Source organism: Haloferax namakaokahaiae, assembly GCF_042663225.1.
In the GTDB taxonomy this organism is placed as follows: Archaea; Halobacteriota; Halobacteria; order Halobacteriales; family Haloferacaceae; genus Haloferax; species Haloferax namakaokahaiae.
Genome location: NZ_JBHTAA010000005.1, coordinates 662,291 through 772,715, shown reverse-complemented (window position 1 = coordinate 772,715; position 110,425 = coordinate 662,291). Strand labels below are relative to the sequence as shown.

The following is a 110,425-nucleotide window of genomic DNA, read 5'->3' as shown; positions in this document are numbered from 1 at the left end:
CGTCGTGTTCATCGTTATCGCGGTGACGCTCGACGTGGCGCTCGACGGGGCGGTGTTCTTGGCCAAGCGCGAAGACGACCAAGGCACGATGCGGACCATCCTGACGGATGGCGGCCGCGAACTCAAGCGCACGCTGTTCGACGACGAGGAGGGTGACCGCTGATGGTGCCCCCGCAGTACTATCTGCTGCTCTCGGCGGCCGTGTTCTGTATCGGTCTGTTCGGCATCCTCACCCGACGGAACGCGCTGTTGTTCCTGATGTCGGTCGAGTTGATGCTGAACGCGGCAAACATCAATCTCGTTGCGTTCTCGCTCTACTGGGGTAATGTCACGGGCCAGACGTTCAGCCTGTTCACGATGGCGCTGGCGGCCGCGGAGGTCGCCGTTGGCATCGGCATCATCCTCGTACTCTACCGCAACTTCGACGGCGTGGACGTCACGAAGGCGACCACGATGAGGTGGTAACTCTATGGCAGGCATTCTCGACTTCGCTCCGGCCATCGTTCTCCTCCCGTTCCTCTCGTTCCTGATCGCACTCGGGGCGGGGCGGTACATGCCGAAGGGAGGCGCACTGGCAGGCATCGGCGCAACGGCAGGTTCGTTCCTGCTCTCGCTTGCGACGTTCGTCGCCGTCAGTGGTGGACAGACGTACAACCAAACGATCTACACGTGGGCGGAGGGTCTCGACGCGGTCAACCTGACGTTCGGCCTGCTCATCGACCCGCTGTCGGCGATGATGCTCGTCATCGTGACGCTCATCGCCTTCCTCGTGCACGTGTTCAGTCTCGGCTACATGAACGACGAGGGTGAAACCGGTCTGGCTCGGTACTACGCCGGTCTCGGCCTGTTCACCGCGTCCATGCTCGGGTTCGTCGTCGCCGACAACCTGCTCATGGCGTTCATGTTCTTCGAACTCGTCGGCCTGTGTTCCTACCTGCTCATCGGCTTCTGGTTCCGCCAGGACGGCCCGCCGAGTGCGGCGAAGAAGGCGTTCCTCGTCACCCGCTTCGGTGACTACTTCTTCCTCATCGGCGTCGTCGCCGTCTTTGCGACGTTCGGCACGGCGGCCTTCGCCGGTCCCGAGTCGTTCCCGGTGCTCGCAGAAGAAGCACTCGCAGGCGAACACTCGGTCAACACGTTCCTCGGCATGGACGCGCAGACGTGGTTCACCGTCGTCGGTCTCCTCGTTCTCGGAGGCGTCGTCGGCAAGTCCGCACAGTTCCCACTGCACACGTGGCTTCCGGACGCGATGGAAGGTCCGACGCCCGTCTCCGCACTCATCCACGCAGCGACGATGGTTGCGGCCGGCGTCTACCTCGTCGCCCGGATGTACGGCTTCTACGCGCTGACGCCGACGACACTCGCCATCATCGCCCTCATCGGCGGTTTCACCGCGCTGTTCGCGGCGACGATGGGTGTCGTCAAGCGCGAAATCAAGCAGGTGCTCGCGTACTCGACCATCAGCCAGTACGGCTACATGATGCTCGGTCTCGGTGCCGGTGGCTACGTCGCCGCGACGTTCCACCTCATGACGCACGCCTTCTTCAAGGCGCTTCTCTTCCTCGGTGCCGGTTCGGTCATCATCGCCATGCACCACAACGAGAACATGTGGGACATGGGCGGTCTCAAAGAGAAGATGCCCGTGACCTACTACGCGTTCCTCTCCGGGTCGCTCGCACTCGCGGGCATCGTCCCGTTCGCAGGCTTCTGGTCGAAAGACGAAGTCCTATACGAGACGCTCATCCACGGTCTCGGCGGCAGTCCGATTCTGCTCGCCGCGTACGCGATGGGTCTGCTCGCCGTCTTCTTCACCGGCTTCTACACCTTCCGGATGGTGTTCCTCACCTTCCACGGTGAACCCCGGTCCGACACCGCGCGCGACCCGCACGGCGTCGGTTGGAACGTGAAGGCTCCGCTCGCCGTCCTCGGCGTGCTCGCCGCGACGGCCGGTCTCGTCAACATGGTTCCGGTCGAGAAGCTGTTCGGCATCAAGGGAATCGACTTCCTGCACCAGTTCCTCGACGGGAGCTACGATTCGCTGAACGCACACCACTACGCCGAACTCATCCCGTACAGTTCGGGCTACATCGGCGGCGAGGCAGGTACCGTCGCAATCGGTGCCGCCGTCTCGCTCGGCCTCGCACTCGCTGGTGCTGGTCTCGCCTACGTGCTGTACAACGTCCCCGAACCCGTCGAACACACGGACAAACTCGGGAGCATCAAAACCGTACTGTACAACAACTACTACCAAGACGAGTACCAGGTCTGGATTGCGACGGGCGTCGTCCAGCCGATTTCGCGCGTCCTCGACAAGTTCGACCAGGGCGTCGTTGACGGCGTCGTCAACGGCATCTCCAGCGTCAGTCTGTTCACGGGCAGTCGCGTCAAGCGCATCCAGTCCGGTGTCGTGAGTAACTACGCGGCACTCCTGACGCTCGGCCTGACGGCACTGCTGCTTGGTCTTGGTCTCATCGGAGGATGGTTCGCATGATAATCGAAGCGCTCATCGCAGTCACGTTCCTCGCCGCGTTGGTCACCTTCGTCGTCCCGGACCGGTATGCCGGGAAGGCGGCCTTCGCGCTGAGTCTGGTTCCCGTCCTCGGGAGCCTCTTGATGTGGCAACAGTTCGACGCAACTGGGAACGCCCTCTTGGGCGGGAACATCGCGTTCGAGACAGACGTCGTCTGGCTGCAACTCGGCCAGTACGACCTCCACTGGATGGTCGGCGTAGACGGCATCAGCCTGCCGCTCATCGTCCTGACGACCATCCTCACCACGCTCGCTATCGTCAGCGCGTGGACTCCCATCTCGGAGCGCCAGTCCCAGTTCTTCGGTCTGATGCTCCTCATGGAGGCGAACCTCCTCGGCGTCTTCACGGCGCTGGACTTCTTCGTCTGGTTCGTCTTCTGGGAGGCCGTGCTCGTCCCGATGTACTTCCTCATCGGCGTCTGGGGCGGTCCTCGCCGCAAGTACGCGGCTATCAAGTTCTTCGTCTACACGAACGTCGCGTCGCTCGTGATGTTCATCGGGTTCATCTCGCTCGTGTTCGGCCTCGGCGACTCGATTACGTCGCTGCGCCTGCCCGAGATTGCCCAGGCGTTACAAGCCGGCCAACTCAGCGGCTTCGCCGGTCTCTCGGCCGGTGCGCTCGCTTCGGTCGCGTTCATCGCGATGTTCTTCGGATTCGCGGTGAAGGTCCCGGTCGCCCCGCTTCACACGTGGCTGCCGGACGCTCACGTCGAAGCACCCACGCCGGTTTCGGTCATGCTGGCTGGGGTGCTCCTGAAGATGGGTACCTACGCCCTGCTCCGGTTCAACTTCACGATGCTTCCGGAGACCGCACGCGCCTTCGCGCTGCCAATCGCACTGCTCGCAGTCGCCTCGGTCATCTACGGCGCACTGCTCGCACTGGCACAGCAGGACCTCAAGCGCATCGTCGCGTACTCCTCTGTGTCCTCGATGGGCTACGTCATCCTCGGTCTCATCGCCTACACCACCTACGGTGTCGGCGGTGCGACCTTCCAGATGGTCGCCCACGGTCTCATCTCGGGACTGATGTTCATGGCCGTCGGTGTCATCTACAACACCACGCACACGCGCATGGTCACGGACATGTCCGGTATCGCCGACCGGATGCCCGTCACGGCGGGTATCTTCGTCGCCGGTGCCTTCGGATACATGGGCCTGCCGCTCATGGCCGGATTCGCAGCGGAGTTCTTCATCTTCAAGGGCGCGTTCGAATCCACCGTCATGGAGGCGATGCCCCTCTTTACCGGTGCCGCGATGTTCGGTATCGTCATCGTCGCCGGGTATCTGCTGTTCGCAATGCAGCGTACGCTGTTCGGACCCTTCCGGTTCGACGGCGAGTACGAAATCACCGAGGCACCGTTCCACGACGTCGCACCGCTCGCGGTGCTCTTGCTGTTGACCATCGTGCTCGGTGTCTCGCCAGGCATCTTCTTCACGATGATTCAAGAAGCAGTTAACCCGATTCTCCAACTGGGAGGTGCGTTCTAGATGACGCCACTGCAAACCCTGCCTGAATGGATGGCGACGGCACCAGCTATCGTCCTCGCACTGACGGGGCTGCTGTTGCTGTTGGTCGATACCATCGACCCCGACACGTCGAACAACGGCGTTCTCGCCGGACTGGCGACGCTCGGGTCGCTGTCCGCAGGTGGTATCGCTGCGTGGTTCCTCATCTCTGGAACCGGCATGGAATCGACCGGCGGCGCAATCTCCCTCTACGGAGACGCAATCGTCGTCGATGGGGTGAGCCTGTTCTTCGCGCTCATCTTCACCAGCGTCACTGCGATGGTTACCGTCGCATCCTACGACTACCTCGCAGACCACCGCCACCAAGGCGAGTTCTACTCGCTCGTCCTGTTCGCCGCCACGGGGATGACGCTCATGGCGATGTCGAACTCGCTGGCGACGGTTTTCGTCAGCCTCGAACTCGCCTCGCTGCCGTCGTACGCGCTCGTCGCGTACCTGAAGAAGAACCGCGGCAGCGTCGAGGCGGGTCTGAAGTACTTCCTCATCGGCGCGCTCTCGTCGGCCGTCTTCGCTTTCGGTATCAGCCTCGTGTTCGCCGTCACCGGCTCGCTCGTGCTGCCCGAAGTCGCGGCCAACCTCGCCAACGCCGACCAACTCGTCGGCGTCCTCGGACTCGGCGTGCTGATGATCGCCGGCGGCTTCGCCTACAAGACCGCCTCTGTGCCGTTCCACTTCTGGGCGCCGGAGGCCTACGAAGGCGCGCCCGCCCCGGTGAGCGCGTTCCTCTCGTCGGCCTCGAAGGCCGCCGGGTTCGCCGTCGCGTTCCGCGTCTTTACCGTCGCGTTCCCGCTCGACACCGTCACCGCCCTCGGTGGCGGCAGCGTCGATTGGTCGCTCCTCTTCGCGGTACTCGCCGTCGTCACGATGACGCTCGGTAACTTCGCCGCAGCGACCCAGGAGAACGTCAAGCGCATGCTCGCGTACTCCTCGATTGGACACGCCGGCTACGCCCTCATCGGTCTCGCAGCCATCACCGTCGATGGCGGTGCCGCCAACGGCAACGTCCTCGGCGCGTCGATGGCCCACCTGCTCGTCTACGGCTTCATGAACACGGGCGCGTTCCTGTTCATCGCCATGGTCGAAAAGTGGGGTCTCGGAAAGACCTTCGAGGACTACAACGGCATCGCGGCGAAGGCACCCATCGCCGCAACCGCGATGACGGTGTTCATGTTCTCGCTCGCAGGGCTTCCGCCGTTCGGTGGCTTCGTCTCGAAGTACGCCCTGTTCTACTCGGCTATCGAGTCCGGCTTCTGGTGGCTCGCCGCCGTCGGCGCGGTCAACAGCGCACTGTCGCTGTTCTACTACAGTCGCGTCGTCAAGGCGATGTGGATCGAAGAGCCGTCCCAACCGATCGAAATCAGCAGTCAGCCGACGGGCCTGTACGTCGCTGTGGTCTTCGCCGCAGTCGGTACGGTCCTGTTGCTGCCGGGCTTCCAGCCCGTCATCGAGACGGCACAGACCGTCGCCGCCGCGCTCTTCTAACTGCGGCGCGCGATTTCCGTCTCTGACAACGCTTCATCTTTTGACCCACTCGACGAGCGGAAGCACCGTCTCGTGCAGAAATGACGGTAGGGTTTTCCCACCCCAGACTAACCTCAAAGTATGGTACGTCGCCTGGTTCTCGGGTGCGGCCCCGTCGGAAGTGACCTCGTCGATGGTCTCGTAGACCGTCCGGGTGAACTCAGAGTCATCACCAACCGACGAGGACTCGCCGAGGACTTTCGTGCCGACGGTATCGCGGCGACCGAAGGCGACCCGACGGACCCGACGACCTATCCGAGAGACGCCGATATCGTCATCGTCGCCGGTCGCCGTCCGCGAACGAATCGGACCGCTGCACGCCTCGCGCGCGAACACTTCCCCGACGCGTATCTGCTCGTCTATCTCCCAATCGATGCGTCCCCGGAGGCCGCAGCGGAGATAGAGCGCGTCGCGGACACCGTCATCGACCCGTGGAGCGAACTGACCGACCGCATCTCCGGGATGGCCGGAAACTCCCACACGAGTCGGGTTCGTCGCCTCATGCGCGTCCTTCGCAACCTCGATGGACGACTCGCAATTTTGATGCACGACAACCCCGACCCCGACGCAATCGCCTCCGCAATCGCATTACAGGCGATTGCCGACCGCGCGAACGTCGAGAGCGACCCCTGTTACTTCGGCGACATCTCACATCAGGAGAACCGCGCGATGGTCAACCTCCTGAATCTGGACTTGACGGTCCTCTCTGAACCGCCGCGAGAAGGCGAGTACGGCGGTATCGCCCTCGTAGACCACTCTCGACCCGGCGTGAACGACCGCATGCCCGAGGACACGAAAATCGACATCGTCATCGACCACCACCCGCCGCGAGCGCCGGTCGAGGCGAGTTACGTGGACCTCAGACAGGACGTCGGCGCGACGAGCACCCTCCTCACGGAGTACCTCGAACGCCTCGAAATCGTACCGGACAGTCGCGTTGCGACGGCGCTGTTGTTCGGGATTCGCGTCGATACGAAGGACTTCACCCGCGAGGTTTCGACCGCCGACTTCGAGGCGGCGGGCTTTCTGTTCCCGCAGGTCGATACCGACGTTCTCCAGCGAGTCGAGAGTCCGAGCATGACGCCGGAGACGATGGAGACGCTCGCTCGGAGTATCGCAAACCGCGACGTGCGCGGCAACGTTCTCATCACGAACGTCGGCGACATCCGCGACCGCGACGCCTTGGCCCAGGCGGCGGACCACCTCATCGACATGGAGGGTATCGATATCTCCATCGTCTACGGCCTGATGGGCGGAACGGTGTACGTCTCGGGACGGTCCCGCGGCGCGAACGTTGACCTCGGAGAGGTGCTCCGTGACGCCCTCGCGCCGATTGGGAGCGCCGGTGGCCACGCCGACATGGCGGGCGCACAGATTCCGCTCGGCATCCTCGACGACGTAGGCGACGATTCGAGGGAGTCGTTGGCGACCATCGTCACGGGTATCGTCGCCGGGCGCATCTTCGAGACGCTCGAACACGCGCCTGCAGCCCTCGATTTGGACACCGACGTGACCTTCGAATCGCCGCTCGACGAGTAACGAGGCCCACATATTTTTCCCGTCTGTCACCCTACCTCGGAGGGATGAGTACGAAAGCGACCGTCAAGGAGTACATGACGCGCGAGGTGCAGACAGTTTCACCGAGTGACACGGTCGCTGACGTCGCCCGTCGCATCGTCGAGAGCGACGGCCACAACGGATTTCCGGTCTGTGATGGCCGGCGCGTCGAGGGGTTCGTCACCGCCCGCGACATCCTCCTCGAAGACGAAACCGTCCCGATAAAGGAGGTGATGGCGACGGACCTCATCGTCGCTCACCCCGAGATGGACGTCAACGACGCCGCCCGCGTCATCCTCCGGTCGGGCATTCAGAAACTCCCCGTCGTGGACGACGCGGGGAACCTCGTCGGTATCATCTCGAATACGGACTTCATTCGGAGTCAAATCGAGCGTGCGACCCCCGAGAAAGTCGGGAAACTCATGCGGACGCTCGAACAGATTCACGGCATCACGGTCCACCAAGAACGCGGCACCGTGTCGCTCTCTGACCTGATTCCGACACAGGCGCGCGTCTACGCCGACGAACTCGAAGGGCGGAAGTACGAACTCGAACGCGGACTGGCCGAACCGTTGGTCGTCATCGACAACAACGGCGCGATTCTGCTGGCCGACGGCCACCACCGCGTCTGCGCCGCCGACAGAGTCGGCATCGAGACCATGGACGCCTACATCATCGTCATCGACGACCCCATCGAACTCGGCATGCAACGAACCGCCGAGAAAGAGGGCCTGTCGTCGCTCGCGGACATCGACATCGTAGACTACGCTCGGCACCCACTCGTCGAGCGCACCCAACGACTGCAATGACCGACCCGGTCATCGAGGTCCGCACCCTGTCCAAACGCTACGGCGACGTGGTCGCAGTGGACGACATCTCGTTTTCGGTCGCGCCGGGCACGATACTCGGCGTCCTCGGCCCGAACGGCGCGGGGAAGACGACGATGCTCAAAGCGATGCTCGGACTGCTCGTTCCCACTGCTGGCGAGGTTCGCGTCTGCGGCATCGACGTACACGACCGGCCGGCGCACGCGTATCGTCGCGTCGGGGCCACCTTAGAGGGCGCACGGAACGTCTACTGGCGACTCACCGTCCGCGAGAACCTCGCGTTCTTCGCCGGACTCGCGGGTGACTCGCCGCGCGACCCCGCGGTCAGGGCGCGACACGACGACTTGCTCTCCCAACTCGGGTTGCTCGACCGGGCCGACGACGTGGTCAACGAACTCTCCCGAGGGATGAAACAGAAAGTCGCCCTCGCCTGCGCGTTGGCCCGCGACATCGACGTGGCCTTCCTCGACGAACCGACGCTCGGGCTCGACGTTGAGAGTTCGCTCGACTTGCGGCGCGAACTCCGGCGACTCGCGGACGAACGAGGACTCACCGTCGTCCTCACCAGCCACGACATGAGCGTCATCGAGGATTTGTGTGACCGCGTTATCGTCGTCAATCACGGCCGCATCGTCGCCGACGGTGCGGTGCGGGAGCTGGTAGACCTCTTTCGAACCAGCGCGGTTCGACTCGTCGTCGATGGCCCGCTCGGAGAGTCCACCGAGTCGGCGATTCGCTCGCAGTACGCCGTCGAGTCGTGGGAGCGAGACGGCGAGCGCGTGCGGATGATGGTCGCACTGGACGACGGCAACGACCTGCCAGCACTCGCCGAGTTGTGCATCGCAGACGGCGGCCGACTCGTCTCGGTGAACACCGTCGAACCCGACCTGACCGAGGCGTTCCTGCAGTTGACGAGCGAGAGAGGGGACGAGCAATCGCTGGAGGTGTCGCCGTGAGCGTCGCCGCCGATTCCCGCGCGTTCGTCGCCCTCGTGAGTGCCGTGGCGCGAAAGCAGTACATCCTCCTCAAGCGCTACCCCATCAACACGGTCGGCGCGCTCCTCGGCATCTACGCGTTCTTCGTCTTCATCTTCTTCGGTGGCCGAACCGTCGCCGGCCCGGGATTCGACGACTCGCTGGACTCGCTCATCGTCGGCTACTTCCTCGTCACGATGGCCTTTTCGGCGTATCAGGACCTCGCGGGCGCGGTGATGCGCGAGGCGCAGTGGGGAACGCTCGAACAACTCTACATGGCCCCGCTGGGATTCGGGCGCGTGATGGCCGCGAAGACCATCGTAAACGTCGCCTTCAGCCTGCTGTGGGGTGGGGCGATTCTCGCGTTGATGCTCGTGACCACGGGGAGTTCGATTTCGGTGGACGTACTCACGGTGGTCCCACTCGGCGCGTTCGCGCTCGCCTCCGTCGTCGGCGTCGGCTTTGCGATGGCCGGGTTAGCCCTCCTCTATAAACGCGTCAACAGCATCTTCGGGTTGCTCCAGTTCGGGTTCGTCGGACTCGCGGCCGCCCCCGTCGAGCAACTGCCGCTCCTCAAACTGCTCCCGCTCGCACAGGGAAGCTACATGCTTCAGCGAGCGATGACCGGCGGCGTTCGGCTCTGGGAGTTCCCACTCTCGGACCTCGCCGTGCTCGTCGCCGTCGGCATCGGCTACACGCTCGTCGGGTATCTCGTGTTCGACGCGCTCACGACGCGCGCTCGGAAGAAAGGCGTCCTCGGCCACTACTAATCGAGCGAGGTGTCTCGGACTACTCTACGTCGTACTTCGCTTTCCACTCGGCGACCGTCTCGTCGGCGGACTCCTCGTCCGAACACTGCACGGTGTCGTAGCCGCGGCCGTCGGGCGACTGGTGGAGTCTATCGAATCGGACGTGCCACCCCTTCGGCCCGCGACGGACGCGAATCGTCGCGTGACCGTCGCTTCGTTCCCACTCGACGATGCGCTCGTCTCGACGGACTTCGGTCCAGCTCATACTCGCTCGTCGCCTGCGACCACCTTGTGGCTATCCATCTCCACGAGGTGCTCAGAACGCCGGCAACTCGCTCGTGACCTTTCGAACCGTGGGTCCGGTCGTCACCCCACACGCTGGGCAAACCGCGTAGCCCAACCGGTCGTACGGAATGTCTACTGACGACTTTGCGAGTCCGCAGTTGCGACAGTGAAAGTACGACACCCACTCGAATGACATATCCACTCCTACGAATGTCAGTATCTTAATTAATGACCGATTACTCCCGTGCTGAGACCGGTGTGATTAACCAGATACCGACCAAGCACACTGCCAATGTCTGTTGAAAATCCACGCCGTGCGCTCGGTGTGGTCTTCGTCATCGTCTTCGTTGACTTGCTGGGGTTCGGGATTCTCATTCCTGTCATCCCGTTGTACGCCCTCTCGTTCGGCGCGACGGAGTTCGTCGGCAGTCTGCTCATCGCCTCCTACTCGGCGATGCAGTTCCTCGCCGCGCCGGTGTTGGGCCGACTCTCGGATACGCGTGGTCGTCGCCCCGTCCTCTTGCTGTCGCTCACCGGGAGCGTCATCGCGTGGACCATGTTCGGTCTCGCGGGGTCGCTCGCGGTGCTCTTCGCGGCGCGCATGCTCGCGGGGTCGATGGGCGGTAACATCGCCACCGCGCAGGCGTACATCGCCGACATCACGCCGCCAGAGGACCGCGCGAAGGGTCTCGGCCTGCTCGGGGCGGCGTTCGGTCTCGGCTTCGTCTTCGGCCCGGCACTCGGCGGGTTCTTCGCCAGCGACCCCGTCGTGGTCGCCACGCGTTCGATTCTCCCGGCGTTCGTGCCCGTCTCGGAGTTCTCGTTGCCGAGTTTCGCGGCCGCCGTCATCACCGGCCTCAACCTCGTCGCCGCGTACTTCATCCTCCCCGAGTCGCGGCCGCCGGACGCACGCACGGACGTCTCCGAGGAGCGCGAGTCGCGTCTCGAACAACTCGCGTCGGCGCTTCGAACCCACGGGCTGAGCGCGCTCATCGTCTCCTTCTTCCTCGTCTCCTTCGCCTTCTCGGCACTCGAAAGCCAGTTCATCTTCCTGACGAACGACCAGTACAGCTACGGCGCGACCGAGAACGCGGTTCTGCTCACCTACATCGGCATCGTCATCGCCATCGTCCAGGGTGGCTTCATCGGCCCGTTGACCGACCGCTACGGCGAGTATCGACTCGCCATCACCGGCGTTGCGATTCAGGTGGTCATGCTCGCGGCGGTGCCGTTCTCGCCCGTTCTCGGCGCGTCGATTCCGACGTTCGGGCCGCTCGTCTCGTTCGGGCCGGTGCTCCCGTCGGGCGTGCTCGCACTGTTGGTCATCATGACGCCGCTGTCTATTGGGAACGCGCTCACGAACGTCTCGTTGAATACGCTCGTCTCGCGGTCGGCGACCGACGACGAACAGGGTGGTGCGTTCGGTCTCACGCAGAGCGCCGGCAGTCTCGCCCGAACCTTCGGTCCGGCGGTCGCTGGCGGACTCTACACCGGTATCGCGTTCTGGGCACCCTTCGTCGCGGGCGGCTTACTGATGATTCCGATTCTCGTCTTGCTGGCGAGACTCGACCGTGAGGTCGTCAGTCCGACTACTGCCTGAAAAATAGCGCGGGGATTACGCGGGTGCCGCGCCCTCGGTCGAGGGCGAGTCGTCTTCCGATCTGAAGCCAGACACGAGGTCCAGCGACTCGTCCGCGCGGCCGAGGACGAACAGCGAGTAGTACCGGAAGTACGTCACGACGGGCATCTGGACGAACGCGGCGGTTGCGATTGCGGCGGCCACGAACAGCACGCCGAGGATACCGAGCAGGACGAGTCCGACCGTGGAGAACGCCGAGACTTGCGCCGCCGCCAGACCGAGGACGACGACGCCCGCGACGATAGCAAAGGGGATTGCGACGACGAGGAGTACCAACGCGGTTGCGATGCCGATAGCGATGCTTGCGAGGATTCCGAGGACGAACCGGAGTAACACGTACAGGCCGAACTCACCGACCTCGGCGCGGAACAGCGGTGCGACTCTGCGCCACGAGGAGAGGACGTTTCGGTCTTCGGCTATCATCGTCGGAACGACGAAATCCGTCGTCAACTGGAGCGCCAGCGCGACGACGAAGAACAGGAGTATCGCTAGGAAGACGAGCGGGATTGCGAAGAGGAATATCGACGGCGAGAGGGACGCGCCACCGAGAACCAGCGCCGCTCCCGGGAGACCGATGAGTAAGAAGACGGCGAGGATAATCCCGACTCTGAAGGCGAACAGGCGCATCCCGAGCCAAAACCGCTCGCGGAACGGTTTTCGGACGTGCACGTCTTTCGAGACGACGCCATCGACGAAGACGAACTCCATCACCGAACCGATGAGCGTCCAGACGAGAAAGAGCACGAACCCGAGTGCGAGGAGTGCTATCGCAGCGATGACGAAGTTCTCAGGGGTCGCCCACGCGGGAAGTTGGTCGATTGGGACGCCATCGACCGTTCCACCGCCGTTGACCGGGGCCGTTCCGCCGGAGTTACTCACGTTCGCCCCGCCGCCACCGCTGCCGACACTACCGACGAAGAGGGCGATGAGGGCGAGGCGCGCCCACCGACTGAGGTCTACGGGGAGGAGGAGCGACGCCGTTGCATCACGGGCGTCTTCGAGGGCATCGATTGCGTACCAACTCATAGGTAGTCGTGCGACGCGTACCCCAATAAAGCTGTTCGAGAAGTTATGGTTTTCTCACGACACGAATGGCGTGGCACGGACGACGTTCGGTTCGAATCCATCCCCACCGACGGACCGCCCACGCTTTTTTCACCCCCCGCGTAGCCACTCGCATGACGCCCTTCGAACGACGAGCACGCGCGTGTCAGCGCCGCCTCGACAGCGAAGCAATCGACGCGCTCGTGCTGTTCCCGAGTCAGAACCTCTACTACGTCTCCGGGTTCGAGGAATCGCCGGGCGAGCGCCACCTGTTCTTGTTCCTCCCGCGTTCGGGCGACCCCGTCTTCCTCGTTCCCGACCTCTACGAGACCCAGGTCCGCGAGGAATCGTGGGTTGCCGACGTACGGACGTGGGGCGACGACGACGACCCGAACGCCGCCGTCGAAGCCGTCGCCTCGGACCTCGGACTCGGCGACGGTCGTATCCTCGTAGACGACACGATGTGGGCGCGATTCACGCACGACCTGCGAGCGGTCCTGCCCGAAACCGACTTCGGGCTCGCCAGCGACGTCCTCGCACCACTTCGCGCGCAGAAAGACGACGCGGAACTCGACGCCCTCCGTCGCGCCGGTGTGGTCGCGGACCGCGTCGTCGAACGCCTCCGCGATATGGGCGACGATATCGTCGGCATGACCGAGACGGAACTCGCACGACACATCGAGCGCCTCCTCGAAGAGGAGGGCGGCGAGGGCATCCCCTTCGGCCCGCTCGTCGGGTCGGGACCGAACGGTGCGAAACCGCACCACTCCCACGGCGACCGAGTCATCGAAGCCGGCGACCCCGTCGTCCTCGACTTCGGGACGCGCGTGGACCACTACCCGAGCGACCAGACCCGAACCGTCGTCTTCGCTGGCGACCCCTCGGCCGAGTTCGAATCGGTCCACGAAGTCGTCCAGCGTGCCCACGCGGCGGCTATCGACGCGGTCGAACCCGGTGTGACCGCTGGCGAAATCGACGCCGCCGCCCGCGAGGTCATCGAAGAGGCGGGCTACGGCGACCGGTTCATCCACCGAACCGGCCACGGCGTCGGCTTGGACGTCCACGAAGAACCCTACATCGTCGCCGACAGCGACCGCGAACTCGCCGTCGGCAACGTCTTCAGTATCGAACCGGGCGTCTACCTGCCCGAGGAGTTCGGCGTCAGAATCGAAGACCTCGTGGTCGTCACCGAGTCGGGTGGCGAGCGACTGAACTCGACCGACACCGGGTGGCACTGCTGAATCTGAAACCGGGTGGCACCGCTGAATCTGAGTTCTGCGACTCCTCAGACCGATTCTGACCGGGTTTTGGCCTCTGTGGGGGCGATTTTGAGACCGACGGTCGCCGTCGTCCCCTCGTCGTCCACGTCGAAGTCGATGGTTCCGGCGGACTGTCGGACGAGCCACGTCACCAACCAGAGTCCGATGCCGCTGGTGTGTCGAAGCGGTGTCTCTCCCGCTTCGATGGCCGAAATCTCCTCGTTCGGAATCCCCGACCCGTCGTCGCTGACGGTAATCGTCGCCCACTCGTCGTCCGTGGTCACCGAAATCGAAACCGCGGGTGACTCCCCGGCGTGTTCGGCGGCGTTCTCGATGAGGTTGTAGAAGAGCGATTCGCCGGCCGACGTGGCGAGGACCGTCACGTTCTCGGGACCGCTGAGAGAGACCGACGCACCCGGCCAATCCTGATTCACGCGGGTGGTTACGTGCCGGAGCGTCTCCATCAGCGAGAGGCGCGTGAGGTCGGCACGGTGGTCGAGACTCTTCTCGACGGCGCGTATCTTCTCGGCGAGTTCGAGCAGTTCCTCGGTTCGATTTTTGATACGGTCGGCGCTGGTCTGTCTCGTGATGGTGTCCGTCCCGCCGTCCACGACGAGTTCGGCGTAGCCGTCGATGACGTTGAGACCGTTTCGAATGTCGTGTCGGAGGATTCGATTGAGGACCGTGAGTCGCTCTTCGCGCTGTCTCACCTCGGTCACGTCGTGGAGGGTGATGATGTTGCCACTCATCTCGTTGCCGGGGCGGGAAAATGGCGAGACTTCCACGGTGTAGGTCTTGTCAGTCTTTGCGTGGTGGAAGTTCGTCTGCCCGTCGGTGCCAGCCTCGATTTGCCGTACGAGTCTGGGCGCTATCTCCTCCAGTTGCGCGCCCATGAGTCGCTGTTGGGGGACGGCGAGTGCCGACGAGAGCGCGGGGTTCACGTCGGTGATGATTCCCGACCGATCGACGACGAGGACGCCGTCGCCCATCTCCTCGATGACGTGTTCGCGTGCGACTTCGCGGGCGAGCGGGTGGGTTCGAAACAGGTGAAACCGACGGTCGGCCGCGACGAACAGGAGCGTCGAGATGGTGAACGCGAACGGCGTCGGGTCGTATTTCGTCGGCATCACGTGGAAGAGTACGTTGGGAACGAACGCGACGAGCAGTGCGACCACGATGAGGCGGTGTTGGTTTCGGTACGTCGGCCGAGCCACCATGACGTGTCGGGTGAACTTCGCGGCACCCCAGAGCAAGAGCATGTACGCGTAGGCTAAAAACACGTAGTACAACGGCCCTTTATCGGTCGCTATCGCCGACAACTCGCCGATTTCCACACGAGTTACACTCGTCCACGTCAACTCGGAAATCGGCCATAGAAACGCCGAGACGGGGTGGACGACCGTCACGATTCCGGCGACGACCCACCCGCTGCGTGGCAACGAGTTCGACCCGGTGAACGCCGCCGCAAATGCGAACCAGAGTGCGGGCGTCACCGCGATACAGACGTACATCAACCGGAGAAAGAACAGCATCAAAAGCGTCTCCGAAGCCACCAAGAGGAGGGCGTACAGGCCACTCCACAACCCGCAGGCGAGCAGTAGTATACTGAGTTCGCGTGCCCCCGGCCGGTCGCTCTGCCGATGATTGAACGTCACCGAAATCACCAGTGACAAGACTGTCACACAGGCGAGGAGGAGAATCGGCAGCGGCGGGGCACTAACCATCGTACATTGTTATGATACCAACATATTACGTCTTTTGTAGATTGTACTGATTCGACTATACTCTCGAATCGCGTACTGTCGTCTCCGGTCTGCGACCCCCCAAGCCATTATTCGACGGCCGCTCCAACCCACCGTATGGCTTCCCGCGAGGACTTCGTAATCGTCGTGTTCGTCGTCGCGTCCCTCCCTATCGCCTACGCGGTCGAGAACGTCACCGGGCAGTTCGAACTCGGGATGCTCGCACTCCTCACGACGGGCGTCATCGTTCCGACCATCATCAACGAGTACGAGCGAACGAGACGAAATGACACCTAACGCAGAACAAAAATCGAAGGAGGGGGGCGATATCGGGCGCTCAGTCCTCAGACGGCGAGATACCGCCGATGATGGCGTCGATGTCGGTGTGTTCGAACAGCAGGTCGCGCATGCGCTGGACGGTGCGCTCGTCGCGGGTGCGACCGCTGCTGACGATGTCCTCTGCGCGGTCGGTGACCGAGAGGGTGTCACCGTTGACCAAGAGGACGGGCACGCGCTTTTCTTCTGCCTTGCCGATGACGGCACCGACCGGGCGGTGGCCGCCGGTCAGGATGAGACACTTGACGCCCGGTGCTTCGAGCGCGGCGCGCTGGATGTTGGCGCGGTCACCGCCGGTGATGACGGCGGCGTTCTTCGTGCGCCGGAAGTAGCGGAGCGCCGCGTCACCGCCCATCGCGCCGACGAGGAAACGCTCGACGAAGGCGTCGGTGGGGGCGTCGGTGGCGAGTTCCGCGCCGAGTTCGTTCGCCAGGTCGGCGACGGTGACGCCGGCGAGGTCCTTCTCGGTGGGGAGCACACCGATGACCGGGACGCCGCGGGCTTCGAGGAACGGCGCGACTTCGGTTTCGAGTTCGTCGTACTTGGCGTCAGAGACGCGGTTGAACACGACGCCGACGAGACGGTCGCTGCCGATGTCTTCGACCGCGGCGACGACGTCGTCGAGGTCGCTCGAATCCTCGTAGTCGGCGACGAGCAACACGTCAGAGCCGAGCAGTTCGGCCACGTCGCCGTCGGTCAGGCCGACGATACCGCCGGTTCGGTAGGAGCCACCGCCCTCGACGAGCATGAGGTCCTTGTCTTCGGCGAGGTCGTCGAAGTGGTGGGTGATGACCTCGGAGAGTTCTTCGTTGCTCTCGCGGCCGCGAATCGCACCCTGAATGAACGTCGGCGAGTAGACGACGGGTTCGAGTTGGTGCATCTCGGCGTCGAGACCGAGGAGTTCGCGCGCCAGCATGGGATCTTCGTCGAGCGTCTTGCCCGTACTGGACTGGAGTCGCGTCCCTTTGGGCTTCATGTAGCCGACGTCGAGGCCGCGTTCCTGTGCGAGCAGTCCGAGTGCCAGCGCGATTGCCGTCTTGCCGGTGCTTTCGCCGGTGGATGTGACGAGTACTGAGTTCATTGGTGTAGATTGGGTGACTGTGGAGTTTAAAGTTCGTCCGGGTCCACGGTGAGGCGAACGTCCACCGCCTGGACGCCGTCTGGAAGGGCGACGAGCGGGTTGATGTCGAGTTCGAGAATCGCCGGGAAGTCCGTGACGAGTTGCGACAGTCGCTGGATGGTTTCGGTGATGCCGCTGGTGTCCACGGGTTCACGACCGCGAGCGCCGCGGAGCAGTGGTGCGGCGTCGATTTCGCGGGTCATCTCGTCGGCTTCGGACTCCGAGACGGGCGCGACGCGGAACGTGGTGTCTTCGAGAATCTCGACGAAGATGCCGCCGAGACCGAACATCATGAGCGGGCCGAACTGCGGGTCGCGGTTCATGCCGACGATGGTCTCGACGCCGTCGTCGAGGTCCACCATCTCCTGGACTTGGACGCCGAGGATGTTGGCGTCGGGTTGGTAGTTCCGGGCGCGCGTGATGAGGTCCTCGTAGGCGTCGTAGACGTCCTCGTCGGAGACGCCGACTTTGACGCCGCCGATGTCCGACTTGTGGAGGATGTCGGGGCTGACGATTTTCATCACGACGTTGCCCTCTATCTCTTCGGCGACTTCGAGTGCGTCCGCGGGGTCGTCCACGATGTCGCCCTGCGGCGTCTCGATGCCGTAGGCGTCGAGCAGGTCCATCGCTTCGACGCCGAGGCGCGTGTCGTCGCGTTCCTCGACGGTTTCGAGGATTTCACGGGCGCGCTCGCGGTCCACGTCGAACTCCGTCGGCGAGTCGTACTCGCGGCGCTTGATATCGGCGTAGTCGGCGAGTGCCTGCAACCCGTCCACGGCGCGGGAGGGGTCGAAGTAGTTCGGGATACCCGCCTCCTGCATGCGGTCTGCGGCGGGTTTGACGCGCTCGCCACCCATGAAACAGGCGGCGACGGGCTTGTCGTGCTTGTGTTGGAGTTCGACGGTGTCCTCGGCGAGTTGGTCGTAGTCGAGGACCGCCGTCGGCGCGGTGAGCACGATGGCGCTGCCGACGTTGTCGTCCGCGAGCGCGACGTCGAGTGCGGTCTTGAAGCGCTCGTTGTCGGCGTCGCCGACGATGTCAACCGGGTTGTAGATGTTGCCTTCCGGCGGGAGCGTCTCGGAGAAGTTCTCTAACGTCGAGTCGGTGAAATTCGCCATTTCGAGGTCGGACTCGCCGATGGCGTCGGTCGTCATGACGCCGGGACCGCCGGCGTTCGTGATGACGGCCACGTCCTTGTTCTCGGGGAGGGGTTGGTCACCGAGGACGCGCGCGGCGTCGAAGAGGTGCTGGACGGAGTCGGCGCGGATGACGCCCGCTTGGTCCAGACCGGCCTCGTAGGCGGCGTCAGAGCCAGCAATCGTCCCGGTGTGCGACGAGGCGGCCTGCGCGCCGGCGTCGGTCTTGCCGGACTTGACGAGCACGATTGGCGTGTCCTGCGTCACGTCGCGGGCGGAGTCGATGAAGTCGCGGCCCGCGCTGATGCCTTCGAGATAGCCGATGATGACCTCGGTGTCGGGGTCGTCGTTCCACGCCTCGATGAAGTCGGCCTCGTCGAGGACGGCCTTGTTCCCGAGCGAGACGATGTCCTTGAAGCCGATGTCCTCGTCGTTGGCCCAGTCGATGACGGCCGTGATGAACGCGCCCGACTGGCTCATAAAGGACATGTTGCCGTCGAGGGCCATCTCGGGACCGAACGTGGCGTTCATACCGACGTCCGTGTTCATGATGCCGAGGCTGTTCGGCCCGACGACGTTCATGTCGAACTCGTCGGCGATTTCGCGGAGTTCCTTCTCGCGGGCGGCACCCTCGCTGCCCGTCTCGCCGAAGCCAGCAGTGATGACGACGGCGTCGGTGATGCCCGCCTCGCCCGCGGCCTCCATCGCGGGGAGGACGACTTTCGGGGGGACGACGATGACCGCGAGGTCGGCGTCGGTCTCTCCAACGTCGCCGTAGCATTGCAGGCCGAACAGTTCGTCGTACTTGGGGTTGACCGGGACGACCTCACCGTCGAACTCGTCGATGAGGTTGTCCATGATAGCCCGGCCGATGGCCCCTTCGCGCTCGGTCGCACCCACCACTGCGATGCGCTTGGGCGCGAACAACTCAGATAGGTCTCCCATCGTGTAGTGATACCCGACATAGATTGATAAATTCGGGGGTGTGGGCGGTCTCACGGCGTTTGAGAGCACATTACAGTGATGTAATTAATCAGGAGGGTTACGCTCGAATTCGGGTGATTATTCGTAGTGGACAGACGGTTGTCATTCGGGTTCGAGACTCGAATTCTGTTTCCAAACATCTAACATGTCGAGGAGTGTGAACGCGAGTATGTCGTCCTCACAGCGCTTCGTCCCCTTCCGCGTCTCGCGTCGCGTCCGTCTCGCCGTCGCACTCTTCGTCCTCCTGCTGGTCGTCTACTCGGTGGTCATCGCCCAGCAGATTCTGTTGGGGGTGATGGTAGTTTTCTGGGTCGTTGTACTCTGGTACGGCGCTCGATTGGTCGTCGCAATCGAGGGAATCGCGGCGCAACTCAGCCGTCTCGCCGACTCTCGGGCGGAAGACGAAGCGACGAGTCCGGTAGAATCAAGCAGAGATTAATTCAACGACAACCGCTCGGATTCGCAGTGCATCTCTGACCAGTGTCACTCCGAAATTCGGATACGTCTTTCTTCCTCACAATCTCCCGAAATCGACCCTGCCTCTGGGTGTTTTGACACTCGGCGAGCGCTGAGTCTCCCATTTACAGGCGTATTTTTTCCAGAGTGTAAAACGGCTAACTAAATTTGCCAAATTCGAACTCATAGCTGGATATGTACCCGCTCCAGCTAACAATCCCAGAGTCGCTCGCGCAAATCACCGTCTCGATACTCACGTTCCTCCCGCGACTGGTCGGCGCGATTCTCATCCTTCTGTTGGGATGGATTATCGGCCGTCTCGCCGCACGGCTGATCGCCGGATTAGCCGACCGCGTCGAACTCGATAGAGCGGTCCTCTCGACACCGCTCGGTGATATCTTGGGTGGAACCGAACAGAGCGTTTCACACGCCTTCGGAACGTTGGCAGCGTGGATCGTCTACGCGGTGGCCATCCTCGCCGCGGCGAACGTCCTGGCGCTCGCACTGCTCTCACAGTGGGTTGCACTGGCGGTCTCGTACGCACCAGCGTTCGTCGCTGGACTCGCCGTCATCGTCCTGGGCTTCGTCGTCGCCGACTTCGTCGGTGACACAATCCTGCGCACCCGTGCGGCGACCGAAACCTCCTACACCTCCGTCTTCGCCGCCGGAACGCGCATCTTCCTCTACTTCACCGCCATCGTCATCGGTCTGAGTACGATGGGCATCGAGGTGGCCATCCTCTTTACCATCGCGCGAGCGTTCGCGTGGGGACTCGCCGCCGCCTTCGCCATCGGCGTCGGTGGTGCCATCGCCTTCGGCGCGCGCGACTACGTCCACGCGAACGTCGAACGCTGGATGGGTTCGGCCCGGTCTGTCGCGCAGTCGCCGACCGGTCCGATGGGGTCCGACGACTCGCCAGAAGGCGCGTCGGCCGCGGACGACTGAACCGTTTCGTGACGGCGGTCGGACCCCGGTTCGAGTACTTTTTCCACGCCTCCACGAGCACTGGTTCCGCCCCATCCCGAACAATCGAACTCACACACATGACAGTACAAATAGAATACTCTGGTTCTCATTTTTTGGCCTGACTAAACCTCAGAACTACGAATATCGAACGTTTCGATTTTAGGCAGGCCAAAATTGTCTGAAATATGATAATGTTTATCGGCGTCTGAATCGTACCACCGGTATGGAGCAACTCACCGCGCTCGCGTTCGTCTTCGTCGCGGGGCTAATCACCGCCATTGCGACGGGAATCGGCGCGGTCCCGTTTTTCTTCTTCTCGGACGTGAGCGACCGCTGGAACGTGGCGCTCTGGGGCATTGCCTCGGGCATCATGGTCTCGGCGTCTATCTTCGGGCTGATTTCTGAGGGGCTCGCCAACGGTACCCCATTCCAGTTAGGAGTCGGTCTCCTCGCGGGAGTGGTTCTCGTCGTCGTCGCCCACAACGTCATCGAGGGTGCCGAAGTTGACCCGCAGAACTACGAGGAAGCCGACTTCCGCAAACTCCTGTTGATTCTCGGTATCCTCACGGTCCACAGTTTCCCCGAGGGCGTCGCCATCGGCGTCTCCTTCGCTGACCTCGGTCTCGACGGGGGCATCCAACTGTTCGGACTCGCCGTTCCCCTCTTAGCCGTGTTCATGACCATCGCCATCTCCATCCACAACATCCCGGAGGGACTCGCTATCTCGATTCCGCTGCGCTCGATGAAGGTTTCCAACTGGAAGATGGTCTGGTGGGCTATCTTCTCCAGCCTTCCGCAACCCATCGGCGCGGTCATCGCGTACTACTTCGTCCGTATCGCCCGGGAGTTCCTCCCGTTCGGTTTCGGCTTCGCCGCGGGCGCGATGGTGTACCTCGTGCTCACCGAGTTCATCCCCGAGGCGCTCGAACTCGGAAAACGCCTCCCGAGCGGCGGGAAACCGGAACTCATCGCGGGGTTGGTCGCCGGGTTCGGTATCATGATTCCCCTCGCGTTTATCTGAATGGCCGTCGCTCGCGGTGCGAAGAAAACGAAGAATATCGATGGAACTCGCGCTTAGTGCGAGTGACCGAGCGCGTCAGCGAGCGAGATGCCGAAGCGGTCTTCGAACAGTTCTTCCATCTTCTCGTTGATTTCGGCGATGTCCGCCGGTCCCTCGCCTTCGCCGTGGTGGGCGACGACGTGTGCCTGCTGTGCCATCGCCTGTACGACGATGTCGGCGACGACGTTCGTGCCTTCCTCGCCCTGTTCGGCGAAGATGTCCACGAGACCGGCAGGCAGTTCGAAGTCTTCGGTGTCTCCGTTCGGTCCTTCGATGGTGTACGTCTCAGTTTCGACCATACCCCCACGTGGGGACGGGTGTCGGTTAAGGCTTGAGTTTGAGGGTGCGCGAGACGCCCATCTTCGACCCCTTGCTCAGTCTATCCCCTCGTTCAGTCTGCCCCTCGCTCAGTCTGTCTGTGGAATCGCCAGCGTGCCGGCGACGAAGAACGCAAGCGACAGCACGGCGAGAATGACGAGGTTGCCGACCCAATCGCCACCGGTGTAGGTGAGCGCCCGAACGCCGCGGGCGAAGTAGGTAAGCGGCGAGAGGTTCAGCGCCGGGACGAACCACGCGGGGAGCAGGTCGGGCGTGATGAACGTCTCCGAGAGGAACAACAGCGGCAGCGCGATGGCGTTGCTCGCGGCAATCACGCCGTCTTGGGAGTCGGCGACGCGGCCGATAATCGACCCCAGTCCGCAGAAGAGCGTCACGCCGAGCGCGACGAAGGGGACGATAGCGAGCGTCGAGAGCGCCAGCGGGACGCCAGCGCCCGTGACGAGCACCGACAGGCCGAGCAACAGGAGCGCGGCCAGACCGATGACGACGACGTTGACGAGCGAATGCGCGAGGAGCCACTCGCTCCGCTTGAGCGGCGTCGTGGCCAACTTCTCGAAGCGGTTGCCCTCGCGGTGTCGCGCGATGGTGCTCCCGACGCGCGACAGCGGCGTGAAGAGCACGACCACGGCGAGGTAGCCCGCGATGTAGTACTCTTTCGGCTCCGCGAAGAGACCGCCGCCGGTCGGTTGGGTCTGCACGAGCGCCCCGAAGATGAGGACGATAATCGCGGGGAAGAAGAACGTGAAGAACACCGCCGTTCGCCGACGGAGGAACGAGTGCCACGAGGCGACGAACTCGGCTTGCACGCGACGAAGCGAACTCATCGGTCACCTCCCGCGAGCGCGACAGACGCGGGACGCGCCGCTTCGAACTGCTCGCCGGTCAGCGAGAGGTACACCTCTTCGAGTCCGGGTTGCTTCCAGACGAGCGATTCGTAGGTGACACCGGCGTCGTCGAGCGCGGCCACCGCCGGGCCGATTTCGCGCGGGCCGATGCCGTGGATGGTGAGTTCCGACCCGTGGACGCTGGTTGCGAACTCGTCGGGGAGTGCCACCGAGTCGAGGGATTCGTCCTCGGCGCGGACGACGAGGCGGCTCTCGCCGCCGTGTTCCGTGACCAACTCGTCGGGACTGCCGACCGTGACGAGTTCGCCCGCGTTCAGCAGGCCTACTCGGTCGGCGAGGCGTTCGACTTCTTCCATCGAGTGACTCGTGAGAAACACCGTGGTCCCGCCGTCGGCGAGGCGTTCGACGAGTGCCCACAGGTCGCGGCGACCCGCCGGGTCGATGCCCGTGGTCGGTTCGTCGAGAAACAGCACGTCGGGGTCGTTGACGAGCGTCAGCGCGATACACGCCCGGCGCTGTTGGCCGCCCGAGAGGTTCTCGTACCACGTGTCCGCGGCGTCGGCGAGTCCGACTTCGCCCAGCAAGTCGTCGGTGTCGCGGGCGTCGTCGTACAGACCGGCGTAGTAGTCGATGAGTTCGCGGGCGGTCAGTCGTCCGGCGGGTCGGAATTCCTGCGGGAGTAAGCCGAGTCGCTGGCGGTCCACGTCGGTCGGGTCGTCGCCGAGCAGCGAGACGGTCCCGCCATCGACCGCCGTCGTTCCGGTGAGCGCGCGAACTAACGTCGTCTTCCCCGCGCCGTTCGGCCCGATGAGACCGAACACCTCGCCTTCGGCGACAGACAGCGAGACGCCCGACAGCGCCGTGACGTCGCCGTAGGATTTGTGGAGGTCTGCTGCGACGAGTACCTCGTTCATGGATTGGTGAGGGTCGTGGCCGGAGGTAAGCGGTTCGGAATCGAGAGCGGTCTTCGAGAACTACACTAGGCTTAATCGGTTCCCGGTACATGTCATACGCGTGATGTGGTCTCGGCGTCGCTTCCTCACGGTGAGTAGTACGGCAACCATCGGTGGCCTAACTGGGTGTCTCGGGCTTTCCGATGGGCAACGAGAGACGACTGCACGGCCGGCGGAGTCGCCGACAACCGGTCAGGCCGAGACGGACGGCACGCCTCCGACTATGCCCGACACGCTCGAAGACGTGGAACTCGGGCTTGCCACGCTCGGCACGGGGTTCACCTCTCCTGTTGACGTTGCCATCCCCTCTACCTTCCAGGGCACGCGACAGTACGTGGTGGACCAGCCCGGCCTGTTGTGGCTCCACGACGAGACCGGTCAGCGAGAGGCCCCTTTTCTCGACATTCGTGACCGCGTGGTCGATATCGGTGGGTACGACGAGCGCGGCTTTCTCGGCGTCGCCTTCCACCCGGAGTTCGGCGACAACGGGAAACTCTACCTCCGATACAGTGCGCCGAACCGACCCGGCACGCCGTCGAGTTACAGCCACACGTTCGTCCTGAGTGAACTGACGGTCACACCCGATGCGACCAGCGTGACCGCCGACACCGAGCGTATCCTCCTCGAAATCCCGCAACCGCAGTCGAATCACAACGCGGGGTCCATCGCGTTCGGTCCCGACGGCTACCTCTACGTCGGCGTCGGCGACGGCGGCGGCAGCAACGACACCGCAAGCGGTCACGTGGACGACTGGTACGACGCCGTCGATGGCGGCAACGGGCAAGACGTGAGTCAGAACCTGCTCGGGAGCGTCCTCCGCATCGACGTGGACAGCGAGTCCGGTGGCCGACCCTACGGAATCCCCGACGACAACCCGCTGGTCGGCCGCGGCGAATTCGAAGAACAGTTCGCGTGGGGCTTTCGCAATCCGTGGCGCTTCTCGTTCGACGGCGACGACTTCTACGTCGCCGACGTGGGCGAAGGCGCGTGGGAAGAGGTGAGCATCGTCCGAAACGGCGGCAACTACGGCTGGAACGTCCGCGAGGGCGCACACTGCTTCCGGACAGACGACTGTCCGAGAACCACGCCCGACGACGAACCCCTCATCGACCCGGTCATCGAGTACCCCCACTCCGGCGACGGGCCGACCGGTATCGCCGTCATCGGCGGATACGTCTATCGTGGGGCCGAGGTTCCGCCGCTCGACGGCGCGTACGTCTTCGCCGACTGGAACGCGCAGGGTCGCCTCTTCGCGGCCATGCCCAGTGACTCGAAACCGTGGGACATCGTCGAGGTTCCCGTCGTAGACGAGGCGGGTCTCGGAAAGCACATCCTCGCGTTCGGCCGCGACGCTCGCGGCGAACTCTATCTGTGTACGAGCGACAACTCCGGCGTCGGCGGTTCGACGGGGAAACTGTGTCTGGTGACGTTGCCGTAGTCTGGGACCGTCGTAGGGACTCGGCCGTTGGGGGCCCGAACTCAATCGAGACTGAATTTCAGTCGTGGTCGATATCGACGTTGACGCGGTGGCCCGTCGTCGCCGACTCGTAGGCCGCCTCGGTGAGTGCGACGACTTTCACCCCGTCCTCGGCGGGAATGAGTAAGTCTGCCTCGTCGCGGGCGGCGTCCACGAAGTTCCGGAGTTTCTTCGAGGTCAACGCTTCGAACTCCGGGACTCGCGGCGTCGTCTGGTAGGTCATTCCACCTTCGGTCAGTTCGATGGTCTCGCCGTCGTACGAAATCATCCCGTCGCTCCCGAGGACACGCAGCGATTCGCCGGGGTCCGGGATGCTCTGGCCGTCGCCGGAGACACCGACGCTCGCCGTGATGCGCGACCCGTCCCTGTCCAAGACGACGGCGAGTGCGGAGTTCACGTCCACGTCGTACCCCTGTTCATCGATTGCGGCGGCCACCGAGACGGGCGTCGAGCGCGTACACCAGAGCATCGCATCGAGGATGTGCGACCCCGAGTCGTACAACTGGCCGCCTCCCGAGAGCGACGGGTCGGTCCGCCACTGGTCTTTCGTCCAGCGAATCCACTGCTGTTCGAGGTGCGTGATGACCATGTGTGGGTCGCCGATGCGTCCCTCGTCGATGAGGCGTCGAATCTCGACGAATCTCGGGTCGAAGTGGCGCTGGTATCCCACCGCGAACGTCACGTCGTACTCTTCTGCTCGGTGCACGAGCGCCTGTGCCCCGCCGAAGTCCGTCACCATCGGCTTTTCGAGGTGGACGTGCAGGCCGTGTTCGATTGCCGCGAGCGCGTGGTCGAAGTGTCTGGTGTGTGGTGAGGCAATCGTGACGCCATCGAGAAACTCAGACTCCAACATGTCTTCGACGTCTTCGTAGGCGGGTGCGTCGAACTCCCACTCGAAGTGGTCCCGAGCGTCGGGATTCGGGTCCGACCCGGCGACGATTTGCGCACCATCCAACTCGTTGAACAGACGACACTCCAGCATCCCGAGGTCCCCGAGACCGATAGCGGCAACACGAAACATGAGTCACATGTCGTGAGGGTTCGGCAAAAGCCTGCGGGCGGGGCCCAGAAATGCTATCACACAGTCACGATTGGTGAGTGTATGGACGATTCGATGTACCAACGCTTCGGGCTTGCGCTCGTCATCGTCGGTGCGACTCTCCACCTCCAAGCGATTTTAGTGAACCCGTACGCAGGCTGGCAAACTCTCGGCTTTGCCTTGATGGTAATTGGATTGCTCGCCACGGGAATGCCGCTCGGGCCGCCGCTTTCGACGGCGGAACCTGACACAGACGACCAGTCCTGAATCTCGCCGCAACTCCCACCCTTTAGTCGCTGTCCGTCGTGTCACTCAGTATGAGCCTCGACTATCGCCAACTCGGTTCGACCGGGACGCGCGTCTCCGAACTCTGCTTCGGGACGTGGCGCTTCGGCCGCCGGACGGGCGACGTACTCGAAACGGACGAATCGCAAGCCCACGACCTGCTCGATACGTTCGCCGAACTCGGCGGGAACTTCATCGACACCGCCAACGTCTACGGCGACCCCAACGGCACCTCCGAGGAGTACATCGGAAATTGGCTCGCCGAGCGCGACAGGGAGGACTACGTCGTCGCCTCGAAGGTCTACTTCGGCTTCGACGACGAGAACCCGAACGGACGCGGTCTCTCGCGGACCCACATCCGCAACCAAATCGAGGGCACGCTCGACCGTCTCGACACCGACTACCTCGACCTCTACTACATCCACCGCTGGGACGAGAACACCCCAATCGAGGAGACGCTTCAGACGCTCAACCGCCTCGTCGAGGACGGTAAAGTGAACTACCTCGGTGCCTCGACGATGGCGGCGTGGCAACTCACGAAGGCGCTCTGGAAGTCCGACGTGCACGACTACGCCCGCTTCGACGTGACCCAACCGCTGTTCCACCCCGGCTACTACGAAGACGTGAAAGAGTACCTCGACGTGTGCGGCGACCAAGACATCGCGGTCTGTCCGTACTCGCCCCTCGCGGGCGGCTTTATGACCGGCAAGTACGAACGCGCCGACCCGGACGACCCGACGAAGTACGTCGCCCCCGACGGCGCGCGCGGGGCGTTCGACGAGCGCTTCGAGCGATTCTACGTCTCCGAACGCGGGTGGCACGTCCTCGACGAGATTCGCGCCGTCTCCGACGAAGTGGACGCGAGTCCCGCGCAGGTCTCGCTCCGCTGGCTGATGGACTATCCCGAGGCGACGGTCGTCCCAATCATCGGCGCGCGGACCGAAGAACAGATGCGCGAGAACGTCGGCGCGGCCGACGTGGACCTTTCGGACGACCAGTGGGAGCGCATCATGAACGCCCGCTACGAGGAAGACGACACGGTCTGGGGTCACTAACGGGACTTCTTTTCACGCAATCCCGCTATCCCTGAGCAGGTCACACACGATGTGCGCGTAGACGACGACGCCGACGAACGCCGCGAGGAGGACGTTTCCCGCCAGCACCAATCCAGCGACTGCGACGCCACCGATGAGTTGGTGACTCAACAGTCGCTTCAGGTCGAAGTTTCGGGGGAAGCCTTCGAACACTTTCTCCTGTTCGAGCAGGCCGACGCGGGGATTCGTCACCGCGAGTCTGAGATTGGACCAGTCACCGCGCTCGAAGCGGGCGAGCACGAAGTGGTCGAGGTCGATGAAGACGCTCACGAGGACGGCGAGAACGACGAGCGCGGCCAGTCCGCCGGGAGGCGTCAACACGAGCGCCGCGGCCGCGCCGACGGCGAGACCGACAGCCGCGTGTTCGAGTGACTTCACGGGCGAAGATGGGGTCGGACCCGCCGGAGAATCAGGTCGGGGTCGAACTCGTCTTCTGTCTTGTCCCACACGCGCTCGCCATCGACCGAGACGGTGAAGACGCCGTCGTCGCCGGTGACGAGCGCGACGCGCTCTAGTTGCTGACCGAACTGTTGCAGCAGGTGATGTTGGACCGACTCCGCGCGGTCGAGAAAGCCACACGGGACGCAGTATTCGATTTCGACGGCGGTCATTGGCCGTTCTTCTCGACGGACGAATAAAAACGAGGCGGAGGGGATGGGTGTTGGAGCGAACTACCGGAACCCGGGTCGCCATCGGAGCAGGGCGACGGTGACGACGAAGACGAGCGTCGAGAGGTCGTAGGAGAGCGACGTTGCGGTGAGCGCGAGCGCGGTTCCGCTCCCGAAGACGCTCGTGGCGATGGAGGCGAGTACGGGCCACGAACAGGAGACGCAGGAGAGAAGCCCGACGATTCCCGATACGGCCGCACCCGAAGCTTCGATGACGGTGTCGTAGACGAGGTACGCGAGCGCGACGTAGCCGACGAGGCGGGCGGGCATCAGAATCACGTTCACGAACGACCCGGCGTAGATGAGCGCCGGTCCCCATCCCGGTGGGAGGAAGGCGACGCGAAGACCGGTGTCACCGCCCGGAATCGCGGTGGTGAGAATGCCGCCCGCGACTGCGAGAAGCGCGAAGTAACCGACTGCGACGAGTGCTGCACGGCGTTTCGTCTTGGTCGATGTGGGCGGGACGTCCACGTCGAAGAGCACCCACAGGCCGACGGCCACCCAGATGACGCCGTAGATGGCGTAGCGAATGGCACCGATGTTCGCACCCGTGACGAGTACGTAGACGAAGCTGAGGGCGAGCGTCGTGTTGAGCGCGAACGCGCCGTGGAGGAGCGTCGAGCGCGACGGGCGGAAATTCGAGGTTGCGGTGGCCATGGGTTAGAACACGAGCGTATCGACGACGATTGCGAGGAGCAACGCGCCGAGGTACGCGTTCGAGGCGTGGAACGACCGGAACGCGGCGGTGTCGTCCTGGTCGTAGTGGAGTTTGACGACGAAGTAGAGGAACAGCCCGCCGAAGACGACGCTCGTCAGGATGTACACCGCGCCGAGGGCGTCCATCACGCCGAGGACGGCCGCCGAGAGGAGCGTCGCACCGAGCCACCAGAGGATGTGTTTTCGCGTCGCCGTCTCGCCGCGCACGACGGGCATCATCGGGAAGCCGCCGCGGGCGTAGTCGTCCTTGTAGGCCAACGCGAGATTGTAGAAGTGCGCGGGCGTCCACATGAAGATGACACCGGCGAGGACAAGTCCCCCAAGTCCGATTTCGCCGGTGACCGCGACCCAGCCGATGACTGCGGGCAGTGCGCCCGCGGCCCCGCCGATGACCGTGTTCTGGACCGTATTCGGCTTGAGGATGAGCGTGTAGACCACGCTGTAGAACGCGATGGCGGCGAAGCCGAGGACGCCGACGAGCCAGTTGACCGAGGCGAACATCGCCACGGAGATGAAAGTGAGAAGAACGCCGAAGGCGATAGCGTTGCGGACGGGGACGAGGTCCACCGCGAGCGGGCGGTCGCTCGTCCGCTGCATCTTGCGGTCCACGTCGCGTTCGAGGACGTGGTTGAACGTCCCCGACGCGCCGATAGAGAGGACGCCGCCGCCGAGGGTGAGGAGCAACACGCGAGGCGTAAGTCCCGGCGAGACCGTTCCGGCGAGTGCCATCCCCGCCGACGCGACGAGACAGAGCAGCCACATGAGCCGCGGCTTCATCAGTCGGAAGTAGGCCCACAGGGTCGCTCTCGCCCGTGCGATTGGTTCGGTCGGAACCTCGGGGCGTTCGTAGTCTTCGACGAGTTCGTCTGTCCCTCCGGCCGGCGCGACGGGCACGTCGCCGGCGGTTCCCGTCTTCGATTCGAGTGTCCACGCGAGCGCGAGGATGAAGCCGCCGAAGATGGCCATCCCGAGGAGGAGATGGAGCATCGAGAGCGACGCGCCGCCGCCGACGGTTGCGACGATGGCACCGAGTCCGGCCTGTGCGGGATAGAGCACCGCAGAAGCCGTCACGGTCGCGCGAACCCGGCGGGACGTGTCCGCTCGCCACGCCGAGACGAGCGTTGCGAGGACGAGCAGGCCGACGAGCACCGCGGCGATGCGGTGGCCGACGGCGACCCAGCCGTCGAACGTCGTCGGGAGCGTAAAGCCGTCTCCGCAGATTGGCCACGCTGTACACGCCGCTGTCGCGTCCGTGAGTGCGGTCGTCGCACCGACGAGGAGGAGGACGTAGACCCCCATCGCCGTCGCAGCGAGTAAACCGTCGAACGTGTTCGAAGCGCGCGTCGTGGCCACGAAAGTCACCTACGACTGAATTGGGACGTGGTGTATTTAGGACCCGCGCTTTCTGGGCCGCCCCGGTCGTCATCCAGTGGTTCGAAAACCGAATGGCTGGCATGAGAGTCGGTATGCATTTATGCAGCTATTCCTAAGCCTCGAATAGCATGAGAAAGACGCGTTTCGCGCTCGCGTCCCTGCTCGTGACGGTTGCGGTCGCACTCTTTGCGACACCCGTCGCGGCGCAGACGTCTGCCTCGTCAGAACTTATCAATCAGCTGAACGGGAAGCTGCTCTACATCGCAATCCCGATTACGCTGCTCGTAGAGGTCATCCTGCTCTACACGGTGTATAAGTTCCGCAACTCCGAGCGCGCGCTGCCGACCAAGGAGAACCGCCGTCTCGAAATCACGTGGACCATCGCAACCGCGATTATCCTGCTCTTCGTCGGCGTCGCCTCCTACGGCGTGCTGGCGAACGAGAACGTCACGTACCAAGCAGACTCCATCTCGGCCGACGAGGACCCGGTCGTCATCACGGCTGAAGCCTACCAGTGGGGCTGGAACATGTACTACCCCGAGAACGGCAACTTCACGACGGGTGATCAAATCGTCATCCCGAAGGACCGTCCGGTGGTGATTCACGTGACCTCACAGGACGTGATACACGGCTTCCACGTCCCCGAGTTGGCGCTGAAGACCGACGCGATGCCGACGACGACGAACACCATCAAGACCGTCGCCTACGAGGAAGGCACCTACCAGGGCTACTGTACTGAGTTCTGTGGCGTCGCTCACTCGCAGATGTACTTCACCGTCGAAGTCGTCTCCGAAGACGAGTACCAGACCTGGCTCGACGAACAGCAGCAGTCGAACTCCGGCGAATAACCGGTATTCGCTTCTCCTTCGTTTTCACTCCGCGTGAGCGGACGCGCTCTAGTCGAACGCAATTTCGCTTAACTCTCGATACGTTCTTGGGTCGTGTTCGCACTGCGTGCGCTCCCATCGGGAGAGAGTCCGAGCCGGCGCTCGTGTTCGCGCATCGGAACCATCGTGGCGAACTTTCCGATTCCGATGGGTGGAACGTTCCGGAAGAACGTCTCAAACGAGTCGCCGTCGATAACGTAGAGTTCGGCCCAAAACCCGAGACCACCGTCGGGGTCGGCCTCCTCGTTGTACCACCGCCACGCCGGCACGTGAGAGCCGTCAGGGTCAGTTGCGAACCGCTGGAGGTCTTCGAGCGACCGCCAGTACTGCATCGCGGCACCTTTTCGGAGTCCGAGGAATATCGGTGTGTAGCCGAGGAATCCACTGTCCGGGTCTGCTTCCAGTTCTCTGAACATCTTCGCTACCCTCCAGTTCGCTAGCAACCAATGCGGGAGCGCGCGAAGCTTGTTGAGTCGCATCCCGTTGATGTAAATCACGAACCCGTCGTCCATCTCCGCGGCCATCCGCTCTCGGAAAATCTCTGGCATCGTACGGTCACTACGCTTCCTGAGACGATAAACTGTTCAGAGATATGATAGCTTGTGCACGTCACTCGACGCGCCACTGACGCCAATTCCCCCGCCGAAAAGAGAATCGACCGCTCGTCGAAATCGCTCGAACTCGACTTCAGCCGCGGCGTTCTAAAATCCGGTCGATGATGCGGCCCGTCGAGAGTAATTCGTCGTCGTATGCGGGTTCGCGCGGACTCGCGCGGGCAACCTCGCAGTCGATGCCGCGGTCCGAGAGCGCCGCTTCGAGGTCTGCCTCGTCGTGGTGTTGGTCGTAGCCGAGGACGATAACGTCGGGGTCGATTCGCTCGATTGGGACGAAGATGTCCGTCTCGTGGCCGAGGTGGGCCTCGTCCACGACGTCGAGTGCGGCGACCATGTCGCGGCGCTGTCGGTCGTCGAGAATCGGCTTTTGCTTGTGGGTCACGTTCGACGAGCGGGCGATGATGACGTGGAGTTCGTCGCCCATCGAGGCGGCATCCGAGAGGTAGTGGACGTGGCCGGGGTGGAGGATGTCGAACGTCCCCTGTGCGATGACGCGCGTCATCGGTCCAACTCCGCGTCGATGTCTTCCTGTGTAAAATCGAAGAACGCTTCGGGGTCCGGGAGGTCTACGTTGTACACCGGCAGGTCACGAACTTCGCCGGACTGGTCGAACGCCTTCCAGTCGTTCGGGCCGTAGGGTGCGCCGATGATGATGTGGGCTTTCCCGCTGCCGAAGGTGTCGAGGTCGGCCTCGCTCGGGCGAATCACGCCGTTCGGGTGCGAGTGAACCGACCCTACGGCGCGAAAGTCGTTCGGCACGAGGTCGTTGCGCACCGTCGCGCTGTACGGGTCCGAGACCGTCCCCGGAATAATGAGCACGTCTGTGATGACGTATCCATCGCGGTCGAGGCCGAGACGCGTCGCGTCTTCGCCGCGGAGCAGTCCCATGTACTCGTTTGGGTGCGTCTCCGCCGACGCTTCGAGTGCGAAATCGAGCGCCTCACTGGCGATTCCGATAACCTCCCGCGACCGAAAGAGTCGCATATTCTCTCGTCCGACCGCGCGGCATCTAAGGGTTCCGAAACGGTCAGTGAACGCGAGAGACAGAACCACCATACTGAGGTGTGCACCCGACGAAGTACCGGTGTGACGGTAGATTCCGAACTCGTCGCTCGGGTGAGAGACGCGCTCGGAGCGGGAGGGCCGCCGACCGCGACGAGCGAACTCGACGGGGGACACGTCGGACGCGTCTACCGACTCGACTTCAACGGTTTCGACCCCGTCGTCGCCAAAGTCGGCGACACGCCGCTCGACGTGGAGGCACGGATGCTTCGTTCTCTCGACGCGGTTGGCCTTCCCGTCCCGCACGTCCACTACGCCGACGGCGACCTGCTCGTCCTCGACTACGTCGAAGGGCGTTCGGCGCTGGACGACCGGGCCGAACGCGACCTCGCGTCTCACCTCGCCGCACTTCACGAGAACGCCGCACCTGCGTTCGGCTTCGCGTACGATACGCTCTCGGGACCGTACCGACAGCCGAACCCGTGGACCGACAGTTGGGTCGAGTTCTTCCGCGACCAGCGTCTCCTCCCGTGGGCCGAGGCGGCGACTGAAGCGGGTTTACCCGACTCGACGTTCAGACGAATCGAGTCGGTCACCGCCGACCTCGATAGCCTCGTCTCCGAACCGTCGTCTCCGAGGCTCGTTCACGGCGACGTGTGGGGCGCGAATCTCCGCGTCCGCGACGGGCGGGTCGTCGCCTTCCTCGACCCGGCGTGTTACTACGGCCACCCGGAGGTCGAACTCGCCTACATCGACTGGTTCGACGCCGCGGGAGACGCGTTCTTCGACGCGTACGACGAACACCGGCACATCGAAGCCGACTTCTTCGAGGTGCGTTCGCCGCTGTACGCGCTGTTTCCACTCCTCGAACACGTCCGCGTCTTCGGCTCCGAGCACGTCTCGTCGGTCGAAGACGCACTGGACGAACTCGGATACTGACGAGTCGTCGCGGCGGGGGTGCTTCGGCCGCCGGTCACGGCGTATCGACCCGACGCGAATCGCTCCCACACGCGAGACATTTGTAAAGCTTAACACCACCCCCCGACCTAGGCCGACTATGAACGACGAGAACGCCGGGGATTCCGGCGGCGACTTGGGTCCGAATTCGGACTCACGACCAATCGTCTTTGACCTCGCTCCGAACTGCACTGCCGACGACGTCGATGTCGGCGCACACTACCACGCCGTCGTCAACGGCGTCGTCGAATACGGTATCTTCGTTGACGTGTCCGACGCCGTCTCCGGACTCATCCACGAGTCCAACCTCTCGAACGACTACTCCGTCGGCGACCGGCTCGTCGTCCGACTCGACGACGTGCGCGAGAACGGCGATATCGCGTTCGCCGAAGACACGCCCGAGAACTACCGCACCGAAACCGTGGACCACGAACCGACGATTACGCCCATCGCGGACCTCTCGACCGGCGAGACGGTCACTATCGAGGGTCTCGTCGCCCAAATCAAGCAGACGGGCGGCCCGACGGTGTTCCGCATCGCCGACGAGAGCGGTATCGTCGCCGCCGCCGCCTTCGAAGAAGCGGGCGTCCGCGCGTTCCCACAGGTCGAACTCGACGACGTGGTCCGCATGACGGGCACCGTCGAAGACCACGAGGGGACGCGTCAACTCGAAGTGGACGACCTGACCAAACTCGACGGTGACGCGGAAGCCGACGCCCGCGAACGCATCGAAGCCGAGTTCAGCGAGCGCTCGCAACCCGAGTCGGTCGAACCGCTCGTCGAGTGGCCGGCGTTCGAGAAACTCCGCGACGACCTCGAAGAAGTCGCCACACTCCTGCGACGGACGGTCCTCGAAGGCCGCCCGATTCGCGTCCGGCACCACGCCGACGGTGACGGCATGTGTGCCTCGGTGCCAGTCCAACTCGCGCTCGAACGCTTCATCGCCGACGTGCACGACGACCCCGACGCGCCGCGCCACCTGTTCAAGCGCCTCCCCTCGAAGGCACCGTTCTACGAGATGGAGGACGTGACCCGCGACCTGAACTTCGCCTTGGAGGGTCGCGCACGCCACGGCCAGCGCCTCCCGTTCCTCCTCATGCTCGACAACGGCTCGACCGAAGAGGACGTGCCCGCCTACGAGAACCTCGCGCACTACGACGTGCCGATCGCCGTCGTGGACCACCACCACCCCGACCCCGAAGCGGTGGACCCGCTGCTCGACGCGCACGTCAACCCGTACCTCCACGGCGAGGATTACCGCATCACGACCGGGATGATGTGTGTCGAACTCGCGCGGATGATTTACCCCGACGTGACCGACGAACTCCGTCACGTCCCCGCCGTCGCCGGTCTCTCGGACCGCTCGAAGGCCGAGGTCATGGACGACTACATCGGTCTCGCCGAGGCGGAAGGCTACGACCGCGACGGACTCCTTGACGTGGGCGAAGCCCTCGACTACGCCGCGCACTGGCTTCGCTACAGCGACGGCGCGTCCATCGTCAACGACGTGCTCAACGTCGGCTGTGACGACGACGAGCGCCACGAAGAACTCGTGGAGTTCCTCTCCTCGCGCGCCGAGCGCGACGTGAACCGACAACTCGAAGCGGCCGAACCCCACCTCGAACACGAGCGCCTCGACAGCGGGGCGAACCTCTACCGCATCGACCTCGACAAGTGGGCACACCGCTTTACCTACCCCGCGCCGGGCAAGACGACGGGCAAACTCCACGACCTGAAGGTCCAGGAGACGGGCGAACCGGTCATCACCATCGGCTACGGTCCCGACTTCGCCGTCCTCCGCTCCGACGGCGTCCGCCTCGACATCCCGCGGATGGTCGCCGAGTTGAACGAGGAAGTCGTCGGCGGCGGCGTCTCCGGTGGCGGCCACCTCGTCGTCGGTTCCATCAAGTTCGTCAGCGGCATGCGCGAGGAAGTCATCGACAGCCTCGTCGAGAAGATGGCCGAAGCCGACATCGACGAAGAACTCTCTTCGACCGCATAGGTTAGGATTCGAACTCGATTTTTCGAAGCGCGACCACGCCGACGAGCACCGCACAGACCGCGAGCGCGACGAGTTCGGGACGCGGCCCGCGATTGCTCGCGCGCCAGTCGGCGTCGAACACGCGGCGATAGTACGCCGCCGCGCCCGCACTTTCGAGCGCGACGACGACTTCTCTGTTCTCGCGTGCGGAGTGACGATTCCAGTTGAGGCTCCCGACGAGGACCGTGTCGTCGGCGACGACGCCCTTGGCGTGAATCGCTCCGTATCGACCGGCAGGGCGGGCGAGACGCACCGACAGCGGGTTGCCGGTCCGCTCGGCCCACGCGTTCAACTCGTCGGCGAGGCGTCGATTCTCGTCTTCGACGTACCACACGCTCCCGAGCAAGAGGCGAACGCGAACCCCGCGCTCGGCGGCGCGCTTGAGCGCGAAGACGAACGGCGACTCGGGTTCGACGGTCGGCTGAATCACGTCGATTCGGTCGTCTGTCGAGTCGAGTCGCCGTACGACCGCACCCTCGGCGTTGTCGGGCGCGCGGAGAACGGCGACGCTATCGACGGCAACTCGTGTTGGCTCGCTCCGCGACGGATACGACCCCGTGGCCGAGTCTGCATCGACGAACGAGGTGCGACGTTCGAATCGGCTCCACGGCCGTGTCTGCGGGAGCGACGAGTCGTCTTCGAACGTCCGCGCGAGGTCGGCCGCAACGGACGCAGAGTGGACGATGACGCCCCACCCGCGACTCTTGTTTCCGCCCGTTCCCGACGGCTTCCAGTTCTCGGTCATGACGAGCGCGCGGTTATCGACCACCGCATATTTGGGGTGATGGAACGAGTGCGGGTCGCCGACGACGCGGACGGTCACGCCCGCCGACGCGAGTCTGTCGAGCACCTGCGCGGACTGTCGTGAGAAACCGCCGACCGGCGCGTCGTCTACGAGCACTTCGACGTGGACGCCGCGCTCCTGTGCCGCGACGAGTTCGTCGGCGACGGCGGGCGAGGTGACGACGTAGCCGGCCAACAGGATTCGAGTATCGGCCTCGCGGAGCGTCGATTTCGGAATCTCGGGCGAGTCGGGGAGCGTAAACACCGTCGCGTTCGCCGACCCGTGCGTCGTGACGGGGCGCTTCGGAAGTGCTCGCGGCCACCACGACCACCCGTCTTCGGTCCGCGTGGCGACCGCGCCCTCCTCGGCGCGAGTGTACGAAAACCGGTCTCGGACGCTCCCGTTCACACTGAGCGTGACGGTCTCGCGGCCGTTTGCGAGTTCGAGACCGGGTGAGACGACGGGCGTGTCGGTGAGGTTCGACGTGTACGCCGGGTTCGATGTGACCGCGACGTCGCCGCCGGGTGCGACGAACGAAACCCGCCCTTCGCCGTCGTCCAGCGTGACGTTCGTTCCCTCGGGCGCGCTGACGACGACGAACTCACCGCGGTCGTCGGGCGTCGTTGGATTGGGCAGGAAAGCGACGACGTGTACCGTCGCACCGTCGGTCGTCGCATCGGGGATTGCCGCAGTCGTCGTGTTCGAGACTGCCGCAGTCGTCGCGTTCGAGACTGTCTCAATCGATGGTGTTGCAGTCGGCACTGCCGCAGTCGGTGGTGTCGCGGCCGCTGGTGAGGCCACAACTGCTGGACAGACCAGCACCAACACGAGAACGACGCGATGTGCGTACGACACACGCCGCGGTGGTCCCGTGTTCGGATAAAAAGGTTCGCCGGGGGGCGATGGCCGGTTAGACCGTCGCTTCGTGGGTCACGTCGTCGCCGAGGAATTCGGCGGCGAGTTCGGCCTCTCGCTGGACGAGGTAGGAACGGTCGTCGGCGTAGTCGGCGGCCGCTTCGAGCGCGGACTCCGTGCCAATCTGGCGAAGCGCCCACGCCGCGCTGGCGCGCACCGTGTCGCTCTCGTCGTCGGCGAGCACGTCGGTGAGCGGGGCGACGGCGCGCGTGTCACCGAGCAGGCCGAGCGAGCGCGCGGCCGCAGAACGGACGTTGACGTTTTCGAGTTCGAGTTTGTTCGCAATCGGCTGAGTGGCTTCTTCGGAGCCAATCTCGCCGAGGGCTTTGAACACGACCTTCTGGAGCGCCGGGTCGTTGTCGCTGTCGATGTAATCGACGAGCATCTCGACGCCCTCTTCGGCACCCATCTTGCCGATTGCCTTGATAGCACCCTTGTCGCGGCGCTTGGCCTTCGTGGCCATCGCTTCGTAGCCGCGCGGGTCGTTCATGCGCGTGAGCGCCTCGATGCAGTACTCCTGCATGAAGTTGGACTGGAGGCTCTCGAAGGCGAGGACGATCATCTCGACGTTGCCGCGCTTCTCGTGCTCTTTGAGCGCCGAGAGTTCCGGCGGGTAGTCCTTGTAGTGGCCGAGCACGTCGTAGAAGCCCTGTGCCTGCAGTTTCTCGCGGACTTCGAGGTCGTCCCACTCTTGGGAGTCGTCGAGACCGGTCGTGAGACCCTCGACGACTTCGAGCAACTCTGCGATGGTTTCGGCGTCGTCGTCCGCGTCGAGGTCGGCCGCTTCGACGGCGGCGATGGCCTCGTCGATGGCGGCGTTCAGGTCGTCCTCGTCGTCGCCATCGACCGACACGTCGGCGTCGAGCACGCCGTTGAACTCCTCGGCGAAGGACTCGACGGCCACGACGATTTCCTCCTCGCCGCGCTCCGTCCAGCGGGTCTCGGAGATGGTGGACTTGGCCGCTTCGAGTTCTTCGACCACGTCCGCGGCGTACGGACCGCGCTGGGCTTCGAGGTCGTCCCGGAGGTCCGAGAGGTGCGATTCGAGTTCCTCGGTCGGGTCGTCTTCGTCTTCGTCGTCCGGTTCTGGGAGGTCCGCCGCCTCGATGTCCGCTTCGATGTCGTCGAGCGTCGCTTCGACGTCGTCGAGGTCGGATTCGGTCTCTGCGGCCTCGAGGGCCTCTCCAGCCTCGTTCAGGCGTTCGTCGAGGCTCTCGAACGAGAGTTCCGTCGTATCGTCGTCCCCGTCACTCATATGACGGAAGTCCGTTCGTCGGTAAAAAGAGCGTTTCCCTTCGCTTCGGCGGTCACTCGCTCACACGCTTGCCACTATTCCGGGGTGTTTTTTCGCGGCACCCACTCTGTTGGTGCATGACCGGTCCCACCGTCGCAGTTCCGCAACTCTCGCTGGCCGATTTAGCCCCCGAGGAGAACAAGGCGAAGATTCGCACTCGCGCCGAGGCACTCCCCGAGGACGTCGATATCGCTTGCTTTCCCGAGTACGCGCTGACGGGCTTCGTCGCCGACAACCGCGCGTTCAGCGGCGCGCTCACCCGCGACGAGGCGCTCGACTTTCTCGCCGACCTCGCCGACGACAACGAGTTCGACGTGCTCGCGGGCTACCTCGAACAGGAGGGTCGAACCCTCTATAACGCGGTCGCCTACGTTCCGGACGAGGGCGACCCTGCCGTCTACCGAAAACGCCACCTCTGGGGCGACGAAGCGTCCGTCGTCACGCCGGGCGAGGAGCGCGTCGTCATCGACACGCCCGCGGGGAAGACCGGCCTGCTCGCCTGTTACGACCTCAACTTCGTCGGCGAGAGCGCGGCACTGACCGACGAGCGCATCGACGCGCTGTTCGTCGTCGGCGCGTGGCCCGCCGAGCACTCCGAGAACTGGCGACTCCTGTGTCGCGCTCGCGCGCTCGACGGAGTGCGATGGCTCGTCGGCGCGGGTCGAACCGGCGGCGGGTCGATTCCCGGTTCTGACCAGACCACGTTCGCCGGTCGCTCGCTCGTCGTCAGGCCCGACGGCGCAGTCGCAGCGGCGTTGAACCGAGACGAGCGCGACCTCATGTGGACGCTCGACCGCGACGTACTCGACGACCAGCGCGCGTTCGTCGGGTCGGTCGAATAGTCGCCAAAACCGGCCTGCATCACCGCAACCGGGTGGGGCTTAATGTCCCGGACGAAATGAGGGAGCGATGACGGACACGCTCTTTACGCCGCTGCGACTCCGCGACACCGAGATTCCGAATCGGGTCATGGTCTCGCCGATGTGCCAGTACTCTTCGACCGACGGCTACGCCGACGACTGGCACCTCGTCCACCTCGGCAGTCGCGCCGTCGGCGGCGCGGGAATCGTGATGACCGAAGCGACGGCCGTCTCGCCGGAGGGACGCATCTCTCCCAACGACCTCGGCATCTGGAGCGACGACCACGCCGACGCGCTCGCGCCGACCGCCGAGTTCATCAGCGAGCACGGGAGCGTTCCGGCGATTCAACTCGCCCACGCCGGGCGGAAAGCAAGCATCCATCGCCCGTGGGACGGCGGCAACCCGGTCCTCGAAGAAGACGGCGGCTGGACGCCCGTCGCGCCGAGCGCCATCCCCTACCCGCGAGACGAACCCGCTCCCGAGGTTCACAAACTCACCACCGACGAGATTCAGGGAGTCATCGACGACTTCCGCGTGGCCGCAGAGCGCGCACTCGACGCCGGCTTCGAGATTGCAGAGATTCACGCCGCCCACGGCTACCTCCTCCACGAGTTCCTCTCGCCGGTCGCCAACGACCGAGACGACGCGTACGGCGGGTCGTTCGAGAACCGAACGCGACTCGTCCGCGAGGTCACCGACGCCGTCCGCGAGGTGTGGCCCGACGACAAGCCCGTCTTCGTCCGTATCTCCGCGACCGACTGGCTGGACGACCGCGAGTCGTGGGACATCGAGCAGTCTGTTCGACTCGCCGCCGACCTCGAAAGACTCGGCGTAGACCTCATCGACGTGAGTTCCGGCGGCATCCACCCCGACCAACAACTCCCGAACGCGGGACCCGGCTACCAGACGCCGTACGCCGAGCGCATCCGCGACGAGACCGGCCTCGCGGTCGGCGCAGTCGGCGGGATTCGGACCGCCCGCCACGCCGACGAACTCGTCCGAAACGAGCGCGCCGACCTCGCTATCGTGGGCCGCCAACACCTCCGCGACCCGTACTTCGCGCTCCACGCGGCCGAAGAACTCGGCGAAGAGGCCGAGTGGCCGCCGCAGTACCGACGCGCCTGAAAGCCAACTGTTCTCGCTTTCTTCGCGCCTCAAACGCTTATCCCCACGGCGACCCAATCGCGGGTATGAGCGACCGACGACGAGACGACGAGTTACTCGACCTCCTCGAAGACCTCGGGGAGACACTCGAAGAACTCGGCACGGAGCTCCGAGAAGAGCGCGCCGGCGACCGCGACACACTCGGCCAGTTCCAGCCACCCCGCCCGCCAACCTTCGGCGAGGTGATGCGCTTTACCGAGTCCTACACCATCCCGACGGTCATCGCCGTCCTCGAAGCGACCATCGCCTCGCTCGAACTCCTCCGCAAACTCATGCGCCTGTCGGACCCCGACCGCGCCTTCGAAGACGACCGATTCAGCTCGGACCCGCGACTCCGAGAGGCCCCCCGCGCGGCCGTCTCCGGTGTCGAGCGCGCCCTCAACGAACTTCGAACCGCGCTCTCAGAAGCGGACCTCCCGTCGAACCCCGAAGCGCGCGACATCCTCGACCGCGCGCGAACCCTCACCGACGAGTTGGACGCCCGAATCGACGAGGCACAGCGCGACCGCACGGACCGGGAGCGCCGCTGGAGAGACGACGAGACGCGCTTCGAATCCCGCTGGCGACGAGACGACACTCGCGGCAGGTCACGCGAGCGTTCGACACCGGTTCGAATCGACGTGACCGACGAGAACGACGATGACGACGCGGCGGACTCGCCGGACGAGCCCACGGAAATCGACGTCGATGCCGAACTCGAATCTATCAAGCGCGAGGTGAACGGCGACGAGGACGAGGCGGCCGACGGCGAGGGCGGCGAAGGCGGAAAGGACGGCGAGAACTAACGAGTCGGTCTCATTTCGACGCTGAACAGTCCCGCGAGCCACGCGGCGAGCGCGAAGAAGAAGACGGCCGTGGTGGCAGTGATGAGAACCGGCGTCACCTGCGTCGAGGTGAATAGCACGCCGAGTGCGAACAGAAGCGAGAGGACTCCAACGACGGCCGCCGCGCCAGCGACCGCGACTCGCCACGCTGGAAGGTCGGCTCTCCGGGACGCGGTTCGAAGCAGGCCGGCGAACGCCCCAGCACCGAGACCGAGCGCGACGAGGTAGACGCCGAACCAGAGGTCGTAGTTGGCGGTTATCGGTCCCGCGAGCGTGTCGATGACGCCGAACCCGACCATGAGGAGGTAGCCCGGAATCTGGACGGGTTGGAACTGGACGAACGCGAGGGCGTAGAGACCGACGAGCACCGCAATCGCGGCGGCCGAGTCGCGGAGGAACGGGGAGCGACGGACGTTCATACACACACTACGACAGGTTGCCGTATCAACATTTGCGTGGCTACGTCGCGCTGGACTGGCGCTCGCTGTCGGTGCCAGTCGCGTCGTCCGTCCCGTCTGCATCGTCACCGGAGCAGAGTGCCCGTCGAACACCAGCCTCGGCGATGGTGTTCGCGTGTTCGACGGTTCGGTCGAGACTATCGAGGACGCGCACGAGTCGGTAATCTGCGTCTCCTTCTTCGAACAGTCGGCGTTCGAGCGAGTCGAGGTCCGATTGGACACGCTCGCTCGTCTCCAGTACGTCGCGGGCGGCGGGGATGCTCCCGCCGGCGAACACCGCATCGACCGCCGTTTCGACGGCGTCTCTGGCGTCGTGTGCGATGGCGTCGATGTCGTCGGCGATTGAGTCCGGCAACTGGTCGTCGATATCGGCCGCGACGGCGGCGATGCGCTCTGCGTGGTCGGCGACGCGTTCGACCGCTCGGGCGACGGCGTGGAGGTAGAACAACTGCTGTCGCGTCTCGCCGAGCGCATCGACCTCGTCCAGTCGCGCGAGTGCGCGGGTGAAGTACCGGTCGGTCATCTGGTAGAGGCGGTCTGCTCTGTCGTCGCGGCTGACGACGGCCGCCGGCGATTCGAGACCCAGTAGCGCGGCGGTCGCCTCGCGGTGCATCGACAGCGCGACGAACTGTAACTGCCGGACGGACTGCCGAACCGACACCTCGTTCGCGTCGAGGACGTTGCGCGCTCGCATGTGCGTCTCCGACTCGTCGGTAATCGTGACGCCGACGAGGTTGCGAACGGCGCTCCGGACGGCGTGTTGCTGTTCGGCGGTGAACCCCGACTCCGAGGTGAGCGCAATCTCGTCCGGCCCGGCGAGGTACGCCGCCCGAAGCGTCTGTTCGAGGTTGGCCGGTCGTTGGTCGTCGACCGCGAGCGTGACCGTTTCGACGGCGTGCGAGTCGCTTCCGGGGGGCTGTACCACGAGGAGTCCGTCGATGTGTGTATGAAGGTCCACGACGGTTCCGGTGGTGATGCCGACTGCATCAGCCCACTCTCTCGGTAGCGAGACGGTGAACGTGCCGTTGCTGACTTGCTGTATCTTTCGTGTTTCCATTGTCTCAGTTCGGTATCGCTGTCTGCTCGCTCCCCCGAAGACGCGAGAGCCTCCAAAATCTCCGTGGAGGGTCGTCGTGACCCGATTCGCCCGTGACGTATCGCCGACGCGCTATCCGAACTTGCCGCTGATGTAGTCTTCGACGCGCTGACTCTGCGGGTCCTCGAACACCTGGTCGGTATCGCCGTACTCGACGAGTTCGCCGCCGGTGAGGAACACCGCCGTCTGGTCGGAGATACGCGCCGCTTGCTGCATGTTGTGGGTCACGATGACGACGGTGTACTCTTTGGCCAACTCGTGGACGAGGTCCTCGATTTTCGAGGTCGCAATCGGGTCGAGCGCCGATGCGGGTTCGTCCATCAGGAGGACTTCGGGGTCGGTCGCCAGCGCGCGAGCGATGCAGAGGCGCTGTTGTTGGCCGCCGGAGAGACCGAGCGCGTTGTCGTCGAGACGGTCGGACACCTCGTCCCAGAGCGCGGCCTGTCGGAGCGAGCGCTCGACCAGTTCGTCGATCGCGTCGTCGTCGCTCCGGCCGAGCAGGTTGGCGAGGAGACCGGTTTCGAGGTCGCCGTGTTTCCGGGGTCCGTAGGAGATGTTGTCGCGGATGGACTTCGGGAAGGGGTTCGGCGACTGGAACACCATGCCGACGCGCTTGCGGAGTTCGACGAGGTTGACGTTGTCCTGGTAAATCTCCCGTCCGTCGAGTTGGACCGAGCCATCGACGCGGGCCGCACCGATGCGGTCGTTCATCCGGTTGAGACACCGGAGGAACGTCGATTTCCCACAGCCGGACGGACCGATGAGCGCCGTCACGCTGTTCTCGGGAATCTCCATGGAGACGCCCTTGAGCGCGTGGTCGTCGCCGTAGTAGACGTCGAGGTCCTCGGCGGCGAGTTTCGCCTCGCCTTCGAACTCGTAGTCGGTCCACTCGTCTCGAGACTTCTCTCGGGTTTCACCGCTCGTAACCTGCAACGGTTGGTCGGCGGCGGACTGTTCGTTCTCTGTCGTGTGTGCTGTTTCGCTCATGTGTTCAGTCATGCTGGAGTTTCCGTCTGAAGTAGTACCGTGCGGCGATACCGACCGCGTAGAAGCTCAGAACGACGACGAGCAGGATGAGTGCGGTCGCCCATCGGAACTGGTCGATGTTGGCGATGTTCGACGACTGCCCGACGCCCGCGGTGATCAGTGAGTAGAGTTGATACGGGAGCGCGGAGGTCGCTTGCATCAGTTCGGGATTCGCCACGAACGGCGGCGACCCGGTGAACCGGAAGCCACCGATGACGTCAACCGTCTGGCTTCCCGGCGGCGCGACACTCCCGGACATCGTGAGGAGAATCGGTGCCGTCTCGCCGGCGATGCGGCCGACGCCGAGGATGATACCCGTGACGACACCGGGAAGTGCGGCGGGGAGGACGATGCTTCGGATGGTCTGCCACTTCGTGACGCCGAGGGCGGCGCTCGCATCGCGGTACTCGTCGGGCACCGCGAGCATCGCCTCCCGACTCGTAATCACGACCAGCGGGAGGAGCATGAAGCCGAGCGTGAGCATGCCCGCGAGGAGCGACTTCTGGTTCGCCAGCCGCGGGACGAGGAACGCGAGACCGAACAGACCGAAGACGATACTCGGCGTACTCCACAGCCCGTTCGTCGCAATCTCGACGACCTGCGTGAACCGACCGCGGTCGGCGTATTCGGTGATGAAGATTGCCGCGCCCACGCCGAGCGGGACGGCGAATAACACGGCACCGATGACGAGCCAGATTGTCCCGACGATGGCCGGGAGCACGCCGTTCACGTCGTTCAGGAGGGCGACGCCGTTCATCACGAACGGCCAGTTGACGGGCCACGAGAAGGTGACGCCGAAGAGCGTCGTCTGCGGCCCGGACCCGAGTCCGAAGGCGAGACCGCGGAACAGGCCCGGAAGGCCCTTGAACACGGTGAACGCAACGAGCAAGAACAGCACCGCGATGATGGACAGCGCGTTCAGGTAGACGAGCACGTACGCCCCCACGTGGCGGCCGCGAGCGCCGAAGCCGCCGTAGGCTTTCGCGGCGGACCACCCGACGACGAGCGAACAGAACGCCGTAATCGTCGGAATCGTGAACTCGGCGTTGAACGACGCCTGCTGTTCCCACCCGAGGTCCCAGACCCACGACGGGCCGATGAGACCCGTCACGAGGACGAGACCCGCGAACAGCGCGAGCGCGCCCGCGGGCAGCGTCGAACCGACGTCTTCGCGCGGGAGGGCGGTGGCGGCGAACCCGAGACCGCCGGTTAGGACTGCGGTCACGACCCAACCGGCCGTTCCGAGACCGAGCGTCTGGGAGGCGACCAAACCACCGACCACGAACCAGAGACCCGAGAAGGCGACTGCGGCGACCAACCCGGCGCTCGGGAGGGGATTCGTCTGGACGTACCCGAGTCGGGAACCGACGCCGAACCCGATGACGCCGAGACCTAAGACCATCAGGAGGACCCCGAGGAGAGCGACCACCGGGACGCCCGCGATGGGGTCGGTGATGGTGACGAGTTCGAACAGGGCACCGAGCGACAGTGCGAACAGGAGCGCGGCGAGACCGACGGCACCCGCGGCGACTGCCTCGGTTCCCGAGGTGTCCTCGGAGACGAGTTGGGACTCGTTCACGCTCGCCATCAGTCGGCACCTCCGAGTTTCTGACGCATGCGCGCCTCGATGTACTGCGACCCGATGCTGAGGAACAACACGGTGATAAAGAGGATGACGCCGGCGACGAACAGCGCCGACAGTTGCAGTCCGTCGGCGTCGCCGTAGTTCGCCGCGATGAGCGAGGTCAGCGTGTCGTTGCCGTAGAACACGTTGTACAGGGGTTTCGTCAGTCCCGGACTGCCGCGGAGCATCACGGTCGCGGCCATCGTCTCGCCGATTGCGCGTCCGACGCCGAGGAGAACAGCGGCCGAGACGCCCGAGAACGCCGCGGGGAGCGTAATCGAGGTCATCGTCTGCCAGTCGGTCGTCCCGAGGGCGAGCGACCCGCTCTTCATCGCTTCGGGGACGCTGTTGAGGGCGTCTTCGGCCACCGAGACGACGGTCGGAAGCGCCATCAGGCCGACCATGATGCCGACGAAGAGGTAGGTTCCCTGTCCGACGATGTCGAACTGTTCGGAGGCCCACGGGCTGAGGATGGTGAACCCGATAAAGCCGTAGACGATAGACGGGATTCCGGCGAGGATTTCGACGCCCGGTTTGACGAGTTCGCGCACGGTCGTCGGTGCGATTTCGCTCAGGAAGAGCGCGGCGGCGACGCCGAGGGGCGCTGCGACGGCGGTTGCGATGATGGTGACGAGGACCGTCCCGTGAATCATCGGAACCAGCGAGTAGCGAATCGGCGGCGACACCGGACTCCAGCGCGTCTCGATGAAGAGATGAAGCCCCGGAATCGGGATGCCGAAGACTGTTACGGTCGCGTACTCGACGGTCGCCCACGCCTCGGCGAAGATGAACACGAGGATGAGCCCGAGTATCAGAATCGTCGAGACGGTGGTCGTCAGCGTGAGCACGCGCGCGGTCAGTTCTTGATGCCGCATCCACCCGTAGCCCGACGCGACGAGGAATATCACGAAGGGGATGGCTGTCAGCGACGAGACGGCGATGAAGCCGACGAACGCAGCGAGCAGCGACAACGAGGCGACCGTGACGGTGACGAGTGCTTCCGGGTCTGTCTCGTCGATAAAGTCACGGCCTCGCTGAAGCTCGCTCCGTGCCGCAGCTCGGAGACTGCCGCCGTCGTTGTCTGTGAATCGTGTCATGTTTGGTACGTAAATGAATGTGAAAGAACGAGGCGTTCGGGACCTGTGCTGCGCTACTGGGTCAGGTTTAGACCTGGGACGGCAGCTTGTCCTTCTCGGCCTGGATGTCCTTGTCCGGAAGCGGGATGTAGTTGTTCGCCTCGACGAAGACTTCCTGGCCGAACGTCGTCAGGAACATGTTCATGAACGCGGCTTCGCGCATGTCCGTCCCGCTCGGGGTGTCCTCCGTGATAGTCGTGTACTGGTGGAGGTCACGGTTGAGCGGGTAGGCGCTGTCGAAGATGGTGTTCTCGGCGCTCTTGTCGGGTTCGAACAGCGTCCCCTCGAACTCGATACCGATCGGGATGACCTGCGGGCCGGTGAACGCGAGTGCCATGTACGCGATGGCACCTTCGTTCTGCTGGACGACGGTCTTGACCTGCTGGTTCTGACCCTTACGGGTGTCAACGCCTTCCATCGAGGCGTCGGCGTCACCGAGCATGTTGAGACGGAAGGAGGTGTCCGTACCCGAACCCTCTGCACGACCGACCACGTAGATTTCCTGGTCCGGGCCGCCGACTTCGCTCCAGTTGGTGATTTCGTCCTGGTAGATGCCCTTGACCTGCTCGCCCGTGAGCTGCGTGACGCCCGCGTCGTAGATGTCCTTCGAGACGACGACCGGCTGGCCGTCGCGGCCGAGGACGTGGTCTACGTACTTCTCGTCACGCTCTGCTTCGCTGATGCCGAGTTCCGCCGTAATCGGACCGGAGGAGTTCCCGATATCCACGAGACCGTCGCGGACGGACTTACAACCCGTTCCGGAGTGGCTCAGACCGATGGACGTTGCGAACGGCGGGTTCGCTTGCGTCTCGGTCGGCTCGAAGCCGTAGAGGGATGCGAAGTAGTCCGCGAGGCGCATGTCGCCCGCGTCGAGTTCGTCCCAGCCGGGGACGGTACCCTCGGAGCTCGAACCCCAGTACTCGCCGTCGCTCGCCGGTGCGTTGGAGTTCCAGTACGAGCTACCCTTGTTTGCGATGGGGTAGACGGTCGAAGACCCTTCTGCGGTGAGCATCTGCGGCTGTGCAGGCTCGGAGGATTCCTCGGTGGTCTCCTCGGGTGCCTCGGTCGCTTCGGTTGCTTCTTCCGTCGCAGCCTCGGTCGCTTCGGTCTCTCCGGAACCGGACGAACCAGAACAGCCAGCCAGTCCAGCCATACCGGCAGCGCCGGACGCAACGAGGAATTTACGGCGTGATACGGTCTCTGTCAACTCAGTGGAGTCGCGCGCCATCAACTGAGCAGACCCGACTTATAATAAAATGCGTTTATAATACTACTTTATTGTACTCACACTGAACCCTGATACTATCTATGTCACTTTCGTCTAACTACCAGTAATACCGCGATATTACGGCTACGTACGTCTATATTCTAATATGTATCAACGAACCGATAACATATAGAACACGGCGGCACCGTAGACAGTCACGATGGCCACGGAGAAACGCGACACCACTGTCGAGCAACTCATCGGCGTGGCGAAGTCGGCGGCCGTAGACCGACTCGTCACAGAAGACGATTCGCGCGATGCGGAAGTAGTCGGGAACGTCCTCACGCACGTCACCGACGATGGTATCATCACGCGCGAGGCGATCGACGAGTCGGTGACCGACACCGCGATGATTCTCTCGACGGCCGAGACGCGCGTCGAACTCGCCGGCATCGCGCTCGAAGAAGCGAGAGAGCGCGCACAATCGGCACCAGACGTCGATTCGGTCCGCGCACGACTCTCGGCGTTCGAGTCGGTCGTCTCTGGCGCGGAGGCACAGGTGGAGTCGCTCGGAGAGACCAACCAACGCCTCTCTGCGTGGCAGCGCGAGTCACGCTCGCTCTACGAACTCGTCACCGGACTCCGGGACGTCGCTTCCGGCGCACAACAGGTCACCCGAGTCGCGGACGACACGCAACTGGAAATCGAGGAGTTCGAGACGTGGCTCACGAACCACGCGTCTCGAATCCGCGAACTCACCGGCGACGTAGACGTTCTGGAGCAATCGCTCAACGGCATCTCGGAGACCGCATCACAGGTGGACGACGGGCACGCGAGCGCGGACGCGTGGTTCGACGCGTCGCTTCGCTTGCGGACGGTGCCGCTCTCGATTGCGGACGCTCGCGCGGAACTGGACGACGTTCGGACGATGGCACCCGAGTCGGCATCCGGCGACGAGATGGCGGAGATTGCCGACCGCCTCGACTCGCTCGACGGGCGCGCCCGAGCCATGGAATCGGAACTCGACGGCGTGGCCGACGACGCCTGGCACGAACAGTACGGCGAGCGACTCGAATCGTTCGAATCGACGCTCGACTCGTTCGAGACGCCCGTTTCGTGGGCCGCCGTACAGTCCGAACTCGAACGCGCGCGTCAGGTCTGAGCGGAGCTATTCGTTCTACGCCGGAGCTACCCTTTTTCTCTCGGATTACAAAAACGAGTACGAGACTATTGAGTTTTCAGAGCGGTTCGAACTGGTAGCCGTCCCACTCTTGACTCGCCGGTTCGCGGATACCCGCGCCGGGTTCGCGGAGTTCCTCGCAGTAGATCGGTTTCACTTCGTCGCCTATCGCTACCGCTTCCGAGGTGACCTGCCCGAGTGCGCGAACGGGTTCGCCGTCCACGTCGAACTCGACGATTGCCAGCGTGTTCGGCGCGCGAACGCCCGGCGGAGTCGCCGTCGAGGTGGTCCACGTGAGCACCGTCGCCGTGTAGTCGCTCAGGTCAACCGTGTCGATTGCCTCCTCGCCGCCGGGCCCGACCGGGTGGCCGGGGTAGGTGATGCTCCCGTCGGGGTAGCGGTACGCTTCCATTGGGGGATTGTCGGACATTATCGGGACTCCATGATGGTGGTGGTGACGCAGTTGCCGAAGCCGCCGACGTTGCACGCCAGCCCGACATCGGCATCGACCTGTCGGTCGCCCGCGTCGCCGATGAGTTGCTTGTAAATCTCGTACACCTGCGCGACGCCGGATGCACCGAGCGGGTGGCCCTTCGACTTCAGGCCGCCGGAGGTGTTGATGGGCAACTCTCCGTCGCGGTCGGTGACGCCTTCTTCGACCGCCTTCCAGCCCTCGCCCTTCTCGAAGAAGCCGAGGTCTTCGGACTGCAGGAATTCGAGGATGGTGAACATGTCGTGGAGTTCGGCCACGTCGATGTCTTCGGGGCCGAGGTCGGCCATCTCGTAGGCGATTTCGGAGGAGTTGACGACGCCGCCCATCGTGGTCGGGTCGGCGCGCTCGTGGACGACGTGGGTGTCGGTCGCGCCGCCGATACCCGAGATGACGGCGTAGTCGTCCGTGTACTCCCGGGCGACGGACTCGGGACAGAAGACGAGCGCGGCCGAGCCATCGGTGATGGGACAGAAGTCGTAGAGTCGAAGCGGGTCCGCGACGATTGGCGAGTCGAGGACGGTTTCGAGGTCAACTTCCTTTCGGAACTGGGCGTGCGGGTTGTCGAGGCCGTTCTTGTGGTTCTTGACGGCGACCTTACCGAGCGACTCGCGCGGTGCGTCGTAGGTGTCGAGGTAGAGACGCGCGGTCAGCCCCGCGAACGACGGGAGCGTCACGCCGTGTTTGTACTCGACCGGGTGGGTCAACGACGCGATGACGTCGGTCGCTTCGGCCGTCGTTCGATGTGTCATCTTCTCGCCGCCGACGAGCATCGTCATGTTCGACGCGCCGGAGGCGACAGACTGCCACGCGGCGTAGACGCCCGCGCCGCCGGACGACGAGGTCTGGTCGATACGGGCGGTGTAGGCGGGCATCGCCGCGAGGTCGTGTGCGAGGGCGTTCGGGACGCCGGTTTGGCCCTCGAACTCGCCGCTCGCCATGTTCGAAACGTAGAGGTGCTCGATTTCGTCGGGAGAGACGCCAGCGTCCGAGAGCGCCGCCACGCCTGCTTCGGCGAGCAACTCTCGAATCCACGCGTCGCGCTGCCCGAACTGGGTCATCGATGCACCGATGATCGCTACGCGGTCCATACGCGCACGTCGTCACAACACGATTTAAAACCGGCCAATCGCGTGTCGCTCCGTCTCACATCGTTTATCTGTCGAACACCCGAACGGCCGGATATGGATGTCGAACGTCTCGCACCGACAGTTGGAATCGTCGGTGCACTCTGTCTCGGTGTTTCGGTTGCCCTCCCGGGAATCGTCGTCGCGTCCGGCGGTGGCCCGACGGCCTCGTACTACGCGTCCGGGCCGACTGGTCTCTCGATAATCGGCCTGCTCGCGTTGCTCGCGGTCATCGTCTTTCTCTCCGGACTTCAGGGCCGAACCGACGCCGAAACCTCCGCCGGGTTGGCGCTCGTGCTGTCGCTCGCCATGCTCGGTCTCACGACGCTCTGGGCGTTCAGCATCGATTCGACGGTGCTGTTCAGTTTCGAACGCGAGTACTCGTGGCTCGAATACCACCGCTGGGCCGTCCTCGGGTCGGCACTGTTGACGTTCGTCGGCGCGGCAGGGTACGCCCGAAGTGTGCTCTAGCGCTCCTGTTCCTCGCCCTCTGGTCACTCGCCCTCTGGTCACTCGTTCCTGACACGCTGACGCCCCTGCTTCTGCGTTTCACACGCGCGGGAAACCCCTCCGATGTCGCTCGATTATCTCCCCGCCGAGTCGAAAGGCCCTTAACAGTCCGTGGATTAGGGAGGAGTGGACTAGGTCGGGCAGTTAGGCCCTGCTCTCTACCCGCGAAATAGGTCTTTAGCGGGGACCGAACACGGGCGCGTCCGGTCAGACCGGTACGGGCCTCGGAAGCCAACGTAGAAACCTCGTCCTTCGGGGACAGCGGCTCCGCGTACCCCTTCCGCAGGGAAGGGTTCGCGCGGTTCATCGGTGGTACCCCGCCAGGCGCGGAAGCGAGCAGCGGACCATCGGACGTGCGTCGCTCGAGGGGTCGCGGGGTGGAGGAGGCAACCGAGATTCCCCGTTTCGGAACGCCGGGCAACCTCGCTGTCCGCCCATTCATACGTCATCTACCCGGTGAGCGACGGCGCTCGTTCCGTCGCTACTCGGCGTTCTCCTCCCGACAGTCCGCGATAGTCGTCACTCTCGGTTCGTGGAATTGCTGGACTACCCAGCGGAGAAGGCTTAGTTTTTGTTCTCGGTTTCGGTGTCTGCGTCAGCCTCGGCCTCGGCAGTTTCTTCGTCCTCGTCGCTCGCCTCGGACTCCTCTGCGCCCTTCTTGAGTTCATCCTCTATCTCCTCGCGGCCACGTCGGAACTCACCCATCGCCTGCCCCGTCGAGCGGGCGAGTTGTGGGAGTTTGTTCGCCCCGAACAGGAGCACGACGATGAGTAGGACGATGAGCAGTTCTGGGCCACCCGGCAGACCCGGGAAGAGTGGAATAAGGTTTGACATTACGTTCGCCTAGGACGGCGGGGAAGATAAGACAGACGGTCCGTCTCGTGTGCCGAATGTTAGCTCGAATCCCGTGTTTTGGACTGCCTGAACGGGGTGAGAAAGCGAAACCGAGATTCGAACCGGGAGGTGAGCGTCGAATGCTCGGTTCTGTGACCATTCGTTCGGTCGAATCTCGAACGGTGGTCGTCGCACCAGGAGACTCGAATGGGCTCGCGTCGTGAAAACCGGTCTTACTTGTCCGGCGCGAAGCCGACTTGGAACACGTCGGGCGTCTCGGGGCAATCTTTCTCTTTCCGCGTCCAGCGGTACGTCAGACCCGCCTCGATGCTGTTGTCACGAGTGTAGAGTCGCAACAGTTCGCCTTCCAGCGGCCCGCTCACGTACTTGATGTTCCACCACGGGAACGGGAGGGTTCCGCCCTTTCCCGGCGGGAAGCGGCCGCCCTGACCGTAGCACTGGAAGAACAGCGGGTCGTCGCGGCACGAACCGTACGGCGTCGGACTGTCGCACTCCTGTGCTTCGAGGATGACGAACGATTCGTCGGGGTAGTACTCGTCCTCGTGGATGATCGCTTGGCCGCCCTTCCCGTTCGCCGATACCGTCCCCGCGCCGAGTAACAGCGCACCAGACCCGGCGGCCGCCTGCATGAATCGACGCCGCGGGACGCCGTTCGATTTCTCTTTCTTCTGCTGTTCGTCCTCGCCCGTCGTCGATGAATTGAACCCGAACACTACTCGTCCGAACAGAGTGAAACTTCATAATTCTTTGTGCGGCGAATGTACAATTAATTGCCCAGTAGGGCTGACACGACGACGTTCGAATCGAAAATAGATACAGAATTCGACAGTCCTGCGAACGCGGCCTTCGAGTAGTGCCATGTGTTACACACCAGTCGCTAATTGGTGTCAAGGAGGGTAACTTTAGTCAAGGATTCGAGGAACGGACCGGTTCGCTCAGCGACCGGTCATCACGTCCGTGCTTCCGCACTCGGGACACTGTGTCATCGTCCCTAGGGATGCTTCGACGGTGGCCCATTCGTCACTGCCCGAGGTCGCTGCGAAGCCACAGTTCAAGCACCGTGAACGTGGGTCTGGAGTGGTTGCACTCATGCTCTTCTATTCATCACGATTCCAAATAGTCGTTTTCACGGGGGAGGTGAGGAAGGTTGGAACGTGAACTCGCTCAGCCGGGAGTCCCGCGAGCAGTGTGAGACGACAAAGTCGTCTCACTGGCCATTCGGGCGACTTTGATGTCGCCCGCAGACGAAGCGAGTGGGACGTTGACGAGACTTCGTCTCGTCAGGAGTTGAACCACGGTCACAAATCGAAGATTTGCTCCCTGATTCAACTCCCTCTGGGCGCATTTCTTCACTCCACAGCAACTCGGAGTCTAGCGACTCCTCGTTTGGTTCCGTTCAGAAAGTGCGCCGGTCGGGAGTCCCGCGAGCAGAGCGAGGGGGACTACGGCGGCGCACTGACTGAGCGAGTAACACGAGCGAAGGAAGTGCGCCGGCCGGGAGTTGAACCGAACCCAGACGGTCCTCCTCGTTTCACTCGTCGGCGACTGGCTGGGTTCAACTCCGTCGTGCCGCATTACTCTCGAATTGATGAGTCCGGAGACACAGCTCCGGACTGTAATTCTTCGAGAAAGTGCGCCGGCCGGGAGTTGAACCCGGATCGTTGGCTTGGAAGGCCAAAGTCATGCCATTAGACCACCAGCGCATGCATGCTCGCACTGAGTCCACCTCAGCGCCAGCGACATCCACCCATTCACGACGCTACAATAAGGATGTTACTTTTTCGTCCAGCCGGCTCCGTCACCTGATTTTACGACAAAAAGAGCGGTTAAACGGGCGATTGGAGCCGAACGACCGGCTCAGTCGTCGGCGTGGGACTCGTTGAACTGTTTGGCCTTTTCGAGCAGGCCGGCCGAGATGCCCGGCGCGTCTTCGACCGAAATCTCCCCGTGCTCTCGAATCTCGTCGAGGCTCTTGGGGAACTCGCGGAGTTCCATGTGGATGGCGATGCCGGCCTTCGCGCCCTTGCCCATGGCGACGGGAATCTGGTTGTGACCGGGGGTGATGTCGCCGACGGCGTAGACGCCATCGACGCTGGTCTCGCCGTGGTCGCCGACCGGGACGGTGCCGTCGTCGTTGAGGTCCACGTCGAGTTGCTCGAAGAGCGTCGTGTTGTATTCCGACCCGTACATGGCGAAGCCGCCTTTGTACTCGCGGGTGGTGCCGTCCTCGAAGGTGAAACTCTCCAGCCAGCCATCGTCGCCTTTGGTCATGCTGTCGAGTTCCTCCTCGACGATGTCGATGGGGTGCGCGCGGACGAGTTCGTCCGTCTCGTCGGACCACGAGGGGTCGTCGCCGCGGAGGAGGATATCGACTTCGTCGGTGAAGTTGAGCATAATCATGGCGACGTAGGCCGCGGAGTCGGAGTGGCCCATCACGTACACCGACTCGTCCACGAACATGTAGGCGTCGCAGTGGAGACAGTAGTGGAGTCCCTTACCGGTGCGCGGGAGCGGCGGGTCGGGTCGCTTGTCGTTGAAACCGACGCCGAGGACGACGCGCTCGGTGACGAACGTGCCGTCGTTGGTGGTGAGTTCGAATCGGCCGTCGTCGAGCTGTGTGGCCTCGGTCACGAGGTCACGGTAGAGGTCGGTGCCGTATTCTTCGAGTTGCTGACGAGCGGTTCCGAGGAATTCGTTGCCCGAGACGTCTTCGGTGACACCGATGACGTTGTGGGTATCGACCATCATCGCCGCGCGGCCGCCGCCGCGGTCGATAAGTGCGGTGTCGTGGCCCAGTCGAGTCGTGTAGAGCGCCGTCTGCAACCCGGCGGGTCCCCCGCCGACGACCACGACTTCGTACTCCTTGGATTCGTCAGTGTCGCTCATACGATGCGATTCGTCCACGCCGTCTTAAGCCCACATCTCCTGTGCGCTCGGCGCAACCAGCCGCCACGTGTTACCACAGCGCACCCTTGCCTGGGCGTCACCGCCCCGAGAGGACGGCGTAACAGTTGCCGCTGGAAATCTCGGATTCGAGGACCGTGAGGTCGCTCGCCGCGAGGTCGGCGTCGAACTCGTCGGGCGCGTAGATGTGATAGTACCGGGGGACCGTCTCGCCGCCGGGGAGCGTCCAATCGACGGTCGTATCGAATCCGTCCTCCCGGTCGAAGGTGTCGTGTGCCGTGCTCCACGCGCTGACGAGCGCGGTCCCCTCGGAGTCCAAGACCCGCGCGAGTTCGTCGAGGCTCGCAACGCGCGTCTCGCGGGGCGTGAGGTGGTGGAGCGTTGCGACGTACACACAGAGGTCGAACGAGTCGGCTTCGAACGGGAGGCGAGACGCGTCACCCTGCACGAGGTGCGTGTCGAACTCACGGTCTGCGGCGCGTTTCGTCGCTTCGGTGAGCAGGCCGCGACTCACGTCGAGACCGACGACCTCGTCGGCGTAAGAAGACAGAAGTTCGACGTGGCGACCGTTGCCGCACCCGAGGTCGAGCGCACGAACGGGACGGGAATCTTCGGTCGCCTCCTCGACGAACGATTTGACTTCGGGCCACGGGTACTCGCGCGTCGAGGCGAAGTGCGAGGCGATACGGTCGTACGTCTCTCTGACCGTGTCTCGGGGCTGGTCCATGCACTGAGATTTCGGTAGCGAACCAAAGACCACACGGTCGCCTCTCAGATGAAGAGGAAGACGACGTAGGTCAAAAGCAGGAGGAACGTCGCGTGTTTGATGCCGTCGGCGACGTCGCCCTCGCCGAGTTGCCCGGCGATGATGCCGGAACAGACGCCCTGAATCGCCGTGATGTGGAAGAACATGAGTTCGTAGGACTCGGTGTTCACGTTACGCAGTCCCTCGAACGTCCCCGAGGTCACGCCGACCCCGCCGGAATCGACGAGCGCGCCCGTGCTCGCCTGTTCGACCGCCGGGATGAACGAGATGGCGAGCGCGCCGACGATGCCGAGGAAGACGAAAAAGGAGATGTAGATGACGACGAGGTAGGTCAGCATCTCCTGTTGGCGCTCGCGGGCCAGACGGCGACTGTCCTGTGCTTCGGTGGCGGCGATGCGAACGACGGGTGCGATGTCGCCGCTCGCGCTCATCGCGTTGGTGAGGAGCGTGACCGACCGCGACACCATCGGACTCCGAGTGCGGCGGTCCATCCGCCGGAGTGCGGACTCGGCGTCGGCCCCGACGTCGATGTCTCGAATCGTCCGCTGGATTTCGTCGCCGAGCGGGCCGAGGTCGGACGACGAGACGCGGCGCAGACTCTGGACGATAGTCAACCCGGCCTCGTTGACGCTTGCGAGTCGGTCGAGGAAGTCGGGCATGGCTCGTTCGATAGCCCGCAGTTGGCGCTTTCGAATCTCGTGAATGACCGAGATTATCGCCATCGACACGATAGCCACCTCGACGACGTGGTTGTCTGCCGCCGCGACGACCGCCTCCAGCGAGTCGCCGAGGTGGAACCACAGTGCCGGCTGCACAACCACGCGAAGCAGCGACGTAGATTCGGCGGGACCGACCGAAACCGTCGTCTGCGTCAGCACCCACACCAGCCCGAGCGGAACGGTGAAGACCAGAACCGCGAACGGATTCTGCAGAATCGACCGAACCGGCTGATTCATCCACCGTCGAAGCCAGCGAAGGCGGTCGTAGGCGGCCAACCGTTCGGCGTTCACCGTCCATCCGAGGGCCATCTCACCGCCGTCGGCGCGTGCCGTCTCGCCGACCGTCGAGCGGTCAGCCATCTGGTGGGAATCCGCGGCCGCGCCAGTGCCGAGGTTTCGAGAGATCACACCCCGAAGCGACTTGGTGATACTGCCGAGATAGACGACGAACGCGGCGCTTATCGCCGGGACTGCGACGTAGCCGATGATTCGGATGACCGTGAGCGTATCCGCGATGACGAGTCCGATGACGACGAGGACGGTGATGAGGAACAGCGGTCCGGCGACGAGCACCGTGACGTACACCTCGGCGAGCGTCGAGAGGAGTTCGAGGTACTGCTGTTGTTGGGCGGCCGCCTCCGTCTGGAAACGCTCGTACTGTTCGTGGAGGTACCGGGACAAGTTGCGGCCGCTCCCGAGTACGCTAGAGAGGTTCTCGCCGAACTCTTCGAGGTTCTCGCTCGGCGTTCGGTCGGACAGCGATTGCAGGGCGGTCAGCACGTCGGTGCCGAAGGCGTCCATATCTCTGACGGCGATTCCGACTTCGCGGGCCGCCTCGCCGTACACCGCCTCGTTCCGGGCCAGCGTCTCCAGAACCTTCGGGAACGCCATCCCCGAGCGCGAGAGCGCGTAGATGAACGCCACGGTCCGCGGCAGGGTCGCTTCGATCTCCGTCGCACGGGTGTTCGCGCGCTCGGTGAGGACGTACCACCGAATCCAGTAGACGCCCAGTGCGAGCGCCGTCCCGATCGTCGCACTCGACAGGACGAGCAAGACGAACAACTCCCGGAGCGACAGCGTATCGAGGCTGGTCACACCGCGTAAGAACTGCACCTGCGGGGGCAGTCCCGCCCACGTCTCTGGCGAGAGCGCGAACGTGCTCAAGAACGCCGCAGCGACGTAGACGCCGAAGATGCTCCCCGCGATTCCGAAGACGGCGGCCATGAGGAGCGTCCGCGAGGCGTAGACGCGGTGGGTCACGCCGACGTGTGCGGCACGAAGTCGCCACTGTTGCCTCCGGTGGCGTTGGTTTTCGGTGGCGACGTAGAAGCCGAAAATCGGCAGAGCGACCTGCGAGACCAGCAAGTTCGCGCGGCGACTGACCGGGCTGACGAGTATCGGGGCGATGAGCGCGAGTGCGAACAGAAGTGGGAGCAGCGACAGTCCGGACAGCATCTCAAGCGCCGTCCACGTCGGCCGCGATGGTCTCCGATTCGACGCGTTCGAGCACTTCCTCGGGGTTCGAGTAGTACTCGTTGATGAGCGCGGTAAAGCGTCGGTAGTCCGAGACGCCGTTGTCCTGAAGGTACCGGAGGAACTGCTCGCGCCGCCGGAGTTCCCGTCGCAGGTCGGTCCGCGACCAGCCGTTTTCGCGCTGAATCTCTTCGAGGACGTTACTGTCGCTCTGGGAGAACGCGTCGGACTTCGCGTCCCACGAGAACGACGCGGAGTAGTCGAGTTCGCCCGTCCGCTGGTCGATGTTGCCTATCTCGCCGATGGTCTGTGAGCGCCGAACACGCTCGCCGTCGAAGCGGGTGAGCGTCTGGATACACAGCAAGTCGAGCGACTGCACCATCGCGCGCGGCACGTTGATGGGTTCGTTCTCCAAGCGATTGATGACCGTCTCGATGCTGTCGGCGTGCATCGTCGAGAACGTCGTGTGGCCCGTGTTCATCGCTTGGAAGAGCGTCACCGCTTCGTCGCCGCGGACCTCGCCGACGATGATGTACTCGGGGCGATGGCGGAGTGCCGACCGGAGCAGGTCGTACATCGAGATGTTCGTCCCGTCGTGGATGCGCTCGCGGGTGACAGACGAGAGCCAGTTGTCGTGGTACAGCGCGAGTTCGCGGGTGTCTTCGATGGTCAATACCTTCGCACGCGGCGGGATGAACATCGACACGGCGTTCATCGACGTGGTCTTCCCCGACGCGGTCCCGCCCGCGAAGATGAGGCTCTTGTTGTGCTCGATACAGAGCCAGAGGTACGCCATCTGCTCGACAGAGAACGTCCCGTAGTCGATGAGGTCGATTGGCGTGAACGGTTCGTCGGCGTACATGCGGATGGTGAAAGCCGACCCGCGCGGCGTCACTTCTTCGCCGAGTGCGAGTTCGGCGCGCGCGCCGTTGGGGAGCGTCGTCCCGAGCACCGGGTCGCCGACGCTGATGTGCCGGCCGGAGCGCTGGGCGAGTCGGATGACGAAGTTGTCCAACTGTTCCTGGCCGAACGAGACGTTCGTCGAGATGTCGGTGTAGGTGCTGTGGTAGATGAAAAGCGGGATATCGTACCCGTCGCAGGAGATGTCCTCGATGTGCGGGTCGTTCATCAGGGGTTCGAGGCGGCCGTAGCCGTGGAAGTCGCGCCGGAGGTAGTACAACAGCGTGTAGAACGACTCCATGTGGAGGTCCAACCCGTACTGCTCGATGAGCGACTCCAACTCCTCGACGAGCGTCTGTTCGCTCGTCGGGTCCTTGTCGTCGCGGTACAACAGCGGGTCGCGGATGTCGGTCCGGACGCGTTCGAGTAACGCCGCTTCGAACGCGTCGAGGTCCGGTTCGACGACGTGGTAGCGGTGGGCCGTCGCGTCCACGTCGTAGGTGACGACCACGTACGCGAAGGGGGCGTCTACCCAGTAGCGCTCGACTTCCTCGTGGCCGTCGGGAACGTCGAACGTTCCCAGCGGCGTCTCTTCCGGCGAGAGGGGACGAACGTCGAGTTTCGACCCGCGGAGCATCTCTGCGGTACGCCGTAAAATCCGGCGGGTCTCCTCGGCGGCGAGTTGGAAGTCGCCATCTCGGAGCAGTCTGAACACGCCCCGGTTTGCGGACGGTCGCATCGCCGCCGTTGCGTTCGGTGGTGTATCTTGTGGCATCGTCACCCGAATCAGTCGGTCGAGTGGTATGGCGGGTTGGTACTTAAATCGTCCGCGCGATTCTACTCCGTTCGCTCGACGGTGAGTAAGACGCCGCTGAGGACGAAACAGACGAGCACGCCGAGTGGGAGCGGAATCCCCGGAAAGCCTCGCGTCACGAGCAGGTAGGTGGCCGCGCTGAGAATCACGCCCGTGAGTCCGAGCAGGCCACCCATCAGCCGAACCGGGTCGAGTGGGCCTGCTTCGACTTCCGCCTCGCGTGCGTAGTAGACGAACGAGAACAGGACCGCAATCGCCAGCACGGCGGCACCGACAACCCACGCCTGATAGGCGACCGCAATCGACTGACTGGCCTGGAGCGACAGCGCAGAGACGGGATTCGAGATAGCCACTCGCTGAGCGATGTCGATTCCCCACGCGTACCGAACCTGAAAGAACGGGAAGCGGACGAACAGGAGGCTTCCACCGGCGACGCCGGACGAATAGGTGACGTTCCACGGGATGAGCGCACAGAGCCACGCAGAGATAACAGAGAGCGCACCGGCATACTCAGAGCGAACCCAAACCATGCACAAGCGGCAGGCGCAGGTGGGTAAAATCTATCGACAAGCTACTGTCCAGATTCCCCGCTGTGCGTCACGTTAATACGTCGCGCACAATAAGAAATCACATAGAATGCGGCGCGACTACTTCGAACTCGACGTGACCAACGTCGATTGGTACGGGACGGGTGAATCTCCCCGTCAGCCGACGGTTTCGATCGACTTCTACGGACCGCCGGAGTTGCTTCGTGAGCGATTCACCGCGCCGACTGGCGAACTACTCGACGCGGGCGAACTCGACGTGGCGCTTCGCTTGCAAGGCCCGATAGACGACCCGAAGACGACTGGCGTTGTCAGCGTGACAGACCGCTTGACGGGTGATTACGTCTTGGAACTGAACGCCGACGCCGACGACGTGCTCCACTTCATCGGTGCGGCCCGAGAGTACGGACGGTCTATCGACGTCGAAAACGGCCACTACCAGGTCGATATCGCCATCGAGGACGAACATCTGGTGACGCTCGAAAAATCGACGTTCCTCGTCTACGACGCCGACGGTGAACTGCTTCGCGGACAGAGTCTCATTCCATCTGGCGTCGAGTTATAATCTCAGTTCACGCTCGTTCGTGGGCAACATCGGGTCGAACCACGGCTTCTTTATCAGCGGACTCCTGAGAACGCATCGTGAGAAACGTAACCGACCGCACGAGCAACCCGTTTGGCATGCGACCGTCGTGTGACCGGTTCGTTCCAGGCTACGGCGACGCCAACGCCGACTTCCACGTCATCGGAGACCACCCCGATATCCACGGCGGAATCGAAACCGGCGTCCCCTTTACGAGCGACCCTGGAATGAAACTGCAAGCAGCACTCGCGGACGCCGGACTATTGACCACGACTGGTGACGAACCGGAAGTGGACGGGACGTTCTTCTCGTATCTCCACATGTGCGTGGCAGACGGAACGCCGACACCCGCAGAGTACACCGACATGGAACGCTTCTTCGACGCAGAGTTGCGCGCGATCGCCGCACACGTTCTCTTGCCCGTCGGCGAAGTGGCGACCAAACACGTCTTGGAGAATTACAGTTCGATTGCGTGGAAGACGGACATCGACATGGAGACACTCCACGGAACGGAACTTCGTGGTAGCGGCTTTCTCATCCTCCCCATCAAGGACCCACGCGAATGGGACGAGGGCGACCACGACGAACTCGTCGCCGGTATCGTGGAACTTCGTTCGACCGACTTCCGCCGCGAATCCGACCTCGGCCGATTTATCCCGGGAGACGACCCGTACTACGTCCGCTAGCCACTCTCACGCACGGTTAACAGTCCTGAGTCGGGCGATTTGTTACGTTTTATAATGATTCTTACTTCGTTCGTCTACTAAGAACCATTAAGGTTTGGAAACGTTGGCTTTTTTCGGCTAAATGGTCCACATAAGCGTAAGTTTACCCAGTGCTTCTGTATGGCATGGTCCTTATTGGCGCGAACAAAGGACTTTTTACAACTAGACCCAAAGTGGGTATTGACGCGCGTGGTTTGATACAATTCCGCCGGGCGCGTCAGGCAACTGTGAGATTGGTGCTCCTCGCAGTGGCTTGGTCAGTCCGGGGATTCGCGCTCGGTCGCGGTCCCCGCTCTTTACAACGACGAGCGAGGGCTCCCTTCGCTCTTCGTTCGTCTCTCAAACTTTCTCGGCGAGCTCCTGCAGTTCGCCGTACCCGTACTCCTCGACCGGGTTTCCGTGCCCCATTGCGATGACTTCGATTGGTGGACACTTCGAGACGAATTCTCGAATACTGCGGTCGTTCATCTCGGCGTCTGCCGCCATCACCCACGGGAGCGCGACGAGTTGACCTCGCTTCTCACGGACGAGGTCGCCGACGAAGGCCACGCTGAACGGTTCGTGGACGAACGCGGTGTGTCCCAACGTGTGTCCGGGCGTTCGGTAGGCGATAAAGGGTCCAATCTGGTCGCCGTCTTCGACCGTCTCGATTGGCTGTCTCGGCGTGTCGATGAGTCGCGTCCCGACTCGCTGGAGAAATCCTTTCCGCGAGGAGAAGGGTGGCTTTGCGCGGCCAGAGAGGTACGAGGCGTCCGGCTCGGCGAGGTGTATCGGAACCGAGTCGCGCAGCCCGAGGGACGAGAGCGACCCGACGTGGTCGATATCGTAGTGCGTGAGAAGCACGCGGTCGATGTCGGGGACGGTGTACCCGGCGTCGATGATGCCCGCGCGAAGCTCACCGCTGTCCCACGGCGTCCCGGCATCGACCAGCGTGAGTTCGCCGTCGTCGTCCACGAGATACGCGTTCACTCCACGCAGGCGGAGTCGGTGAACCTGCTCGCCGAGCTTGCTCATACATGTCAGTACGTCTTCAAAGGTCAAAAATCGTGAGATTGTTTGTCATTGCCGAGCGGCCCACAGGTATCGGCCGGCGTCGAAGATGAACCCGCCGGCACCGAGCAGCGGCAACACGGCCAACGCGACGACATCGACCGCGAGCGGACGTCCCATTCCGACGCTTCCGGCAATCACGAGCGCCAGCGGGGCGAGTGCTGCGAGCGCGTACAGCCACGTCGCCCACGAGTGACCGAACTTCGCCACCGTTCCGACGAGCACGAGCGCGAGGAGTACCGACCCGCCCGGCAGAATCAGCATCGTCGGCGAAGCGGCTGCGGCCGTCTGCAAGACAGCGAGCGACGGCAGTGTAAGCGGCGACACCGAGAGCAGGGCGGGGACGGGTGCGGCGGTATCGATTGAAATCAACGTCTCGACGAACGCCCCGCCCGACGTCGAGAGAAACCAGCCGAGCGTACCGAAATAGGCGAGCAAGGCGACGAGCGAAACCGACCAGCCGTACCACAGCGGGTTCGTCTTCGCCGACTCGCTCGACTGCTCGGACGCGGAATCGAATCGGTTCGAGTTGCCGTTGCGTGCGCGCCGAGCGCGCGAGCGGCGACTCCGCGACGAGCGCGACGAACGCCCGCTCCCCGTCGAAGTTCGAGACGACGACGAGCGAGAACTGGAGCGCGAATTTCGGGACGACGAACGACTCGACGAGCGCGAACCCGAACTTCGTGCGGAAGACGAACTGCGAGATGAGCCGGTGGACGAAGACGAACGCGACGAGGAAGTCCGAGACGAAGAAGACCGAGACGACGACGAACGCGAACTCCCTGAAGAGGAGCGCGAGGACGACGTAGACGATGTGGAGCCACGTGACCGACTGGAACTGCCGGACGACGAGCGCGACGATGAGGAACGAGACGAAGATGACCGAGACGAGCGCGAAGACCCAGACGACCGAGTCGTTCGATTCGACCCCGACGTGGACGTCGAGGAAGACGACCCGCTCTGCTTACCCGCCTCGCCGGGGAACTTGAACTTCCGCAGGCCGTCGAGGCGTTTTTCGACGTACGAGCTGTGGCCCATCCGGTCGTAATCCGCGCGCTCGCCCTCGTCGGTGAGCACTTCGTAGGCCTTTCGTACGACGGTGAACTGTGCGGTCGCTCGCTCGTCGTCGTTCACGTCTGGATGGTACTCACGCGCCATCTGACGGAACGCTTGTTTGATGTCGTCCCGTTCGGCGTCGCGGTCAACGTCGAGGAGCTCGTAGAAGTCCACCGGCATTCGACGTGCACGACGACGTAGGGGTAGACTTTGAATGTAACGGGCAACGCCGAGAACGTGTGCGACCCGTTCACACACACACAGGGTTCCGTATTCGGAATCGTGATAAACGCCGACGGCGAGGTGCTCGCATGGAACGTATCTCGCTCGGGAACACCGTGTTCGAAGGGAGCAACAATTCCTATCTCCTCCCCGGCGACCAGTTGACGCTGGTCGATGTCGGCGTCTCGACCGACGACGTCCGGGCTGACCTCTACGACGGCATCGAAGCCGCTGGCTACGATGTCGCAGATATCGACTCGATTATCCTCACCCACTGGCACGCGGACCACACCGGCCTCGCGGGCGAACTGCAGGCCGAGAGTGGAGCGACCGTCTACGCTCACGCGGCCGACGCCGGACTCATCGCGGGTGACGAAGACGCCCACTTCGCGGAGACCGACATGCGCGAGCAGCGCTTCGAAGAGTGGGGCATCCCGCAGGAGTCGCTCGACGAACTCACCGACTTCCTCAGCATCCTCAACGACCTGATGGGTGAAGACGCCGACGTGACGCCGTTCGAAGACGGCGACACCATCCCCGCGGGCGACGGCGAACTCGAAGTCGTCCACCTCCCCGGCCACGCCGCCGGTCTCTGCGCGTTCGCCTTCGACGGCGACTCGGGCCGCGAGGCGTTCATCGGCGACGCTATCCTCCCGAAGTACACGCCGAACATCGGCGGCGCGGACCTCCGCGTCGAGCGCCCGTTGGCGACGTACCTCGACAGCCTCGACCGAATCGTCGAAGAAGACTTCGACCGCGTCTGGCCCGGCCACCGCGACCCCATCGACGACCCGGCAGGGCGTGCGCGCGTCATCGCCGAACACCACCGAGAGCGGACCGAACGCGTCCTGAACGTCCTCTCCGAGCACGGCCCTGCCGACGCGTGGACGGTCAGCGCCCGCCTGTTCGGCGACCTCTCGAACGTCCACATCCTCCACGGGCCCGGCGAGGCGTTCGCGCACCTCGACCACCTCGTCGAGGAGGGCGTCCTCGGCCGAGACGGCACCGAGTACGTACTGGAAGACACGACGGCCGATGCCGACGCGCTGGTTGCTGTACCCGAGACGAAACGTTAAAACGCCGCTGGACGGAACGAAGAGCCATGGAACTGCGGGTCATCGACAAGACCGACGAGGAACTCCGCATCGAGATTGGTGGCGAGGACCACACGTTTATGAACGTCCTCAAGGGCGCGCTGCTCGAAACCGAGGGCGTGACCGCTGCAACCTACGACGTGAACCCCGAGCAGTCCGGTGGACAGACCGACCCCGTGCTCTCTATCAAGACCGAAGAGGGCGTGGACCCGCTCGACGCACTCGCCGACGGGGCGCGGAACGTCCAGGACACGGCCGACAACTTCACCGCAGCGTTCGACACCGCTCTCGACGCGTAACTGACGAGCGTTCTTCTCTCGTTTTCTCACCCGCTAGCCGCGCGTCTCGGCCTAATCCGCGTGGCCGTGGCCGTGGTGGGACTCGTCGCCAGCGACTGGACCTTCGTAATCTTTCTCACCGGCCTCGATTCGCACCTGAAGCCAGTTTTCTAACGGGACGAGCGGACATTCGAACCGCGGCGAGTAGGCACAAAAGGGACTGTAGGCGTAGTTGAAATCGAGTTCCCACAACCCGTCTTCGTTCGGACCGTCGAGGTCCAAATATCTCCCAGCGCCGTAGCTTTCGTTGGTGTTCGTCTCGTCACGGAACGGGACCCACAGACGGTCTTCCTCGGGGCTGGTTCGATAGGCGTCGAGTCGATACGTCTCGCCGTCGATGTCGAACTCGAAGGAGCCCCAGACGAGGAATGCGCGCTCGCCTTCGGTCGTCGTTGCGATGGTGATGGTCTCGGGGTCCTCGTACGTCAGCAATGGGAGTTCGAATCGCAGGTTAGGATTCGGTTCGAAGTAGTCGAGTCCGTCGAAGAACTCGCGCTGGTCGGGCGGAATCGGTGAATGCGGGTCGCGGGCGAAAGAGCGGTCTTTCTCGTCGCGGTAGCTTTCGAGCGCCGCGCGCCACGAATCGGTCGTCATGGCACACACTACGCGCGTCTCGGAGGTTAAGATTGGTTTCGACTGTGCGGGTCGCGCACGACCGAAAAGAGTGTGGTATCGAAGTCACTCAACGTGGCGTTCGACGGCCATCTCGATGCGCTCGCGGTCCGAATCGCGGCGTCGGTCAGTCATCGAGAGCACCTCCTCGACCGGTCGGAACGCGACCGTTCCCTCCTCGAACTGCGGGTGCAACTCGCCGGCGGTCGCAGACCGTTCGAGTGTGTACGTGAGAAAGTAGATGCCGACGACCGAGAGGTCCGCGTGGTAGGTCGTCAGATACTCCAAATCGGACGGGTCTGCACTGAGTCCGGTCTCCTCTTCGAGTTCCCGAAGCAGCGCCTCTTTCGGTCCTTCGTCGTACTTCGCGTACCCGCCGGGGAGGGTCAATATCCCCTCGCTCTGCGGGATGGGTTCGTCGAGTAGGAGGACGCGCTCTCCGTCGTGGACGACCACCTGGACAGCGGCGACCGCGTTCTGCGAAAAGAGCAGGTCACACGCCGGACACCACGGGGTCTCCCGCCCTTCGAACTCGTTCGTCTCGACGGCTGTCCCGCACTTCGGGCAGTAGTCGGGCTCGACGGCGACGGACTCGATATCGGGGCTGTCATCGGCCACCATAGGTAGTACTACCGTGACAGTAGAAGAAATGTTTCTATACCATAATTTATCGTCGCACAACTCGGTCAGCGACTGAGATGACGAAAGAGCGCCGACCCCGTCTGTCGTCGATTCAGAACCGAACCGGAACGCCGCGTTCGTCGAGGTAGGACTTCACGTCCTGAATCGAGTACTCGTCGAAGTGGAAGATAGAGGCGGCGAGTCCGGCGTCGGCGTTGGCTTCGGTGAAGACTTCGTGCATGTCTTCGGGTCCGCCACAGCCAGAAGAGGCGATGACGGGCGTCGAGACGTTGTCGCAGACGGCCTTCGTCAGCGGGATGTCGTAGCCGTCCTTCGTGCCGTCGGCGTCGATGGAGTTGATGAAGAGTTCGCCAGCGCCGCGGGATTCGGCCTCGCGGGCCCACTCGACCACGTCCACGCCGGTTCCCTCGCGGCCGCCTTTGATGGTGCACTCGAACCAGCAGGACTCGCCATCGACTTCGACGTAGTGTTCGCCTTCGTCGTCGAAACGGCGTCGTGCGTCCACCGAGATGACGATACACTGGCTACCGAAGGCGCGCGCGCCCTCCTCGATGAGTTCGGGATTCTCCAGGGCGGCGGTGTTGATAGACACCTTGTCGGCCCCGGCGCGGAGCGTCTCTTTGATGTCCGCTTTGGTTCGGATGCCACCGCCGACGGTGAGTGGGATAAACACCTCGTCGGCGACCTGCGAGACGGTATCGAGCATGGTCTCGCGGCCGTCTGCCGACGCCGTGATATCGAGAAAGACGAACTCGTCGGCGCCCGCTTCGTTGTACAACTTGGCCATCTCGACGGGGTCGCCGGTGTACTTCAGGTCCTCGAAGTTGACGCCCGTGTAGACGGCGGGGTTGCCGTCGTCGTCGAGGTCAACGTCGATACAGGGGATAATGCGCTTCGTGAGCATTCGCTACTAGTCACAATGTGAATCGGGCGTTTCACGGTTTCGACTACGGCAGGTCGTTCGCCGGCGACGGTCGCCGGTATCTTGAAACTCACTCCAACGAGTGATACGATAATGCGCCCGTCTGTCTTCCACCTCCATTACCAGACGCCGGATGTCGCCCACGCCAGCGCCGTGCTCGCCGAGCACGGCATCACCCCGAGCGCGCAGTTCGGGGCACTCGCCGGCGATTCGGTCTCTCTGACCCCCGGCGAAACGCCACCTGAAGGGTTCAAACTCCGACTCCAGACGAATCGCGGCGGGGCGGCAGACGTGACGCTCGCGCCCGGTCCGGACGTCAAATTCGACCACTTCGGGGTCGTCGTCGAAGACGTTGCGGCCGTGGTCGAACGCGCCGAGGAACGCGATTGGGCCGTCGTCGAGAACGAACGCCGAACGTTCCTCACGACACCGTGGCGGTTCCGTATCGAGTTACAGGCAGCCGATAGCGACGTTATCGACGAACTCGGCGACCGCGACGAGTGCGAGTTGAGCGAGGTCTCGCTCGGCGTTCCGGTCGAGGCACGCGAGACTGTCGAACGCGAGATTCGCGCGGTAGTCGGCGACGTTTCGAACCTCCGGGTCGTCCCCGTCCGCGGACCGGACCCCGCAGTGAGAGAGGCACTGCTGTCGGGGTCGAACGTCAGAAATCCGCACTTCCAGATGGCGGCATTGAACCCCACGGTCGGCCGCGGTAACGGAACTGAATCCGTCTGAGCGTCAGTGTCGGTTGGGTATCACCAGTACCGGTCGGCTATCACTGGAGGTCGTACACGCGGGCCTCCCACGGGCGGAGGACCGTCGTTTCGACCGAGACGAGGTTCGCATCGTAGTTCGAGACGAGCAGTTCCGCGTCGGTCCCGCGGAGGTCCTCCGGCGGGTCGAATCGCGTCTCTTCGCCGGCGAAGTTGAGGACGACGAGGAGCGAATCGTCTCCGAGCGTCCGAGTGTACGTCCACAGCGTCTCGTGGTCGGGGAGCAAGAGGTCGTAGTCGCCGTAGACGAGCACGTCGCGTTCCTTCCGAAGTGAGATCAACTCGCGGTAGAAGTGCCAAATCGACTCGGGGTCCGAGCGGGCGACCTCGGCGTTGACTTCGTCCTTATTGGGGTTGACCGGCATCCACGGTGTCGCCTCGCCCTCGGTGAATCCGGCGTGTTCGGAGTCGTCCCACTGCATCGGCGTTCGGGCGTTGTCGCGGGTGCGGTAGCGAACGAGGTCCATCACGTCATCTTCCCGGATGCGACCGGCTTTTCGGGCGGCACGAACGTTCTTGATGGTGTCCACGTCGCGGACTTCGTCCAGCGAGTCGAAGGGGTAGTTGGTCATGCCCAACTCTTCGCCCTGATAGATGTACGGCGTCCCGCGGAGGGTGTGGAGCAACGTTGCGAGCAGTTTCGCCGACTCGCGGCGGTACCTCCCGTCGTCGCCGAAGCGCGAGAGTTGACGGGGTTCGTCGTGGTTGTTGAGGAACAGCGAGTTCCACCCCTCCTCGGCGAGACCCTCTTGCCAGTGGGTCATCGTCGCTTTGAGTTCGCGCGGCGACCACTCGCGGTAGGACCACCGACCCGCGTCGGTCATATCGAGACGCATGTGGTCGAAGGTGAACACCATGCTCATGCCGTCGCCGTCGCGGCCGGTGTACTGCCGTGCTTCTTCCACGCTGAGTTCGGCCATCTCGCCGACGGTCATCGCCTCGTCGTCGAGCACGCGGTCGTGGAGTTCGGAGAGGTAGTCGTGGACGCGCGGGCCGTTGACGAACTTGTCCGAACCGCGGACGATTGCGTCGGGGTCCGCGCCGTCGGGGAGGCCGTCTGGCTTGGAGATGAGGTTGATAACGTCCATCCGGAAGCCGTCGATGCCCTTGTCGAACCACCATTCCATCATCTCGAAGACCTCCTCTCGGACTTCCTCGGTCTCCCAGTTCAGGTCGGGCATGCGCTCGTCGAAGATGTGGAGGTACCACTCGCTCGAATCCTCGTCGTAACTCCACGCCGGCCCGCCGAAGAAAGACTCCCAGTCGTTGGGCGGGACTTCGTCTACATCCGCTGGTGTGTCGTAGTCGTCCGGGTCGAGGTCGGTCCCGTCCGGGTCGCGGCCCTCGCGCCACCAGTAGTAGTCGCGGTGGCCGTTCTCGGGTGACTCTCTGGCGTTGACGAACCACGCGTGTTCGTCCGAGGTGTGGTTCACCACGAGGTCCATGATGAGTTTGATGCCGCGTTCGTGGAGGGCGTCACGGAGCGCCTCCCAGTCTTCCATCGTCCCGAACTCGTCCAAGATGGTGCGATAGTCGGCGATGTCGTAACCGTTGTCCACGCCGGGTGAGTCGTACACCGGGTTCAACCACAGACAGTCGATTCCGAGGTCTGCGAGGTAATCGACCTTTTCGATGATGCCGGGGATGTCTCCGAGTCCGTCGCCGTCGGAGTCGTTGAAACTCCGGGGATAGACCTGGTAGACGACCGCTTCTTTCCACCACGCGCGGTCGAATGTCGTCATTACCAGAAATTCACTCGGAACCGGGTTTTACTCCGTCGGTTCGAGTGGTGTCAGACGGCTAAAAATTGGAAGAGGGCGTCGGGGCGAAGCGGTCGATGTGACCTAGAGAATGTGATACACGCGGGCTTCCCACGGCCGGAGCGTCACGCCCGCAACGTCGTCGGCGTCGGCGTCGTAGTTGGAGATGAGATCCTCAGCTTTTGCACCTTCGAGGGTGGCAGGCGGTTCGAATCGCGTCTCCCCGTCGCCGAAGTTGAGCACGACCAGAAGCGAGTCGTCATCCAGCGTCCGCGTGTACGTCCACAGCGACTCGTGTTCGGGCGTCAGTGGGTCGTAATCGCCGTAGACGAGCACGTCGTGTTCTTTGCGAAGCGAAATCAGGTCGCGGTAGTAGTGCCAGACCGAACCCGGGTCGTCGCGCTCGGCCTCGACGTTGATGGTCTCTTTGTTCGGATTGACGCCAATCCACGGCGTCGATTCGGGGTCGGTAAAGCCCGCGTACTCGCTGTCGTCCCACTGCATCGGCGTCCGGGCGTTGTCACGACTCATCGCTCGTGCCCTGTCTTTGACTTCCTCGAACGATTCGATTTCACCGGCTTCGAGCGCGTTTCGAATCGGGTTGAGCGTCGCCACGTCGCGGAAGTCGTCCAGCGAGTCGAAGGGGTAGTTGGTCATGCCCAACTCTTCGCCCTGATAGATGTACGGCGTCCCGCGGAGGGTGTGCAGGAGGGTGGCGAGCAACTTCGCCGACTTTCTTCGGTATTCGCCGTCGTTCCCGTAGCGAGAGACCTGACGTGGTTGGTCGTGGTTGTTGAAGTAGAGCGAGTTCCACCCCTCGTCGGCGAGACCCGTCTGCCAGCGGTCGAAGATGGCTTCGAGGTCCGGCAGGTCCCACTCGACCAACTCTAGTGGGTCGTCACCCCGGTCGATGAGGACGTGTTCGAAGTGGAAAATCATCGAGAGTCCGTCTCCCTCGGGACCGGGAGTCGTGTACTGCCTCGCCGTCTCCATCGGCATCGGCGCGCCAATCATCTCGCCCACGCTGAGGAACTCGGGGTCCAAGACGCGCTCGCGCATCTCGCCGAGGTAGTCGTGGACCTTCGGTCCGTTCACCGCGCGGTCGATGGTCTCGATATCGTTCTCGGGGTCCGTATCGGGCAACCCTTCGGGTTTGGAGATGAGGTTGATGACGTCCATCCGGAAGCCGTCGATACCCTTCTCTAGCCACCACTCCATCATCTCGAACACGTCTTCGCGGACCGCCTCGGTCTCCCAGTTCAGGTCGGGTTGCTTGCGGTCGAACAGGTGCAAGTACCACTCCTCCGTACCCTCGTCGTACTCCCACGCGGGACCGCCGAAGAAAGACTCCCAGTCGTTGGGCGGGACTTCGTCTACGGTCTCGGGCGTGTCGTAGTCGTCCGGGTCGAGGTCAGTCTCGCTTGGGTCGCGGCCCTCGCGCCACCAGTAGTAGTCCCGAAACTCGTTGTCGGCCGAAGCGCGGGAGTTGACGAACCACGCGTGCTCGTCCGAGGTGTGATTCACCACGAGGTCCATGATGAGTTTGATGCCGCGTTCGTGGAGGGCGTCGCGGAGGGCTTCCCAGTCTTCCATCGTCCCGAACTCGTCCATGATGGCCCGGTAGTCCGCGATATCGTAGCCGTTGTCTGCGTTCGGCGACTTGTAGACGGGGTTCAACCAGACGCAGTCCACGCCGAGGTCGGCGAGGTAGTCCGCCTTCTCGATGATACCGGGAATGTCGCCGACGCCGTCGCCGTCCGAGTCCTTGAAACTCCGCGGATAAATCTGGTAGACGACCGCTTCTTTCCACCAGCGTCGTTCGGCGTCCGCACCGTGTGATGTCATATATCGTAGACGAACGACGCCGGCGATTTAGGTGTGCGCCCGGGGGGACGTGGACCGCTGACCGACCGACGGTTAGGTGCGTTTTTGTATGGCGAACCCGTCGCCTCGCGTATGAGCGACCACGACGACCATCACGACCACGGCGACGAGGACGGCCGCGTCACCTCGCCGATGCAGGAGTTCACGATGAGCCAAGTTACGACCGGAATCGTCATTCTCGTCATCGGCGTCGCCGTCACGTTCGGCCTCCCGCTGCTGCTCGCCTGAGAACTCGACAGCGCTTCCGCGTTCTCCGCATTTTTCTGTCAGCGCGTACACGTACGTGTATGCGAACTGTCGTTGTCCCCGAGTACGGTTCGAGCGACGCGCTCGACGTGCGAGACGCTGACGTACCCGAACCGGCACCCGGCGAGGTCCGAATCGCCGTCGAAGCCGCCGGCATCAACTTCGCCGACATCATGCAACGCCGCGGTCACTACCGCAACGGCCCGGAACCGACGTACACGCCCGGTCTGGAGGCCGCGGGAACTATCGACGCCGTCGGCGAGGGCGTCGAACGCGAAGTCGGCGAGCGCGTCGTTGCCCTCACTGGCGGCGGGGCCTACGCCGAGTACGTCACCGCGCCCGCGACTGCCCTGTTCGACGTTCCGGAGTCGATGTCGTCCGCCGAAGCGGCGGGGTTCCCGGTTCAGTTCCTCACCGCCTACAACTGCCTCCACGGGTGGGGCGAACTCGAAGCGGGCGAGCGCGTCCTGATTCACGCCGCGGCGGGCGGTGTCGGGACCGCGGCAGTCCAACTCGCCTCGCTCGCCGACGCCGAAACTTACGGCACCGCGAGCACCGAGGCGAAAATCTCACTCGCCCTCGACCTCGGTCTCGACCACGGCATCCAGTACACCGAGACCGACTTCCGCGACGTCATCGCCGCGGAGACCGAAGACGGGGTTGACCTCGTCCTCGACGGCGTCGGCGGCCAGACCTTCGACCGGAGCCTCGACGCGCTCGCAGATTTCGGCCGCATCGTCACCTACGGGGCCGCCTCCGGCGACGTCGCCAAAGCCGATACGACGCGACTGCTGTTCGAGAACAAGTCCGTCGTCGGCTTCCACCTCGGCAACGCGATGCAGAAACGCCCCGAATCGGTCCTGAGAGCGGTTCCCGAACTCTCGAAACTCCTCGCCGACGGGGAACTCGAAGTCGTCGTCGGTGAGACGTTCGCCCTCGAAGACGCCGCCGAGGCACACCAGTACGTCGAAGACAGAAAGAGCGTCGGCAAAGTGGTGCTCGAACCCTAACACCGAGACAATCGGCGCGAACCGAGGTCGGTTCGATTAGTCGAGTTCGCGCGTCAGCACGTCGCGGAACTCGGCGATGGTCGTCGCGTCGAAGGCGACGTACTCGTCGCCGTCGTCGGTCACGGTCACACCGAGGTAGCCGTCGTCGGTCGTCGTCCCGAGTTCGTAGACCGGGACGTCGCCGGCGAGGTCGAGGAGCGCGTCGAGGTCCGCGGTCTCGACGACGACGCGGCCGGGCGTCTCGTCGAACAGTTGGACGACGTTCTCGACGGCGATGTCCGCGCCGACTTCCTCAGAAACCATCTCGGCGAGCGTGACGGCGAGTCCGCCGTGGCTCACGTCGTGGGCGGCGAGGGTCGAATCGTCGGTCACGATGCCGCGAATCGCGTCGAGCGCGGCGGCCGCGGTGTCGTCGTCGGGGAGCGCCGGGAAGGCGTCCGACCCGTCTTCGTGCTGGAGCAGGGTCGAACCGCCGAGGGCGTCGCCCGAGTAGCCGACGAGGTACAGGTCGCCGTCGCCAGAGAGCGTCATCCCGGGCGATGGGCCGTCTGCCGAACCGACCATGGCGAGCGTCGGCGTCGGCGGAATCGGACCGGCGACCGAGTCGTTGTAGAGCGAGACGTTGCCGCCGACGACGGGCACCGAGAGCGCGCTGCACATGTCGGCGAGACCGTCTACGATACCTTTGAAACCGCCGTACACGTCGGGCTTCTCGGGGTTCCCGCCGTTGAGGCAGTCAACTGCGGCGAGCGGCGTCGCACCCTTCGCGGCGAGGTTCGTCGCGTTCTCGAAGGCGACTGCGCGTGCGCCGTCGTAGGGGGCCGCGTTGGTCCAGTTGGGGTCTGCGCCCGCGGTGAGCGCGAGTTTGGTGTTCGCTTCGGGGACGTCGAGGAGTGCGGCGTCGTCGCCGGGGCGACGGGCGGTACGAAGGCCGACCTCGTGGTCGTACTGGCGGTAGACCCACTCTTTGGACGCGGTGTTGGGGTCAGAGAGGACGGCTTCGAGGGCTTGCGAGAGCACGACTTCGGGCAGGTCGCGCGTGGCTTGCTCGGGTTCGACCGAGTCGAGGTCGTTCATCGGTGCGCCGTCGGCGACGTACTCCGGCGGGACATCGACGACTGCCTCGCCGTCGAACGTGCAGACGTAGTTGCCCTCGGCGACTTCGCCGATGACGGCGCTACCGAGGTCGAAGCGGGCGGCGAGTTCCTGTACGCGCTCGACGTTCTCGGGGCGGACCTCGTAGCACATGCGCTCTTGGGACTCGGAGAGGAGAATCTCGAAGGGACGCATCTCGGGCTCGCGCTGGTGGACCTCGTTCAGGTCGATATTCGCGCCGAAGCCGCCCTTAGCGACGAGTTCGGACGAAGCACCGCCGAGACCCGCGGCACCGAGGTCACGGCACGATTCGACCAGTTCTTCGTCCAAGAGGGCTTCGTTGCACTCGATGAGGAGCTTTTCAGTGTAGGGGTCGCCGACCTGCACGGCGGGTCGGTCTTCGGTCTCGGCGTCTTCGGCGAGGTCTTCGCTGGCGAAGGATGCGCCGCCGAGACCGTCGCGGCCGGTCGAACTGCCGACGAGGACGAGTTTGTTCCCCGCCTCCTGCGCCTCGGCGGTGATGAGGCGGTCGGCCGAGAGGAGACCGACGCAGGCGACGTTCACGAGGGGATTGCCTTCGTACTTCTCGTGGAAGGATGTCGCGCCGGCGACGGTGGGGACGCCGATTGCGTTGCCGTAGTCGGCGATGCCTTCGACCACGCCGTCGAGGAGATAGCGGGAGTGTTCGCGGTCGAAATCGCCGAAGTAGAGACAGTCGGCGAGGGCGATGGGGTACGCGCCCATGGAGAGGGTGTCGCGGACGATGCCGCCGACACCGGTCGCCGCGCCGTCGTAGGGGTCCACGTACGACGGGTGGTTGTGGCTCTCGATACCGAGGGTGATGTAGGTCTCGTCGTCGAGTGAGACGACCGCAGCGTCGTCACCGGGACCGATGACGACCTGTTCGCCCTCCGAGTCGAACGCCGACAGCAACGGCCGAGACGACCGATACGCACAGTGTTCGCTCCAGAGGTTTTCGAACAGCATCGCCTCGGTCGGCGTCGGATCTCGACCGAGTTCGGCGACGATGAGGTCGCGGTCCGCGTCGGGAAGCGTCATTCAATGGTATGCTCAGAACGCAGGTTGTAAACCCTTTCTATGTGCACGAACGTGCTCAAAAAAGTGAGTGTCGGGAACGTCGCCTCCACTGTGACTTACGCGGGCGTGTACGGCGGTGACTCCGAGCGGATGATTTGCGAGAGTTCGTGCATCTCGTCTTCGAGCAACACGAGCAGGTCGTCCGCGGTGACGATGCCACACAGTTCGTCGCCATCGACGACGGGCGCGCGTCGGACGCCGTGTTCTCGGAGCTCTCGGAACAGTTCGTAGACGCCGGAGTCGGCTTCGACGGTGAACGGGTCTTCTGCCATGACCTCCTTCGCGGTTAGCTTGTCGGGGTTGCGTCCTTCGCCGCCGACCTCGATAGCGAGGTCGCGGTCGGTGACGATGCCGTGAATCTCGTCGTCGTTGGCGACGATGACAGACCCGACGCTTCGGTCCCGCATCTGTCTGGCGAGTTCGCGTACTTCCGTGTCCGGTTCCGCTGTTACTAGTTCTTCTTTCGGGCGGGCGATGTCTCGTACAGTCATTGTAGTTCTCCCCCAGCGGCCACTCGCCTGACTCGCACAGCGAGCGTGCCACCGTACTACTCGTTCGACGGAGACGACCAAATATATGATTGCTGACATTTCGTCCAGTCTTTCGGGTATCTCGTCACATTGGGACTCTCAAAACGCCCAACAGGAGAGCGTTTTCGGGCGAATGGTGGGGGTGTTGGTGGGATGCTCACAGAGCCGATTCTACGGATGCTAGCAGTGCGCAGTATCGTGATACGAGGACCGAGGCGCTTTTTTAGCCGCCACTGGTAGAATACATCGTGTTATCGGTCGAGTTGCACTCGCATTCGTCGCTGTCGTACGACGGGCGCGACCCAGTCGAGTACCTCCTCGAACAGGCGGTTGCGGTCGGATTAGACGCCCTCGCGGTCACCGACCACGACGAAATCGACGCGAGTCTCGAAGCGGCGGAGTTAGCTCCCGACTACGGGCTCGTCGGCATCCCCGGCATGGAAGTGACGAGCGCCGCAGGGCACGTCCTCGCCATGGGCGTCGAGGAACTCATCCCCGCAGGACTCTCCTACGATGAGACGCTCGATCGCATCCACGAGGCGGGCGGTATCGCTATCATCCCGCACCCGTTCCAGAAGTCTCGTCACGGCGTCGCCCCGCACATCTCCCGCGAACAACTCGCCGCGGCGGACGCTATCGAGGTGTACAACTCCCGACTCCTGACCGGCATTGCGAACCAGCGCGCCGAGCGCTTCGCCAAGCGCCGAAACCTCCCGATGACGGCCGGAAGCGACGCCCACATCAGCGAGATGGTCGGCCAAGCCATCACCGAAGTCGGCACCGACACGCGCTCCGCAGACGCTATCTTGGAGGCAATCACCGAAGGCCGAACCAGCGTCGTCGGCAGTAAGACGCCGTGGCGCATCTCGTTCCAACAGGCCGCGGGCGGCGCGAAACGACGACTCAAACACGCGCTCGCGGACTTGCTGTGATGCGCGGCGCACCCGAGTCTCGGGTCAGAGACGCCCTCGAATCGGGCGACTCACTCCCGGGAACCGCCGGATTCGCCGGCGAACTCGACGGCGCGCTCGTCCGCGACGTGCTCGGCCGCCAACCCATCTTTTCAGAAAGGGGCGACCACACCACCTGGTCGTTCGACCACCGAAACCTGTCGAACCCAGTCGCCGTCCCACCGGGCCACAAACGAGACGAGGCCGGTCTCGAACAGGTGTGGTCGCTTCCGGACCCACCGGCGACGGCCGACCGCGAGGAGGCGCTCGAAACGGTCCAGATTGCGGTCCTCGACTCCACGCGTGAGGTCGAAGCCGACGGTCTCGCAGTCGCCTTCTCGGGCGGCGTCGATTCCGCTGTCGTCGCGGCGGGCGTCCCCGACGCACCGTGCTACGTCGCCGGATTCGAAGGCTCGCACGACATCGACGCCGCCCACGCCGCCGCCGAAGCGATGGGCCGCGAATTGCGCGTCGTCGAACTCACGCACGACGAACTGCGAGAGGCGATTCCGGAGGTCGTCGCGGCGCTGGGGCGCACGAACCCGATGGACGTACAAATCGTCCTGCCGCTCTACTTGCTCGCCGAACGAGTCGCCGACGACGGCTACGACCGTCTCGCCGTGGGGCAGGGCGCGGACGAACTGTTCGGCGGCTACGCGAAAGTCGCCAAGGCCCCCGGCGACCACCGCGTCGAGGCCGAGACGATTCGCGGGGCGGCCCGCGAGATGATTCGGACGCTCCCGGACCAACTCGAACGCGACTTGCTCACCCTGCGGGCGGCGGGCGTCGAACCCGTCGCACCGCTGCTCCACGACCGAGTCGTGAAGGCGGCGCTTCCGCTTCCAGACGAGTTACTCGTCGATGGGGACCGGCGAAAGGTCGCACTGCGTGAAGCCTCGCGCGAGGTGCTCCCCGAATCGGTCGTCGAAGCCGACAAGAAGGCGGTCCAGTACGGCACGTACGCCTCGCGCGAACTCGACCGACTGGCGCGACAGGCGGGCTACAAACGCCGGATGGACAACCACGTCGAGCGGTACATTCGGTCGCTCGTGGAGTGAGACTCAGTTCGTAGCGACGACGTCGATTGCTTCCAGTGCGAACTGTACCGTATCGGGGTCGATATCGCTCTCTCGCAGGTCAGACTCATCGTACCAGTCCCACACCTCGGCATCGACTTCGCCGTCGTGGGGTTCGATGTCGCGGGATTCGACGCGGGCGAAGTAGATGTGGTCGATGTGTTGGTGGCCGACCGCGCCATCCTCGTGGACGTTGATATCGTAGAGCATCTGGTGCCGCGGTTGCGGGAGGGCTTCACCGGCTGGTGCTGGGACGGAGTCCGTCTCGTCCACGAGTTCGGCTTCGAGACCGGTCTCCTCTCTCACTTCTCGAAGACCCGCCTCGTGCGGGAGTTCGTCGCGGTCGATGTGACCGCCCGGCGGGATTCGAATTCCGAGTCGTTCGTGGCGATGGAGGGCGACGGCACCCTCGTTGACGATGTAGACCGTGGCGGTGAAGTGGCGAGTCGTCTCCATACCCGTGGCTCTGACTGGGTACCTATCGGTGTTGCGAAAACGCGGGTGAAAAACGAGGACGCGGGTGAAAAACGGGGCTCGTCAGGGCATCTCGAACTGCTCTTCTGCTTCGAGCAGTTCGTGATACCGGTTGCGGATGGTCACCTCGGAGATGTTGGCCACGTCGGAGACCTCGTTTTGGGTCACCTTCTCGTTCGTCAGGAGACCGGCGGCGTAGACGGCTGCAGCCGCGAGGCCGACGGGCGATTTACCCGAGTGGATGCTCTGTTTCTTCGCGTTTTCGAGGAGCTGGCGCGCGCGGCGCTCGGACTCTTCGGAGAGGTCGAGTTCGGACGCGAACCGGGGGACGTACTGCACCGGGTCCGCGGGTTTGATTTCGAGCTTCAGCTCGCGGACGACGTAGCGGTAGGTCCGCGCAATCTCGTCCTTCTCGACCCGCGAGACGTTGGTAATCTCGTCGAGCGAGCGGGGCGTCCCGGCCATTCGGGCCGAGGCGTACAGCGCGGAGGTTGCGACGCCCTCGATAGAGCGTCCCGGCAGGAGGTCGTCGTCGAGGGCGCGTCGGTAGATGACAGAGGCAGTTTCGCGGACGTTGTCCGGGAGGCCGAGTGCCGACGCCATACGGTCGATTTCGCCGAGCGCCTGTTTCAGGTTGCGCTCTTTGGAGTCGCGGGTGCGGAAGCGCTCGTTCCACGTGCGGAGGCGCTGCATCTTCTCGCGTTGCCGCGAGGAGAGCGAGCGCCCGTAGGCGTCTTTGTTCTGCCAGCCAATGTTGGTCGAAAGTCCCTTGTCGTGCATCATGTTGGTCGTCGGAGCGCCAACACGGGACTTCTGGTCTTTCTCGGCCGAGTTGAATGCACGCCACTCGGGACCGTGGTCGATTTCGTCTTCTTGGACGACCAGTCCACACTCGTCACAGACCGTTTCGCCGTGCTCGGAGTCGGAGATGAGATTCGAGGAGCCACATTCCGGACAGGCGAGCGTCTCGCTGTCTTCGCGCTCGTTCGACTCTCGTTCCTTCGACTCGCGCACGCGCGCGTTTCCGGTCGTGAAGCGTCGGACACTTTCAGTCATTGTGTGTTCGAGAGAAGCAACTGGGAACGGTCGTTCTCCATCAATTCGTATTGACGCTGATTACTTATATCTGACGGCACCGCAACGACGGAATACCTGTGCGAGAACGTGCCACGGCACGGTTACAAACTTTTTGGAACGGAGCGGCCACACCGAAACCCTTACTCCCAGTCTCCGACACTGCCGAAGTATGAGCGATACGCCCGTCGATGCCGACGAAGTTCGGCACGTCGCCGAGTTGGCGCGGGTCAACCTCGACGACGACGAAGTCGATGAGTTCGCAACGCAGATGGCGGACATCCTGACGTACTTCGACGCACTTGACGAGGTTCCCGAAGTCGATAGCGAGGACGAACTGGTGAACGTGATGCGCCCGGACGAGGTCAAAGACGGTCTCACCCAAGAAGAGGCGCTCTCGAACGCGGCCGAGACGGAAGACGGCTACTTCAAAGGACCGCGGGTGTCGTGATGTCGCTGAACGCATTCATCACCGAGGAGACCATCGAGGGCGACGAAGACGGCCCCCTCGACGGCAAGACCATCGCCGTCAAGGACAACATCTCCACGAAGGGCCTGCGGACGACCTGTGGGTCTGCGATGCTCGAAGACTACGTCCCGCCGTACGACGCGACGGTCGTCGAGCGCGTCAAAGCCGCCGGTGCGACCATCGTCGGCAAGGCCAACATGGACGAGTTCGGGATGGGCACGACCACCGAAACGTCCGCCTACGGCCCGACCAAGAACCCCGTGGACGAAGACCGCGTCCCCGGCGGTTCCTCCGGTGGCTCTGCGGCCGCCGTCGCCGCCGGTGATGCCGACCTCGCACTCGGTAGCGACACGGGTGGCTCGATTCGCTGTCCCGCCGCGTTCTGTGGCGTCGTCGGCATCAAACCGACGTACGGACTCGTCTCGCGCTACGGTCTCGTCGCCTACGCGAACTCCCTCGAACAGATTGGCCCAATCGCGCCCACCGTCGAAGACGCCGCCGCACTCCTCGACGTGATTTCGGGTCCGGACGCCCACGACGGCACCACCCGCGACGAAGGCGAGAACTCCGACTACGCCGCGGCCGCCGACGGCGACGTCGAGGGTCTGACAATCGGCGTCCCGATCGAGTTCGTCGAAGGCGCTGACGACGGCGTCGTCGAAGCCTTCTGGGACGCCATCGAGGACCTCGAAGCCCAGGGCGCGGAGTACACCGAAGTCAGCATGCCCTCTGTCGAGAAGGCAGTCGCCGCCTACTACGTCATCGCCATGTCCGAAGCCTCCTCCAACCTCGCTCGCTTCGACGGCGTGCGCTACGGCAAATCCGGCGGCTACGAAGGCAACTGGAACGAGGCGTTCGCCCGCGCCCGCGAGGAAGGATTCGGCCCGGAAGTCAAGCGCCGTATCCTCCTCGGCACCTACGCGCTTTCGGCTGGCTACCACGACAAGTACTACGCGAAGGCACAGGACGCCCGCGCGTGGGTCAAACAGGACTTCGATTCTGCATTTGAAGACGTGGACGTGCTCGCCTCGCCGACGATGCCGGTGCCGCCGTTCAAACTCGGCGAGAGCCTCGACGACCCGCTCCAGATGTACCTTGCCGACGCCAACACCGTCCCCATCAACCTCGCCAACCTCCCGGCCATCTCGGTGCCTGCTGGCGAAACCGAGGGACTGCCGGTCGGTCTGCAACTGATTGGACCGAAGTTCGACGAAGAGACCATCATCCGCGCTGCGTCTGCAGTCGAGAACTGAGCGACTCAGTTTTTCTTCGCTTCTGCGATTACGACTCTTCTTCTCGGAGGTCTACGGCCGTCTTCGTACTTCCATCTCGCCAGTCGAGTAGGAACGAGGCCTCGGAGTATTCGTTCGATGCCGGGAGTTTGAGACTGAACGTGTGGGTCCACGTCGCGGTGTCCTTTGCTGGGACTTCCAATTCGACTGCTTCTTCTGGTGTGTACGCAACGTACGGTCCAACTCGGTCGAGTGCGCCGACGAAGGTGCCATCGGTCGAACTGACGTTTTCGACTTCGATTTCGACCTCGACGTCTGCGAGGCCGTCGTCCTGCAAGTCTGCCGAGATTCCGTGGACCACGAATTCGGCTGGTGGGCGCGTGAGTTTCGAGACCGCATTCGTATCGAATTCGTATGATTCGCCGGGCCATTCGAGCGTGAACGACTCCGATTCGAGTGGTTTCGGGAGTCGGAACACGAGGTTTCCGGATGCACCTGGTGTGTATTTTCCACCGCTTCGTGGCCACCGACGGTAGTATCGGCTGTCCTCTTCCCCAGTGGCGGGATGGAATCGCTCGTCGTCGGAGACGAGTTCGAATTCCTCGAAGCCGGGGCCGTATTGGTCTCGTGCCGAGACGTTGACGACGACGAACTGTTCCTCGCGGTTACCAACTGTACTGGTCGAATCCGGCGAGTCGAACGCGACCAACTCGGGCACGACGGTGATGGAGTCCACGTCCACATCGTACATAGGGGTGGGTGATTCTGTGGTCTCTGCTGTCGGAGTCTGAGTCGTACTACTCGTCGTTTCTGTGGACCCGTACTCACGCGTCGGACCGAGACAGCCAGCGAGGGAACCGAGAAGCATCGCACCGCAACCGAGAAGAGAGCGACGGGAGGGTCGGAGCATACCTATCAACATTCTGCCTCGCGTAATAGGTCTTCAGGCAGTGGTCACGACGATGGCGTTATCGTCGTCTCAGCTTTTCCACTCCCGTCACGCCAGTCGAGGTAAAATCTGGCTAACTCCTCCTGGTCCGAATCGGAAAACGGAACTGGGAACGTGTAGGTCCACGTGTCGGTTTCTCCCGAAGGAACCTCGAACAAGATGGTCTTCTCCGGAATGTGTGCGACATCGGGTCCGGCGCGGTCGAGTGCGCCGACGAACGTCCCATCGACTGGTCCAGTGTTCTCGACCACAAGTTCCAGCACGATATCTTCGCCCGCTTCGACGCGCTCCGGTGCGGAGAAGTCGTGGACGACGAAGTCAGTCGGCGGTCGAGCGAGCCTCGAAGACAGGTCCGAATCCAGCGCGTACGACCCACCCGGCCATTCGAGCAGGAACGAATCGCTCACCGTCGGTTTCGGCAACGCGAAGACGAGGTGTCCGGCAGACTCCGCGTCGTACATCGGCCCTCGATGTCCGATAATTCGGTTGAACGGACCGACTCTATTGCCTCCTACTGGTTCGAACACTTCATCGCCGTCAGTCAGCGAGACATCCGAAAATGCGGGGCCTGAGTCATCTATTGGCGTCGCCTCGACGATGACGTACTGCCACGGTTTGTCGCCGTACGTGCTGGACGAATCTGGCAAATCCAGCGTCACCAACTCGGGCATGACGAGGACCTCTTCGATTTTGAGCGTGGGTTCGGGTGTCGGTGTGGCCGTTGGCTCGGGCGTCTGTGTCGCAGTCGCGGTGCTCGTCGTTTCAGACGCAGGTGGCTCTGTGCTGGGAGTTTCACCGAGACAGCCAGCGAGAGAACCGAGAAACATCGCACCAGAACTGAGAAGTGCGCGACGGGAGGGACGTGGCATACCTGTCAAAATTCCGCACTCAGTAATAGGCTTTCAGGCGAAGACCTGTCCGAAACAGGTGCGCCTATCCCCTGAACAAACTTATCACTTCGTCGGCAGAGCACGTGTGGCCGACTGAAACAGATATTTCGATATACATTATGGGACGTGATGAATATTCGAACGCTGAGAGAGCAAATAAGCGGAGTCGAGTGGGTGAACGAGGCGAATAGACGTTCGGCCCTTGTCAGATAAAGTGCACAATGTGGTCGAAATATCTCGAAACGACTGGTCTATCTGCGATTATTCGAGCGTCGAGAGACTGTTCGTCATGCCGATAGCTTTTCCACGGCCGGTTACGCACCGCGGAATATCATGTACATCATCGTCGTTGGCGCCGGCAACATCGGCACGCCGCTCATCGAGATTGCGACCGAGGGCGGTAACGAAGTCGTCGTCGTCGAGCGCGACGAAGACAAGGCAGAGTCCGCCGCGGCGGCGTTCGACTGCCTCGTCCTCAACGACGACGCGACGGTAAAACAGACGCTCTTGGAGGCGGGTGCCGAGCGCGCGGACGCCATCATCACGACGACGGACAAGGACGCGACCAACATCATGGTCTGCCTGCTCGCAAAGGAACTCCAAATCCCGGATATCGTCTCCGTCGTCCACAACGCCGAGCACATGAGCCTCTACCGACAAATCGGCGTCAACACCATGGAGAACCCACAGAGCCTCATCGCCGAGTACCTCTACCGGGCGGTCAAACGCCCCTCCATCGTCGATTACATGCGCGTCGGTGACCACGCCGAGGTGTTCGAAATCCGGGTCGATGAGGAAGCGCCCATCGTCAACGAGACGATCCAAGAGGCGGCACGGGGAGGACTCCTCGGCGACGACGTGCTCATCGTCGCCGTCGAGCGCGCCGACGAGAGCGACCCCATCACCCCTCGCGGGAACACCACCGTCCACGCGGGCGACCTGCTCACCGTCTACTCCGGTGACGGCGCGACACCCGAAGTGACGGACGTCTTCGGCCACTACGAGGACCACTGATGTCTCGTCGCGGACGAACCGTCTCCGGCTGGCCCGCAGACCTCGCGGTTATCGGCCGCGACGTTGGCTCGCTCCTCGCCATGGAGTCGGCGCTGATGGTCCTCTCGATAGCCGTCGCCGCCGGATTCGGTGAGTGGTACGCCGCGCTCGCGTTTCTCACCGCGGCGGGTTTCACCGCGTTCATCGGCTTCGGCGCACGCAAAGCCTTCCGCGAAGCGCCCGCCCCGCGGATGAAACACGGGATGATTATCGCCGCGGCCGGGTGGTTCGCTACCGCCGCGTTCGGGGCGCTCCCGTTCGTCCTGACGGCGTACTTCATCCCCGAGGCCGCACTCGCCGCGCTCGTCCCGCGAGGCGTCGAGTACACCCAGTCCAGCCTGTTGTACTTCCGAAACCCGCTCCACGCGTTCTTCGAGTCGATGAGCGGGTGGACCGGAAGCGGACTGACGATGGCGATTCACGAACCGTCGCTCCCGCGGTCCATTCAGTGGTGGCGCTCGCTCATCCAGTGGGTCGGTGGCGTCGGCGTCATCGTGCTCACCGTCTCGATTCTCTCGCGCCCCGGGAGCGGGAGTTACGCGCTCTACCGCGGCGAAGCGCGCGAAGAGAAGATACATCCGAGTGTCGTCTCGACGGTCCGGACGGTCTGGAAAATCTTCGTCGGCTACACCGCGCTGTCGATTCTCGTGCTCTTCGTCGCCATCAGCCTGAGCGACTACGGCAGGACGATTCCGACGTGGGAGGCCGCGTGGCAGGCGCTGAACCACGCGATGACCGCGCTTTCGACCGGCGGGTTCTCCGTGACCGACAACTCGATTGCGACGTACGACTCGCCGCTCATCGAGACGGTGTTGCTCCCCATTATGGCCCTCGGCGCGATTGCGTTCCCGATTCACTACGCCATCCTTCAGAACCGCGAACTGAACAAACTCTGGCGGGACCTGCAAACGCGCTGGTTGCTCGTCATCTTCGCCGTCGGCGTCGTCGGTCTCTCGGTGCAGAATCTCGTCGCGCTTCCGACCACGCCGAGTACGGCGTTCGCCGCGACGGCGAACTACTTCGACCTCTCGATGGTCGTCGGCGGTGCCGGTTCCGACGCGATTCGAGATTCCACGTTCCAGTGGATCAGCGCGCTCTCGTGTACCGGATTCCAGTCTGCACCCATCGGCCAGTGGTCCGACGGCGGCAAACTCGTCCTCTCCAGTGCGATGGTCCTCGGCGGGGCCGCCGGTTCGACCGTCGGCGGTATCAAAATCATCCGTGCGTACACGATTTCGAGAGGTATCCGCTGGCAGTTCTCGCGCGTGTTCCTTCCCAGCAACGCCATCGTCTCGCTCAAGATAGACGGTCGCCGACTCTCTCGGCCCGAGATGGAACGCGAGTTCTCTGAAGCCTCCATCGTCTCGCTGTTGTGGCTGTTCGTCCTCCTCGGGTCGAGTCTGCTACTCGTGAATCTCGTCGGAGCCGAGTTCACCTTCGCCGACGCGCTGTTCGAAGTCGCCAGCGCGCAAGGCAACGTCGGTCTCTCGACGGGTATCACCGGGCCGACGATGAACCCTCTCGCCGAAGGGATGTTCCTGCTCAACATGTGGGTCGGCCGGTTGGAGATTATTCCCGTCTTGGTGTTCTTCCGGTCGGTTCTCTACGGGCTGAATCCGTAAGTGGGCGTCCACGAGTTGTTTTTTGCGACGCCCGAATCGCGCGTGACGGAGATGGTCCTCTGAGAGGTCGTACGAGGCGAAGTAGACGGGGCAAATGTTCTTGGCCATGGATGCGAAAATCACAGTATGGACGACCAGCCTCCGTCTGCGGACCAGCCGGACGACGCGACAGAACCGGACGCGGATGTCGGCATCGACGACGTAGACAGAGGAATCATGTTTGCCCTCCAGCGCGATGCGCGCAACATCACGATACAAGAAATCGCAGACGAGGTGAGCGTTTCCGCAAGTACGGTTCGAAATCGCATCGACAAGTTGGAGCACGGGGGCGTCATCGAAGGCTACGCTCCACAGATAAACTACGAGCGCGCGGGGTTCCCGCTGAAACTTCTCTTTATCTGTTCTGTTGACTCGAATTCCCGTGCCGCAGTCGCGGAGGAAGTACTCGCCGTCGATGGCGTCATCGACGTGAACGAACTGGTCACCGGCGAGCGCAATCTCCACGTCCAGGCGGTCGCAACGAGCACCGGCGACCTCACGCGCATGACCGCCGACTTGAACGAATACGGTCTGATGATTCACAGCTCCGAGATAATCACGAACCACTACAGTCAGCCGTGGGGCTACTTCGAGTACGAACTAGAGGAAGACTGACTGTCACCAACGACAACTGTTTTTTCACCCACTAATACGCGAATATTCTGCGATTTTCGCAACCTATTGGCTGCGATATCCACAACAATTTTGATGCGAGCACACATACGCTCTCTCGGAGAGATGTGGACGAACGAACATTTGCGCGGGCCAGAAAGTAAGCCGATCGGACTGGACGAGGCGTTGACCGTCCTGTCCAATCAGGACCGACGACGACTCCTCGTTGGACTTCTCGACGACGATTCGCAACCCATCCGAGTAGACGAGGTGGTGGCGGCCGAGGCGGCCGACGCTGACCGTGACTCGACCCGACTCCAGATAGCGATGCACCACAACCACCTTCCGAAGTTAGACGCGTGGGGGTACATCGACTGGGACGTAGAGGTACAGGAGATAACCCCGGGTCCGAAGTTCGGAGAGATACGACCCGTACTCGAACTGCTGGATACTCACGCGGCCGAGATACCGGTCCAGTGGCCGTAAAGGGCGGTAGCTTCCCGTTCTCGTTTTGAAACGTACGCTCGAAAGCGGTGGGTAGGAGTTCAGCGCCGCCAGTACTCCGGCGTGAACACCACCAACACGGGGATAATTTCGAGACGCCCGACCCACATCAACAGCACCATATAGAGCTTCGAACTGTTCGAGAAGTCGAGATAGCTCCCCATCGGGCCGACCACGCCGAATCCCGGCCCGACGTTGCCGAGGGTCGCGGCGACGGCGCTCATCGTCTCCAGAATCGTGAGTTCGAACCCGACGCGGGCCGCATCGAGATGCAGCAGTCCCGTCGAGACGAAGAACAAGACGAGATAGAGGAGCGTGAAGGCGTAGATACCGCGAATCGCGCGCTCATCGACGGCGCGTCCGGCGAGGCGAACCGGGCGAATCGCCTCGGGATGGGCGGTGGTGAACAACTCCCGGCGGAGCGATTTCAGCACGATGTACCAGCGGACGATTTTTATCGCACCACCGGTCGAACCCGCGGACCCGCCGATGAACATGGCGAAGAGGAGTCCGTACTGCGTCGTCGAACTCCACGCGTTGAAGTCGATGCTCGCGTAGCCGGTGGTCGTGACGATGGAGACGACTTGGAACAGTGACTGCCGAATCGACGCCTCGGCGTTGCCGATGAGGGCGGTGCGGATGCCTTCGAGGTAGAACTGGTCGAACGTCCCGTCCGCGGGCGCGACAGACATGAGACCGTCACCGAGAAAGAGGACGGCGGCGAGAATCGCCGAGATGACGCCGATGACGCCGAGATACGCGCGGAACTCGGTGTCGCGGAAGAGTTTCTTCGGGTCGCCGGTGAGCACGTGCCAGAAGAGCGCGAAGTTCGTCCCGGCGGCGACCATAAAGGGGATGATGACCCACTGTGCGGCCGCGGAGAACGCCTCGATACTGCGCGCTTCGGGCGAGAACCCGCCGGTCGGCATCGTCGTCAGGCCGTGGGCGATGGCGTTGTACACGCCCATGTTCGGCGCGTAGCCGGCGAGATGCAGACCGAAGAGGAGCAGGATTTCGAGGACGGTCAGGCCGAGGTACGCACCCCAGAGCGCGCGCGCCGTCTCGGCGATGCGGGGCGTGAGTTTCTCGATGCCCGGGCCGGGCGCTTCCGCGTCCATGAGTTGTGCGCCACCGACCGAGAGTTCGGGGAGAATCGCCACCGCGAGGACGACGATACCCATCCCACCGAGCCACTGGGTCAACTGTCGCCACATCATGATGCCGCGTGTGTGCGAATCGTACGAGATGTCGCCGAGCACCGTCGCCCCGGTAGTCGTAAAGCCGCTCATCGACTCGAAGAGCGCGTTCACCGGGTTCCCGAGCGTCGATCCGGGGTGGATGGCAGCGACGACGAAGGGGACGCCGTGGGCTTCGATGAGGAAGGGAATCGCCCCGATAATCGTCACGGCGAGCCACGTCGCCGCGACCATCAAAAAGCCCTCGCGGGCACCGATATCGGGTTCTTCCGCCAGTTGTTCGAGTCCAATCCCGGCGAGGACGGTGATGGCCATCGTGATGACGAACGGCAGCACCGTCTCGCCGTAGTAGAGCGAGACGACGAGCGGGAAACAGAGTGGGACGGCGAGATATTTGAGAACCGTCCCCACCAGACGAAGACTCGCTTTGTAATCTACCCGCAGTTTCATTCGTGCACGAACGTTCGACACCCGAGAAACTTGCCTGTTCGCATTCTACTCGCCACGTTCGTCGCTCAGAGTTTCGGTGCGACGGTATCGATGACGGTGTTGTCCACGAAGACGACGACGTGGTCGCCGGGTTCGATGATGGTGTTCCCGCGGGGGGTGATAAACTCGTTTTGACGGGTGATAGCGCCGATGACGACGCCTTCGGGGAGCGAGGAGACCGACTCCCGAATCGGCTTGCCGGCGAGCAGGCTCTTGGCGTCGATTTCTATCTCCAGTACCTCGGCTTTGTCCGACTCGATGAGCGCGATATTCTCCGCGCCGCCGTCGCGCGTAAAGCGCGTAATCTCCTCGGCGACGACTTCGCGCGGACTCACGCCGATATCGACGCCGACTGCCTCGAACAGTTCGACGTACGGCGTCGTGTCGATGACGGCGACGGTTCGTTCCGCGCCGAGTCGGGAAGCGAGCAGCGAGACGAGCAAGTTCTTCTCGTCGGAGTCGAGCGCGGCGACGACGATATCGGCCTCATCGACGTGTTCGCGCTTGAGGAACTCGATGTCCGTCGCGTCGCTCTCCATGACGATGGTCTTCGGCAGGTCTTCGGCGAGTTCGCGCGCTCGCTCGCTCTCCTGCTCGATGAGACGGGGTTTGAAGCCGCGTTCTTCGAGGAGTCGCGCCACGTGATAGCCGATTTCGCTCCCGCCGACCACGACGACTTCCTCCGCCGGGCCGACTTCCTCTTCGGGGGCGATGGTCCGAGCGAACTCCTGGACGCTCTGCGGACTCCCGATGACGACGACTCGGTCGCCGCTGTGGATGACCGTGTCACCGCGCGGGATGATGACAGAGCCGTTTCTGAGCAGTGCCGCGAACGTGAGCGAGTCGAAGCGGTCGGCCTGCTGGACCGTCTGGTTCGTCACCGGACTCGTCTCGTCCACTTCGAACTCGGCCATCTGGACTTTGCCGCCGGCGAAGGGGTCCACGTCGCGGGCGGCGGGGAGACCGACGACGCGAACGATGGATTCCGCGGCCAGCAGGTTCGTACAGACCATGAAGTCCACGCCGAAGGCCTTCTCCGAGCGCTGCCACGTCCGGAGGTACTCGGTGTTCTTCACGCGGGCGATGGTGAACGCGTTCGAGATGGCTTTCACCGTCGCACAGACGACGATGTTCGTCTCGTCGTCGTCGGTCGATGCGATGACCATGTCGGCGCGTTCGACGTCCGCCTCTTCGAGCGTCGAGACGGCCGTCCCGTCGCCTTCGAGCGCGAGCACGTCGAGCGAGTAGTTGAGTTCGTCCACCCGCTCTGGGTCGCAGTCGATGATGACGACTTCGTGTGTGCCATCGAGGTCGGCCGCGATAGACGACCCCACCTGACCGGCCCCGACGATGATTACACGCACGTCAGCCCAACCTCTCTCATTGTCGCTACATGAACAAGCCGAAGGTATGTGCATTTCTGTTCGCCGGCACACGTTGCCCGTTTCGTGTGCACACGAGCCACGCGATTCACGCCCTCGAATTGGTGTGAATCGTGATATCGACCTGCCGACGCCGGCCTTCGAGGTCGGCGACGATTCGCTCGACGATGTGCTCTGCCTCCCGCTGGAGGATGGGTTTGACGCGGTTGATGACCCACCCCAGCGAGACGAACCGCGGCAGGTCGATGTTGCCCTCCTCGACGGTGTCGGTGTCGAACTTCACGTCGAAGACGACGCGCGAGGCCGTCTCGGCGTCCGACGGCGCACCGTCGGGGAGTTCGTCGAGCGGTTCGACGCGCCACTGGCCGACGGCGTGAATGTCTTTGATAATCTCGAAGTCGATTTGCGTCGGCGGCTCTACCGCCGTCACCTCGGATTCGGCGGTGTAGGTCAGTTTCCACCACGAAAACCGGAGTTGGTAGCGCGTTCCCGGCGACCCGTCACCCGCCTGTCGCACGTCGGTCAGGTGTTTCGAGTAGTTGGCGTAGCGCGGGAAATCGACGAGAAATTCGTAAATCTCCTCGGGCGGCAGATACACCACGGTGCTGACGACTATCTCGTCCACGACACAAGGTTTGGTCGGCGAGAACAAAGCCCTTTAGGCGAGATGCGGCGGCCTGCCGGGTAACGACCATGGCGACCGCGACGACAGCGACGACCGCGGTGACCACGGTGACCACAGCAACCACGCCGACCACGGTGACCACAGCAACCACAGCAACCGCGGCAACCACGGCAACCGCGCCGACCACGGCGACAACCGATTTGCTTTTTCCGCAGATTCGATAACTGTCGGTATGGAAGCACAGCGAGATGTCCTCGTCGTCGGTGGCGGCGTGGCCGGTCTGACCGCGGCGACGTTCCTCGCCCGCGCCGGACTCGACACGCTCGTCGTCAACGACGGCGAATCCATCGTCCGCCGAAACGCCCACCTCGAAAACGTACCGGGATTCCCCGCCGGGGTGAACAGCCATCTCTTCACCGACCTCCTGTCCGAACAGGCCGACCGCTCCGGTGCCGAACAGCGCACGGGACGCGTCGTCGCCGTGGACGTGGTCGGGACGGCCGAAGAGCCGAAGTTCGACGTGACCGTCGAGACAGCGGACGGCGAAACGACCATCACCGCGACTCGCCTGCTCGCAGCGTCGTGGTCCGACGCGTCGTACCTCGAAGACACGGGCGTCGAACTCCGCGCGGCGGGGTCGAAAACCTACATCGACACCGACGAACTCGGGCGCACGGCAGTCGAGGGAATCTATGCCGCTGGCCGTCTCACCGAAATCTACCACCAGACCGTCGTCGCCGCGGGCGATGCGGCGGAGACGGCGATTACGCTCGTCCACGACTCGAACACGCCGTTCTACAACGACTGGGTCGCACCAGAGGGCTACTTCACCGACCGCGGGCGCGAGGTGCCGCCGGCGTGCGAGGAGATTCCGCTCGACGAGTGGAAGGCCCGTGAAGACGAGTCGCGCGAGGTCATGCAGTCGTTCTTCGCCGACCCGCACACCGAACCACAGCGTACGCACCCGAGTCTCGTGGAGGACGAACTCGGCCGGTTAGACGAGTAATTGGGACGGCTCGGCGACTGATTCGGCCGACTGGACGGCTGAATCGACCGACTCGAAGAGTAACGCGAGTTTCCTCCGTCCCGCTCGTTCACGACGCGAATCCTTTTAACCGATTGCGGGCGCACTTTGAGTGAATGCTCGAAGGTGTGAACGTCGCGCTCGGGGTCTCCGGGAGTATTGCGGCCGTGAAGGTTGTCGAGTTGGCGCACGAACTCCGTCGGCAGGGCGCGTCGGTTCGCGCGGTGATGTCGAACGCTTCGACCGGTATCATCCACCCGTGGGCGGTCGAATTCGCCACCGAGAACGACGTGGTCACCGAGATTACGGGTCGCGTCGAACACGTCGAACTCTGTGGCCGCGAGGGCTGGGCCGACGTGTTCCTCGTCGCGCCAGCCACCGCCAACACGGTCGGGAAAATCGCGGCGGCTATCGACGATACGCCCGTGACGACCTGTGCGACGACGGCCCTCGGCGCGGACGTGCCGGTCGTCGTCGCGCCCGCGATGCACGAACCGATGTACGACCACCCCGGCGTCCTCGAAGCCATCGGAAAGGTCGAATCGTGGGGCGTCGAGTTCGTGGACCCGCGCATCGAAGAAGGGAAGGCCAAGATTGCCACCGAGGAGGCCATCGTCACCGGCGTCGCCAAGGCGACCACCGAGCAGTCGCTCGCCGGAAAGTCGGTCGTCGTGACTTCGGGAGCGACCACTGAGTCCATCGACCCGATTCGGACGCTCTCGAATCGTGCCTCCGGCCGGACTGGGCGCGCAGTCGCTCGCGCACTCGCCATCCACGGCGCGGACGTGACGCTCGTCCACGACGGGCCGGACGTTCACTATGCCGACGTGAAGCAGGTCGAATCCGGCGCGGAGATGCTCGCGGCCGTCGAAGAATCGGTCGCCGACGCGGACGCGCTGGTCTCTGCGGCCGCCATCTCGGATTTCACCGTGGAGGCGGCCGACTCGAAGATCCGCTCCGGCGAGGCGCGAACCCTCGAACTCGAACCGACGCCGAAACTCATCGACACCATCCGTGAGTCGCATCTGGACCTCACAATCGTCGGGTTCAAAGCCGAAACGTCGGGTGACGACGACGCGATGGTCGCCGAAGCGCGGCGCATCATGGACCGCGTTGGGCTGGCGTTCGTCGTCGCCAACGACGCGTCTGTGATGGGAAGTGACGAGACGAGAACGCTGTTCGTCCGCGACGGCGACGTGAGCGAGTTTACCGGGACGAAAGCCGAACTCGGCGCTCGTCTCGCGGCGGAACTCGAAAAAGAACTCTTCTGAGTCGTCGAGACTCCTCAGCCGAGGAGTCCGACGAGGTAGGCCCCGAGGACGACCAAGACGAGCACGATACTCGTTGCGATGGTCGCTCGGAGGCTCCCGGTAGTGAGTTGGTTCGCGTCTTCGTCACCGAGCGCACCTGCGACTCGACGGACCGTCGGGTACGGGTCGGCGATCGCGTCGGCGACGGCGTAGGACCCGCGTGAGACGACGCCATCGACGGCGGCGTACAGGTTCGTCGTGCCCCGGACGAGCGCGCGCGTCCCGTAGAAGACCGCCGGGTTCAACACGGCGTCCACGTCGGGGACGGCACCGACCTTCGAGAGCGGTTTCTTGACGAGGACGAAGCCGACGACGCCGAGTACGGCGAGCACGAACCCTTCTGCGAGGTGACCCACGGTGAAGGGGTGTGCGTCGGCGGTGCTGCCGGGGAGAATGCTGAACAGCGCGTCGGGGTAGAGACCGAACGCGACACACAACCCGGCGACGCTGAGCATGGCGACGGCCTGTCCCGCGTAGGCGCGGTCGATAGACCAGTCGCGGTCGGCGTCACGGAAGAACGCGTAGTAGCCGAACTTGATGAACGACATGAACGTCCCCACGCCGGCGGCGAGGAGGATGTAGAAGATGCCGTCGAGGTGCTCTTTGTGCGCCGCGGCGGTAATCATCCCCTTGCTGACGAAGCCGTTGAAGCCGGGGAAGCCGCTGATGGAGAACGCCGCGATGGTAAAGGCGAGCGCGGTCATCGGCAACGCGCCACGGAGGTTTCCGAGGTACTTCAGGTTCTCCTCGTTCGTCCGTGAGAGGACGACGCCCGCCGTCATGAACAACAGCGCCTTGTAGAGGATGTGGTTGAAGACGTGGGCGAACGCCCCGGCGGTTGCGAGCGCCGTCCCGATGCCGACGCCGGCGACCATGTACCCCACCTGCGACTGGATGTGGTAGGACAGGAGCCGGCGCATATCGTTCTGCAAGAGCGCGTAGATGACGCCGAGCAGCGCCATCGCGGTACCCATGTAGGCGATTGCGAGGTTGCCGTCGGGGAACGCGCGGGCGAGTCCGTACACGCCGGTCTTGGTCGTGAAGACCGACAGGAAGACGGACGCCGCGAAGTGTGGCCGCGGGTAGGTGTCGGGAAGCCACGTGTGGAGGCCGACGTAGCCGACGTTGACGCCGATGCCCACGGCCGCGAGCGCGGCGGGAATGCCCGGTACGATGCCGTTGGTCGCCGAGAACAGGAACGACCCGACCTCGGCGTACTGCCAGACGATTGCGCCCATGAGCAGGCTGCCGCCGATGCCGTGCGCGATGGCGTAGCGGTAGCCGGCACGGACCGCCTTGCCGCCGTAGTCCCACACGAGGAGGGTGCTGGTGACCGCCATGAGTTCCCAGAAGAACACCATGGTCAGCCAGTCGCCGGCGAAGACGGTGCCGAGGCTCGTTCCGACGTAGCCGAGGGCGTACGCCGTCTGCATGTTCCGTGCGTCCGACGAGTACGAGTAGAGCACCGCCGCGACGCCGATGATGCCGAAGATGATGCCCATCAACCGCGAGAACGCATCGACGTTGAACAGCACCGCGTCGAAGCCGAGGAACGTCACCGGAAGGTAGACGCCCGCTGGGACGACGAACGACCAGATGGCGACCCCGCCGGTAGCGAGGATGCCGAGACCGTGGCCGACGCGGCGCGAGACGAATGGCATGACGAGCGCCACCGCGAGCACGACGAACGCGGGCGGCACGAGCGTCAGTGCGGACGCCATCAGAACACCACCCCCGTAGCCCCCGCGACGACCTGTTGGACGAGCGCGAGGAACACAGCCGCGTACGGGACGATACCGAGGACGATAGCGCCGGTCGCGGCCGTCGCAATCGGCGCCATCATGAACCACGTGCTCTCGGTGCCAATCGAACGGCGTTCCCAGCCACCCGCAGGCGGCCCACCGTGATGATGGTCGTCGTGGTTGTCGTGGTCGTCGTGGTTGTCGTGTGATTCGGTCTCGACGTGGTCGCTCGGATTGCGGTCAACCGCGTAGGTCGTCTCCTCGGCGATGGACTTCGCATCTTTCGTGCCGCCGTCGGCGCGGGCGAGCACCCCACCGATGGGGAACTCGATGAGCGGTTTCGCGTCCGAGTCCTCGGGCGTCTGGAAGAACGCCTGATAGATGACCGGCCAGAAGTAGCCAATGTTCAAGATACCCGAGGTGAGCAGGACGAACGCGAACACGGTCTGTCCCGCGTCGATGCTGCCGATGAGGAGGTACCACTTACTGACGAACCCGGCGACCAGCGGGAGCCCCGCCATGCCGAGACTGGCGATGGTAAAGGCAATCATCGTCAGGGGCATCCGCCTGCCGATACCGGCCATGTCGCTGATGTCGTCGGTGTGGGTTTCGACGTGAATCGCCCCCGCACAGAAGAACAGCGTGAGCTTCATGAACGCGTGGGCGGGGATGTGCAGCAGGCCGCCGACGAGCGCCGACGGCGCGAGCAACGCCAGTCCGAGGACGATGTAGGAGAGTTGACTCACCGTCGAGTAGGCGAGTCTCCGCTTGAGGTTGTCCTGTCTGAGGGCGATGATACTCGCCGCGAGAATCGTGAACGCGGCGATTGCGGCCAGCGGGAGACCGACGCCCAGCGATTCCACGGTGTTGGGACCGTACACGTCGAGGATGACGCGAGCGATGCCGAAGACACCGCTCTTGACGACTGCGACCGCGTGCAGCAGTCCCGAGACCGGCGTCGGTGCGACCATCGCGTCCGGCAGCCACGAGTGAACTGGCATGAGCGCGGCCTTGACGCCGAACCCGGCGACGAGGAGCGCGAACGCCGTCCGTGCGAGCACCGGGTCAGCGTTCGCCAGCGCGGCGATGCCGCCGGGGGTGAACTCGACGGTGCCGGTGAGCCAGAAGACGAGTGCCGTCCCCGCGAGTGCGGCGACGCCGCCGCCGAAGGTGTAGGCAAGGTACTTGCGACCCGCCTTTCGAGCCTCGTCGGTCTCGTCGTGGGTGACGAGCGGGTAGGTCGCCACCGTCAGCAGTTCGTAGAACACGTAGAGGACGATGAGGTTCGAGGCGAACGCGACGCCGATAGCAGCGCTGACACTGCCCGCGAAGGCGGCGAAGTACCGCGTTTGCGAGTGTTCGTCGAGTCCTCGCATGTAGCCGATGCTGTAGAAACTCGTGACGACCCAGAGGATGCTGGCGAGGAAGCCGAATATCATCCCGAGTGGGTCGGCCGTGAGCGTGAACGAGACGCCCGGGACGAACGTCCCGAGGTCGGTGACGTAGGTCGTCCCGTCGAGCACGCCCGGAACCATGCTGGCGACGATGGCGAGCGTCGAAACCGACGAGAGGATGGTCGCGCCCTCGCGGAGGTTCGGGCGACTGTGCAGTGCGATGATGAAGATGACGCCGACTGCGGCGGCGAGAACCGCCGCGAGCGGCCTCAACGAGAGGAGTTCAGTCATACGAAGTACACCTCGAGAGCTGGCTGGATGACGCCGATGAGGTCGGAACCGACGATGCCGAGCAGCACCGCGGTCACGGCCGCGACGACGACCACCGAACGCATACCGAACGAGACCTCGATATCGGCGTGGCCGCCGTCGGTAGAGACGGGGTGGTCGCCCGTCTCGGGGGCGGTGAAGTACATCCGTTCGATTGCTCGGCCGAAGTACGCGAGCGTCAGCAGCGTACTGAAGACGACCACGAGGGCGACGGCCCACGAACCCGCCTGGACCGCGCCGAGGACGATGTTCCACTTGCCGATGAAGCCGATTGCCGGCGGAATGCCGACCATCGAGAAGGCGAGGACGCCGAAGGCTGCGCTCGTGACCGGTTCGCGGGCGGCCAATCCGTCGAACTCGTCGAGCGTTTTGGCACCTGCGGAGGTGGCGAACACCCCGAGTGACAGGAAGAGACCGCCTTTCATCACGGCGTGGCCGATGAGGTGGACGATAGCACCGACGAGCGCCGTCCGATTACCGATACCGATGGCGGCGACGACGAGACCGAACTGCGAGACCGACGAGTAGGCGAGCATGCGCTTCACGTCGGACTGCATGACCGCGAGCGCCGACCCGACGACGATGCTCACCGCACCGAGCGCGACGAACACGTCGGCCGCGATGGGCACCGCGTCGAGGAAGTCGAGCGTGAACACGGCGTAGGTGATACGGAAGAGCGCGTAGGCGGCGGCCGTCGAGACGAGCGCCGAGATGTACGCACTCACCGTGTCGGGCGACTCGGCGTACGCGCCGGGTTGCCACGTGTGGAGCGGGAAGAGCGCCACTTTGACCAACAGGCCGGTCGCCATGAGTGCGAATCCGGTCAGCACGGCCGGGTCGGTGTAGCCGACTTCGGCGAGTGCGACCGAGAGGTCGGCCATGTTCAGCGTCCCCGTGACGATGTAGAGGTAGCCCGTCCCGAGCAGGTACAGCGACGCGCCGATGGTACCGACAAAGAGGTACTTCAGGCTCGCCAGCGCCGCGCGTGGCGACCGTCCGCTGGCGACGAGCGCGTAGGTCGCCAGTCCCGTAATCTCCAAGAAGACGTACAGGTTGAACACGTCGCCGGTGGCGAAGACGCCCGAGATACCGGCGGTCAACAGCGACAGCTGGCTGTAGAAGGGGTTCGTGTCCGGCCCGGCGCGGCGTGCGTACGCCAAGACGCCGAGCGTCGTCACCGAGACGAGCACCAAGAGCGGCGCGGAGACGCCGTCGGCGACGAGTTCGATACCGAACGGCGGCTGGAACCCACCGACCGCGTACGAGATGCGACCGGTAGCGAGCACCGCGTTGGCGACAGTGACCGACAGCGCGAGGTGAACGAGCGCCATTGCGAGCGCGACGTACCACCCGGCGCGGTCGGAGACGGCGCCGAGGAACACCGGCAGTATCGCCGCCGCAATCGGGACGACGACGAGCAGGACCAGCGCGTCAGTCATCTAACTGTACCTCCTTGATGACGTCTTCGTCGAGAGAGCCGTAACCATTGTAGATGCGAACGATGAGCGCGAGCGCGACGGCGGTGAGACTCACCCCGACGACGATGGCTGTCAGGATGAGCACGTGCGGGAGCGGACTCACGAACGGGCCGTCGCTGTGACCGACGACCGGTGGCACGCCGCCATCGACGTAGCCGGTGGTCACGAAGAAGAGGAAGATTCCGACCTGGAAGATGTTCATTCCGATGACCTTCCGGACGAGGTTGGAACTCCCCATGACGACGTAGAGTCCGATGCCGAACAGCAGGATGCTCACGACGTAGTTGTAGTGGGTCGAGAGGAGGTCTATCACGCGTCGTCACCTCCCGACTCGTCGTCGGAGAACCCGGCGGCGAGGTTCATGAACAGCGAGGTGATAATCCCCGCGACGATTGCTCCGATACCGAGTTCGACGAGTTCGATACCGTACTTGACGCCGTGACTGATTCCGTACGACGAGTAGTTGAGGAACTGCCCGCCGAACGCGAGCGCGCCCAGTCCGATGAGCGCGAACGCCGCCGCGCCGCCGCCGATGACGACGCGGAGCAGGCTGTCGTTGAGCCACGCGCGCGTCGGGTCGATACCGAACGCGAACGCGAGCATGATGATGCTGGATGCGACGATTGCACCGCCTTGGAAGCCACCACCGGCGGATTCGGCACCGTGGAACATGACGTACAGCCCGAAGGTGAAGACGAACGGGCTGACGACGCGAACCGTCGTCATGATGACCGTACTTTCGACGTAGGACTGCGGGGTGAAACTGGACGAACTCATACGTAGGCCTCCTTTCGAAGGACGACGAGCACGGCGATGCCGGCGGCCAAGACGACCGCCGCCTCGCCGAGCGTGTCGAACCCGCGGTAGGCGGCCAACACCGCGGTGACGACGTTTTCGACTTCGGTCTGTGGATACGCGTTTTCGAGGTAGTACTGCGTCACCTCGGAGACCGCGACCGGCGAGGTAGGGTCACCGATACGCGGAAGCGACCCGACCGTGGTCAGCAACACGCCCACGAGGGCGGCTGCGAGGGCCGCCGGTCCCCACTTGATTCGCTCGAACAGGCGGTCGCCACCGGGGCGAACGGTTCGAACGATGGTCAAGAGGAACAACACGGTCGTCACGCCGGCACCGACGGCCGCCTCGGTGAGCGCCACGTCGGGTGCGCGAAGTAAGATGTAGACGACGGCGATGCCGAAGCTAAACCCGGCGAACGCGATAATCGCGCTCAGGATGTCGCGCAGGAACGCGGCCGCGAGGGCGGCGGCGATGATGAACGTGAGCAGGACGGCGTACAGTATCAGTTGCACGTCACTCACCCTCCCGGTCGCCTGCGGTCCACGGTTCGATACCTTGGTCGTAGGCCGCTCGGGCGATGGCGTGAGCGGCCGTCGGGTTCGTGATGAACATGAACAGGAGCAAGAACATCGTCTTGATGGCCCCGACTTCCGCGCCGAAGAGCAACGCGACGCCGCCGAGCGACAACACCGTGCCGAGGGTGTCACTCTTCGACGTCGCGTGAGCGCGCGTGTAGAGGTCGGGCAGTCGGATGATGCCGACGACGGCGACGAAGCTGAAGAAGACGCCCACGAGGACGAGCGCCACGATGAGGTACTGCATCGGCGTCATCTCAGAGCACACCTCCGCGTTCGACGATGAACTTCGAGATGGCGATGCTGGCGAGGAAGTTCAACAGCGCGTAGACGAGTGCGATGTCGAGGAACCCCGGCTGGTCGAACGCCGCTGCCGCTAACGCGAGGACGACGACTGCGTTCGTCCCGATGGCGTTGACGGCGATGACGCGGTCTTCCATCGTCGGGCCGCGAACGACCCGATAGAGCAGGACGAACGCGAACGTGACGAACGCGCCCGCCGCACCGAGGAGTATCGTCTGGAACGTCGATAGCTGTTCGAGTACCATTATTCTGCGTCCTCCGTGGGTCGCGGTGGGGCGGACCCGTCACGCACTGCGTCGCGCTCGGCCGGCGTTGGGATTCGCGCGGCGGCGCGTCCGTAGAAGACGAAGCGAACGGCGCGCTCGAGTGCACCGTCGGAGAGACCGTCGCGCGACGACCCCGTGAGCGAGTGGATGATGAGACTGTCGCGGTCAACATCGACCGTGAGCGTCCCTGGCGTCAGCGTGATGCTGTTCGCCAGCGTCGTCACAGAGAGGTCGCCCCAGATGGCCGCCCGGAACCGCTGCATCTTGGGATCGATAGGGAGCTTCGGGTGGAGGATGATGTACGCAACCTCGAAGTTCGCCTTCACGATTTCGTAGAGCAGGTACGGCACGTATATCAGGAACCGACCCGCTCGCATGACGAACCGCCGCGGAGTCGGCGAGTTCACGAACGAGATGCGCGCGAAAATCGCGGTCACGATGCCCGCAGAAATCGCGCCGGTAACGATGTTGAACGTGCTCACGACGCCGCTCAAGAGCAGATAGAATCCGAACGACGCGCCGAACATCACGACGGCTTTCGAGACGTTGGCCCGACTCGGGAGTCGGCTTCGTTCGACGACGCGCTCGACCGGCGCTTCCTCGACGGCGCGCCCCGATTTCGAGAGTTCGGCCTCCATCGGCTGGAGCATCGGCGCGCTTCCACCCGGTTGGTACTCCGGATCGACGATGATGCGGTCGAGGTCGCGGTCGCGCGCGTATTCGAGCAACACCTCTGCGAAGTCGCCCGGTGAGAACAGATATCGGTCTTCGCCGACGACGGCGGTTTCGATCGAGACGGTGATGTCTTCGTCCGAGAGGTCGCCGTCGTCGTCGTAGTCGAGGTCCTCTGTAGCCCACACGCGGGCCTTATCGAGGATAGCGGCCACCTCGTCGGCCGCCGACCGTTCGGTCTCGTCAACGAGTTGCCACCGAACGGGATAGACGAAGTGAACGGTCGGCTCTTGACCGGTTTCGTCGGCGACGCGACGTGCCTCACGGACCGCGTAGGCCACCGTGTTTCTGAACGTCGATGAGTCCCCAACGGGGACGAGGATGCGCGCACTTGGTTCGGGCATCAGCCACCCCCAAGGTCGTTCGAGACAGTTCGCCGCGAAGTTTGGTACTGACTCATACGTACTACCAGTCTCTAACAAAAGCCAAGCAAAACGCTTTCCGCTATCGGATGGAGAATTCGCCTCGTTCGGTGCGCTATCGGCGAATTAGTCTGCGTCTCGAATCCCGGTTTTTCCGTCCGTTCGAACGGAGTTATTCTTCGGTGGAGAGGTCGCCGAAGGGCCGGTAGGGACAGGTGTACTCGTTACGGATAAGTTCTTCTTCGGCGATTTCGAAGCCCATCGCGCTGAGTTCGCGGCCGATACGGCTCAGGTCGTCGCTGTTTCGCCCCAGCGCCGTGATGTGAACGTTCTTCTCGCCGGTCATGATTTCGCGGACGGAGATGACCCCATCGACTTCCAATGCGGCCTTTGCGAGGCGCTCTCGGTCGGGAATCGGTGCCGTACAGAAGATAATCGTGTGGAGCTGGTAGCCGAGGGCTTCGTAGTCGATATCGAGATGGCTTCCACGGATGACTCCTTTCGATTCGAGCTTTCCGATGCGGTTTCGCACCGTACTCGGCGATACCCCGAACGTGTCGGCGATGTCGCCACCGGACGTATGTCGTGCGTCCTGCTGAAGCGCATATAGAATGTATTTGTCGAGGTCATCGACCGATACTGACGCCATGTACCGACGAAAGAACGTGCGTGAAATAGGTGTTTTGCTTAGACGGGTCACGCCTCGCCGGGTGCCGACGCGGCGTGGACCGCGCTCGCTGGCGATTAGAACAGCCAGCGGTCGAGCGCACGTTCGAGGCGACTGCGCGTGACCGTGCTTCGACCTTGTACCGCGAGCACAGAGTCCCCCCAGTGGTCGATAACTGCGTGGTCGTCCCGGGTGGATAGCGCCGAGAGGTCGTCCTCGACGCCGATGATGAGAATGTCACCGGTTTCGGTCGGGTGATTCGGTCCCCCGTCGGCGACGAGTGTCCCGGTTTTGACCGGTGCCGAACACAACTGGGCAATCTCGGATTTGTAGCGTTCGAGCGTCTTGGTTCGGGCGGCCGAGTCGCCGGCATCCGCGGCGTGGTTCAACAGGATGTCCGCGCCCGATTGGGTGGCGATTGCGTCCGCGACGGCGACTTTCGTCGGGTCGTACGGTCCCTCGCTCGTCAGGAGTTCGACCGTCTGAATCTCGTCGAGACCACGGTCGTCGAGCAGCGCAACGTCGCACGTCGCGTGGGCCAGCATCCAGTCGGTGTCGCTGCCGAAGAGTCGGTCGCGCACGTTCAGAGACGTGTCGGGATGCTCCATGAGCAACACGTCGGCCTCGGCGTGGTCGGCGTAGTTTACCACCGCGTGCTTGGTGTCGTGGCTGACGATGGCGCCGTATTCGACCGGGACGTCGAACTCCTCGCAGAGTTCGGCCGTCTGGCGCTCGAATCGGATATCCGCCGGCGATTCGATTTCGGAAGCGTGGGTGAGTGCCACCTGGTCGGGCACCTCTTCGAACCGCGTGACGGTGACGCGACCGTTGTTTCCGCGGGCGAGGTCGGCGGCGACCCGAACGAGCGAGCGCTCGCGCGTCTTCGAGATGTCGTGTGGGAGCGCGACGAGGACGCGATAATCGCTCGCCCACGAGTCCATCGTCTCTTCAGTACGCTCGACTGCGTTCCGGCTCACTTCCTGCCGTACTGCGTCGATTGCCGCGCCTTCGCGGTCGATTCGACCCCGTGCGTACACGAAGAACCAAGCAATCCCGGCCGCCACGAGGACGACCGCACCGACGATTGGGACCGTCCCCATCTGCGTGAGCAAGACGGCGCCGCTCGCCGCACCGAAGAGTTGGACCCACGGGTACAGCGGCGACGTAAACGAAGGCTCGTACTCGACGTTCCCCTCGCGGAAGGCGATAACCGCGAGGTTGACGAGAACGAACACGAGAATCTGGAAGGCGCTGGCGAGCTTTGCGATGTCGAGAATCGGGAAGAACGCGATGAGTAGGAGCAACACGACACCGGTGACCGTGATGGACGTACTCGGCGTGCCGAACCGGTCGCTAATCTTCGAGAGCGACGGGGGAACGAGGTTGTCCCGGCTCATGGCGAAGGGGTACCGCGACGAGGAGAGCACGCCAGCGTTGGCGGTGCTCACGAGCGCGAGAACCGCCGCGACGACGACGGCGATGATACCCGGCGTTCCGAGCGTCGCTTCGGCGGCGAGCGCCATCGGGGTCACGCTCTCGGCGAGCGCGCCGCGGTCGGTCACGCCGACCATCACCGCGACGATGAGCGTGTAGAGGAACGTCGTGAAAATCAACGACCCGAGGATGCCCAGCGGGATGTTCCGGTCGGGGTTCTCGACCTCTTCTGCGACGCTCGCAATCTTCGTGACGCCCGCATAAGAGACGAACACGAGACCGGTCGCGGCGAGCAGGCCGCCCGCGCCGCCGCTGAAGAAGGGTTGGTAGTTCGTCGATTGCACGCTCGGCGTCCCGCCGACGACGAACCACACGAGCGCGGCGAGCATGACCGCGACGATACCGACCTGTAACCGGCCGGTCTGTTTCGCGCCGACGAGGTTGACGAGCACCAAGAGCGCCGCCAGTACGAGCGCCACGGGCGTGACGACGCTCGACGGGACGTCGAACAGCAACAGGAGGTAGGGAACCCCGCCCACGAGGGCGAGCGCTCCCTTGAACGACAGCGAGAACCACGTTCCGATGCCCGCGATGGTGCCCAAGAGCGGCCCCATTCCGCGCTCGATGAAGAGGTAGGTGCCGCCCGCCTCCGGCATCGCAGTGGCCATCTCGGATTTCGACAGCGCCGCAGGGAGGACGAGCACGCCCGCGAGGACGTAGGCAAAGATGACCGCCGGCCCGGCGATATCGACAGCCAGCGCCGGCAAGATGAAGATACCGCTGCCGACCATCGCGCCGATACTGATAGCGAGAACCGAGAAGATTCCAAGGTCTCGTTCGAGCGACTTCTCCATTCAGGCACCTCCCGACGTGTTCGGTCGATGTGCGAGGTGGGCGGTGAACCACGTCCCACGGTCTGGCGGGGACCGGGTCCGTGAACTGCCCCGACTGTCGGTATCGGCGTCCGTGACTGCCGCACTGTCGCTGTCGGTCGTCCCAACCGAGACCGGTTCGACGAAGGCGGTCGTCACGAGAGTGGCCGCACAGACCGTTTTGACACCCAAGTCGTCGTAGGCCGAGTGGTTTCGCGGGTCGTTGACCAGAGCAACGACGCGTTCGACGCCGAAGTGAGACTGCGCGATGGTTGCGAGGAACAGATTGGTCTCGTCGAGTCGGCCGACGACGAAGACGTGTTCCACGTCGTCGAACCAAGCCGACCGTAACGAACGTGAGTCGTTGAGAACCGCCGTTCGTGCGCTGACGCCGTTGTGTTTAGCGCGCTGGACTGCCGTCTCGCTCTCGTCGATGTAGCACACGTCGTCGACGCCCCCGTTCAGTCGCTCTGCGAGGGTGCGTCCGACGTGGCCGCCACCGAGTATCAGTGTTCGTTCGAGCATGCTTGTGTACGACCGCCGCGAAACGCTCGGGTCGATTGACTCTGCCTATGAGACGGAACGCCATAATATGTGCGGTTAATTTGCTGATTCGACAAAATTAACGGTTTATCATACACATTATGTCCTTGGAAATTGGAAATTACGACGTCTCAGCCTTGTTCTGTCCGAAATTCGGTGCTTCGGACGAAACAACAATCTCCACGGAGAATATTCTCGACTCGGCAGATATCCATCCCATTTTGGCCGAATCGTCTCTATCGAGGTGGGGTGTGAGAAACATACGGATTCTGATAGGTGCCGCGCTGAGGGCGACCCCAGACGCCGTTCGTTCGCTCGTCGTTCGATTCGTGACGTTCGAGTTATCCGCCTCAGGTGCTTCCTCTGAGGGTCTACGCCCACCCACGCTGTGTCGTCTCCAGCGAATAATCTTCGCTGACTCTTCATGTCCACCTCTAGTTTTATATGACCAACTGACTATCACCAATTATGGTAGGTCCAGGCGCGCGCTCCGGGCAGGGAGACGCGCAGCGTCAGACCGAGGTGGGATTGCATGATAATTGACCCAGCGCGGATGGTTTCCGCTAACACACCGGGTCCACGAAGCGAGTTCGTCATGAACGCGATTCAGGAAACGTCGAAGGGGGACGTTTCTCTGGTTGCGGTCTACGGCGCGACTTCGTTCGACCTGTTCCACGTTGGCGAATCCGTTCGAACCGCGTTCGACTCACGAAGCGATCTCGTGTCACACCTCAGTGACCTCGCGGAGGAGACACGCCGCGAGTTCATGGAGCGTGGGCTGTTTTCGGGACTCAGTCCCGTCCAAAACAGCGTCGAATATCGCTTCGAAGACGAAGGCGACTACGCCGTCTTGCAGGTGTACTGCGGCGGCCGCGGCATGTTGCTGTTCGTCGAGGAAGACGAACCGGTCGAACCGCTGGTCAAGACTGCGTCCCACCTCCTGGGTGGAATGTAACGGGTCGGGAACTGTTCGTTCCGGCTTCGAGTGCGTCCGAAGTGGCGACGCTCGTTGCACTCCAGTCTCGACTTCCCGGCCCCACGTGAGTCGATATCACTCGTCGTGGGTCGCTGTCACCGACTCCCGCCGAACCGCCACATTTTATGCCTAACCCGGGGAACGGGCGACATGGACCAGTTGCGGCAGTCGCTTCTCGACGCGCCAATCATCGAAAAAGGCGATTACGAATACTTCGTGCACCCCATCAGCGACGGTGTTCCGATGCTGGAACCCGGTCTCCTGCGCGAAATCGTCATCCGAATCATCCGAAAGGTCAACCTCGAAGACGTGGACAAAATCGTCACGCCCGCGGCGATGGGTATCCACATCTCCACGGCCGTCTCGCTCATGACCGACATCCCGCTCGTCGTCATCCGCAAGCGCGAGTACGGACTGGACGGCGAAGTCTCGCTTCACCAGCAGACCGGCTACTCCGAGGGCGACATGTTCATCAACGACGTGAACGAGGGCGACCGCGTCCTCGTCCTCGACGACGTGCTCTCGACCGGCGGCACGATGAAGGCCGTCCTCGACGCGCTCGACCACATCGGTGCGGACGTCGTTGACACCGTCGCCATCATCAAGAAGGCCGGCTCGAACGAACTCGACGACACCGACCACCACGTCAAGACGCTCATCAACGTGAAAGTCGAAGACGGTTCGGTCGTCATCGTGGACGAACACGGCGACGACTGACCGACAGACGACGACCGTTTTCTGACCTGACTCTCGTGTGCGCTACGCCTGCGTGAGACGACTTCCTTCCAGCCGTCGGTGAACGTCGCTCCGGTCGCCCCCACGTTTTCCGCCACCCCGGAGCCTTTTTGTCGCCAGTCCGTACGTAGGGTCGATGACCGAAGCACTGTTCATCGTCAGCGAGGAGGGCTATTGGGGCGAAGAGTGCATCGAACCACTGACGACGCTCACGGACGCGGGCGTCGATGTGACCGTGGCGACGCCGACAGGTGGCGCGCCAGTGGTTGACGAGCGGTCTATCGACCCCCAGAACGTCGGCGAAAAACTCGCCGAACACGTCGTCGAGGTTCACGAGAACGACGAGCGCCTCCAGAATCCAGAGACGCTCGCGGACGTGGACGCCCGCGACTACGACGCCGTCGTCTTCCCCGGCGGCCACGGAACCGAGTGGGACATCAACCAGGACCGACACGCTCGCCAAGCACTCCTACAGGCGGTCGCGGGCGAAGACACCAAGGCGCTCGTCGTCTGTCACGCCGTCGGCATCCTCGCGTTCACCCGCGAGGCCGATGGGTCGTTCCTCGTGGACGGCCGCGAGGTGACCGGCTTCCCGAACGAGTGGGAAGAAGGCATCGTGGACGAAGACGACCTGATGCCCGACGGCCGAAAGCTGCCGTACTGGGTCGAAGACGAGGTGATAGCCGCCGGCGGTCTCTGGGACGCCGAACTCGACTCCGAGACGAGCGTCACCGTCGATGGCGACTTGATTACCGCTCGTGGGCCCGGCTCGTCGGCCGCAGCGGCGCAGACGCTGTTGGAAGAATTGGGCGAATAAAAGCAGGTTAAGTCGTCAAGTTACTCGATTTTGAACACCGCTTCTTCGATGCCTTCGCTTCGACACTCCGGACACCGCGAGGGGTAGTTCACCGGGTCGTCGAAGGCGCTAAAGCCGCAGTTTCGGCACTCCGGCGGCGCGACGAGGAACTGCTCGCCGTTACCGTGAACCGACTGTGCGACGTGCTGGAGGTGGCGGTAGACGGACGAGACGGACACGCCGACGGTGGTCGAGAGGTCCGAGGCTGTCGCGGGGTCCGCGCGGAGCGCATCAGCAATCTGCTGGCGGGTAGTCGTGTCGGCCTCTGTGTCACTCATACCCGCTCTTCGAAGCGCGAAGGAAAATCTGTTCCGCCGCATTCAGAAAGTGTCAGCTATCGAGATATGTGGGGAAAAGGCCTTGCCCCCGTAGCCTGATTTCAACGTATGAAAGCAGTTGTCCTTGCTGGTGGGTATGCGACACGAATGTGGCCGATTACGAAGTACCGGCCGAAGATGTTTCTGCCGGTCGGTGAGCAGACGGTCATCGACACGATTTTCGAGGACCTCGAGGCCGACGACCGGGTCTCGGAGGTGTTCGTAAGCACGAACGAGCGCTTCGCCGAGTCGTTCGAGAACTACATCGCGGAATCGTCGTTCGAAAAGCCGACGCTCTCTGTCGAAGATACGAGCGAGGAGGACGAGAAGTTCGGCGTGGTCGGCGCGCTCGCCCAGCTCATCGACCGCGAAAACGTCACCGAGGACCTCGTCGTCATCGCCGGTGACAACCTCATCAGCTTCGACGTCGCGGACTTCGTCGATTTCTTCTACGAGAAGGAGTCGCCGTGTCTCGCCGCCTACGACGTGAAAGACCTCGACCGAGCCAAGTCGTACGGGTTGGTGGAACTCGACGGCGACCGCGTCGTCAACTTCCAAGAGAAACCGGACAACCCGAAGAGTACGCTCGTCTCCATCGCGTGCTACGCCATCCCGGCCGACGACCTGCCGAAGTTCGACGAGTACCTGGCGAGCGACAACAACCCCGACGAACCGGGTTGGTTCATGCAGTGGCTCCAGCAGAACGGCGACGTGTTCGCCTTCACCTTCGACGGCGCGTGGTTCGATATCGGCACGCCCCAGAGCTACCTCGACGCAGTCGCGTGGTACCTCGGCGGCGAGAACTTCGTCCACGAGTCGGCGACGGTGACGGACACCGAACTCGGCACCAACGTCCACATCATGAGAGACGCCGTGGTGGAAGGCTCCTCGCTCGAAGAGTCGGTGGTGTTCCCCGGCGCCGTCATCCGCGACGCCGAACTGAAGCAGTCTATCGTCGACGAGGAGACGACCATCGAGAATCTCGACCTCTCGAACGCGCTCATCGGCGCGCACTCGCGCTTGACGAAAGAGTAAGTTCTCGCTCGAATCCCTATTTTTGACGCGCTCGATTACCCGAGATAGGCGTCCGTAATCACGAGTCGGCCGTGGGTTCCCTCCCACTCCGTCTCGTATTCGAGTTCGATTGGGCGGTCCATGTGTGGGCCGTCGGTGACGAGCGTCTCGAACTCGCCGCCTTCGCCCAAGATGTGGACGCCGTACTCGTCGTTGAGTTGTTCTAACTCGTCCAGCGCCTCGGCGTCGAGGGTGCGGCCGAGCCACGACTCGTCGAGACCGTGGGCGGCGACTTGGATGATTGCGATTTCGAAGCCAGCGTCGAGCATCGCATCGCCGAGTTCTCGGGGGTTCTCCTGCCAGAGCGGGGCGAAGAGGTCGATGCCGAGCCGGTCGCACATGCCCTGAATCCGGTTGGTCTGGAACTCGCTCTCGATTGCACCGGCGGTGACGCCCGCGATGTCGATTTCGGACTGGAGGTCGGTGAGTGCCGCTTCGAGGGGTTCGAGTTCGGCGTCGCCCTGTTCGCCCGAATCTGCCGCTGTCGAGGCTTCGAGGTCGCCGGGATGTACGTCGATGAGTTCGATACCGAGGCTCTCGGCGGCCAGCCCGGTGAGTTCCGTCGCCGGGACGTGGTACATGTAGGAGTCGTCGCTCGGGTGGACGGTGAGGAGGCGGGTGACGTTCAGACCGCGTTCGAGGGCTTGGTAGAGCGCCCACGAGGAGTCTTTGCCCCCGGAAAAGAGACTAACCCATTCGTCTTCCATGGGGTCGGTAGCGAACAAAGAGAGATAGGCGCTACGGTGTGGAGGTGCGTTGCAGAGGGGTGCGGAACCCGCTGTAACTGCACCGAGCGCGAGCGAAGCGAGTCGCTCGGACTCTTTTTAGTCGAGGTTTTTCGGATGAGCGGTCGCACGGAGTGCGACCCGAGTCCGAAAAAAGTCGGTCTTTTACATATAACCCAAGTCGCGGAGGCGGCCCATCAGGTCCTCTTTGTCCTGTGCGCGGCCTGCGCGTTCCTTGCTCGCGGCGAGGTCTTGGACCCACGCGGGTCGGTCGTCGGACTTCGCAGAGCCGGATTCGGTACCGAGCGAGCGGTAGCCCTCGAAGTACTTGGGCGAGACGGGGAGGTCGGATGGTTCGACGCCTTCAGGGAGGTCGGCCGTGCTTTCGGGGACGTGTCCGACGGGGAAGCCCGGAACGCTGTCGGGGACGATGTAGTTCCAGAACGCGCCCCAGATGTCGGCCTCGGTGAACTGGAGGATGGAGTGGACGCGGTCGTGTGGCGGGTACTTCTCGGACTCGTGGCGGGGGCTGAAGAACGTCTCGTCGGCGCGGGACTCCTGTTCGTCCCAGCGAACGCCGGAGAAGATGCCGTCGAAGCCGTGTTCGGAGATGACCTCGTTGAGCGCGACGGTCTTCAGCAGGTGGTTTCCTTCGAAGGTGTCGGCGTCGAGGACGAACGTCTCCTTCTCGTAGCCGAGGCGGGCGAGTTCCTTCTGGGTGTGTTCACTCAGTTCGGCGACGGCGATTTCGTCGCCCGGGGCCATGCCGCGACCGGCGAAGTCCTCGTTGCGGGCGACGATGAGGTCGAGGTCCCAGCGGTCGGCCCAGTCGTAGACGAACTGCTCGGTCTCGTCGAAGTGCTCGAAGTGGTCGATGAACACCACGGGCGGGACTTCGACGCCCATGTCGGCGGCGACTTCGCGGACGACGTAGAGGACGACGGTGGAGTCCTTCCCGCCG

Annotated in this window: 113 protein-coding genes, 1 tRNA gene, 1 other RNA gene and 1 pseudogene (2 of these 116 cut by a window edge); 49 read left to right on the top strand and 67 right to left on the bottom strand. The window is 63.5% G+C overall.

Annotated features, from left to right (window positions below):
- The 9 genes from ACFQJC_RS11540 to ACFQJC_RS11500 all read left to right on the top strand — a co-directional run.
- Positions 1–163, top strand: the final stretch of a protein-coding gene (locus ACFQJC_RS11540) for a proton-conducting membrane transporter (protein ID WP_390223607.1). It extends 206 nt beyond the left edge of the window; 163 of the gene's 369 nt are visible here — the last part of the coding sequence; its start codon lies off the left edge, out of view; its stop codon occupies positions 161–163.
- Positions 163–465, top strand: coding sequence for an NADH-quinone oxidoreductase subunit NuoK (gene nuoK, locus ACFQJC_RS11535; RefSeq protein ID WP_390223605.1), 303 nt, complete (start codon positions 163–165; stop codon positions 463–465). The genes ACFQJC_RS11540 and nuoK overlap by 1 nt, the downstream gene beginning before the upstream one ends.
- 4 nt (positions 466–469) lie before the next feature.
- On the top strand, positions 470–2,491 hold the full coding sequence (gene nuoL, locus ACFQJC_RS11530; protein WP_390223603.1) for an NADH-quinone oxidoreductase subunit L: 2,022 nt from the start codon (positions 470–472) through the stop codon (positions 2,489–2,491).
- On the top strand, positions 2,488–4,017 hold the full coding sequence (locus tag ACFQJC_RS11525) for a complex I subunit 4 family protein (RefSeq protein WP_390223601.1): 1,530 nt from the start codon (positions 2,488–2,490) through the stop codon (positions 4,015–4,017). Before nuoL ends, ACFQJC_RS11525 begins: the two co-directional genes overlap by 4 nt.
- Positions 4,018–5,538 (top strand): NADH-quinone oxidoreductase subunit N, encoded by a 1,521-nt coding sequence (locus ACFQJC_RS11520; protein ID WP_390223600.1) that lies wholly within the window; start codon positions 4,018–4,020, stop codon positions 5,536–5,538.
- A 120-nt stretch (positions 5,539–5,658) separates the two neighbouring features.
- Positions 5,659–7,116, top strand: a complete 1,458-nt coding sequence (locus ACFQJC_RS11515; RefSeq protein WP_390223599.1) for a DHH family phosphoesterase — start codon at positions 5,659–5,661, stop codon at positions 7,114–7,116.
- Between the two features lie 44 nt (positions 7,117–7,160).
- Entirely contained in the window at positions 7,161–7,943 is a 783-nt protein-coding gene (locus tag ACFQJC_RS11510; RefSeq protein ID WP_390223598.1) for a CBS domain-containing protein, read from the top strand.
- Positions 7,940–8,917: an ABC transporter ATP-binding protein gene (locus ACFQJC_RS11505; protein ID WP_390223596.1), complete on the top strand. Its 978-nt coding sequence runs from the start codon at positions 7,940–7,942 to the stop codon at positions 8,915–8,917. Before ACFQJC_RS11510 ends, ACFQJC_RS11505 begins: the two co-directional genes overlap by 4 nt.
- Entirely contained in the window at positions 8,914–9,705 is a 792-nt protein-coding gene (locus tag ACFQJC_RS11500) for an ABC transporter permease (protein WP_390223594.1), read from the top strand. Before ACFQJC_RS11505 ends, ACFQJC_RS11500 begins: the two co-directional genes overlap by 4 nt.
- A gap of 19 nt (positions 9,706–9,724) precedes the next feature.
- On the opposite strand, the gene ACFQJC_RS11495 is transcribed toward ACFQJC_RS11500, so the two are convergent.
- Positions 9,725–9,949: a DUF7543 family protein gene (locus tag ACFQJC_RS11495; protein WP_390223592.1), complete on the bottom strand. Its 225-nt coding sequence runs from the start codon at positions 9,947–9,949 to the stop codon at positions 9,725–9,727.
- 51 nt (positions 9,950–10,000) lie between these two features.
- Positions 10,001–10,165 carry a hypothetical protein gene (locus ACFQJC_RS11490; RefSeq protein WP_390223591.1) on the bottom strand — a complete coding sequence of 55 codons (165 nt, stop codon included), beginning with the start codon at positions 10,163–10,165 and terminating at the stop codon, positions 10,001–10,003.
- 96 nt (positions 10,166–10,261) lie between these two features.
- Between ACFQJC_RS11490 and ACFQJC_RS11485 the strand changes: the two genes are divergently transcribed.
- On the top strand, positions 10,262–11,569 hold the full coding sequence (locus tag ACFQJC_RS11485; protein ID WP_390223589.1) for an MFS transporter: 1,308 nt from the start codon (positions 10,262–10,264) through the stop codon (positions 11,567–11,569).
- Between the two features lie 15 nt (positions 11,570–11,584).
- Here the strand turns inward: ACFQJC_RS11485 and ACFQJC_RS11480 are convergent, their stop codons facing one another.
- A complete protein-coding gene (locus ACFQJC_RS11480; protein WP_390223587.1) occupies positions 11,585–12,634 on the bottom strand; it encodes a DUF7544 domain-containing protein in 1,050 nt (349 codons plus the stop codon).
- Between the two features lie 152 nt (positions 12,635–12,786).
- On the opposite strand from ACFQJC_RS11480, the gene ACFQJC_RS11475 reads away from it, so the two are divergent.
- The gene (locus ACFQJC_RS11475; RefSeq protein WP_390223585.1) at positions 12,787–13,893 is read left to right on the top strand and encodes a M24 family metallopeptidase; all 1,107 of its coding nucleotides are present in this window, start codon (positions 12,787–12,789) and stop codon (positions 13,891–13,893) included.
- A 44-nt stretch (positions 13,894–13,937) separates the two neighbouring features.
- On the opposite strand, the gene ACFQJC_RS11470 is transcribed toward ACFQJC_RS11475, so the two are convergent.
- Positions 13,938–15,635, bottom strand: a complete 1,698-nt coding sequence (locus tag ACFQJC_RS11470; protein ID WP_390223583.1) for a histidine kinase N-terminal 7TM domain-containing protein — start codon at positions 15,633–15,635, stop codon at positions 13,938–13,940.
- Positions 15,636–15,770: 135 nt separating this feature from the next.
- Between ACFQJC_RS11470 and ACFQJC_RS11465 the strand changes: the two genes are divergently transcribed.
- The gene (locus tag ACFQJC_RS11465; protein ID WP_390223582.1) at positions 15,771–15,950 is read left to right on the top strand and encodes a hypothetical protein; all 180 of its coding nucleotides are present in this window, start codon (positions 15,771–15,773) and stop codon (positions 15,948–15,950) included.
- A 40-nt stretch (positions 15,951–15,990) separates the two neighbouring features.
- Here the strand turns inward: ACFQJC_RS11465 and ACFQJC_RS11460 are convergent, their stop codons facing one another.
- Both ACFQJC_RS11460 and acs read right to left on the bottom strand, forming a co-directional pair.
- A complete protein-coding gene (locus tag ACFQJC_RS11460) occupies positions 15,991–17,070 on the bottom strand; it encodes a phosphotransacetylase family protein (protein ID WP_390223580.1) in 1,080 nt (359 codons plus the stop codon).
- A gap of 26 nt (positions 17,071–17,096) precedes the next feature.
- The gene (gene acs / locus ACFQJC_RS11455) at positions 17,097–19,190 is read right to left on the bottom strand and encodes an acetate--CoA ligase alpha subunit (RefSeq protein ID WP_390223578.1); all 2,094 of its coding nucleotides are present in this window, start codon (positions 19,188–19,190) and stop codon (positions 17,097–17,099) included.
- A gap of 208 nt (positions 19,191–19,398) precedes the next feature.
- On the opposite strand from acs, the gene ACFQJC_RS11450 reads away from it, so the two are divergent.
- The 3 genes from ACFQJC_RS11450 to ACFQJC_RS11440 all read left to right on the top strand — a co-directional run bounded on the left by ACFQJC_RS11450 (position 19,399) and on the right by ACFQJC_RS11440 (position 21,672).
- Complete coding sequence (locus ACFQJC_RS11450; RefSeq protein ID WP_390223576.1) at positions 19,399–19,668, top strand: DUF8066 domain-containing protein; 270 nt, start codon at positions 19,399–19,401, stop codon at positions 19,666–19,668.
- A 212-nt stretch (positions 19,669–19,880) separates the two neighbouring features.
- Complete coding sequence (locus tag ACFQJC_RS11445; protein WP_390223574.1) at positions 19,881–20,630, top strand: mechanosensitive ion channel family protein; 750 nt, start codon at positions 19,881–19,883, stop codon at positions 20,628–20,630.
- A gap of 244 nt (positions 20,631–20,874) precedes the next feature.
- Entirely contained in the window at positions 20,875–21,672 is a 798-nt protein-coding gene (locus ACFQJC_RS11440) for a ZIP family metal transporter (protein WP_390223572.1), read from the top strand.
- Between the two features lie 53 nt (positions 21,673–21,725).
- Here the strand turns inward: ACFQJC_RS11440 and ACFQJC_RS11435 are convergent, their stop codons facing one another.
- From ACFQJC_RS11435 to ACFQJC_RS11425, 3 genes are all read right to left on the bottom strand, one after another.
- Positions 21,726–22,010: a DUF7545 family protein gene (locus ACFQJC_RS11435; RefSeq protein ID WP_390223571.1), complete on the bottom strand. Its 285-nt coding sequence runs from the start codon at positions 22,008–22,010 to the stop codon at positions 21,726–21,728.
- A 108-nt stretch (positions 22,011–22,118) separates the two neighbouring features.
- Positions 22,119–22,874, bottom strand: coding sequence for an ABC transporter permease (locus tag ACFQJC_RS11430; RefSeq protein WP_390223569.1), 756 nt, complete (start codon positions 22,872–22,874; stop codon positions 22,119–22,121).
- Positions 22,871–23,809 (bottom strand): ABC transporter ATP-binding protein, encoded by a 939-nt coding sequence (locus ACFQJC_RS11425; protein WP_390223567.1) that lies wholly within the window; start codon positions 23,807–23,809, stop codon positions 22,871–22,873. The genes ACFQJC_RS11430 and ACFQJC_RS11425 overlap by 4 nt, the downstream gene beginning before the upstream one ends.
- Before the next feature lie 100 nt (positions 23,810–23,909).
- Here ACFQJC_RS11425 and ACFQJC_RS11420 point away from each other — a divergent pair, with 100 nt between their 5' ends.
- Positions 23,910–25,286, top strand: coding sequence for a PQQ-dependent sugar dehydrogenase (locus tag ACFQJC_RS11420; RefSeq protein WP_390223566.1), 1,377 nt, complete (start codon positions 23,910–23,912; stop codon positions 25,284–25,286).
- Positions 25,287–25,344: 58 nt separating this feature from the next.
- On the opposite strand, the gene ACFQJC_RS11415 is transcribed toward ACFQJC_RS11420, so the two are convergent.
- Positions 25,345–26,346, bottom strand: coding sequence for a Gfo/Idh/MocA family protein (locus ACFQJC_RS11415; protein ID WP_390223564.1), 1,002 nt, complete (start codon positions 26,344–26,346; stop codon positions 25,345–25,347).
- Between the two features lie 81 nt (positions 26,347–26,427).
- On the opposite strand from ACFQJC_RS11415, the gene ACFQJC_RS11410 reads away from it, so the two are divergent.
- Both ACFQJC_RS11410 and ACFQJC_RS11405 read left to right on the top strand, forming a co-directional pair.
- The gene (locus tag ACFQJC_RS11410) at positions 26,428–26,631 is read left to right on the top strand and encodes a hypothetical protein (protein ID WP_390223562.1); all 204 of its coding nucleotides are present in this window, start codon (positions 26,428–26,430) and stop codon (positions 26,629–26,631) included.
- Between the two features lie 50 nt (positions 26,632–26,681).
- Positions 26,682–27,704 (top strand): aldo/keto reductase, encoded by a 1,023-nt coding sequence (locus tag ACFQJC_RS11405; protein ID WP_390223561.1) that lies wholly within the window; start codon positions 26,682–26,684, stop codon positions 27,702–27,704.
- A 12-nt stretch (positions 27,705–27,716) separates the two neighbouring features.
- Here the strand turns inward: ACFQJC_RS11405 and ACFQJC_RS11400 are convergent, their stop codons facing one another.
- The 4 genes from ACFQJC_RS11400 to cyoE are packed head-to-tail and all read right to left on the bottom strand — an operon-like array spanning position 27,717 to position 30,481.
- Positions 27,717–28,121, bottom strand: a complete 405-nt coding sequence (locus tag ACFQJC_RS11400) for a metal-dependent hydrolase (protein WP_390223559.1) — start codon at positions 28,119–28,121, stop codon at positions 27,717–27,719.
- The gene (locus ACFQJC_RS11395; protein ID WP_390223558.1) at positions 28,118–28,354 is read right to left on the bottom strand and encodes an Rdx family protein; all 237 of its coding nucleotides are present in this window, start codon (positions 28,352–28,354) and stop codon (positions 28,118–28,120) included. Before ACFQJC_RS11395 ends, ACFQJC_RS11400 begins: the two co-directional genes overlap by 4 nt.
- Before the next feature lie 60 nt (positions 28,355–28,414).
- Positions 28,415–29,068, bottom strand: a complete 654-nt coding sequence (locus ACFQJC_RS11390; protein WP_390223556.1) for a DUF7546 family protein — start codon at positions 29,066–29,068, stop codon at positions 28,415–28,417.
- A 3-nt stretch (positions 29,069–29,071) separates the two neighbouring features.
- Positions 29,072–30,481, bottom strand: a complete 1,410-nt coding sequence (gene cyoE / locus ACFQJC_RS11385; RefSeq protein ID WP_390223554.1) for a heme o synthase — start codon at positions 30,479–30,481, stop codon at positions 29,072–29,074.
- 149 nt (positions 30,482–30,630) lie between these two features.
- Between cyoE and coxB the strand changes: the two genes are divergently transcribed.
- On the top strand, positions 30,631–31,350 hold the full coding sequence (coxB, locus tag ACFQJC_RS11380) for a cytochrome c oxidase subunit II (protein WP_390223552.1): 720 nt from the start codon (positions 30,631–30,633) through the stop codon (positions 31,348–31,350).
- A 68-nt stretch (positions 31,351–31,418) separates the two neighbouring features.
- Here coxB and ACFQJC_RS11375 read toward each other — a convergent pair whose 3' ends face one another.
- The 3 genes from ACFQJC_RS11375 to ACFQJC_RS11365 form a co-directional block, all read right to left on the bottom strand.
- The gene (locus tag ACFQJC_RS11375; protein ID WP_390223550.1) at positions 31,419–31,937 is read right to left on the bottom strand and encodes a monooxygenase family protein; all 519 of its coding nucleotides are present in this window, start codon (positions 31,935–31,937) and stop codon (positions 31,419–31,421) included.
- A 139-nt stretch (positions 31,938–32,076) separates the two neighbouring features.
- Entirely contained in the window at positions 32,077–32,505 is a 429-nt protein-coding gene (locus ACFQJC_RS11370; RefSeq protein ID WP_390223548.1) for an FAD synthase family protein, read from the bottom strand.
- Entirely contained in the window at positions 32,502–32,987 is a 486-nt protein-coding gene (locus ACFQJC_RS11365) for a Mov34/MPN/PAD-1 family protein (RefSeq protein ID WP_390223546.1), read from the bottom strand. The genes ACFQJC_RS11370 and ACFQJC_RS11365 overlap by 4 nt, the downstream gene beginning before the upstream one ends.
- A gap of 102 nt (positions 32,988–33,089) precedes the next feature.
- On the opposite strand from ACFQJC_RS11365, the gene ACFQJC_RS11360 reads away from it, so the two are divergent.
- Both ACFQJC_RS11360 and recJ3 read left to right on the top strand, forming a co-directional pair.
- Entirely contained in the window at positions 33,090–33,944 is an 855-nt protein-coding gene (locus ACFQJC_RS11360; protein WP_390223544.1) for a fructosamine kinase family protein, read from the top strand.
- Positions 33,945–34,062: 118 nt separating this feature from the next.
- Complete coding sequence (recJ3, locus tag ACFQJC_RS11355; protein ID WP_390223543.1) at positions 34,063–35,964, top strand: exonuclease RecJ3; 1,902 nt, start codon at positions 34,063–34,065, stop codon at positions 35,962–35,964.
- 1 nt (position 35,965) lies between these two features.
- Here recJ3 and ACFQJC_RS11350 read toward each other — a convergent pair whose 3' ends face one another.
- Complete coding sequence (locus ACFQJC_RS11350; protein ID WP_390223541.1) at positions 35,966–37,642, bottom strand: phospholipase D-like domain-containing protein; 1,677 nt, start codon at positions 37,640–37,642, stop codon at positions 35,966–35,968.
- A gap of 55 nt (positions 37,643–37,697) precedes the next feature.
- On the bottom strand, positions 37,698–38,957 hold the full coding sequence (locus ACFQJC_RS11345; RefSeq protein WP_390223539.1) for a HEAT repeat domain-containing protein: 1,260 nt from the start codon (positions 38,955–38,957) through the stop codon (positions 37,698–37,700).
- A gap of 116 nt (positions 38,958–39,073) precedes the next feature.
- On the opposite strand from ACFQJC_RS11345, the gene ACFQJC_RS11340 reads away from it, so the two are divergent.
- From ACFQJC_RS11340 to ACFQJC_RS11330, 3 genes are all read left to right on the top strand, one after another.
- Positions 39,074–39,838, top strand: coding sequence for a carbon-nitrogen hydrolase family protein (locus tag ACFQJC_RS11340; RefSeq protein ID WP_390223537.1), 765 nt, complete (start codon positions 39,074–39,076; stop codon positions 39,836–39,838).
- A gap of 67 nt (positions 39,839–39,905) precedes the next feature.
- Entirely contained in the window at positions 39,906–40,982 is a 1,077-nt protein-coding gene (locus ACFQJC_RS11335; RefSeq protein WP_390223535.1) for an NADH:flavin oxidoreductase/NADH oxidase, read from the top strand.
- A gap of 65 nt (positions 40,983–41,047) precedes the next feature.
- Entirely contained in the window at positions 41,048–41,806 is a 759-nt protein-coding gene (locus ACFQJC_RS11330; protein WP_390223534.1) for a DUF7547 family protein, read from the top strand.
- Here the strand turns inward: ACFQJC_RS11330 and ACFQJC_RS11325 are convergent.
- The 6 genes from ACFQJC_RS11325 to ACFQJC_RS11300 all read right to left on the bottom strand — a co-directional run bounded on the left by ACFQJC_RS11325 (position 41,803) and on the right by ACFQJC_RS11300 (position 48,413).
- A complete protein-coding gene (locus ACFQJC_RS11325; RefSeq protein WP_390223532.1) occupies positions 41,803–42,264 on the bottom strand; it encodes a hypothetical protein in 462 nt (153 codons plus the stop codon). The genes ACFQJC_RS11330 and ACFQJC_RS11325 overlap by 4 nt on opposite strands.
- A gap of 40 nt (positions 42,265–42,304) precedes the next feature.
- The gene (locus ACFQJC_RS11320; RefSeq protein WP_390223530.1) at positions 42,305–43,360 is read right to left on the bottom strand and encodes a PhoU domain-containing protein; all 1,056 of its coding nucleotides are present in this window, start codon (positions 43,358–43,360) and stop codon (positions 42,305–42,307) included.
- 111 nt (positions 43,361–43,471) lie between these two features.
- Complete coding sequence (gene pstB / locus ACFQJC_RS11315) at positions 43,472–44,386, bottom strand: phosphate ABC transporter ATP-binding protein PstB (protein ID WP_390225599.1); 915 nt, start codon at positions 44,384–44,386, stop codon at positions 43,472–43,474.
- 4 nt (positions 44,387–44,390) lie between these two features.
- Positions 44,391–46,013 carry a phosphate ABC transporter permease PstA gene (pstA, locus tag ACFQJC_RS11310; protein WP_390223528.1) on the bottom strand — a complete coding sequence of 541 codons (1,623 nt, stop codon included), beginning with the start codon at positions 46,011–46,013 and terminating at the stop codon, positions 44,391–44,393.
- Positions 46,013–47,146 carry a phosphate ABC transporter permease subunit PstC gene (gene pstC / locus ACFQJC_RS11305; RefSeq protein ID WP_390223526.1) on the bottom strand — a complete coding sequence of 378 codons (1,134 nt, stop codon included), beginning with the start codon at positions 47,144–47,146 and terminating at the stop codon, positions 46,013–46,015. Before pstC ends, pstA begins: the two co-directional genes overlap by 1 nt.
- A gap of 67 nt (positions 47,147–47,213) precedes the next feature.
- Positions 47,214–48,413 carry a substrate-binding domain-containing protein gene (locus tag ACFQJC_RS11300; RefSeq protein ID WP_390223524.1) on the bottom strand — a complete coding sequence of 400 codons (1,200 nt, stop codon included), beginning with the start codon at positions 48,411–48,413 and terminating at the stop codon, positions 47,214–47,216.
- 199 nt (positions 48,414–48,612) lie between these two features.
- On the opposite strand from ACFQJC_RS11300, the gene ACFQJC_RS11295 reads away from it, so the two are divergent.
- On the top strand, positions 48,613–49,554 hold the full coding sequence (locus tag ACFQJC_RS11295) for a halo transducer protein (RefSeq protein ID WP_390223522.1): 942 nt from the start codon (positions 48,613–48,615) through the stop codon (positions 49,552–49,554).
- 76 nt (positions 49,555–49,630) lie between these two features.
- Here ACFQJC_RS11295 and ACFQJC_RS11290 read toward each other — a convergent pair whose 3' ends face one another.
- Both ACFQJC_RS11290 and ACFQJC_RS11285 read right to left on the bottom strand, forming a co-directional pair.
- Positions 49,631–50,002 carry an OB-fold domain-containing protein gene (locus ACFQJC_RS11290; RefSeq protein ID WP_390223520.1) on the bottom strand — a complete coding sequence of 124 codons (372 nt, stop codon included), beginning with the start codon at positions 50,000–50,002 and terminating at the stop codon, positions 49,631–49,633.
- Positions 50,002–51,153, bottom strand: coding sequence for a thiolase family protein (locus ACFQJC_RS11285; protein ID WP_390223519.1), 1,152 nt, complete (start codon positions 51,151–51,153; stop codon positions 50,002–50,004). The genes ACFQJC_RS11290 and ACFQJC_RS11285 overlap by 1 nt, the downstream gene beginning before the upstream one ends.
- 93 nt (positions 51,154–51,246) lie before the next feature.
- On the opposite strand from ACFQJC_RS11285, the gene ACFQJC_RS11280 reads away from it, so the two are divergent.
- Together ACFQJC_RS11280 and ffs are read left to right on the top strand one after the other, a co-directional pair.
- Positions 51,247–51,660 (top strand): DUF7548 family protein, encoded by a 414-nt coding sequence (locus tag ACFQJC_RS11280; RefSeq protein WP_390223517.1) that lies wholly within the window; start codon positions 51,247–51,249, stop codon positions 51,658–51,660.
- 163 nt (positions 51,661–51,823) lie between these two features.
- An RNA gene (ffs, locus tag ACFQJC_RS11275) (signal recognition particle sRNA) lies at positions 51,824–52,135 on the top strand.
- Positions 52,136–52,263: 128 nt separating this feature from the next.
- Here the strand turns inward: ffs and ACFQJC_RS11270 are convergent.
- The 8 genes from ACFQJC_RS11270 to ACFQJC_RS11235 all read right to left on the bottom strand — a co-directional run bounded on the left by ACFQJC_RS11270 (position 52,264) and on the right by ACFQJC_RS11235 (position 60,660).
- Positions 52,264–52,533 (bottom strand): Sec-independent protein translocase subunit TatA/TatB, encoded by a 270-nt coding sequence (locus tag ACFQJC_RS11270; RefSeq protein ID WP_390223516.1) that lies wholly within the window; start codon positions 52,531–52,533, stop codon positions 52,264–52,266.
- A gap of 233 nt (positions 52,534–52,766) precedes the next feature.
- Positions 52,767–53,267 (bottom strand): hypothetical protein, encoded by a 501-nt coding sequence (locus ACFQJC_RS11265; RefSeq protein ID WP_390223514.1) that lies wholly within the window; start codon positions 53,265–53,267, stop codon positions 52,767–52,769.
- Between the two features lie 919 nt (positions 53,268–54,186).
- Positions 54,187–54,257 (bottom strand) — tRNA-Gly (locus ACFQJC_RS11260).
- Between the two features lie 154 nt (positions 54,258–54,411).
- On the bottom strand, positions 54,412–55,440 hold the full coding sequence (locus ACFQJC_RS11255) for an NAD(P)/FAD-dependent oxidoreductase (protein WP_390223512.1): 1,029 nt from the start codon (positions 55,438–55,440) through the stop codon (positions 54,412–54,414).
- Between the two features lie 97 nt (positions 55,441–55,537).
- On the bottom strand, positions 55,538–56,185 hold the full coding sequence (locus ACFQJC_RS11250; protein ID WP_390223510.1) for a class I SAM-dependent methyltransferase: 648 nt from the start codon (positions 56,183–56,185) through the stop codon (positions 55,538–55,540).
- Positions 56,186–56,229: 44 nt separating this feature from the next.
- Entirely contained in the window at positions 56,230–58,398 is a 2,169-nt protein-coding gene (locus ACFQJC_RS11245; RefSeq protein WP_390223508.1) for a type II secretion system F family protein, read from the bottom strand.
- Between the two features lies 1 nt (position 58,399).
- Positions 58,400–60,091 carry a type II/IV secretion system ATPase subunit gene (locus ACFQJC_RS11240; protein WP_390223506.1) on the bottom strand — a complete coding sequence of 564 codons (1,692 nt, stop codon included), beginning with the start codon at positions 60,089–60,091 and terminating at the stop codon, positions 58,400–58,402.
- Between the two features lie 62 nt (positions 60,092–60,153).
- Positions 60,154–60,660 carry a DUF7549 family protein gene (locus ACFQJC_RS11235; protein ID WP_390223504.1) on the bottom strand — a complete coding sequence of 169 codons (507 nt, stop codon included), beginning with the start codon at positions 60,658–60,660 and terminating at the stop codon, positions 60,154–60,156.
- Between the two features lie 106 nt (positions 60,661–60,766).
- Here ACFQJC_RS11235 and ACFQJC_RS11230 point away from each other — a divergent pair, with 106 nt between their 5' ends.
- Together ACFQJC_RS11230 and ACFQJC_RS11225 are read left to right on the top strand one after the other, a co-directional pair.
- Complete coding sequence (locus tag ACFQJC_RS11230; RefSeq protein ID WP_390223502.1) at positions 60,767–61,240, top strand: DUF5793 family protein; 474 nt, start codon at positions 60,767–60,769, stop codon at positions 61,238–61,240.
- 77 nt (positions 61,241–61,317) lie between these two features.
- Positions 61,318–61,944 (top strand): uracil-DNA glycosylase family protein, encoded by a 627-nt coding sequence (locus tag ACFQJC_RS11225; RefSeq protein WP_390223500.1) that lies wholly within the window; start codon positions 61,318–61,320, stop codon positions 61,942–61,944.
- Between the two features lie 378 nt (positions 61,945–62,322).
- On the opposite strand, the gene ACFQJC_RS11220 is transcribed toward ACFQJC_RS11225, so the two are convergent.
- Positions 62,323–62,997 (bottom strand): MBL fold metallo-hydrolase, encoded by a 675-nt coding sequence (locus ACFQJC_RS11220; RefSeq protein WP_390223498.1) that lies wholly within the window; start codon positions 62,995–62,997, stop codon positions 62,323–62,325.
- Positions 62,998–63,042: 45 nt separating this feature from the next.
- Positions 63,043–63,405, bottom strand: a complete 363-nt coding sequence (locus ACFQJC_RS11215; protein ID WP_390225667.1) for a molecular chaperone DnaJ — start codon at positions 63,403–63,405, stop codon at positions 63,043–63,045.
- A 163-nt stretch (positions 63,406–63,568) separates the two neighbouring features.
- On the opposite strand from ACFQJC_RS11215, the gene ACFQJC_RS11210 reads away from it, so the two are divergent.
- Positions 63,569–64,081, top strand: a complete 513-nt coding sequence (locus ACFQJC_RS11210) for a hypothetical protein (protein ID WP_390225665.1) — start codon at positions 63,569–63,571, stop codon at positions 64,079–64,081.
- A 53-nt stretch (positions 64,082–64,134) separates the two neighbouring features.
- Here ACFQJC_RS11210 and ACFQJC_RS11205 read toward each other — a convergent pair.
- Positions 64,135–64,269, bottom strand: a pseudogene (locus ACFQJC_RS11205) (DnaJ domain-containing protein); the annotation flags it as partial.
- Between the two features lie 131 nt (positions 64,270–64,400).
- Between ACFQJC_RS11205 and ACFQJC_RS11200 the strand changes: the two are divergent.
- The gene (locus tag ACFQJC_RS11200) at positions 64,401–65,387 is read left to right on the top strand and encodes an MBL fold metallo-hydrolase (RefSeq protein WP_390223496.1); all 987 of its coding nucleotides are present in this window, start codon (positions 64,401–64,403) and stop codon (positions 65,385–65,387) included.
- A gap of 26 nt (positions 65,388–65,413) precedes the next feature.
- Positions 65,414–65,704 (top strand): DNA-directed RNA polymerase subunit L, encoded by a 291-nt coding sequence (locus ACFQJC_RS11195; RefSeq protein WP_390223494.1) that lies wholly within the window; start codon positions 65,414–65,416, stop codon positions 65,702–65,704.
- Between the two features lie 51 nt (positions 65,705–65,755).
- Here the strand turns inward: ACFQJC_RS11195 and ACFQJC_RS11190 are convergent, their stop codons facing one another.
- The 3 genes from ACFQJC_RS11190 to hisF form a co-directional block, all read right to left on the bottom strand.
- Positions 65,756–66,337 (bottom strand): DUF1684 domain-containing protein, encoded by a 582-nt coding sequence (locus ACFQJC_RS11190; RefSeq protein ID WP_390223492.1) that lies wholly within the window; start codon positions 66,335–66,337, stop codon positions 65,756–65,758.
- Positions 66,338–66,421: 84 nt separating this feature from the next.
- Positions 66,422–66,976: an NUDIX domain-containing protein gene (locus ACFQJC_RS11185; RefSeq protein ID WP_390223491.1), complete on the bottom strand. Its 555-nt coding sequence runs from the start codon at positions 66,974–66,976 to the stop codon at positions 66,422–66,424.
- A gap of 112 nt (positions 66,977–67,088) precedes the next feature.
- Entirely contained in the window at positions 67,089–67,901 is an 813-nt protein-coding gene (hisF, locus tag ACFQJC_RS11180; RefSeq protein ID WP_390223489.1) for an imidazole glycerol phosphate synthase subunit HisF, read from the bottom strand.
- Positions 67,902–68,012: 111 nt separating this feature from the next.
- Here hisF and ACFQJC_RS11175 point away from each other — a divergent pair, with 111 nt between their 5' ends.
- Entirely contained in the window at positions 68,013–68,654 is a 642-nt protein-coding gene (locus tag ACFQJC_RS11175) for a hypothetical protein (protein WP_390223487.1), read from the top strand.
- A gap of 40 nt (positions 68,655–68,694) precedes the next feature.
- Here the strand turns inward: ACFQJC_RS11175 and ACFQJC_RS11170 are convergent, their stop codons facing one another.
- Together ACFQJC_RS11170 and ACFQJC_RS11165 are read right to left on the bottom strand one after the other, a co-directional pair.
- Positions 68,695–70,434 carry a glycoside hydrolase family 13 protein gene (locus ACFQJC_RS11170; protein WP_390223485.1) on the bottom strand — a complete coding sequence of 580 codons (1,740 nt, stop codon included), beginning with the start codon at positions 70,432–70,434 and terminating at the stop codon, positions 68,695–68,697.
- A 102-nt stretch (positions 70,435–70,536) separates the two neighbouring features.
- Positions 70,537–72,297 (bottom strand): alpha-glucosidase, encoded by a 1,761-nt coding sequence (locus ACFQJC_RS11165; RefSeq protein WP_390223483.1) that lies wholly within the window; start codon positions 72,295–72,297, stop codon positions 70,537–70,539.
- A gap of 111 nt (positions 72,298–72,408) precedes the next feature.
- Between ACFQJC_RS11165 and ACFQJC_RS11160 the strand changes: the two genes are divergently transcribed.
- Together ACFQJC_RS11160 and ACFQJC_RS11155 are read left to right on the top strand one after the other, a co-directional pair.
- Positions 72,409–72,564: a DUF7550 family protein gene (locus ACFQJC_RS11160; RefSeq protein ID WP_390223481.1), complete on the top strand. Its 156-nt coding sequence runs from the start codon at positions 72,409–72,411 to the stop codon at positions 72,562–72,564.
- Positions 72,565–72,623: 59 nt separating this feature from the next.
- Entirely contained in the window at positions 72,624–73,592 is a 969-nt protein-coding gene (locus ACFQJC_RS11155; protein WP_390223479.1) for a quinone oxidoreductase family protein, read from the top strand.
- A 36-nt stretch (positions 73,593–73,628) separates the two neighbouring features.
- On the opposite strand, the gene purL is transcribed toward ACFQJC_RS11155, so the two are convergent.
- A complete protein-coding gene (gene purL, locus ACFQJC_RS11150) occupies positions 73,629–75,746 on the bottom strand; it encodes a phosphoribosylformylglycinamidine synthase subunit PurL (protein ID WP_390223477.1) in 2,118 nt (705 codons plus the stop codon).
- 95 nt (positions 75,747–75,841) lie between these two features.
- Complete coding sequence (locus ACFQJC_RS11145; protein WP_390223475.1) at positions 75,842–76,276, bottom strand: CBS domain-containing protein; 435 nt, start codon at positions 76,274–76,276, stop codon at positions 75,842–75,844.
- 287 nt (positions 76,277–76,563) lie between these two features.
- Here ACFQJC_RS11145 and ACFQJC_RS11140 point away from each other — a divergent pair, with 287 nt between their 5' ends.
- On the top strand, positions 76,564–77,247 hold the full coding sequence (locus ACFQJC_RS11140; protein WP_390223473.1) for a PHP domain-containing protein: 684 nt from the start codon (positions 76,564–76,566) through the stop codon (positions 77,245–77,247).
- The gene (locus tag ACFQJC_RS11135) at positions 77,247–78,323 is read left to right on the top strand and encodes an asparagine synthase C-terminal domain-containing protein (protein ID WP_390223471.1); all 1,077 of its coding nucleotides are present in this window, start codon (positions 77,247–77,249) and stop codon (positions 78,321–78,323) included. The genes ACFQJC_RS11140 and ACFQJC_RS11135 overlap by 1 nt, the downstream gene beginning before the upstream one ends.
- Before the next feature lie 3 nt (positions 78,324–78,326).
- Here the strand turns inward: ACFQJC_RS11135 and ACFQJC_RS11130 are convergent, their stop codons facing one another.
- Together ACFQJC_RS11130 and ACFQJC_RS11125 are read right to left on the bottom strand one after the other, a co-directional pair.
- Positions 78,327–78,797 (bottom strand): NUDIX hydrolase, encoded by a 471-nt coding sequence (locus ACFQJC_RS11130; protein ID WP_390223469.1) that lies wholly within the window; start codon positions 78,795–78,797, stop codon positions 78,327–78,329.
- 81 nt (positions 78,798–78,878) lie between these two features.
- Entirely contained in the window at positions 78,879–79,871 is a 993-nt protein-coding gene (locus tag ACFQJC_RS11125) for a transcription initiation factor IIB (RefSeq protein ID WP_390223467.1), read from the bottom strand.
- 190 nt (positions 79,872–80,061) lie between these two features.
- Between ACFQJC_RS11125 and gatC the strand changes: the two genes are divergently transcribed.
- Together gatC and gatA are read left to right on the top strand one after the other, a co-directional pair.
- On the top strand, positions 80,062–80,340 hold the full coding sequence (gatC, locus tag ACFQJC_RS11120; protein WP_390223465.1) for an Asp-tRNA(Asn)/Glu-tRNA(Gln) amidotransferase subunit GatC: 279 nt from the start codon (positions 80,062–80,064) through the stop codon (positions 80,338–80,340).
- The gene (gene gatA / locus ACFQJC_RS11115; RefSeq protein WP_390223463.1) at positions 80,340–81,611 is read left to right on the top strand and encodes an Asp-tRNA(Asn)/Glu-tRNA(Gln) amidotransferase subunit GatA; all 1,272 of its coding nucleotides are present in this window, start codon (positions 80,340–80,342) and stop codon (positions 81,609–81,611) included. The genes gatC and gatA overlap by 1 nt, the downstream gene beginning before the upstream one ends.
- Positions 81,612–81,639: 28 nt before the next feature.
- Here the strand turns inward: gatA and ACFQJC_RS11110 are convergent, their stop codons facing one another.
- Both ACFQJC_RS11110 and ACFQJC_RS11105 read right to left on the bottom strand, forming a co-directional pair.
- Positions 81,640–82,500: a hypothetical protein gene (locus tag ACFQJC_RS11110; protein ID WP_390223461.1), complete on the bottom strand. Its 861-nt coding sequence runs from the start codon at positions 82,498–82,500 to the stop codon at positions 81,640–81,642.
- A 44-nt stretch (positions 82,501–82,544) separates the two neighbouring features.
- Positions 82,545–83,408, bottom strand: coding sequence for a hypothetical protein (locus ACFQJC_RS11105; protein WP_390223459.1), 864 nt, complete (start codon positions 83,406–83,408; stop codon positions 82,545–82,547).
- A gap of 354 nt (positions 83,409–83,762) precedes the next feature.
- Between ACFQJC_RS11105 and ACFQJC_RS11100 the strand changes: the two genes are divergently transcribed.
- The 4 genes from ACFQJC_RS11100 to ACFQJC_RS11085 all read left to right on the top strand — a co-directional run bounded on the left by ACFQJC_RS11100 (position 83,763) and on the right by ACFQJC_RS11085 (position 87,241).
- Positions 83,763–84,443, top strand: a complete 681-nt coding sequence (locus ACFQJC_RS11100) for a potassium channel family protein (protein WP_390223457.1) — start codon at positions 83,763–83,765, stop codon at positions 84,441–84,443.
- Positions 84,443–86,104, top strand: a complete 1,662-nt coding sequence (locus ACFQJC_RS11095) for a TrkH family potassium uptake protein (RefSeq protein WP_390223456.1) — start codon at positions 84,443–84,445, stop codon at positions 86,102–86,104. Before ACFQJC_RS11100 ends, ACFQJC_RS11095 begins: the two co-directional genes overlap by 1 nt.
- Positions 86,105–86,230: 126 nt before the next feature.
- A complete protein-coding gene (locus ACFQJC_RS11090; RefSeq protein ID WP_390223454.1) occupies positions 86,231–86,758 on the top strand; it encodes an Lrp/AsnC family transcriptional regulator in 528 nt (175 codons plus the stop codon).
- Between the two features lie 141 nt (positions 86,759–86,899).
- A complete protein-coding gene (locus ACFQJC_RS11085) occupies positions 86,900–87,241 on the top strand; it encodes a DUF7344 domain-containing protein (RefSeq protein WP_390223453.1) in 342 nt (113 codons plus the stop codon).
- 59 nt (positions 87,242–87,300) lie between these two features.
- On the opposite strand, the gene ACFQJC_RS11080 is transcribed toward ACFQJC_RS11085, so the two are convergent.
- The 3 genes from ACFQJC_RS11080 to ACFQJC_RS11070 form a co-directional block, all read right to left on the bottom strand.
- Positions 87,301–88,905 (bottom strand): TrkH family potassium uptake protein, encoded by a 1,605-nt coding sequence (locus ACFQJC_RS11080; protein ID WP_390223451.1) that lies wholly within the window; start codon positions 88,903–88,905, stop codon positions 87,301–87,303.
- 65 nt (positions 88,906–88,970) lie between these two features.
- Entirely contained in the window at positions 88,971–90,308 is a 1,338-nt protein-coding gene (trkA, locus tag ACFQJC_RS11075; RefSeq protein WP_390223449.1) for a Trk system potassium transporter TrkA, read from the bottom strand.
- A 106-nt stretch (positions 90,309–90,414) separates the two neighbouring features.
- The gene (locus ACFQJC_RS11070; protein ID WP_390223447.1) at positions 90,415–90,951 is read right to left on the bottom strand and encodes a type II toxin-antitoxin system RatA family toxin; all 537 of its coding nucleotides are present in this window, start codon (positions 90,949–90,951) and stop codon (positions 90,415–90,417) included.
- 232 nt (positions 90,952–91,183) lie between these two features.
- Here ACFQJC_RS11070 and ACFQJC_RS11065 point away from each other — a divergent pair, with 232 nt between their 5' ends.
- Both ACFQJC_RS11065 and coaBC read left to right on the top strand, forming a co-directional pair.
- The gene (locus ACFQJC_RS11065) at positions 91,184–91,957 is read left to right on the top strand and encodes an FAD-dependent oxidoreductase (protein ID WP_390223445.1); all 774 of its coding nucleotides are present in this window, start codon (positions 91,184–91,186) and stop codon (positions 91,955–91,957) included.
- A gap of 134 nt (positions 91,958–92,091) precedes the next feature.
- Positions 92,092–93,246, top strand: coding sequence for a bifunctional phosphopantothenoylcysteine decarboxylase/phosphopantothenate--cysteine ligase CoaBC (coaBC, locus tag ACFQJC_RS11060; RefSeq protein WP_390223443.1), 1,155 nt, complete (start codon positions 92,092–92,094; stop codon positions 93,244–93,246).
- A gap of 14 nt (positions 93,247–93,260) precedes the next feature.
- Here the strand turns inward: coaBC and ACFQJC_RS11055 are convergent, their stop codons facing one another.
- From ACFQJC_RS11055 to ACFQJC_RS11000, 12 genes are all read right to left on the bottom strand, one after another.
- Complete coding sequence (locus tag ACFQJC_RS11055) at positions 93,261–95,006, bottom strand: Na(+)/H(+) antiporter subunit D (protein WP_390223442.1); 1,746 nt, start codon at positions 95,004–95,006, stop codon at positions 93,261–93,263.
- Positions 95,006–96,712 (bottom strand): cation:proton antiporter, encoded by a 1,707-nt coding sequence (locus ACFQJC_RS11050; RefSeq protein WP_390223440.1) that lies wholly within the window; start codon positions 96,710–96,712, stop codon positions 95,006–95,008. The genes ACFQJC_RS11055 and ACFQJC_RS11050 overlap by 1 nt, the downstream gene beginning before the upstream one ends.
- Positions 96,709–98,190, bottom strand: coding sequence for a monovalent cation/H+ antiporter subunit D family protein (locus ACFQJC_RS11045; RefSeq protein ID WP_390223438.1), 1,482 nt, complete (start codon positions 98,188–98,190; stop codon positions 96,709–96,711). Before ACFQJC_RS11045 ends, ACFQJC_RS11050 begins: the two co-directional genes overlap by 4 nt.
- Positions 98,183–98,542 carry a cation:proton antiporter subunit C gene (locus ACFQJC_RS11040; protein WP_390223437.1) on the bottom strand — a complete coding sequence of 120 codons (360 nt, stop codon included), beginning with the start codon at positions 98,540–98,542 and terminating at the stop codon, positions 98,183–98,185. Before ACFQJC_RS11040 ends, ACFQJC_RS11045 begins: the two co-directional genes overlap by 8 nt.
- Complete coding sequence (locus tag ACFQJC_RS11035) at positions 98,539–99,006, bottom strand: MnhB domain-containing protein (RefSeq protein ID WP_390223436.1); 468 nt, start codon at positions 99,004–99,006, stop codon at positions 98,539–98,541. Before ACFQJC_RS11035 ends, ACFQJC_RS11040 begins: the two co-directional genes overlap by 4 nt.
- Complete coding sequence (locus ACFQJC_RS11030) at positions 99,003–99,548, bottom strand: DUF4040 domain-containing protein (protein ID WP_390223434.1); 546 nt, start codon at positions 99,546–99,548, stop codon at positions 99,003–99,005. The genes ACFQJC_RS11035 and ACFQJC_RS11030 overlap by 4 nt, the downstream gene beginning before the upstream one ends.
- Positions 99,541–99,858: a monovalent cation/H(+) antiporter subunit G gene (gene mnhG / locus ACFQJC_RS11025; RefSeq protein WP_390223432.1), complete on the bottom strand. Its 318-nt coding sequence runs from the start codon at positions 99,856–99,858 to the stop codon at positions 99,541–99,543. The genes ACFQJC_RS11030 and mnhG overlap by 8 nt, the downstream gene beginning before the upstream one ends.
- A gap of 1 nt (position 99,859) precedes the next feature.
- On the bottom strand, positions 99,860–100,150 hold the full coding sequence (locus ACFQJC_RS11020; RefSeq protein ID WP_390223430.1) for a cation:proton antiporter: 291 nt from the start codon (positions 100,148–100,150) through the stop codon (positions 99,860–99,862).
- Positions 100,150–101,247, bottom strand: coding sequence for a monovalent cation/H+ antiporter subunit E (locus tag ACFQJC_RS11015; protein WP_390223429.1), 1,098 nt, complete (start codon positions 101,245–101,247; stop codon positions 100,150–100,152). Before ACFQJC_RS11015 ends, ACFQJC_RS11020 begins: the two co-directional genes overlap by 1 nt.
- A 190-nt stretch (positions 101,248–101,437) precedes the next feature.
- Positions 101,438–101,914: an Lrp/AsnC family transcriptional regulator gene (locus ACFQJC_RS11010; RefSeq protein WP_390223427.1), complete on the bottom strand. Its 477-nt coding sequence runs from the start codon at positions 101,912–101,914 to the stop codon at positions 101,438–101,440.
- Between the two features lie 95 nt (positions 101,915–102,009).
- On the bottom strand, positions 102,010–104,220 hold the full coding sequence (locus tag ACFQJC_RS11005) for a universal stress protein (protein ID WP_390223425.1): 2,211 nt from the start codon (positions 104,218–104,220) through the stop codon (positions 102,010–102,012).
- A complete protein-coding gene (locus tag ACFQJC_RS11000) occupies positions 104,221–104,763 on the bottom strand; it encodes an NAD-binding protein (protein WP_390223423.1) in 543 nt (180 codons plus the stop codon).
- A gap of 571 nt (positions 104,764–105,334) precedes the next feature.
- Between ACFQJC_RS11000 and ACFQJC_RS10995 the strand changes: the two genes are divergently transcribed.
- From ACFQJC_RS10995 to ACFQJC_RS10985, 3 genes are all read left to right on the top strand, one after another.
- Positions 105,335–105,736, top strand: coding sequence for a hypothetical protein (locus ACFQJC_RS10995; protein ID WP_390225597.1), 402 nt, complete (start codon positions 105,335–105,337; stop codon positions 105,734–105,736).
- Between the two features lie 171 nt (positions 105,737–105,907).
- Positions 105,908–106,474: a hypoxanthine/guanine phosphoribosyltransferase gene (gene hpt, locus ACFQJC_RS10990; protein ID WP_390223421.1), complete on the top strand. Its 567-nt coding sequence runs from the start codon at positions 105,908–105,910 to the stop codon at positions 106,472–106,474.
- Positions 106,475–106,628: 154 nt separating this feature from the next.
- Entirely contained in the window at positions 106,629–107,309 is a 681-nt protein-coding gene (locus tag ACFQJC_RS10985; RefSeq protein WP_390223419.1) for a type 1 glutamine amidotransferase domain-containing protein, read from the top strand.
- Positions 107,310–107,329: 20 nt separating this feature from the next.
- Here ACFQJC_RS10985 and ACFQJC_RS10980 read toward each other — a convergent pair whose 3' ends face one another.
- Positions 107,330–107,626: a transcriptional regulator gene (locus ACFQJC_RS10980; RefSeq protein WP_390223417.1), complete on the bottom strand. Its 297-nt coding sequence runs from the start codon at positions 107,624–107,626 to the stop codon at positions 107,330–107,332.
- Between the two features lie 108 nt (positions 107,627–107,734).
- On the opposite strand from ACFQJC_RS10980, the gene ACFQJC_RS10975 reads away from it, so the two are divergent.
- Positions 107,735–108,700 (top strand): sugar phosphate nucleotidyltransferase, encoded by a 966-nt coding sequence (locus ACFQJC_RS10975; protein WP_390223415.1) that lies wholly within the window; start codon positions 107,735–107,737, stop codon positions 108,698–108,700.
- A 35-nt stretch (positions 108,701–108,735) separates the two neighbouring features.
- Here the strand turns inward: ACFQJC_RS10975 and ACFQJC_RS10970 are convergent, their stop codons facing one another.
- Together ACFQJC_RS10970 and ACFQJC_RS10965 are read right to left on the bottom strand one after the other, a co-directional pair.
- Entirely contained in the window at positions 108,736–109,446 is a 711-nt protein-coding gene (locus tag ACFQJC_RS10970; protein WP_390223413.1) for a diphthine--ammonia ligase, read from the bottom strand.
- Between the two features lie 183 nt (positions 109,447–109,629).
- Positions 109,630–110,425: the 3' portion of a phosphoadenosine phosphosulfate reductase family protein gene (locus tag ACFQJC_RS10965; RefSeq protein WP_390223412.1), read on the bottom strand. 158 nt of this gene lie beyond the right edge of the window; the window shows 796 of its 954 coding nt (coding positions 159–954); the start codon falls outside the window, past its right edge; the stop codon is at positions 109,630–109,632.

Excerpts from the sequence above, each read along its gene's own strand:
- nuoK (WP_390223605.1), top strand. The coding sequence starts at position 163 with ATGGTGCCCCCGCAGTACTATCTGCTGCTCTCGGCGGCCGTGTTCTGT.
- nuoL (WP_390223603.1), top strand. The coding sequence starts at position 470 with ATGGCAGGCATTCTCGACTTCGCTCCGGCCATCGTTCTCCTCCCGTTC.
- ACFQJC_RS11525 (WP_390223601.1), top strand. The coding sequence starts at position 2,488 with ATGATAATCGAAGCGCTCATCGCAGTCACGTTCCTCGCCGCGTTGGTC.
- ACFQJC_RS11520 (WP_390223600.1), top strand. The coding sequence starts at position 4,018 with ATGACGCCACTGCAAACCCTGCCTGAATGGATGGCGACGGCACCAGCT.
- ACFQJC_RS11515 (WP_390223599.1), top strand. The coding sequence starts at position 5,659 with ATGGTACGTCGCCTGGTTCTCGGGTGCGGCCCCGTCGGAAGTGACCTC.
- ACFQJC_RS11510 (WP_390223598.1), top strand. The coding sequence starts at position 7,161 with ATGAGTACGAAAGCGACCGTCAAGGAGTACATGACGCGCGAGGTGCAG.
- ACFQJC_RS11505 (WP_390223596.1), top strand. The coding sequence starts at position 7,940 with ATGACCGACCCGGTCATCGAGGTCCGCACCCTGTCCAAACGCTACGGC.
- ACFQJC_RS11495 (WP_390223592.1), bottom strand. The coding sequence starts at position 9,949 with ATGAGCTGGACCGAAGTCCGTCGAGACGAGCGCATCGTCGAGTGGGAA.
- ACFQJC_RS11490 (WP_390223591.1), bottom strand. The coding sequence starts at position 10,165 with ATGTCATTCGAGTGGGTGTCGTACTTTCACTGTCGCAACTGCGGACTC.
- ACFQJC_RS11485 (WP_390223589.1), top strand. The coding sequence starts at position 10,262 with ATGTCTGTTGAAAATCCACGCCGTGCGCTCGGTGTGGTCTTCGTCATC.
- ACFQJC_RS11480 (WP_390223587.1), bottom strand. The coding sequence starts at position 12,634 with ATGAGTTGGTACGCAATCGATGCCCTCGAAGACGCCCGTGATGCAACG.
- ACFQJC_RS11475 (WP_390223585.1), top strand. The coding sequence starts at position 12,787 with ATGACGCCCTTCGAACGACGAGCACGCGCGTGTCAGCGCCGCCTCGAC.
- ACFQJC_RS11470 (WP_390223583.1), bottom strand. The coding sequence starts at position 15,635 with ATGGTTAGTGCCCCGCCGCTGCCGATTCTCCTCCTCGCCTGTGTGACA.
- ACFQJC_RS11465 (WP_390223582.1), top strand. The coding sequence starts at position 15,771 with ATGGCTTCCCGCGAGGACTTCGTAATCGTCGTGTTCGTCGTCGCGTCC.
- ACFQJC_RS11460 (WP_390223580.1), bottom strand. The coding sequence starts at position 17,070 with ATGAACTCAGTACTCGTCACATCCACCGGCGAAAGCACCGGCAAGACG.
- acs (WP_390223578.1), bottom strand. The coding sequence starts at position 19,190 with ATGGGAGACCTATCTGAGTTGTTCGCGCCCAAGCGCATCGCAGTGGTG.
- ACFQJC_RS11450 (WP_390223576.1), top strand. The coding sequence starts at position 19,399 with ATGTCGTCCTCACAGCGCTTCGTCCCCTTCCGCGTCTCGCGTCGCGTC.
- ACFQJC_RS11445 (WP_390223574.1), top strand. The coding sequence starts at position 19,881 with ATGTACCCGCTCCAGCTAACAATCCCAGAGTCGCTCGCGCAAATCACC.
- ACFQJC_RS11440 (WP_390223572.1), top strand. The coding sequence starts at position 20,875 with ATGGAGCAACTCACCGCGCTCGCGTTCGTCTTCGTCGCGGGGCTAATC.
- ACFQJC_RS11435 (WP_390223571.1), bottom strand. The coding sequence starts at position 22,010 with ATGGTCGAAACTGAGACGTACACCATCGAAGGACCGAACGGAGACACC.
- ACFQJC_RS11430 (WP_390223569.1), bottom strand. The coding sequence starts at position 22,874 with ATGAGTTCGCTTCGTCGCGTGCAAGCCGAGTTCGTCGCCTCGTGGCAC.
- ACFQJC_RS11425 (WP_390223567.1), bottom strand. The coding sequence starts at position 23,809 with ATGAACGAGGTACTCGTCGCAGCAGACCTCCACAAATCCTACGGCGAC.
- ACFQJC_RS11415 (WP_390223564.1), bottom strand. The coding sequence starts at position 26,346 with ATGTTTCGTGTTGCCGCTATCGGTCTCGGGGACCTCGGGATGCTGGAG.
- ACFQJC_RS11410 (WP_390223562.1), top strand. The coding sequence starts at position 26,428 with ATGGACGATTCGATGTACCAACGCTTCGGGCTTGCGCTCGTCATCGTC.
- ACFQJC_RS11405 (WP_390223561.1), top strand. The coding sequence starts at position 26,682 with ATGAGCCTCGACTATCGCCAACTCGGTTCGACCGGGACGCGCGTCTCC.
- ACFQJC_RS11395 (WP_390223558.1), bottom strand. The coding sequence starts at position 28,354 with ATGACCGCCGTCGAAATCGAATACTGCGTCCCGTGTGGCTTTCTCGAC.
- ACFQJC_RS11390 (WP_390223556.1), bottom strand. The coding sequence starts at position 29,068 with ATGGCCACCGCAACCTCGAATTTCCGCCCGTCGCGCTCGACGCTCCTC.
- coxB (WP_390223552.1), top strand. The coding sequence starts at position 30,631 with ATGAGAAAGACGCGTTTCGCGCTCGCGTCCCTGCTCGTGACGGTTGCG.
- ACFQJC_RS11375 (WP_390223550.1), bottom strand. The coding sequence starts at position 31,937 with ATGCCAGAGATTTTCCGAGAGCGGATGGCCGCGGAGATGGACGACGGG.
- ACFQJC_RS11370 (WP_390223548.1), bottom strand. The coding sequence starts at position 32,505 with ATGACGCGCGTCATCGCACAGGGGACGTTCGACATCCTCCACCCCGGC.
- ACFQJC_RS11365 (WP_390223546.1), bottom strand. The coding sequence starts at position 32,987 with ATGCGACTCTTTCGGTCGCGGGAGGTTATCGGAATCGCCAGTGAGGCG.
- recJ3 (WP_390223543.1), top strand. The coding sequence starts at position 34,063 with ATGAACGACGAGAACGCCGGGGATTCCGGCGGCGACTTGGGTCCGAAT.
- ACFQJC_RS11345 (WP_390223539.1), bottom strand. The coding sequence starts at position 38,957 with ATGAGTGACGGGGACGACGATACGACGGAACTCTCGTTCGAGAGCCTC.
- ACFQJC_RS11340 (WP_390223537.1), top strand. The coding sequence starts at position 39,074 with ATGACCGGTCCCACCGTCGCAGTTCCGCAACTCTCGCTGGCCGATTTA.
- ACFQJC_RS11335 (WP_390223535.1), top strand. The coding sequence starts at position 39,906 with ATGACGGACACGCTCTTTACGCCGCTGCGACTCCGCGACACCGAGATT.
- ACFQJC_RS11330 (WP_390223534.1), top strand. The coding sequence starts at position 41,048 with ATGAGCGACCGACGACGAGACGACGAGTTACTCGACCTCCTCGAAGAC.
- ACFQJC_RS11325 (WP_390223532.1), bottom strand. The coding sequence starts at position 42,264 with ATGAACGTCCGTCGCTCCCCGTTCCTCCGCGACTCGGCCGCCGCGATT.
- ACFQJC_RS11320 (WP_390223530.1), bottom strand. The coding sequence starts at position 43,360 with ATGGAAACACGAAAGATACAGCAAGTCAGCAACGGCACGTTCACCGTC.
- pstB (WP_390225599.1), bottom strand. The coding sequence starts at position 44,386 with ATGAGCGAAACAGCACACACGACAGAGAACGAACAGTCCGCCGCCGAC.
- pstA (WP_390223528.1), bottom strand. The coding sequence starts at position 46,013 with ATGGCGAGCGTGAACGAGTCCCAACTCGTCTCCGAGGACACCTCGGGA.
- pstC (WP_390223526.1), bottom strand. The coding sequence starts at position 47,146 with ATGACACGATTCACAGACAACGACGGCGGCAGTCTCCGAGCTGCGGCA.
- ACFQJC_RS11300 (WP_390223524.1), bottom strand. The coding sequence starts at position 48,413 with ATGGCGCGCGACTCCACTGAGTTGACAGAGACCGTATCACGCCGTAAA.
- ACFQJC_RS11295 (WP_390223522.1), top strand. The coding sequence starts at position 48,613 with ATGGCCACGGAGAAACGCGACACCACTGTCGAGCAACTCATCGGCGTG.
- ACFQJC_RS11290 (WP_390223520.1), bottom strand. The coding sequence starts at position 50,002 with ATGTCCGACAATCCCCCAATGGAAGCGTACCGCTACCCCGACGGGAGC.
- ACFQJC_RS11285 (WP_390223519.1), bottom strand. The coding sequence starts at position 51,153 with ATGGACCGCGTAGCGATCATCGGTGCATCGATGACCCAGTTCGGGCAG.
- ACFQJC_RS11280 (WP_390223517.1), top strand. The coding sequence starts at position 51,247 with ATGGATGTCGAACGTCTCGCACCGACAGTTGGAATCGTCGGTGCACTC.
- ACFQJC_RS11270 (WP_390223516.1), bottom strand. The coding sequence starts at position 52,533 with ATGTCAAACCTTATTCCACTCTTCCCGGGTCTGCCGGGTGGCCCAGAA.
- ACFQJC_RS11255 (WP_390223512.1), bottom strand. The coding sequence starts at position 55,440 with ATGAGCGACACTGACGAATCCAAGGAGTACGAAGTCGTGGTCGTCGGC.
- ACFQJC_RS11250 (WP_390223510.1), bottom strand. The coding sequence starts at position 56,185 with ATGGACCAGCCCCGAGACACGGTCAGAGAGACGTACGACCGTATCGCC.
- ACFQJC_RS11245 (WP_390223508.1), bottom strand. The coding sequence starts at position 58,398 with ATGCTGTCCGGACTGTCGCTGCTCCCACTTCTGTTCGCACTCGCGCTC.
- ACFQJC_RS11240 (WP_390223506.1), bottom strand. The coding sequence starts at position 60,091 with ATGCCACAAGATACACCACCGAACGCAACGGCGGCGATGCGACCGTCC.
- ACFQJC_RS11235 (WP_390223504.1), bottom strand. The coding sequence starts at position 60,660 with ATGGTTTGGGTTCGCTCTGAGTATGCCGGTGCGCTCTCTGTTATCTCT.
- ACFQJC_RS11230 (WP_390223502.1), top strand. The coding sequence starts at position 60,767 with ATGCGGCGCGACTACTTCGAACTCGACGTGACCAACGTCGATTGGTAC.
- ACFQJC_RS11220 (WP_390223498.1), bottom strand. The coding sequence starts at position 62,997 with ATGAGCAAGCTCGGCGAGCAGGTTCACCGACTCCGCCTGCGTGGAGTG.
- ACFQJC_RS11200 (WP_390223496.1), top strand. The coding sequence starts at position 64,401 with ATGGAACGTATCTCGCTCGGGAACACCGTGTTCGAAGGGAGCAACAAT.
- ACFQJC_RS11195 (WP_390223494.1), top strand. The coding sequence starts at position 65,414 with ATGGAACTGCGGGTCATCGACAAGACCGACGAGGAACTCCGCATCGAG.
- ACFQJC_RS11190 (WP_390223492.1), bottom strand. The coding sequence starts at position 66,337 with ATGACGACCGATTCGTGGCGCGCGGCGCTCGAAAGCTACCGCGACGAG.
- ACFQJC_RS11185 (WP_390223491.1), bottom strand. The coding sequence starts at position 66,976 with ATGGTGGCCGATGACAGCCCCGATATCGAGTCCGTCGCCGTCGAGCCC.
- hisF (WP_390223489.1), bottom strand. The coding sequence starts at position 67,901 with ATGCTCACGAAGCGCATTATCCCCTGTATCGACGTTGACCTCGACGAC.
- ACFQJC_RS11175 (WP_390223487.1), top strand. The coding sequence starts at position 68,013 with ATGCGCCCGTCTGTCTTCCACCTCCATTACCAGACGCCGGATGTCGCC.
- ACFQJC_RS11170 (WP_390223485.1), bottom strand. The coding sequence starts at position 70,434 with ATGACGACATTCGACCGCGCGTGGTGGAAAGAAGCGGTCGTCTACCAG.
- ACFQJC_RS11165 (WP_390223483.1), bottom strand. The coding sequence starts at position 72,297 with ATGACATCACACGGTGCGGACGCCGAACGACGCTGGTGGAAAGAAGCG.
- ACFQJC_RS11160 (WP_390223481.1), top strand. The coding sequence starts at position 72,409 with ATGAGCGACCACGACGACCATCACGACCACGGCGACGAGGACGGCCGC.
- ACFQJC_RS11155 (WP_390223479.1), top strand. The coding sequence starts at position 72,624 with ATGCGAACTGTCGTTGTCCCCGAGTACGGTTCGAGCGACGCGCTCGAC.
- purL (WP_390223477.1), bottom strand. The coding sequence starts at position 75,746 with ATGACGCTTCCCGACGCGGACCGCGACCTCATCGTCGCCGAACTCGGT.
- ACFQJC_RS11145 (WP_390223475.1), bottom strand. The coding sequence starts at position 76,276 with ATGACTGTACGAGACATCGCCCGCCCGAAAGAAGAACTAGTAACAGCG.
- ACFQJC_RS11135 (WP_390223471.1), top strand. The coding sequence starts at position 77,247 with ATGCGCGGCGCACCCGAGTCTCGGGTCAGAGACGCCCTCGAATCGGGC.
- ACFQJC_RS11130 (WP_390223469.1), bottom strand. The coding sequence starts at position 78,797 with ATGGAGACGACTCGCCACTTCACCGCCACGGTCTACATCGTCAACGAG.
- ACFQJC_RS11125 (WP_390223467.1), bottom strand. The coding sequence starts at position 79,871 with ATGACTGAAAGTGTCCGACGCTTCACGACCGGAAACGCGCGCGTGCGC.
- gatC (WP_390223465.1), top strand. The coding sequence starts at position 80,062 with ATGAGCGATACGCCCGTCGATGCCGACGAAGTTCGGCACGTCGCCGAG.
- gatA (WP_390223463.1), top strand. The coding sequence starts at position 80,340 with ATGTCGCTGAACGCATTCATCACCGAGGAGACCATCGAGGGCGACGAA.
- ACFQJC_RS11110 (WP_390223461.1), bottom strand. The coding sequence starts at position 82,500 with ATGCTCCGACCCTCCCGTCGCTCTCTTCTCGGTTGCGGTGCGATGCTT.
- ACFQJC_RS11105 (WP_390223459.1), bottom strand. The coding sequence starts at position 83,408 with ATGCCACGTCCCTCCCGTCGCGCACTTCTCAGTTCTGGTGCGATGTTT.
- ACFQJC_RS11100 (WP_390223457.1), top strand. The coding sequence starts at position 83,763 with ATGTACATCATCGTCGTTGGCGCCGGCAACATCGGCACGCCGCTCATC.
- ACFQJC_RS11095 (WP_390223456.1), top strand. The coding sequence starts at position 84,443 with ATGTCTCGTCGCGGACGAACCGTCTCCGGCTGGCCCGCAGACCTCGCG.
- ACFQJC_RS11090 (WP_390223454.1), top strand. The coding sequence starts at position 86,231 with ATGGACGACCAGCCTCCGTCTGCGGACCAGCCGGACGACGCGACAGAA.
- ACFQJC_RS11080 (WP_390223451.1), bottom strand. The coding sequence starts at position 88,905 with ATGAAACTGCGGGTAGATTACAAAGCGAGTCTTCGTCTGGTGGGGACG.
- ACFQJC_RS11065 (WP_390223445.1), top strand. The coding sequence starts at position 91,184 with ATGGAAGCACAGCGAGATGTCCTCGTCGTCGGTGGCGGCGTGGCCGGT.
- coaBC (WP_390223443.1), top strand. The coding sequence starts at position 92,092 with ATGCTCGAAGGTGTGAACGTCGCGCTCGGGGTCTCCGGGAGTATTGCG.
- ACFQJC_RS11055 (WP_390223442.1), bottom strand. The coding sequence starts at position 95,006 with ATGGCGTCCGCACTGACGCTCGTGCCGCCCGCGTTCGTCGTGCTCGCG.
- ACFQJC_RS11050 (WP_390223440.1), bottom strand. The coding sequence starts at position 96,712 with ATGACTGAACTCCTCTCGTTGAGGCCGCTCGCGGCGGTTCTCGCCGCC.
- ACFQJC_RS11045 (WP_390223438.1), bottom strand. The coding sequence starts at position 98,190 with ATGACTGACGCGCTGGTCCTGCTCGTCGTCGTCCCGATTGCGGCGGCG.
- ACFQJC_RS11035 (WP_390223436.1), bottom strand. The coding sequence starts at position 99,006 with ATGAGTTCGTCCAGTTTCACCCCGCAGTCCTACGTCGAAAGTACGGTC.
- mnhG (WP_390223432.1), bottom strand. The coding sequence starts at position 99,858 with ATGACGCCGATGCAGTACCTCATCGTGGCGCTCGTCCTCGTGGGCGTC.
- ACFQJC_RS11020 (WP_390223430.1), bottom strand. The coding sequence starts at position 100,150 with ATGGTACTCGAACAGCTATCGACGTTCCAGACGATACTCCTCGGTGCG.
- ACFQJC_RS11015 (WP_390223429.1), bottom strand. The coding sequence starts at position 101,247 with ATGCCCGAACCAAGTGCGCGCATCCTCGTCCCCGTTGGGGACTCATCG.
- ACFQJC_RS11010 (WP_390223427.1), bottom strand. The coding sequence starts at position 101,914 with ATGGCGTCAGTATCGGTCGATGACCTCGACAAATACATTCTATATGCG.
- ACFQJC_RS11005 (WP_390223425.1), bottom strand. The coding sequence starts at position 104,220 with ATGGAGAAGTCGCTCGAACGAGACCTTGGAATCTTCTCGGTTCTCGCT.
- ACFQJC_RS11000 (WP_390223423.1), bottom strand. The coding sequence starts at position 104,763 with ATGCTCGAACGAACACTGATACTCGGTGGCGGCCACGTCGGACGCACC.
- ACFQJC_RS10995 (WP_390225597.1), top strand. The coding sequence starts at position 105,335 with ATGGTTTCCGCTAACACACCGGGTCCACGAAGCGAGTTCGTCATGAAC.
- hpt (WP_390223421.1), top strand. The coding sequence starts at position 105,908 with ATGGACCAGTTGCGGCAGTCGCTTCTCGACGCGCCAATCATCGAAAAA.
- ACFQJC_RS10985 (WP_390223419.1), top strand. The coding sequence starts at position 106,629 with ATGACCGAAGCACTGTTCATCGTCAGCGAGGAGGGCTATTGGGGCGAA.
- ACFQJC_RS10980 (WP_390223417.1), bottom strand. The coding sequence starts at position 107,626 with ATGAGTGACACAGAGGCCGACACGACTACCCGCCAGCAGATTGCTGAT.
- ACFQJC_RS10975 (WP_390223415.1), top strand. The coding sequence starts at position 107,735 with ATGAAAGCAGTTGTCCTTGCTGGTGGGTATGCGACACGAATGTGGCCG.
- ACFQJC_RS10970 (WP_390223413.1), bottom strand. The coding sequence starts at position 109,446 with ATGGAAGACGAATGGGTTAGTCTCTTTTCCGGGGGCAAAGACTCCTCG.